Origin of the sequence: Sulfuriferula plumbiphila (assembly GCF_009938015.1) — a bacterium.
In the GTDB taxonomy this organism is placed as follows: Bacteria; Pseudomonadota; Gammaproteobacteria; order Burkholderiales; family Sulfuriferulaceae; genus Sulfuriferula; species Sulfuriferula plumbiphila.
The window spans coordinates 1373985-1488254 of record NZ_AP021884.1 but is presented as its reverse complement, the minus strand read 5'-3'; the positions used below and the strand labels follow the sequence as shown (position 1 = coordinate 1488254).

The 114270-nt window shown below is 60.0% G+C and carries 114 protein-coding genes, 3 tRNA genes and 2 pseudogenes (2 of these 119 running past the window's edge); 62 read left to right on the top strand and 57 right to left on the bottom strand.

All coding sequences use genetic code 11. The annotated features are described in order from the left end of the window. Both aroC and GZH91_RS07810 read right to left on the bottom strand, forming a co-directional pair. Window positions 1–12, bottom strand: partial view of a chorismate synthase gene (gene aroC, locus GZH91_RS07815; RefSeq protein ID WP_147074910.1) — the start only. It extends 1095 nt beyond the left edge of the window; only the first 12 of its 1107 coding nucleotides appear in the window; its start codon is at window positions 10–12; its stop codon lies off the left edge, out of view. Between the two features lie 47 nt (window positions 13–59). Continuing rightward, the gene (locus tag GZH91_RS07810; protein WP_147074911.1) at window positions 60–1529 is read right to left on the bottom strand and encodes a M17 family metallopeptidase; all 1470 of its coding nucleotides are present in this window, start codon (window positions 1527–1529) and stop codon (window positions 60–62) included. A gap of 115 nt (window positions 1530–1644) precedes the next feature. Here GZH91_RS07810 and pdhA point away from each other — a divergent pair, with 115 nt between their 5' ends. The 4 genes from pdhA (at window position 1645) to GZH91_RS07790 (ending at window position 8140) form a co-directional block, all read left to right on the top strand. Continuing rightward, window positions 1645–2604, top strand: coding sequence for a pyruvate dehydrogenase (acetyl-transferring) E1 component subunit alpha (gene pdhA / locus GZH91_RS07805; protein ID WP_147074912.1), 960 nt, complete (start codon window positions 1645–1647; stop codon window positions 2602–2604). 122 nt (window positions 2605–2726) lie between these two features. Further along, complete coding sequence (locus tag GZH91_RS07800) at window positions 2727–3710, top strand: alpha-ketoacid dehydrogenase subunit beta (protein ID WP_147074913.1); 984 nt, start codon at window positions 2727–2729, stop codon at window positions 3708–3710. 129 nt (window positions 3711–3839) lie between these two features. Further along, the gene (locus tag GZH91_RS07795; protein WP_147074914.1) at window positions 3840–6779 is read left to right on the top strand and encodes an FAD-dependent oxidoreductase; all 2940 of its coding nucleotides are present in this window, start codon (window positions 3840–3842) and stop codon (window positions 6777–6779) included. Between the two features lie 209 nt (window positions 6780–6988). Then, complete coding sequence (locus GZH91_RS07790; RefSeq protein ID WP_147074915.1) at window positions 6989–8140, top strand: D-alanyl-D-alanine carboxypeptidase family protein; 1152 nt, start codon at window positions 6989–6991, stop codon at window positions 8138–8140. 173 nt (window positions 8141–8313) lie between these two features. On the opposite strand, the gene merA is transcribed toward GZH91_RS07790, so the two are convergent. The 3 genes from merA to merT are packed head-to-tail and all read right to left on the bottom strand — an operon-like array spanning window position 8314 to window position 10619. After that, a complete protein-coding gene (merA, locus tag GZH91_RS07785; protein ID WP_161984216.1) occupies window positions 8314–9942 on the bottom strand; it encodes a mercury(II) reductase in 1629 nt (542 codons plus the stop codon). After that, on the bottom strand, window positions 9939–10241 hold the full coding sequence (gene merP / locus GZH91_RS07780; RefSeq protein ID WP_147074984.1) for a mercury resistance system periplasmic binding protein MerP: 303 nt from the start codon (window positions 10239–10241) through the stop codon (window positions 9939–9941). Before merP ends, merA begins: the two co-directional genes overlap by 4 nt. Window positions 10242–10259: 18 nt before the next feature. After that, complete coding sequence (gene merT, locus GZH91_RS07775; RefSeq protein WP_147074983.1) at window positions 10260–10619, bottom strand: mercuric ion transporter MerT; 360 nt, start codon at window positions 10617–10619, stop codon at window positions 10260–10262. Between the two features lie 158 nt (window positions 10620–10777). Between merT and merR the strand changes: the two genes are divergently transcribed. From merR to GZH91_RS07720, 11 genes are all read left to right on the top strand, one after another. After that, window positions 10778–11179 (top strand): Hg(II)-responsive transcriptional regulator, encoded by a 402-nt coding sequence (gene merR, locus GZH91_RS07770; RefSeq protein ID WP_147074982.1) that lies wholly within the window; start codon window positions 10778–10780, stop codon window positions 11177–11179. Between the two features lie 151 nt (window positions 11180–11330). Further along, window positions 11331–12353 (top strand): quinone-dependent dihydroorotate dehydrogenase, encoded by a 1023-nt coding sequence (locus GZH91_RS07765; RefSeq protein ID WP_147074981.1) that lies wholly within the window; start codon window positions 11331–11333, stop codon window positions 12351–12353. A gap of 81 nt (window positions 12354–12434) precedes the next feature. Beyond that, window positions 12435–14573, top strand: a complete 2139-nt coding sequence (locus tag GZH91_RS07760) for a transglycosylase domain-containing protein (RefSeq protein ID WP_147074980.1) — start codon at window positions 12435–12437, stop codon at window positions 14571–14573. 39 nt (window positions 14574–14612) lie between these two features. Then, the gene (ald, locus tag GZH91_RS07755) at window positions 14613–15713 is read left to right on the top strand and encodes an alanine dehydrogenase (protein ID WP_147074979.1); all 1101 of its coding nucleotides are present in this window, start codon (window positions 14613–14615) and stop codon (window positions 15711–15713) included. A gap of 171 nt (window positions 15714–15884) precedes the next feature. After that, window positions 15885–16460: an electron transport complex subunit RsxA gene (rsxA, locus tag GZH91_RS07750; RefSeq protein WP_147074986.1), complete on the top strand. Its 576-nt coding sequence runs from the start codon at window positions 15885–15887 to the stop codon at window positions 16458–16460. A 1-nt stretch (window position 16461) separates the two neighbouring features. Beyond that, entirely contained in the window at window positions 16462–17010 is a 549-nt protein-coding gene (gene rsxB / locus GZH91_RS07745; protein ID WP_147074978.1) for an electron transport complex subunit RsxB, read from the top strand. Next, window positions 17010–18659 carry an electron transport complex subunit RsxC gene (gene rsxC / locus GZH91_RS07740; RefSeq protein ID WP_147074977.1) on the top strand — a complete coding sequence of 550 codons (1650 nt, stop codon included), beginning with the start codon at window positions 17010–17012 and terminating at the stop codon, window positions 18657–18659. Before rsxB ends, rsxC begins: the two co-directional genes overlap by 1 nt. A 44-nt stretch (window positions 18660–18703) precedes the next feature. Then, window positions 18704–19738, top strand: a complete 1035-nt coding sequence (rsxD, locus tag GZH91_RS07735) for an electron transport complex subunit RsxD (protein WP_147074976.1) — start codon at window positions 18704–18706, stop codon at window positions 19736–19738. After that, window positions 19735–20391: an electron transport complex subunit RsxG gene (gene rsxG, locus GZH91_RS07730; protein ID WP_147074975.1), complete on the top strand. Its 657-nt coding sequence runs from the start codon at window positions 19735–19737 to the stop codon at window positions 20389–20391. Before rsxD ends, rsxG begins: the two co-directional genes overlap by 4 nt. Further along, window positions 20388–21071 carry an electron transport complex subunit E gene (locus tag GZH91_RS07725; protein ID WP_147074974.1) on the top strand — a complete coding sequence of 228 codons (684 nt, stop codon included), beginning with the start codon at window positions 20388–20390 and terminating at the stop codon, window positions 21069–21071. The genes rsxG and GZH91_RS07725 overlap by 4 nt, the downstream gene beginning before the upstream one ends. Beyond that, window positions 21071–21415: a hypothetical protein gene (locus GZH91_RS07720; RefSeq protein ID WP_147074973.1), complete on the top strand. Its 345-nt coding sequence runs from the start codon at window positions 21071–21073 to the stop codon at window positions 21413–21415. Before GZH91_RS07725 ends, GZH91_RS07720 begins: the two co-directional genes overlap by 1 nt. Here the strand turns inward: GZH91_RS07720 and GZH91_RS17780 are convergent. Next, window positions 21395–21787 (bottom strand): AAA family ATPase, encoded by a 393-nt coding sequence (locus tag GZH91_RS17780; RefSeq protein WP_198415428.1) that lies wholly within the window; start codon window positions 21785–21787, stop codon window positions 21395–21397. The genes GZH91_RS07720 and GZH91_RS17780 overlap by 21 nt on opposite strands. Before the next feature lie 37 nt (window positions 21788–21824). After that, the gene (gene pgl, locus GZH91_RS07710) at window positions 21825–22547 is read right to left on the bottom strand and encodes a 6-phosphogluconolactonase (RefSeq protein ID WP_147074972.1); all 723 of its coding nucleotides are present in this window, start codon (window positions 22545–22547) and stop codon (window positions 21825–21827) included. A 130-nt stretch (window positions 22548–22677) separates the two neighbouring features. Here pgl and GZH91_RS07705 point away from each other — a divergent pair, with 130 nt between their 5' ends. The 5 genes and pseudogenes from GZH91_RS07705 (at window position 22678) to rlmD (ending at window position 27654) form a co-directional block, all read left to right on the top strand. Beyond that, window positions 22678–24033: an EAL and HDOD domain-containing protein gene (locus GZH91_RS07705; RefSeq protein WP_147074971.1), complete on the top strand. Its 1356-nt coding sequence runs from the start codon at window positions 22678–22680 to the stop codon at window positions 24031–24033. A 79-nt stretch (window positions 24034–24112) separates the two neighbouring features. Beyond that, the gene (locus GZH91_RS07700; protein WP_147074970.1) at window positions 24113–24892 is read left to right on the top strand and encodes a 3'-5' exonuclease; all 780 of its coding nucleotides are present in this window, start codon (window positions 24113–24115) and stop codon (window positions 24890–24892) included. Window positions 24893–24995: 103 nt separating this feature from the next. Continuing rightward, window positions 24996–25546 (top strand): annotated as a pseudogene (locus GZH91_RS18030) (CNNM domain-containing protein); the annotation flags it as partial. Window positions 25547–25660: 114 nt separating this feature from the next. Further along, window positions 25661–26311 (top strand): transporter associated domain-containing protein, encoded by a 651-nt coding sequence (locus GZH91_RS07695; protein WP_223264643.1) that lies wholly within the window; start codon window positions 25661–25663, stop codon window positions 26309–26311. 38 nt (window positions 26312–26349) lie between these two features. Continuing rightward, entirely contained in the window at window positions 26350–27654 is a 1305-nt protein-coding gene (rlmD, locus tag GZH91_RS07690) for a 23S rRNA (uracil(1939)-C(5))-methyltransferase RlmD (RefSeq protein ID WP_147074969.1), read from the top strand. A gap of 190 nt (window positions 27655–27844) precedes the next feature. On the opposite strand, the gene GZH91_RS07685 is transcribed toward rlmD, so the two are convergent. After that, a complete protein-coding gene (locus tag GZH91_RS07685; RefSeq protein WP_147074968.1) occupies window positions 27845–28534 on the bottom strand; it encodes a Bax inhibitor-1/YccA family protein in 690 nt (229 codons plus the stop codon). 102 nt (window positions 28535–28636) lie between these two features. Between GZH91_RS07685 and mutS the strand changes: the two genes are divergently transcribed. Next, complete coding sequence (gene mutS, locus GZH91_RS07680) at window positions 28637–31186, top strand: DNA mismatch repair protein MutS (protein ID WP_147074967.1); 2550 nt, start codon at window positions 28637–28639, stop codon at window positions 31184–31186. A 208-nt stretch (window positions 31187–31394) separates the two neighbouring features. Here the strand turns inward: mutS and GZH91_RS07675 are convergent, their stop codons facing one another. The 4 genes from GZH91_RS07675 to GZH91_RS07660 all read right to left on the bottom strand — a co-directional run bounded on the left by GZH91_RS07675 (window position 31395) and on the right by GZH91_RS07660 (window position 35427). After that, the gene (locus tag GZH91_RS07675; RefSeq protein WP_147074966.1) at window positions 31395–31832 is read right to left on the bottom strand and encodes a DUF411 domain-containing protein; all 438 of its coding nucleotides are present in this window, start codon (window positions 31830–31832) and stop codon (window positions 31395–31397) included. Between the two features lie 137 nt (window positions 31833–31969). Further along, window positions 31970–32494 (bottom strand): cupredoxin domain-containing protein, encoded by a 525-nt coding sequence (locus tag GZH91_RS07670; protein ID WP_147074965.1) that lies wholly within the window; start codon window positions 32492–32494, stop codon window positions 31970–31972. An 83-nt stretch (window positions 32495–32577) separates the two neighbouring features. Beyond that, the gene (locus tag GZH91_RS07665; protein WP_223264642.1) at window positions 32578–33570 is read right to left on the bottom strand and encodes a copper resistance protein B; all 993 of its coding nucleotides are present in this window, start codon (window positions 33568–33570) and stop codon (window positions 32578–32580) included. 33 nt (window positions 33571–33603) lie between these two features. Continuing rightward, window positions 33604–35427, bottom strand: coding sequence for a copper resistance system multicopper oxidase (locus GZH91_RS07660; RefSeq protein ID WP_161984327.1), 1824 nt, complete (start codon window positions 35425–35427; stop codon window positions 33604–33606). 274 nt (window positions 35428–35701) lie between these two features. On the opposite strand from GZH91_RS07660, the gene GZH91_RS07655 reads away from it, so the two are divergent. The 3 genes from GZH91_RS07655 (at window position 35702) to GZH91_RS07645 (ending at window position 38194) form a co-directional block, all read left to right on the top strand. Next, a complete protein-coding gene (locus GZH91_RS07655; protein ID WP_161984215.1) occupies window positions 35702–36385 on the top strand; it encodes a heavy metal response regulator transcription factor in 684 nt (227 codons plus the stop codon). 8 nt (window positions 36386–36393) lie between these two features. Next, on the top strand, window positions 36394–37818 hold the full coding sequence (locus GZH91_RS07650) for a Cu(+)/Ag(+) sensor histidine kinase (protein WP_161984214.1): 1425 nt from the start codon (window positions 36394–36396) through the stop codon (window positions 37816–37818). Window positions 37819–38032: 214 nt separating this feature from the next. Then, window positions 38033–38194 (top strand): hypothetical protein, encoded by a 162-nt coding sequence (locus tag GZH91_RS07645; RefSeq protein WP_161984213.1) that lies wholly within the window; start codon window positions 38033–38035, stop codon window positions 38192–38194. A 6-nt stretch (window positions 38195–38200) separates the two neighbouring features. Here the strand turns inward: GZH91_RS07645 and GZH91_RS07640 are convergent, their stop codons facing one another. The 9 genes from GZH91_RS07640 to GZH91_RS07600 all read right to left on the bottom strand — a co-directional run bounded on the left by GZH91_RS07640 (window position 38201) and on the right by GZH91_RS07600 (window position 48951). After that, entirely contained in the window at window positions 38201–39466 is a 1266-nt protein-coding gene (locus tag GZH91_RS07640; RefSeq protein WP_147075009.1) for a TolC family protein, read from the bottom strand. Beyond that, the gene (locus GZH91_RS07635; protein ID WP_147075010.1) at window positions 39463–39777 is read right to left on the bottom strand and encodes a DUF3240 family protein; all 315 of its coding nucleotides are present in this window, start codon (window positions 39775–39777) and stop codon (window positions 39463–39465) included. The genes GZH91_RS07640 and GZH91_RS07635 overlap by 4 nt, the downstream gene beginning before the upstream one ends. Continuing rightward, a complete protein-coding gene (locus GZH91_RS07630) occupies window positions 39774–42854 on the bottom strand; it encodes an efflux RND transporter permease subunit (protein WP_147075011.1) in 3081 nt (1026 codons plus the stop codon). Before GZH91_RS07630 ends, GZH91_RS07635 begins: the two co-directional genes overlap by 4 nt. A 1-nt stretch (window position 42855) precedes the next feature. Next, entirely contained in the window at window positions 42856–43950 is a 1095-nt protein-coding gene (locus GZH91_RS07625) for an efflux RND transporter periplasmic adaptor subunit (protein ID WP_147075012.1), read from the bottom strand. Window positions 43951–44042: 92 nt separating this feature from the next. Continuing rightward, window positions 44043–44447: a hypothetical protein gene (locus GZH91_RS07620; RefSeq protein ID WP_147075013.1), complete on the bottom strand. Its 405-nt coding sequence runs from the start codon at window positions 44445–44447 to the stop codon at window positions 44043–44045. 58 nt (window positions 44448–44505) lie between these two features. Beyond that, the gene (locus tag GZH91_RS07615; protein ID WP_147075014.1) at window positions 44506–45270 is read right to left on the bottom strand and encodes a 3',5'-cyclic-nucleotide phosphodiesterase; all 765 of its coding nucleotides are present in this window, start codon (window positions 45268–45270) and stop codon (window positions 44506–44508) included. A 13-nt stretch (window positions 45271–45283) separates the two neighbouring features. Continuing rightward, a complete protein-coding gene (locus GZH91_RS07610) occupies window positions 45284–47488 on the bottom strand; it encodes a CHASE2 domain-containing protein (protein ID WP_147075015.1) in 2205 nt (734 codons plus the stop codon). Window positions 47489–47497: 9 nt separating this feature from the next. Further along, complete coding sequence (locus tag GZH91_RS07605; RefSeq protein ID WP_147075016.1) at window positions 47498–48403, bottom strand: M48 family metalloprotease; 906 nt, start codon at window positions 48401–48403, stop codon at window positions 47498–47500. Beyond that, window positions 48400–48951 carry an SH3 domain-containing protein gene (locus tag GZH91_RS07600; RefSeq protein WP_161984212.1) on the bottom strand — a complete coding sequence of 184 codons (552 nt, stop codon included), beginning with the start codon at window positions 48949–48951 and terminating at the stop codon, window positions 48400–48402. The genes GZH91_RS07605 and GZH91_RS07600 overlap by 4 nt, the downstream gene beginning before the upstream one ends. Window positions 48952–49055: 104 nt before the next feature. Here GZH91_RS07600 and GZH91_RS07595 point away from each other — a divergent pair, with 104 nt between their 5' ends. From GZH91_RS07595 to GZH91_RS07570, 6 genes are all read left to right on the top strand, one after another. Further along, a complete protein-coding gene (locus GZH91_RS07595) occupies window positions 49056–49844 on the top strand; it encodes an MlaE family ABC transporter permease (protein ID WP_223264649.1) in 789 nt (262 codons plus the stop codon). A gap of 77 nt (window positions 49845–49921) precedes the next feature. Beyond that, on the top strand, window positions 49922–50320 hold the full coding sequence (locus tag GZH91_RS07590) for a P-loop NTPase family protein (protein WP_223264650.1): 399 nt from the start codon (window positions 49922–49924) through the stop codon (window positions 50318–50320). Beyond that, window positions 50313–51263, top strand: coding sequence for an MlaD family protein (locus GZH91_RS07585; RefSeq protein WP_161984211.1), 951 nt, complete (start codon window positions 50313–50315; stop codon window positions 51261–51263). The genes GZH91_RS07590 and GZH91_RS07585 overlap by 8 nt, the downstream gene beginning before the upstream one ends. Further along, window positions 51260–51949 (top strand): hypothetical protein, encoded by a 690-nt coding sequence (locus GZH91_RS07580; RefSeq protein WP_147075020.1) that lies wholly within the window; start codon window positions 51260–51262, stop codon window positions 51947–51949. Before GZH91_RS07585 ends, GZH91_RS07580 begins: the two co-directional genes overlap by 4 nt. A 57-nt stretch (window positions 51950–52006) precedes the next feature. Continuing rightward, window positions 52007–53083 (top strand): transaldolase, encoded by a 1077-nt coding sequence (tal, locus tag GZH91_RS07575; protein WP_147075021.1) that lies wholly within the window; start codon window positions 52007–52009, stop codon window positions 53081–53083. Window positions 53084–53354: 271 nt separating this feature from the next. Further along, window positions 53355–53879: an SCP2 sterol-binding domain-containing protein gene (locus GZH91_RS07570; protein WP_147075022.1), complete on the top strand. Its 525-nt coding sequence runs from the start codon at window positions 53355–53357 to the stop codon at window positions 53877–53879. A 70-nt stretch (window positions 53880–53949) separates the two neighbouring features. On the opposite strand, the gene GZH91_RS07565 is transcribed toward GZH91_RS07570, so the two are convergent. Genes GZH91_RS07565 through glgC form a run of 4 tightly spaced genes read right to left on the bottom strand, consistent with a single transcriptional unit; the run spans window position 53950 to window position 59561 of the window. Further along, a complete protein-coding gene (locus GZH91_RS07565) occupies window positions 53950–54441 on the bottom strand; it encodes an FKBP-type peptidyl-prolyl cis-trans isomerase (protein WP_147075023.1) in 492 nt (163 codons plus the stop codon). A gap of 23 nt (window positions 54442–54464) precedes the next feature. Further along, window positions 54465–56477, bottom strand: a complete 2013-nt coding sequence (locus GZH91_RS07560) for an alpha-amylase/4-alpha-glucanotransferase domain-containing protein (RefSeq protein WP_147075024.1) — start codon at window positions 56475–56477, stop codon at window positions 54465–54467. 50 nt (window positions 56478–56527) lie between these two features. Further along, window positions 56528–58234: a glycoside hydrolase family 57 protein gene (locus GZH91_RS07555; protein WP_147075025.1), complete on the bottom strand. Its 1707-nt coding sequence runs from the start codon at window positions 58232–58234 to the stop codon at window positions 56528–56530. A 46-nt stretch (window positions 58235–58280) separates the two neighbouring features. After that, window positions 58281–59561, bottom strand: a complete 1281-nt coding sequence (glgC, locus tag GZH91_RS07550; protein ID WP_161984210.1) for a glucose-1-phosphate adenylyltransferase — start codon at window positions 59559–59561, stop codon at window positions 58281–58283. A 97-nt stretch (window positions 59562–59658) separates the two neighbouring features. Between glgC and glgB the strand changes: the two genes are divergently transcribed. Then, on the top strand, window positions 59659–61863 hold the full coding sequence (gene glgB / locus GZH91_RS07545) for a 1,4-alpha-glucan branching protein GlgB (RefSeq protein WP_147072470.1): 2205 nt from the start codon (window positions 59659–59661) through the stop codon (window positions 61861–61863). Between the two features lie 32 nt (window positions 61864–61895). Continuing rightward, a complete protein-coding gene (gene pgi / locus GZH91_RS07540) occupies window positions 61896–63545 on the top strand; it encodes a glucose-6-phosphate isomerase (protein WP_147072471.1) in 1650 nt (549 codons plus the stop codon). 62 nt (window positions 63546–63607) lie between these two features. Here the strand turns inward: pgi and GZH91_RS07535 are convergent. The 7 genes from GZH91_RS07535 to GZH91_RS07505 form a co-directional block, all read right to left on the bottom strand. Then, window positions 63608–63684: transfer RNA gene (locus GZH91_RS07535), tRNA-Asp, on the bottom strand. Between the two features lie 61 nt (window positions 63685–63745). Next, window positions 63746–63821, bottom strand: a tRNA-Glu gene (locus GZH91_RS07530). Between the two features lie 28 nt (window positions 63822–63849). Then, a complete protein-coding gene (locus tag GZH91_RS07525) occupies window positions 63850–64029 on the bottom strand; it encodes a hypothetical protein (RefSeq protein WP_147072473.1) in 180 nt (59 codons plus the stop codon). Window positions 64030–64045: 16 nt separating this feature from the next. Then, window positions 64046–64121: transfer RNA gene (locus GZH91_RS07520), tRNA-Ala, on the bottom strand. Window positions 64122–64180: 59 nt separating this feature from the next. Then, on the bottom strand, window positions 64181–65563 hold the full coding sequence (locus GZH91_RS07515) for an FAD-binding oxidoreductase (protein ID WP_147072475.1): 1383 nt from the start codon (window positions 65561–65563) through the stop codon (window positions 64181–64183). Between the two features lies 1 nt (window position 65564). Next, window positions 65565–66107, bottom strand: coding sequence for a hypothetical protein (locus GZH91_RS07510; RefSeq protein WP_147072477.1), 543 nt, complete (start codon window positions 66105–66107; stop codon window positions 65565–65567). After that, entirely contained in the window at window positions 66104–66526 is a 423-nt protein-coding gene (locus GZH91_RS07505; protein ID WP_147072479.1) for an SseB family protein, read from the bottom strand. The genes GZH91_RS07510 and GZH91_RS07505 overlap by 4 nt, the downstream gene beginning before the upstream one ends. A 131-nt stretch (window positions 66527–66657) precedes the next feature. Between GZH91_RS07505 and GZH91_RS07500 the strand changes: the two genes are divergently transcribed. From GZH91_RS07500 to GZH91_RS07485, 4 genes are read left to right on the top strand one after another with little or no spacing between them, the layout of a single operon-like run. Further along, window positions 66658–67074 carry a hypothetical protein gene (locus GZH91_RS07500; RefSeq protein ID WP_147072481.1) on the top strand — a complete coding sequence of 139 codons (417 nt, stop codon included), beginning with the start codon at window positions 66658–66660 and terminating at the stop codon, window positions 67072–67074. 19 nt (window positions 67075–67093) lie between these two features. After that, on the top strand, window positions 67094–67729 hold the full coding sequence (nth, locus tag GZH91_RS07495; protein ID WP_147072483.1) for an endonuclease III: 636 nt from the start codon (window positions 67094–67096) through the stop codon (window positions 67727–67729). Window position 67730: 1 nt separating this feature from the next. Next, complete coding sequence (locus GZH91_RS07490; RefSeq protein WP_147072485.1) at window positions 67731–68822, top strand: FIST C-terminal domain-containing protein; 1092 nt, start codon at window positions 67731–67733, stop codon at window positions 68820–68822. Next, window positions 68815–69246 (top strand): DUF1841 family protein, encoded by a 432-nt coding sequence (locus GZH91_RS07485; protein ID WP_147072487.1) that lies wholly within the window; start codon window positions 68815–68817, stop codon window positions 69244–69246. The genes GZH91_RS07490 and GZH91_RS07485 overlap by 8 nt, the downstream gene beginning before the upstream one ends. A gap of 48 nt (window positions 69247–69294) precedes the next feature. On the opposite strand, the gene GZH91_RS07480 is transcribed toward GZH91_RS07485, so the two are convergent. Both GZH91_RS07480 and GZH91_RS07475 read right to left on the bottom strand, forming a co-directional pair. After that, window positions 69295–69621 (bottom strand): c-type cytochrome, encoded by a 327-nt coding sequence (locus tag GZH91_RS07480; protein WP_223264537.1) that lies wholly within the window; start codon window positions 69619–69621, stop codon window positions 69295–69297. Between the two features lie 20 nt (window positions 69622–69641). Next, window positions 69642–69962: a c-type cytochrome gene (locus GZH91_RS07475; RefSeq protein WP_147072489.1), complete on the bottom strand. Its 321-nt coding sequence runs from the start codon at window positions 69960–69962 to the stop codon at window positions 69642–69644. Between the two features lie 230 nt (window positions 69963–70192). Between GZH91_RS07475 and GZH91_RS07470 the strand changes: the two genes are divergently transcribed. Beyond that, window positions 70193–70753, top strand: coding sequence for a cob(I)yrinic acid a,c-diamide adenosyltransferase (locus GZH91_RS07470; protein ID WP_147072491.1), 561 nt, complete (start codon window positions 70193–70195; stop codon window positions 70751–70753). 59 nt (window positions 70754–70812) lie between these two features. On the opposite strand, the gene GZH91_RS07465 is transcribed toward GZH91_RS07470, so the two are convergent. The 4 genes and pseudogenes from GZH91_RS07465 to ovoA all read right to left on the bottom strand — a co-directional run bounded on the left by GZH91_RS07465 (window position 70813) and on the right by ovoA (window position 75995). Next, window positions 70813–72051, bottom strand: coding sequence for a hypothetical protein (locus tag GZH91_RS07465; RefSeq protein WP_147072493.1), 1239 nt, complete (start codon window positions 72049–72051; stop codon window positions 70813–70815). Further along, window positions 72048–72545 carry a thioredoxin family protein gene (locus GZH91_RS07460; protein ID WP_147072495.1) on the bottom strand — a complete coding sequence of 166 codons (498 nt, stop codon included), beginning with the start codon at window positions 72543–72545 and terminating at the stop codon, window positions 72048–72050. Before GZH91_RS07460 ends, GZH91_RS07465 begins: the two co-directional genes overlap by 4 nt. Before the next feature lie 177 nt (window positions 72546–72722). Continuing rightward, complete coding sequence (locus GZH91_RS07455; protein ID WP_147072497.1) at window positions 72723–73895, bottom strand: MalY/PatB family protein; 1173 nt, start codon at window positions 73893–73895, stop codon at window positions 72723–72725. After that, window positions 73892–75995, bottom strand: a pseudogene (gene ovoA / locus GZH91_RS07450) (5-histidylcysteine sulfoxide synthase). The gene GZH91_RS07455 and the pseudogene ovoA overlap by 4 nt, the downstream one beginning before the upstream one ends. 231 nt (window positions 75996–76226) lie before the next feature. On the opposite strand from ovoA, the gene GZH91_RS07445 reads away from it, so the two are divergent. From GZH91_RS07445 to GZH91_RS07430, 4 genes are all read left to right on the top strand, one after another. Continuing rightward, the gene (locus tag GZH91_RS07445) at window positions 76227–76562 is read left to right on the top strand and encodes a DUF883 family protein (RefSeq protein ID WP_232522225.1); all 336 of its coding nucleotides are present in this window, start codon (window positions 76227–76229) and stop codon (window positions 76560–76562) included. A gap of 6 nt (window positions 76563–76568) precedes the next feature. Then, window positions 76569–76961, top strand: a complete 393-nt coding sequence (locus tag GZH91_RS07440; protein WP_147072501.1) for a phage holin family protein — start codon at window positions 76569–76571, stop codon at window positions 76959–76961. Further along, window positions 76958–77236 (top strand): YqjK-like family protein, encoded by a 279-nt coding sequence (locus GZH91_RS07435; RefSeq protein ID WP_147072502.1) that lies wholly within the window; start codon window positions 76958–76960, stop codon window positions 77234–77236. The genes GZH91_RS07440 and GZH91_RS07435 overlap by 4 nt, the downstream gene beginning before the upstream one ends. Window positions 77237–77366: 130 nt before the next feature. Then, window positions 77367–77561: a hypothetical protein gene (locus GZH91_RS07430; protein ID WP_307723877.1), complete on the top strand. Its 195-nt coding sequence runs from the start codon at window positions 77367–77369 to the stop codon at window positions 77559–77561. Between the two features lie 147 nt (window positions 77562–77708). On the opposite strand, the gene GZH91_RS07425 is transcribed toward GZH91_RS07430, so the two are convergent. Continuing rightward, window positions 77709–79049, bottom strand: a complete 1341-nt coding sequence (locus tag GZH91_RS07425) for a DEAD/DEAH box helicase (RefSeq protein WP_147072506.1) — start codon at window positions 79047–79049, stop codon at window positions 77709–77711. Between the two features lie 483 nt (window positions 79050–79532). Here GZH91_RS07425 and GZH91_RS07420 point away from each other — a divergent pair, with 483 nt between their 5' ends. Beyond that, window positions 79533–81266: a bifunctional metallophosphatase/5'-nucleotidase gene (locus GZH91_RS07420; protein WP_147072508.1), complete on the top strand. Its 1734-nt coding sequence runs from the start codon at window positions 79533–79535 to the stop codon at window positions 81264–81266. A 47-nt stretch (window positions 81267–81313) separates the two neighbouring features. On the opposite strand, the gene GZH91_RS07415 is transcribed toward GZH91_RS07420, so the two are convergent. The 4 genes from GZH91_RS07415 to tsaE form a co-directional block, all read right to left on the bottom strand. Next, window positions 81314–82138, bottom strand: a complete 825-nt coding sequence (locus tag GZH91_RS07415) for an NYN domain-containing protein (protein WP_147072510.1) — start codon at window positions 82136–82138, stop codon at window positions 81314–81316. 9 nt (window positions 82139–82147) lie between these two features. Further along, on the bottom strand, window positions 82148–83917 hold the full coding sequence (gene mutL / locus GZH91_RS07410) for a DNA mismatch repair endonuclease MutL (RefSeq protein WP_147072512.1): 1770 nt from the start codon (window positions 83915–83917) through the stop codon (window positions 82148–82150). Window positions 83918–83980: 63 nt separating this feature from the next. Further along, on the bottom strand, window positions 83981–85276 hold the full coding sequence (locus GZH91_RS07405) for an N-acetylmuramoyl-L-alanine amidase (RefSeq protein ID WP_147072514.1): 1296 nt from the start codon (window positions 85274–85276) through the stop codon (window positions 83981–83983). Beyond that, the gene (gene tsaE, locus GZH91_RS07400; protein WP_147072516.1) at window positions 85240–85737 is read right to left on the bottom strand and encodes a tRNA (adenosine(37)-N6)-threonylcarbamoyltransferase complex ATPase subunit type 1 TsaE; all 498 of its coding nucleotides are present in this window, start codon (window positions 85735–85737) and stop codon (window positions 85240–85242) included. The genes GZH91_RS07405 and tsaE overlap by 37 nt, the downstream gene beginning before the upstream one ends. Between tsaE and queG the strand changes: the two genes are divergently transcribed. The 20 genes from queG to GZH91_RS07300 all read left to right on the top strand — a co-directional run bounded on the left by queG (window position 85729) and on the right by GZH91_RS07300 (window position 100303). Beyond that, entirely contained in the window at window positions 85729–86820 is a 1092-nt protein-coding gene (gene queG / locus GZH91_RS07395) for a tRNA epoxyqueuosine(34) reductase QueG (RefSeq protein WP_147072518.1), read from the top strand. The two genes, tsaE and queG, sit on opposite strands and share 9 nt — an antisense overlap. A gap of 183 nt (window positions 86821–87003) precedes the next feature. Further along, window positions 87004–87810, top strand: a complete 807-nt coding sequence (gene murI / locus GZH91_RS07390) for a glutamate racemase (protein WP_147072520.1) — start codon at window positions 87004–87006, stop codon at window positions 87808–87810. Between the two features lie 43 nt (window positions 87811–87853). Continuing rightward, the gene (locus GZH91_RS07385) at window positions 87854–88480 is read left to right on the top strand and encodes a class I SAM-dependent methyltransferase (RefSeq protein WP_147072523.1); all 627 of its coding nucleotides are present in this window, start codon (window positions 87854–87856) and stop codon (window positions 88478–88480) included. Window positions 88481–88647: 167 nt separating this feature from the next. Further along, on the top strand, window positions 88648–89394 hold the full coding sequence (locus tag GZH91_RS07380; protein ID WP_147072524.1) for a ferredoxin--NADP reductase: 747 nt from the start codon (window positions 88648–88650) through the stop codon (window positions 89392–89394). Window positions 89395–89618: 224 nt separating this feature from the next. Next, the gene (locus tag GZH91_RS07375; protein WP_161984209.1) at window positions 89619–90434 is read left to right on the top strand and encodes a phosphate/phosphite/phosphonate ABC transporter substrate-binding protein; all 816 of its coding nucleotides are present in this window, start codon (window positions 89619–89621) and stop codon (window positions 90432–90434) included. After that, window positions 90431–91891, top strand: coding sequence for a sensor histidine kinase (locus GZH91_RS07370; RefSeq protein ID WP_147072528.1), 1461 nt, complete (start codon window positions 90431–90433; stop codon window positions 91889–91891). The genes GZH91_RS07375 and GZH91_RS07370 overlap by 4 nt, the downstream gene beginning before the upstream one ends. Window positions 91892–91893: 2 nt before the next feature. After that, window positions 91894–93243 carry a sigma-54-dependent transcriptional regulator gene (locus GZH91_RS07365; protein ID WP_147072530.1) on the top strand — a complete coding sequence of 450 codons (1350 nt, stop codon included), beginning with the start codon at window positions 91894–91896 and terminating at the stop codon, window positions 93241–93243. 161 nt (window positions 93244–93404) lie between these two features. Further along, entirely contained in the window at window positions 93405–93896 is a 492-nt protein-coding gene (locus GZH91_RS07360; RefSeq protein ID WP_161984208.1) for a YeeE/YedE thiosulfate transporter family protein, read from the top strand. A 1-nt stretch (window position 93897) separates the two neighbouring features. Then, on the top strand, window positions 93898–94596 hold the full coding sequence (locus GZH91_RS07355; protein WP_147072534.1) for a YeeE/YedE thiosulfate transporter family protein: 699 nt from the start codon (window positions 93898–93900) through the stop codon (window positions 94594–94596). Between the two features lie 30 nt (window positions 94597–94626). Continuing rightward, window positions 94627–94935, top strand: coding sequence for a sulfurtransferase TusA family protein (locus GZH91_RS07350; RefSeq protein ID WP_147072536.1), 309 nt, complete (start codon window positions 94627–94629; stop codon window positions 94933–94935). A 10-nt stretch (window positions 94936–94945) separates the two neighbouring features. Next, on the top strand, window positions 94946–95164 hold the full coding sequence (locus tag GZH91_RS07345; protein WP_147072538.1) for a hypothetical protein: 219 nt from the start codon (window positions 94946–94948) through the stop codon (window positions 95162–95164). A gap of 100 nt (window positions 95165–95264) precedes the next feature. Then, entirely contained in the window at window positions 95265–95537 is a 273-nt protein-coding gene (locus GZH91_RS07340; RefSeq protein WP_147072540.1) for a hypothetical protein, read from the top strand. Window positions 95538–95548: 11 nt separating this feature from the next. Beyond that, window positions 95549–96523: a sulfurtransferase gene (locus tag GZH91_RS07335; RefSeq protein WP_147072542.1), complete on the top strand. Its 975-nt coding sequence runs from the start codon at window positions 95549–95551 to the stop codon at window positions 96521–96523. Next, on the top strand, window positions 96524–96814 hold the full coding sequence (locus tag GZH91_RS07330) for a hypothetical protein (protein ID WP_147072544.1): 291 nt from the start codon (window positions 96524–96526) through the stop codon (window positions 96812–96814). It abuts the gene before it with no gap. Between the two features lie 8 nt (window positions 96815–96822). Then, on the top strand, window positions 96823–97101 hold the full coding sequence (locus GZH91_RS07325; protein ID WP_147072546.1) for a hypothetical protein: 279 nt from the start codon (window positions 96823–96825) through the stop codon (window positions 97099–97101). Between the two features lie 13 nt (window positions 97102–97114). Then, window positions 97115–97309 carry a hypothetical protein gene (locus GZH91_RS07320; RefSeq protein WP_147072548.1) on the top strand — a complete coding sequence of 65 codons (195 nt, stop codon included), beginning with the start codon at window positions 97115–97117 and terminating at the stop codon, window positions 97307–97309. Window positions 97310–97325: 16 nt separating this feature from the next. After that, window positions 97326–98258 (top strand): sulfurtransferase, encoded by a 933-nt coding sequence (locus tag GZH91_RS07315; protein WP_147072550.1) that lies wholly within the window; start codon window positions 97326–97328, stop codon window positions 98256–98258. Between the two features lie 6 nt (window positions 98259–98264). Continuing rightward, window positions 98265–98903 (top strand): c-type cytochrome, encoded by a 639-nt coding sequence (locus GZH91_RS07310; protein ID WP_147072552.1) that lies wholly within the window; start codon window positions 98265–98267, stop codon window positions 98901–98903. Window positions 98904–99127: 224 nt separating this feature from the next. After that, a complete protein-coding gene (locus tag GZH91_RS07305; RefSeq protein ID WP_147072554.1) occupies window positions 99128–99730 on the top strand; it encodes a uracil-DNA glycosylase family protein in 603 nt (200 codons plus the stop codon). A gap of 3 nt (window positions 99731–99733) precedes the next feature. Beyond that, on the top strand, window positions 99734–100303 hold the full coding sequence (locus GZH91_RS07300) for a DUF488 domain-containing protein (protein ID WP_147072556.1): 570 nt from the start codon (window positions 99734–99736) through the stop codon (window positions 100301–100303). On the opposite strand, the gene GZH91_RS18025 is transcribed toward GZH91_RS07300, so the two are convergent. From GZH91_RS18025 to GZH91_RS07230, 14 genes are all read right to left on the bottom strand, one after another. Then, window positions 100255–100821, bottom strand: a complete 567-nt coding sequence (locus GZH91_RS18025; protein WP_223264538.1) for an EAL domain-containing protein — start codon at window positions 100819–100821, stop codon at window positions 100255–100257. The genes GZH91_RS07300 and GZH91_RS18025 overlap by 49 nt on opposite strands. After that, a complete protein-coding gene (locus tag GZH91_RS07290; protein ID WP_147072558.1) occupies window positions 100716–101690 on the bottom strand; it encodes a 2Fe-2S iron-sulfur cluster-binding protein in 975 nt (324 codons plus the stop codon). The genes GZH91_RS18025 and GZH91_RS07290 overlap by 106 nt, the downstream gene beginning before the upstream one ends. Before the next feature lie 21 nt (window positions 101691–101711). Continuing rightward, window positions 101712–101873, bottom strand: coding sequence for a globin family protein (locus tag GZH91_RS07285; RefSeq protein ID WP_174861842.1), 162 nt, complete (start codon window positions 101871–101873; stop codon window positions 101712–101714). Window positions 101874–102242: 369 nt separating this feature from the next. Next, window positions 102243–103559 (bottom strand): chloride channel protein, encoded by a 1317-nt coding sequence (locus GZH91_RS07280; protein ID WP_147072560.1) that lies wholly within the window; start codon window positions 103557–103559, stop codon window positions 102243–102245. Between the two features lie 224 nt (window positions 103560–103783). Then, complete coding sequence (locus GZH91_RS07275; RefSeq protein WP_161984207.1) at window positions 103784–104989, bottom strand: tetratricopeptide repeat protein; 1206 nt, start codon at window positions 104987–104989, stop codon at window positions 103784–103786. Continuing rightward, entirely contained in the window at window positions 104986–105957 is a 972-nt protein-coding gene (locus GZH91_RS07270) for an ExeA family protein (protein WP_147072678.1), read from the bottom strand. The genes GZH91_RS07275 and GZH91_RS07270 overlap by 4 nt, the downstream gene beginning before the upstream one ends. 2 nt (window positions 105958–105959) lie before the next feature. Next, entirely contained in the window at window positions 105960–107741 is a 1782-nt protein-coding gene (mshL, locus tag GZH91_RS07265; protein ID WP_223264539.1) for a pilus (MSHA type) biogenesis protein MshL, read from the bottom strand. Window positions 107742–107769: 28 nt separating this feature from the next. Then, on the bottom strand, window positions 107770–108204 hold the full coding sequence (locus GZH91_RS07260; RefSeq protein ID WP_232522224.1) for a general secretion pathway protein GspB: 435 nt from the start codon (window positions 108202–108204) through the stop codon (window positions 107770–107772). Next, complete coding sequence (gene gspM, locus GZH91_RS07255) at window positions 108201–108917, bottom strand: type II secretion system protein GspM (protein ID WP_147072563.1); 717 nt, start codon at window positions 108915–108917, stop codon at window positions 108201–108203. Before gspM ends, GZH91_RS07260 begins: the two co-directional genes overlap by 4 nt. After that, window positions 108914–109552, bottom strand: a complete 639-nt coding sequence (locus tag GZH91_RS07250; protein WP_147072565.1) for a fimbrial assembly protein — start codon at window positions 109550–109552, stop codon at window positions 108914–108916. The genes gspM and GZH91_RS07250 overlap by 4 nt, the downstream gene beginning before the upstream one ends. Beyond that, window positions 109549–110499, bottom strand: coding sequence for a type IV pilus biogenesis protein PilM (gene pilM / locus GZH91_RS07245; RefSeq protein WP_147072567.1), 951 nt, complete (start codon window positions 110497–110499; stop codon window positions 109549–109551). Before pilM ends, GZH91_RS07250 begins: the two co-directional genes overlap by 4 nt. Before the next feature lie 152 nt (window positions 110500–110651). After that, window positions 110652–113201, bottom strand: coding sequence for a DUF6701 domain-containing protein (locus GZH91_RS07240; protein ID WP_161984206.1), 2550 nt, complete (start codon window positions 113199–113201; stop codon window positions 110652–110654). Between the two features lie 37 nt (window positions 113202–113238). Continuing rightward, window positions 113239–113607, bottom strand: coding sequence for a hypothetical protein (locus tag GZH91_RS07235; protein WP_223264540.1), 369 nt, complete (start codon window positions 113605–113607; stop codon window positions 113239–113241). A 61-nt stretch (window positions 113608–113668) separates the two neighbouring features. Beyond that, window positions 113669–114270, bottom strand: partial view of a type II secretion system protein gene (locus GZH91_RS07230; protein WP_161984205.1) — the 3' portion only. Its footprint extends 202 nt past the window's final position; only the last 602 of its 804 coding nucleotides appear in the window; its start codon lies beyond the right edge, outside the window — the gene reads right to left on this strand; it ends in the stop codon at window positions 113669–113671.

The window sequence follows — 114270 nt, the reverse complement described above, 5'->3', positions numbered from 1 at the left end:
GCTGCCGGACATGGTCGTGCTCGCTCAGATTTCAAAGTGGCGAGTTTAACATGGCAGGCTTACTTGCCGACCTGCAGCTCAGCCAGCAGCCTGATTCCCCAGGCCACGCCGAAGCCGGTCACGTCGGTGCCCACCGCACCCAGTCCGTCGTCGCAGTTGCTCGACGACAAATCCACATGCAGCCAGGGACGCTTGTCCACGAAATGGTTGAGAAAGCGCGCAGCGAGAATATGGTCGGCATCACCGTCAAGGGTGCATTGCTTGATATCGGCAATAGCGGAATCAAGCGCGGGTTCGTAGTCTTCATCCATCGGGAAGGCGCACATGCGCTCGCCGCTGACCTTGCCGGCCGCGACCGCCTGCGCAAGCAATTCATCGCGGTTGGACAACACGCCGCTGTAACGCTCGCCCAGCGCGGCACCCATGCTGCCGGTCAGCGTGGCGAAATCGACAATAACGTCGGGTTTCGCGCGCGCTGCCAGGGCGAGCGTGTCAGCCAGCACCATGCGGCCTTCGGCATCGGTGTGCACCACTTCGATGGTGGTGCCGTTGAGCGCGCTGACCACGTCGTTCTGCTTGTAGGCTTTCGGGCTGATGTGGTTTTGCGCGATCGCCAGCCAGCAATCGATGTTCACCGGCAAATCCAGCCGCGTGGCCGCCAGCAGGATGCCCAGCGCCACCGCCGAACCATTCATGTCCTCGTGCATGCCCTGCATGTATCTGGCGGGCTTGAGGTTGTGACCGCCGGTGTCGAAGCAGATGCCCTTGCCCACCAGCGCGATGGTCTGCCCGGCCTCGGGATGACGGCGGCGCAGATGCACAATGGCGGCATCCTGCGGGTCTGAGCCTTGCGCCACCGCGACGAACGCGCCGGCGCCGAGTTTGCGCAGTTTTTTCATGTCGTATTCGGTGTGTTTCCAGCCGTTGTCTTTAGCCAGTTTGCGCACCCGTTCGCGGTAAATACCGGGGGTAAGCTGGTTGGGTGGCGTGACCGTGAGACTGCGGCACAGGGTATTGCCTTCCGCCGCTGCGCGCTGGGCAGCAAAACCATCCGCCGAGGCGTGACCAAACAGGCGCATGGTCTGCAACGGCTTGGGCTTATCCTTGCTTTTCAGGCTGGGCAGAGCGGCGCCGTTGACCCACGCCACATACACCGCGGCAGCCGCGGCCTGAGCGCGAAAAGCCGCATCGCCACTGATCGCCAGACTGATTTCTCGGGGCGATTCTTCCAGCAGGATATGCAAGGCCTGGCGCAATACGGTGTGCTGGCTGAATGGGGGCTGGTCGGTGTCCAGCATGACCCATACTATTAACCCGCCGTGTGCCGTTTCCACTGCGACCGGCGTTTTCGCCAGCTCGGCCGGTTTCTTGTCGCGGCGGCGCAATGCGGCAGCAAGTTGCGCGAGGCCGGGCAGGTCGTCAGCTTTGGGCAAGGCGGCGGTTTTCGGCAAAACCATCAAAATATGGCCGCTTTTGTCCATCTGCGCTGCGGGAATTTGTTTTTTGTTTTCAATCAGTTTTGCGAGCATATTCAACCTTGACGTGGGGTTTTGGCTTGACCGGATAGGGTGTTTTAACCGATGATAGCAGAGTTTGTGTTGCCCAAAATCAGTCCGGGCTCAAGCTCTTGCAAGGAAGAAATACATGAAACTGGAAGACAAAAAGCGCGTGCTGCGCGAAATGGTGCTGCACCGCCGCTTTGAAGAGCGCTGCTATCAGGCCTATATCGAACGCAAAATCGGCGGTTTTCTGCACCTCTACCCCGGCCAGGAAGCCTGTTGCAACGGCGTGATGGAAGCAGCCCGCCCCGGCCATGATTACGTCATCACCGGTTACCGCGACCATATCCACGCCATCAAGTGCGGCGCCGATCCCAAGGCCGTCATGGCCGAGCTGTACGGCAAGGAAACCGGCTGTTCCAAAGGGCGCGGCGGCTCCATGCACATATTTGATGTGGCGCATCGCTTCATGGGCGGTTACGCGTTGGTCGGCGGCCCGTTCCCGCTCGCCGCCGGCATCGCCAAAGGTATCCAGCTGAAGGGCGGGGACGAGATATCCATCTGCTTTCTGGGTGACGCCGCCAACAACCAGGGCGTGTTTCACGAAACCCTCAATATGGCCGCATTATGGAAACTGCCGGTGCTGTTCGTGTGTGAAAACAACCAGTATGGCATCGGCACCTCGATTGACCGCTCCACCGCCGTGCTCGACCAGTACAAGCGCGTGTGCGGCTACGGTATCGAATCCGCCCAGTGCGACGGACAGGACGTGGAAGTGGTGCATGAGCACGCGGTCAAGGCCGTAGAATATGTGCGCAGCCGCAAGGGGCCGTATTTCCTGGAGTTGATGACCTATCGCTACCGCGGCCACTCCATGTCCGATTCGCGCGGCTACCGCACGCGCGAGGAAGAAGAGCAATGGAAGCAGCGCGACCCCATCAACATCCTGCGCGACCGCCTGATTGAAGCCAGCGTCATAAGCATGGATGAATTCACCGCAATCGAAAAGGAAACCGACGCCTATATCGAGAACGAAGTCATCAAGTTCGCCGAGGAATCGCCTGAACCGAACGTGGCCGATCTGGAAAAATACGTTCTGGCTTAAACACATATAGCCACAGAGATCACAGAGCCCACGGAGAAATCCTCCCTGCAGCGCCTCCGGACATCGCTGTGAACTCTGTGCCCTCTGCGGCAAAAAAGATTCGAGAATTAAGGAAGATCAACATGGCTGAAATAATGTACTGGGAAGCGCTGCAGCGCGCCCACGACGAAGAAATGGCGCATGACCCGCTGGTCATCTGTATGGGTGAAGACATCGGCGTGGCCGGTGGGACCTACAAGGCCACCAAGGGTCTGTACGAAAAATACGGCCCGTTGCGGGTGATGGATACCCCCATCTCCGAAGGCGGCTATACCGGCCTGGGTATCGGGGCATCATTTCTTGGCATCCGTCCCATCATCGAGATCATGTCGGTGAACTTTGCCTGGCTGGCAATGGACCAGATGTTCAATTCTGCTGCCAAGGTACGCTATATGTCCGGCGGCCAGCTCACCTCCCCAAGCGTGTTCCGCGCAGCGGGTGGTGCTGCCCATCAGCTTGGCGCCCAGCACTCGGCACGCATGGAAAAAGTGTTCATGGGTATTGCCGGTCTGCGCGTGGTCACGCCTTCCAGTCCCAGGCAGGCTTACGGCTTGCTGAAATCCGCGGTGCGCAGCGATGACCCGGTGTTCATCAACGAGCACGAACTCATGTACAACATGAAAGGCGAAGTGCCGGACGAAGAATACTTCCACCCGCTGGAAGGTTCGGAAATCAGCCGCTCCGGCAACGACGTCACGCTGTTCGGCTACAATATCTCGGTACACTGGTGCCTCAGGGCCGCCGAGATTCTGGACAAGCAATATGGCATTTCCGCCGAAGTGGTGGACCTGTATGCGCTCGCTCCGCTGGATCGCGCCGGGATCAAAAAGTCGGTATGCAAAACCCATCGTGCGGTAATCGCCGAAGAAGACGAAGCCCCTGTAGGTGTCGGTTCCGAAGTCATCGCCATCCTCAACGAGGAATGCTTCTTTGAACTCGACGCCGCCCCGGTGCGCGTACATTCCGCGCTGGTGCCGCAACCCTATAACCACAAGCTGGAAAAAGCCGCTATTCCCGACCACGAGGACGTGGTCAACGCCGTGCTCAAGATGTTCGGCAAGGCGTAGAAAAACTTAGCCGCGGGAAGGCAAAACCTCGGAGCTGCGCGGTTTGGCTTTTAATTTTGCCTTTTGATTTTTGCCTTTTGCCTTCTCATCCCCCGTGGTTTAAAAATACTCGTTGCAGGAACAATGCCCATGTCATCACATTACGTCATCACCATGCCGCAGCTGTCCGACACCATGACCGAAGGGGTTGTGGTGACCTGGGAGAAACAGGTCGGCGACAAAGTCGAGCGTGGCGATATTGTCGCCACGGTCGAAACCGACAAAGCCATCATGGACGTGGAAGTATTCAAGGCCGGTTATCTGGCCGGCCCCCTGGCGGAAGTCGGCGCCACCGTTGCTGTCAGCGGCGCGCTGGGCTATATCACCGATACTCTGGGCGATCTGGCCATTGGCGCCGGAGAAGTCGTGACGGAACTGGCGGCCACCGGGATGATCCCGCACCACGCCGGTATGCCGATTGTCATGCCACAGCTGTCCGACACCATGACCGAAGGCATCGTGGTGACCTGGGAAAAAGCCATCGGTGCACCCATCAAGCGCGGTGACATCGTGGCTACGGTGGAAACCGACAAGGCCATCATGGACGTGGAGGTGTTCCAGGAAGGTTTCCTGTCCGGCCCTCTCGCAGGTGTGGGCAGCACGGTGCAAGTGGCCCACCCGATGGCCTTCATCGTCAGCGACGCCACGCAGGTGAACGACACCGAAGTGACGCTCTCTGCCGAACACAAAGTGGTGGAATCCCATCACCAGAAAAACCATACTTCGATTCCCGCAACAGCGGCCAAACCTGCCAGCGTTGCGTACCCCGGTGCCAGGCCGGTGGCCCGCCCTGCCGGGCGTCAGGCCAGCCCTTACGCGCGCAAGATGGCTGGCGAAACAGGCGTTGACTTGAACCAGCTGGCAGGCTCCGGCCCGGCCGGCGTGATTGTCGCCCAGGACGTGGCGCGCGCGCGCCCGAGCATGGCGCAAGTCGCCCACTCCCTGCCGCAGGTCGAAGTGCCCGGCACTGGCCGCCCCATGTCCTCGATGGAAAAAGCCGTGGCGCACGCGATGACGGCGGCGCTGACCTTGCCCACCTTCGATGTCACCTTCAACATCAAACCCGAGAAACTCATCGCTGCCGCCAAGGCGCGCAAGGTTTCGGTGACGGTAGCCATCGCCAAGGCCTGCTCGGTGGCGATGCTCAAGCACCCGATGCTGAACAACTGCTACCAGCCGGTGGACAAAATCGTCGAGCGCAGCAACCACGATTTCGGCGTGGCCGTCGCAGCGGAGGGTGGCGGGCTGGTGGTGCCGATCCTGCACAACATCGAACAGAAATCCCTGGAGCAATTGCAGGCCGAATGGAACGAGCTGATGCCGCGCGCGCGCGCACGCAAGCTGTCGCCCAACGAATACGCCAGCCCTACTTTCACCATCTCCAACATGGGGATGTTCGGCGTCACCCACTTCACCGCCATCCCCACCCCCGGCATCGCCGCCATCATGGCCATCTCCGCTACCGGGCCGGACGGCATGCCGGTCAACATCACTGCTGACCACCGCGTGGTGAACGGCGCGCATGTCGCCGCCTACCTGGCTGATTTGAAGAAAATCATTGAAAACCCGGATAGCTGGCTGGAAGCGACCGCCACCGCGCCGATTCCTGAGGGCGACTGGGACTTTCCGGTCATCATCATCGGCGGCGGTCCCGGCGGCGAGGACTGCGCGCGTGACCTGGTCGAGCATGGCGTCAAGGTGGCGATGATCAACAACGCGCCGCTGCCTGGCGGCGAATGCCTGTGGCGCGGCTGCATCCCGTCCAAGGCCTGGCGTCACAATGCCGACCTGATTCGCGATCGCGCCCACGACGCGGAAAAAGGCATCGCCGGCACCAGCACCCCCAGGCTCGACTGGGCAACACTGGAAACGCGCCGCAAAGCCATCCTGCAAACCCGTGGCGAACTGGCGCTGAAAACCGACAGGGGCGTCAAGATTGATGTGCGCGAAGGCTTTGCCTCCTTCGTCGACAACCACACCATCAGGGTGCAGCCAGCCGGAGGCGAAACCTACACCCTGCGTTTCGGTGCCGCAGTAATTGCACCGGGCGCGCCGCCGTTCGTGCCACCCATCCCGGGCGCACTGGAAGGTCTGGCCAGCGGCGGCGTGATTACTTCCGACACCATCTGGAACCTGCCCGCGCCGCCGAAGAAAATGGCCATTGTCGGTGGCGGCGTGATCGGCGTGGAAATGGCGCAGATTTTTCGCGACTTCGGCACCGAGATTCTGATGCTGGAAGCCAGGGACCGTATCCTGGCCGAGGTGGAAGAGGAAATCGCCAAGCAGCTTACCGAACTTCTCAAGCAGGAATTCAGCGTCGTCACCAGCGCCAAAATCGGCAGCATTGCTGGCACGCCGGGCAAGATGAAGCTCGACTACACTGACGCCGAAGGCAAAACCGCCAGCTTCGATTGCGACTACGTGCTGATGGCCACCGGCAAGCGCCCCGACACCAGCAAGCTCAACCTGGAAGCAGCAGGCGTGCAGCTGGATGGCGCTGCGATCAGGGCCGATACCCGTGGCCGTACCAGCGTGCCGCACATTTACGCGGTCGGCGATGTGGTGGGCGGCTACATGCTGGCCCACACCGCCGCCACCCAGGGGCGCGTGGCGGCCAGCAACCTGCTGGGCGAAGACCACGTGTACAACCAGGACCTGGACTGCGGCGTCACCTTCAGCCGCCCGCAGGCCGGTTTCGTCGGCCTGTCCGTGGCGCAGGCCAAGGCCAGGGGCATCGACGCGGTGGAAGCCAAGATGCCGATGAGCATCGACGCCAAGGCGATGATCAGCGGCGAGACCCACGGCATGATCAAACTGGTCGCAGACAAGGCCACGCAGAAGATCATCGGCGTGCATTTCCTGGCCGAACACACCGACACCCTGATTGGCGAAGCGGTGATGATGGTGTCAGCCGGGATGACCCTGAAACAGGTCGCCCAGGCGATTCATCCGCATCCGACCCAGACCGAGCTGTTTGGCGAACTGGCGCGGCGCCTGATGTCGCGCCTGCGCAGGACGGCCAAACACTGAGCCAGGGTTTTTGTTGAAGACCCGGGCGCACATCGGATTGTTGTGTGCCTTGCTGCCGCCCGGCCCGAACCATTCCACAAAGTCCGTCACCATGATTCTCCGGGAACTCCTCAGTGCGCGCCGCATCTTACCGCGGTGCCAGCGCCCGATACGATCAGAATACCATCCGATACCCAGCCCCTGGCTTGACCGTCCTTAAGGAGTTATCCATGCCGTTACCATTCCCGTCGCGTGCCCTCGGCGTGCTGTTGCTGGCCGCCCTGTTCGAGGCAGGCGCCGTCGCCGCACCCGTGCCGGCCATCCCCGATGCGCCCAATGTGGACGCCCGCAATTACGTGCTGATTGACCCGGCTTCCGGACAGGTGCTGGCCGCGCGCGCGGCGGATCAAAAGGCGCCGCCAGCCAGCCTGACCAAGCTGATGACTACCTACCTGACCTTCCAGGCGGCGGCGCGCGGCAGTCTGAAGCTCGACCAGACTATCCCGGTCAGTGTGGCCGCATGGAAGGCAGGCGGCTCGACCATGTTCCTGCAGCCCGATTTGCCGGCAACGGTGGAGCAGATGATCCAGGGCATGGTGGTGGTATCCGGGAACGACGCGGCCGTGGCGCTGGCTGAAGCCATCGCCGGCAACACCGATAGTTTCGTGCAGATGATGAACGCCACCGCGCGCCAGCTTGGCATGGCCAACACCCATTTCGATAACGTGGACGGACTGCCCACGCCCACTCATCGGGTCAGCGCGCACGACATCGGCATACTGACCGAAGCCATCATGCGCCAGTATCCGCAGTACCTGCACTATTTCGGCGAAAAAACTTTCACCTATAACCATGTCACCCAGAACAACTGGAACCCGCTGGTATTCAGCGACGCCACGGTGACCGGGATGAAAACCGGCCACACTGACGAAGCTGGCTATTGCCTTGACGCCACAGCGGTGCGCAAGGGACGCCCGCTGATCGCGGTGGTGCTCGGTTCCACCACGCGCAAGGGCAGCGCCCATGCCGCCGAAGCGCTGCTGGATTACGGTTACCACTTTTTCGAAACCCGGCGTGCGTACCGCGCTGGTCAAATCATCAGCACCGTGCGCAATAATCAGGCGAACCCCGCCCAGGTGCCCATCGGAACCGCCAGCGACGTCTGGGTAAGCTTGCCGATCGGGCGCTATGCGCTGCTCAAGCCCGGCGTGAGCCTGGCCGCACAAATGTCCCTGCCGCTGAAGCGCGGGCAGCAGGTCGGCACGCTGATATTGAGTGAAGGCAGCCGGGAAGTTGCCCGAGTGCCCCTGGTCGCGCTGAAATCCGTGGAAAAGGCAGGCTGGCTTGGCCACTGGTGGAACGTCATCCGCGCCAAGTTGTGAAGCAGCAGTTGTCCGCCCGCTGACCATGCTGGGGAATTCAGGAAGTGCAAGGCCGGGCCTACATCCATCCTTCCGCACTGTCTGAGCAGTTCCAAGCCGGGCCGATCAGTCCAGTTGTGCGGCATAGCGCAATGGGGGCTTCAAATAAGCCATCCATTTCCAAGCGGCGCGGTTCAACCCGCGCAGCAAGACAACTGCTTCACGTCCTTGAAAAAAGTCTGTGCGCAGAGCTTCAAGCCTTCGACCATGGTGAGATAAGGGAACAGCAGTCCGGCCAGCTCCTCGACCGTCATGCGATTGCGGATGGCGAGCACCGCCGTCTGGATGATTTCCCCGCCTTCCGCCGCCAGCACCTGCGCGCCCAGCAGGCGGCCGGACGCTTTTTCCGCCACCAGCTTGATGAAGCCGCGCGTGTCGAAGTTGGCCAGCGCCCGCGGCACGTTGTCCAGGCTCAGGGTGCGGCTGTCGGTTTCGAGGCCGAGCCTGGCCGCCTGCGCTTCGCTCAAGCCCACCGTCGCCACCTGCGGGTCGGTGAACACCACGGCAGGCATGGCCGACAAATCCAGCGCGGCATCGCCGCCGGTCATGTTGATCGCGGCGCGGGTGCCGGCGGCCGCCGCCACATACACGAACTGCGGCTGGTTGGTGCAGTCGCCCACGGCATAGATATGCGGCACCGAGGTGCGCATGTGGTCGTCGATGATGACCGCACCGCCGGCGTCGGTGTTCACCCCGGCGCTATCCAGATTCATGCCGGCGGTGTTGGGCTTGCGCCCGGTGGCGACCAGCAAGCGGTCGCCGCTGAGCGTCTCGGTCCCGATATCCACCTGGAACAGCTTGCCGTCGAAACGCACATTGTTCACGCCGGTATCGGTCAGAATGCGCATGCCTTCACCTTCCAGCACGGCCTTCAGTGTATCGCCGATGGCGGGATCTTCCCTGGAGAGCAGCGCGGAGCGCGCCACCAGCGTCACCCGCGCGCCCAAACGCAGAAACGCTTGCGCCAGTTCCAGCGCCACCACCGAGCCGCCATGGACGATGAGATGTTGCGGCAGTTCTTCCGCCACCAGCGCATCGGTGGAGGTCCAGTAAGGCGTGCCCTTCAGGCCCGGCGTGTCGGGGATCGCAGGCGCGCGGCCGGTGGCGATCAGGATGCGGTCGGCGGCGATTTCCTTCTCGCTGCCGTCGGCCTGTTTCACCACCAGGGTATGGGCGTCCTTGAAACGCGCAAAGCCTTTTTCCAGCGTGATGCCGGGGTTGGATTCCAGGATGCTTTCATACTTGGCGTGACGCAATTCATCCACCCGCGCTTGCTGCTGCGCCACCAGGGCTGCGCGGTCAACCACGGCCGGCTGTTTTTTCAGCCCGTCGAACGGGTTGTCGCTTTGCAGGTGGGCGATGTGCGCGGCGCGAATCATGATTTTGGACGGCACGCAGCCGACGTTGACGCAGGTGCCGCCGATTTGCCCCGCCTCGATGACCGTCACAACCGCACCGCCTTCGACAGCGCGGATGGCGGCCGCGAACGCTCCCGAGCCGGTGCCGATGATCGCGACTTTGAGGCCGGTCGTCTCCCCCGCTGCCGCAGCATCACCCAGCGCTTCGGCACCGTAGCCTGCGGCCTTGATCGCGCTGACAAGGGTCGAGACGGTCAGATCGGCGGCGGTTTCAACCTGCGCGCTGCCCGCCGCGTAGGACACCTCGGCCCGGCTTACGCCAGCCACGGCCGACAAGGCCTTTTCGATGGATCTGGCGCAGTGGTCGCAGGTCATGCCGGTGACACGCAGCACGTGCGCGGTCATTTTGCTTGCGCCCCTTTAACGGTTGAGGGATAACCGGCCTGCGCCGTGGCATTCATGATCTGCTTGATATTGGTCTTGGTGTCGTCGTAGACAACAACCTCTTCTTTTGTCTGCGGGGCCGCGGTCGCGCTGATGACGCCAGGGAGTTTTTTCAGCGCTGTTCTCACGGTAATCGGGCATATCTCACAATCCATGCCGGGAATGTCCAGGGTAACCGTCTTCTGCGCAGCAAAAGCCGGAGTGATGGACAAGCTGGAGACAGCAAAAAATGCGACGCTCAACAAATGACGGGTGTTCATGGTCAGACTCCTTTTGGATTAATAAAACAATGGGGCGATATACGGGAAAGCAATGGCCAGCACCATCAGCACGGCCACCATCCAGAACAGCATTTTGTATACGCGGTTGGTTTGCGGCAGCGCGCACAGCGCTCCAGGGGTACAGTCCTGGGTTGCGGGCGCGCGATAAATTTTCCGGTAGGCGAGCACCATGAACACCACGCCGATGCCGAGAAACAAGGGCCGATAAGGCTCCAGCACCGCAAGACTGCCTATCCACGCGCCACCAATACCCAGCATGACCAGCACCAGCGGCCCGACGCAACACAGGGAAGCGGCAATAGCGGCGGCAACACCGCCAATCAGCGGCCAGCTATTCGCTGGTTTACCTTGAGACATGAGCTTCTCCTTCATAATTTATCAGGTGTATGATCAGTATCGATTCCGTACCTGGGTACGGTGTCAAGCGGTTTTTTGTTCACATACCCGGCTGGATGATTCAGGATAAATTCCGTACCATGGTACGGAGTCAAGTAGGTTTAAATCGGAAGGAAACCATGCGCAGGCAGGACATGACGATCGGAGTGCTCGCCCGCCAAGCGGGCGTCAATCTGGAAACGATCCGCTACTATCAGCGCCGCGGGCTGCTGGCCGAGCCTGCCAAACCGCTCGGCGGCATCCGCCGCTACAGCGATATGGATGTGACGCGCATCAAATTCATCAAGCGCGCACAACATCTTGGCTTTTCACTGGAAGAGGTAGGCGCGCTGCTCAAGCTGGAGGATGGCGCCCACTGCACCGAAGCGCGCGTCATAGCGGCCGAAAAACTGGCCGATGTAAGAAAACGGCTGGAGGGCCTGCGTGGTATCGAACAAACCCTGCAAACGCTGGTTACCGAGTGCGCAACCCAGAAGGGCAACGTGTGCTGCCCCTTAATCGCCTCGTTGCTGGAGAGTTGAGAAAACAATTAAGGCAAAAGGCAAAATTCAAGACGCTTTCCCGGGTTTGCCTTTTGCCTTTTGCCTTCATCCCTCCCTCCGTGACCGGTGGTGAAATTGGCCGTTTCAGGTTGAAATGGGAATGAAGCGGACGCCGGGTTAAAATGCCCGCATGTATACCCTACTCCGCCCCCTGCTGTTCCGGCTCGACGCCGAGACTGCCCATCACCTCACCCTGTCTTCGCTGCAGGCCGCATACCGCCTCGGTTTATCGCGGCTGATTGCGCCGCATGCGAGTGGAAAACCGGTCGCCTGCATGGGTATCACCTTCCCCAATGCGGTGGGTCTGGCCGCCGGACTGGACAAGAACGGCGCCTATATCGACGCATTCGCCGCGCTCGGTTTCGGCTTCATCGAAATCGGTACGGTCACCCCGCGCCCGCAGCCGGGCAACCCCAAACCGCGTCTGTTCCGGCTGCCGCAAGCCCAGGCCATCATCAACCGCATGGGCTTTAACAATGACGGTGTGGATGCACTCACCGCCAACGTACGCGCCGCAAAATTCCGCGGCGTGCTCGGTATCAACATCGGCAAGAATTTCGACACGCCGATAGCACGCGCCGCTGACGATTATCTGAGCTGTTTGCAAGCGGTGTACCCGCATGCCAGCTATGTCGCGGTGAACATCTCATCGCCCAACACCAAAAATCTGCGCGACCTGCAATCCGGCGCGGCACTGTCCGATCTGTTAGGCAAGCTGAAAGCCGGGCAGACCCGACTGGCTGAGCAGCATGGCCGCCACGTGCCGCTGGCGGTAAAAATCGCCCCTGACCTGGACGATGCGCAGATAGCCGAGATCGCCCGACTGCTGCGCGAGCACCACCTCGACGGCGTCATCGCCACCAACACCACCCTGGCGCGTCGCGGCGTGGAACACCTGCCCCACGGCAACCAGGCAGGCGGGCTATCCGGCGCACCGGTGCGCGATGCCGCCAGCCGCGTTATCAGCAAACTGGCCACCGCCCTGGCGGGCGAAGTGCCCATTATCGGCGTGGGCGGCATTCTCTCGGCAGCCGATGCCCGTGAAAAAATCATTGCCGGTGCCAGCCTGGTACAACTCTATAGCGGACTCATTTATCGCGGTCCGGCGCTGGTGAGTGAATGCGTGCAGGCACTATGCGGCGCGATACGCTGAAAATGCCGCCGGATATTTCCGGCACAGCCAAGAACAATAAACGCATGGTGAGGTCGGAGTGAAGGCGGCAAGGACACGCTCATGAGCAACAAAGCGTTTGCACATCTTCTTCTCTGGCTGTTGCTTGCCTGGAACAGCGTGGGCAGCGCATTCTCCGACACCCTCCCCAGTTTCCGGCAAGTCGAGGCCGCGCATCGCCCTTCCGAAGCGTGGCTGGTCGATCGCAATGGCGCGCCGCTCGACACCCTGAACCTCGATCCCAAGGTGCGCCGCCTGCCGTGGGTGCCGCTGCGCGAACTGTCGCCGGCAATGCGGCATGCGCTGATCGTGTCGGAGGACAAACGTTTTTATCAACACTCGGGGGTGGACTGGCGCGCTTTTATCGGCGCCGCCTGGGAAAACCTGGTGTACGACACCCATCGCGGTGCCTCCACGCTCACCATGCAACTGGCGGGGCTGCTCGACCCGGCGCTGTATCGCCGCGCAGGCGGACGCACCTACACGCAGAAGTGGGATCAAATCAAGGCAGCACGCAGTATGGAAAAAACCTGGAGCAAGGCGCAGATACTCGACGCTTACCTGAACAAGGTGAATTTCCGCGCAAACCTGTCGGGCATCAACGCCGCCGCCCAAGGCTTGTTTGGCCAGGAACCTTCCCGCCTGAACAAGGCGCAGGCAAGCATACTCGCTGCACTGTTGCGCGGGCCGAATGCCAAAGCCGCGGTCGTGGCGGAACGGGCCTGCGGCGTGGCGCAGCAACTTACCGTGCCACGCCCGTCGTGCGCAACAGTCACCGCTCTGGCATACAAAAGCCTGGTTGCCAGACCGCATATCGATTTTGGCGAACAACTAGCACCCGCCGTCGCGCGCATGTTTCTGCATACCCCCGGCGAACGGGTGCAGGTGAGTTTGGACGCCGGCTTGCAGCGCTTTGCGCTGCAAGCCCTGCAAAGCCGACTCGCGGCACTCAAGGCAAACAATGTCGACGCCGGCGCCGTGGTGGTACTCAACAACAAAACCGGCGAAGTGCGTGCCTATGTGGGTTCCAGCGCCGGCGCGTCCAGCCCGCAGAGGGTGGACGAGGCTGCCACAGCGCAGCCGGCGGGCGCCACCCTCCAGCCGTTTTTATACGGCCTGGCAATCGAGCAACGCCTGCTTAGCGCGGCGTCGTTCCTGGACGATTCGGCGGCGCTGCAAACCTCATCAACTCAAGGTATGTGGCAAGACGATAACCGCGAACTCGGCAACTGGGTGACCCTGCGCACTGCGCTGGGTTCTTCGTTGCATGTGCCTGCAGTACGAACCCTGGCGCTGGTCACGCCGGCAGCTTTTTATGAGCGCCTGCAGGCACTGGGGCTGGCCACCCCCAGTGATCGCCCGCCGCAACGCTACGGCTACGCCCCAGGCGAGACGGCAGTCACGCTGACAGGCCTGACCAACGCTTATCGGGTGCTGGCCAATGGCGGCGTGCTCAAGCCGCTGAGTTTCCACGTCGGCGGCGCACCTGGTGCGACTCAGATTATGCCGGCACCGGTCGCTGCCATCGTCACCGACATCCTGGCAGACAATAATGCCCGTGCAATGAAGGCCGGACTGCACAGTGCCCTGACGACATCCGGCTTTGCTGCCGTTAAAACCGGCACCAGCCCGGACATGCGCAACAACTGGTGTGTAGGATTTTCGGACAAATACACAGTGGGCGTGTGGGTGGGCAATATCTCGGGCGAACCGATGCGCGATGTCTCCGACGTGAATGGCGCCGCACCCGTGTGGCAGGCGCTGATCAGCAAGCTGAATACAGCCCGACCCAGCCGTGCCCCGGCGCTGCCCAGCGGGGTCATCGCCCAGACGGTGCGCTTCGAACCGCCGCTGGAGCCGCCGCGCCGTGAATTGTTCCTGCCCGGCACCGAGCAAAGTGTGGTGACCCTGGCTGAAGGTAAAGGATTACCGCGCATTATCGGCCCCGCCAATGGCACTATGCTGACGCTGGATGCGGATATACCCGCCGCGTGGCAAAAAATGCGCTTCTATAGCCGCCCCCTGCACATGCAATGGAACTGGCTGGTGGACGGCGAACCTGCGCCAGCGCAATGGCTCCAGACAGACGGCAGCCTGCTCTATACGCCCCAGCCGGGAGCGCACCGGATCAGCCTCGTCGATGAACAGGGGCGCGCGCTGGATACAGCGTCTTTTATGGTACAAGTACAGACCACCCCTTAAGCGTTATGCTAACCCGACTTTAGTTGCGAGGACATCAACATGCTGATCGGCATTCCCAGGGAAATCAAAGACCATGAGTACCGCGTCGCCCTCACCCCTGACAGCGTAACGGCGCTGCTGGCGGCTGGGCATCAGGTTCGGGTGCAAACCGGCGCCGCTGCGCGCATCGGCTTTTCCGACGACGCCTACCGTGCCGCAGGCGCACGCATTGTGGAAGACGCGGCAGCCGTGTACGAAGCGCAGCTCGTCGTCAAGGTAAAAGAGCCGCAAATTGCGGAAATCCCCCTGTTGCGCGCTGGACAGATGGTATTCAGCTACCTGCACCTGGCCGCCGCACCCGAACTGACCGCGCAACTGCTGGACAGAAAAATCATCGGCATCGGTTTCGAAACCGTCACCGACGCCAGCGGCACGCCGCTGCTTGCCCCGATGTCCGCAGTGGCGGGGCGCATCGCGGTGCAGGCGGGCGCGCAGGCGCTGACCATGGCGAGCGGCGGCAATGGCACATTGCTGCCCGGCGTGGCAGGGGTGGCACCCGGCAAAGTCACCATCATCGGCGCCGGCATGGTGGGCGCCAACGCCGCGCGGGTCGCCGCCGGCATGGGGGCGGAGGTCAGCGTGCTCGACCGCAGCATGGACAAGCTGCGCCATTTTGACGACCTCTACCAGGGGCGGCTCAGGACGCGCTATTCCGACACTGCCGCGCTGGTCGAGCTGGTGGCCGGGGCAGACCTGGTCATCGGCGCCGTGTTGTTGCCCGGCAGAAAAGCCCCCAAGCTGATTACCCGGCAAATGCTGGCCGGCATGCGTCCGGGATCGGTGCTGGTGGATGTCTCCATTGACCAGGGCGGCTGCGCGGAAACCTCGCGCCCCACCAGCCATTCCCATCCCACTTACGTTGAGGAAGGCGTGGTGCATTACTGCGTCACCAACATGCCGGCAGCCTGTGCCCGCACCGCTACCCAGGCGCTTGCCAGCGTGGTGCTGCCTTACACCTTGCAACTGGCAAACCAGGGCATGGCGGCGCTGCTTGCAGACAAGGGATTTCTCGATGGATTGAATGTTTACCTGGGCGCGGTCACGCATCCAGCCGTGGCGGAAGATACCGGCCACCCCTACGTGGCGCCCCACACCCTGTAAGGTGCTGTCAGACTCCAGTCAGGGAAAGCCAGTAAGCTGCTTGCCGCCAATCCGGCGGGATGTGGGCGCATCTGCCTGTACTTGTCCTGCTTACACCTTGCACATGCTTGAATACAGTCGCTGCGGGAAGGATAATGGCTGACTCATTGCCTAATAAGCGAAAAAATGGATATCCAGAGCTACATCCTGATTTTGATCGGCACGGTTTTCGTCAACAACATCATCATGGCGAAAATCCTTGGCCTGTGTCCGTTCATGGGCGTTTCCAAGAGCCTGGAAACCGCGATCGGCATGGGTGCCGCCACCACCTTCGTGCTCACCCTGGCATCCGGCTCCAGCTACCTGATCAACCAGTACCTGCTGGGCACCGATCTGGCCTATCTGCGCACGCTGTCGTTTATCGTGGTGATTGCCGGCATTGTCGGCTTCACCGAGATGTTTGTGCGCAAAACCAGCCCGGTACTGTTTCGCGTGCTGGGTATTTATCTGCCGCTGATTACCACCAACTGCGCGGTGCTGGGCATCCCGCTGCTCAACGTTCAGGCGCAGCATAATTTCATCCAGTCGCTGTTTTTCGGCTTTGGCGGTGCGGTCGGTTTCTCCATGGTGCTGGTGCTGTTCGCCGGGCTGCGTGAGCGGCTGGAAGGCGCGGACGTCCCGGCTGCGTTTCGCGGCACCAGCATTGCGATGATTACCGCGGGGCTGATGAGCCTGGCGTTCATGGGCTTTGCCGGCTTGGTGAAATAAGGTGCTGTCTGCGATTCTGGTGATGTCCGGTCTGGCTGTATTTCTCGGCGCGGCGCTGGGATTTGCGGCGGTGCGCTTCAAGGTGCAGGAAGACCCCATCGTCGAGCAAATCGACGCCATCCTGCCGCAAACCCAGTGCGGCCAGTGCGGCTTTCCCGGTTGCAAGCCCTATGCCCAGGCCATCGCCAATGGCGACGCCGACATCAACCAGTGCCCGCCCGGCGGCGAAGACGGCATCCACAAGCTGGCGGAACTGCTGGGCGTGGAATTCAGGCCGCTCAACGCCGAACATGGCGAGCCCAAGCCCAAATCGGTGGCGGTCATCGACGAGAACATCTGCATCGGCTGCACGCTGTGCATCCAGGCCTGCCCGGTGGACGCCATCCTCGGCGCGGCCAAACAGATGCATACCGTCATCGCCCAGGAATGCACCGGCTGTGAACTATGCGTCGCGCCGTGCCCGGTGGATTGCATCAGCATGGTGCCGATCGCGGAAGACGTCGCCACCTGGAAATGGAAATACCCCGTGGTCAAACTGAAAGTCGCGTAATGACCCGCCAACTATACGAATTCAACGGTGGTGTGCACCCTGAGCAACACAAACACGCATCCACGCGCCGCCCGATCGCGATTGCGCCGCTGCCCAAAGTGCTGGTCGTGCCGTTGCGCCAGCACATCGGCCACCCCGCCAAGCCTGTGGTGGCGGTGGGCGAGCAGGTATGGAAAGGCCAGACGATCGGCCAGGCTGAGGGCTACGTGTCGGTGGCGGTGCACGCGCCTACCTCGGGCACGGTTACCGCCATTGCCAGCCATGCCGTGGCGCACCCGTCCGGACTGGCCGATATGTGCATCACCATCGCACCGGACGGACTCGACCGCTGGATCGAGCACGGCGCGCTGGATTACCGCAACATGGACCCCAGCCACCTGCGCAATCAATTGCGCGAGCTCGGCATCGCCGGGCTGGGCGGTGCGGTGTTTCCCAGCTTTATCAAGCTCAACCCCGGCGCCGCGCAAAAGGTGCCCACACTCATTCTCAACGGCGCCGAATGCGAGCCGTGGATTACCTGCGACGACATGATCATGCGCGAGCGCGCCGCCGAAATTCTTGCAGGCGCTGCCATCATGCGCCACATGCTGCGCTGTGACGAAGTGCTGGTGGGTATCGAGGACAACAAGCCCGAGGCCATCGCCGCGATGCGGGCGGCAGCCAGCCAGTGCGATTTCGCAGTGGAAGTGGTAGCGGTGCCCACCCTCTACCCCGGCGGTGGCGCCAAGCAGCTCATCAAAACCCTGACCGGCAAGGAAGTCCCCTCCGGCGGACGCTCCACCGACATCGGCGTCGCCACCTTCAACGTCGGCACGGCGTATTCATTGCACCGTGCGGTCAACCATGGCGAGCCGCTGATTTCGCGCATTGTCACCGTCACCGGCAATGTGCACCGCCCGCAGAATTTCGAAGTACTGATCGGCACCCCGCTAGCCGAACTGGTGCGACTGACCGGCGCAACCCGGGACGACACCAGCGGCTACGTGATGGGCGGGCCGATGATGGGCATCGATCTGGCCAGCAGTGATGTGCCGGTGGTCAAGGCCACCAACTGCATCCTGGTCAAATCGCCCGCGCTGTTTCCGCCACCGCCGCCAGCCATGCCGTGCATCCGCTGTACCCGTTGTGCGCAGGCGTGCCCGGCGGATCTGCAACCACAGGAACTGTACTGGTTCGCACGTGCAAAAAATTTCGGCAAAACGCAGGAATACAATCTGTTCGACTGCATCGAATGCGGCGTGTGCACGTATGTCTGCCCCAGCCACATCCCGCTGGTGCAATATTACCGCTACGCAAAGAGCGAAATCTGGGCCAAGGAAAAGGACAAAAAAGCCGCCGACCTGGCACGCGAGCGTCATGAATTCCGCCAGTTGCGTATCGAGCGCGAAAAACAGGAACGCGCCGCAAAACTTGCCCAGAAAGCCAGCGCCAGGCTCACCGGAGCCACCGCCGACAGCCCGGATGACAGCGCCAGCGCTGCCAAGAAAGACGCTATCCAGGCGGCGATAGAACGCGCCAAAGCAAAAAAAGAGGGCATCACCCCGCGCAACATCGACAACCTGCCGGCGGAACAATTGCAGGAGATCGCCGAAATCGAAGCGCGCCGCGCCAGAATCCGCGCAATGGCACAGGATTCGGTGGAGAAGTGAATCCGCTGCGCGCACAATTTCCCATCCAGGCAGACCAATAAACCATGCTCTCCTCCCCCTACATCGCGGAAAAATCCAGCGTCTCCATCATCATGCTCAAGGTGCTGGCGGCGCTGGTGCCGGGCATTGCGGTCTACGTCTGGCTATTCGGCCCGGCGATTCTGGTAACGCTGACCCTCGCCAGCGTCACCGCGCTGGTGCTGGAAACCAGCGCGGTGCGTCTGCGCGGCTGGCCAGCCAGGCCGTTCCTGATGGATGGCAGTGCGCTGGTCACGGCCTGGCTGCTGGCGCTATCGCTGCCGCCGATCGCACCCTGGTGGCTGATTGTGGTGGGAACGTTTTTCGCCATTGTGGTGGCCAAGCATTTATATGGCGGGCTGGGCAATAACCTGTTCAACCCGGCCATGGTGGGCTATGCGGTACTGATTATTTCGTTCCCGGTGCAGATGACGCAGTGGCCGTCGCCGCTGTCGCTGGCGGGCGCGCACCTGGGCCTTCTGGACTCCGCGCAATACATCTTTACCGGGATCTTGCCGGATGGCTTGAAGCTCGACGCGATCAGCTCCGCCACACCGCTGGATACGCTGCGCACGCAATTGCAGCTGGAACACACGGTGCGCGAAATCACCCGTTTGCCCGTTTTTGGCAGCATCGGCGGCACCGGCGGCGAGGTGGTGGTGCTGATGTATCTGCTGGGCGGGCTGTACCTGTGGCTGGCGCGCATCATTACCTGGCATATTCCGGCGGCCTTTATCGCCGGGCTGTGGATTACCGGTGGACTGTTTCATGTAGCCGACCCGGATCGCTATATCTCGCCGTGGTTTCACCTCGCCACCGGCGGCGCCATGCTCGGCGCATTTTTCATTGCCACCGATCCGGTATCGGGTGCCACCACGCCGCGCGGCAAACTGATTTTCGGCGCAGGCATCGGCATGCTCACTTATCTGATCCGCACCCTGGGCGGCTATCCGGACGGCGTCGCGTTCGCCGTGCTGCTGATGAACATCATGGTGCCGCTGATCGACGCCTACACGCAACCCAAAGTGTACGGACACAAGCAAAAAGAGCCCGCAGAATGACTCCGTTATTACGTTCCGCGGCGCGTGCCGCGCTGGTCCTGCTGGGCTTCGCCATCGTCGGCACCGGCGTGCTGGCCTATACCTATGACATTACCCGCCCGGCCATTACCCGCAACGAGGACGCAGCGCGCCTGAAGCTCATCAGCGAGACGCTGGTCCCCGGCAGCTATGACAACAACCCGCTGCACGATGCCCTGCTGCTGCCGCCGCACAAGCTGCTGGGCACCACCCTCCCCAGCCACGCCTGGCGTGCACGCAAAGCGGGTGCGCCGGCGGCGCTGGTGCTCGAGGTCACCGCGCCGGATGGTTACAGCGGCGATATCAACATGCTGGTAGGTATCGGCGCAGATGGACGGATTACCGGCGTGCGCGTGGTGAGCCACAAGGAAACGCCGGGACTGGGCGATTACATTGATATCGCCAAGAGCGCGTGGATACGCATTTTCGACGGCAAGGCGCTGGATAACCCGGCAAGTGACGGCTGGAAGGTCAAAAAAGACAGCGGCCAATTCGACTACATGGCCGGCGCCACCATTACCCCGCGCGCAGTGGTCAAAGCCGTGCACCATGCCCTGGAATACGAAGCGGCGCACCGCAGCGCACTGTACGCTCCTGCACCGCACCCTGAAATCACACCCGGAGCCCAACCATGAGCCAATATCGCGATATCATCGTCAACGGTCTGTGGAAACAGAATCCCGGCGTCGTACAACTGCTGGGACTGTGTCCGCTGCTGGGCATCAGCAATTCGGTGGTCAACGCCGTCGGGCTGGGGCTGGCCACCACCCTGGTGATGACCTTCAGCAACGGCTCGATCTCCGCCATCCGCAACCTGGTATCCCACGAAATCCGCATCCCGGTATTCATCCTGGTGATTGCCGCGCTGGTGACGGTGATCGACATGGCGATGAACGCCTTTGTCCATCCGCTGTATCTGGTGCTGGGCATTTTTGTACCGCTGATTGTGACCAACTGCATCGTGCTGGCGCGCACGGATAGCTTCGCCGCCAAAAACCCGGTGCTGCCGTCCATGCTCGACGGCATGATGATGGGCATCGGCCTCACGATGGTCATCACCTTGCTGGGTGCGCTGCGTGAGGTGGTGGGCAAGGGCACCCTGTTCGCCGGCCTGGATCTCGCTTTCGGCCCGGCAGCCCAGGCTTTCGTCATCCACGTGGTGCCGGACTACAAGGGCTTTTTGCTGGCCATCCTGCCGCCCGGCGCGTTTTTCGGCCTGGGTCTGTTGATTGCGCTACGCAACTGGTGGGATCTGCGCAGCCAAAGGCGCGCCGCACAGCACCTGCCAGCCGGGCTGGCACAAGGAGTGAATTGATGAGCAAATTAGCCAACTCATTACGCGCATGGGGAACGCCTGACTTTAATCGCGTCCTCAAAAGTGAAATTGAACAGCTCGATGCCAGCCAGCTCCCCTTGCAGCAAGGCTTGACCATTGGCAGCTATGCGCTGGACAACAGACTCGATGTGATCGTCATCGGCACTGCTGAAGAAGATGGCCATATACGCGCCAAAATCGGTATTTTTTATACCAGCATCATTGCCGGCTGCAGTTGCGCAGACGATCCCACGCCCGTCGACGAAAATAATGAGTACTGTGTCATGCAGATTGAAATCGACCCAACCACGGCCGAAGCTGTGCTAACACTGCTGACCGATTAAGGCATAAACGCCTTTGTCCATCCGCAGTATCCGGTATCCGGCATTTTTGTACCGCTGATTGTTTGCGTAAACGCTTGCGATATTTTCGCCTGCTGGTTTGAGCAGACGCCCGTCCTGCGCTTTTTGTAGTTCGCGTATCAGTTTCGGGTTGAAGTTGTAAAAACCCATCGCGGTGAGTGCGTCGAAGACGGGCCGGAACACCAACAGGCCCGAAGCGCTCACCAGCGCAAGGTGATCTGGCGCCACAACGGGAAACGCCGGCTCGCTGCCCGCTCTGAGTTTACCGCTCATTTTCCTCATGAGAGCCGCATGAATACTGAGTGTTCTGCCTTCGTTCGCATTCACCTTTTGGGTGACATCGCTACGCACCATCGGGCGCGTCCAACTACGGTTTCTAGGTTTAACGGATTCATGCATCCTCCCCATTCGGCCGTACACAGATACGCTCCGCCAACACATCCACGCCCGCCAGCGGATGAATCGCCGCCGCCGGGATCGGCTCACCCCGGCGCCAGGCCGCGACTGCATCGCATTTGCCCGCACCGCTCACCAGAAACAGCACCGCGCGCGCGCGGCTCAGACGGCGCGCGCTGAGGCTCACGCGTTCGGGTGGCGGCTTGGGTGCGTCCGTTACCGCCAGCACATCCGGGCTATCCGGACAGGTGCCCCAATCGTGGCCGGGAAACAGGCTGGCGGTGTGACCATCCTCACCCAGTCCCAGCAGCACCAGGTCAAATTCCCCCACATCGTGCAAGGTGTTTGCGTAGGCATGGGCGGCGCCAGACGCGCCCAGTTCGGCGGGTATCGGGTGGATCTGCGCGGCCGGAATCGCGCTGCCTGCCAGCCACGCATCCTGCGCCATGCGACTGTTGCGCTCGGGGTGATCGGCGGGCAGACAGCGCTCATCGCCAAACCACACGTGCCAGCCACGCCAGTCGGTATCCAGCCCGGCCATGCGCGCGTAGAGCGCACGCGGCGTGGTGCCGCCGGCCAGCACCAGATGGAAGGCGCTGCGTGTGCGCAGTGCCTCCCCTGCCGCCGCGCGGATGCGGTTGAGGGCAGCCTCGACGAGTTGTTCGACAGCGTTGACGAAATGCCAACGGGTAGCCACATTCAGCTCGGATGATTTCATGTTTGCAGTTTAACCGAGTCACGGCGTCAGTCCTACCTTGCGGGCGCTTCTACAGCATCCGCATGGCGGCATTGGCAAGTGGGCATGCTTGCTGCTTATATCCAGGCGTAACCCAGTGCCGGAGACCATCATGAGAAACGACATCATCCAAAATGCCTGCGACAATGCCCTTGTCGTCAACACAGCGGCGAGCGACTGGCACGGTGTGGCAACCCATGTACTGGCGGTGGAAACACAAGGTCTTCCGTCGCGCCAGGATGAAATCCGCGAGCGCTTGCTGGCGCAGCATGGGATTTACGACCGTGATGGTCAAATCCGCGCGACTGAACTGACGTTGCGCATCAAACTGGCTTACAGCCACGGCCAGCCATGCGTGCCTGAACTGCGCAACGCAGAGGACGAGACCTTGCTGGCGGGCCTGTATTCGCTGGTTGAAGAAGGCAGCCTGAAAACCAGGATCCTGTTTGCCAGCGTCTCGGCCGACACCCTGATGTCGCCCGAAATAGAATACCTGCCGCAACAGAATGTCGTGTTCGCTGTGCATGCAGAAGTTGACGACGTGCCGACACTTTTACCAAGAATCAAACACCTTATCGAGTGTGGCTACCGCGTCGTGCTGGACGAGACTGGCAGCGACGAAGCCTTGCAGCCGCTGGTTGCCGCGACTCAGGCGGTCCGTGTGGATGCAAGCCGCTACGATGCAATCCACCTCGACAGTATGCTGCGCAGCCTGCGCGCCATGGGTGCACGTCAGCTCATCGCGGCACACATTCGCAACGCAGAAACCCTGGAAGTATCGCGCCAGCTTGGGTTTGACCTGTTTCAGGGTGCATTCGTCACCCAGACCGGGGGCAAGGCCGGCGTTGACGTGCCAGTGAACCGTCTGCGCGTGCTCGAACTCATCGACCGGGTCATGGCACACACCGACATGGCCGAGGTGGAAGCCCTGCTGAAAATGGACGCAGTGCTCAGCTACCGCCTGCTGCGCTTTGCCAACAGCGCCGGTTGCGGCGTAGTTCACGAGGTCACCTCGATTAGCCAGGTGCTGCAACAGATGGGACATGGCGCACTGTACCGCTGGCTCACCCTGCTGCTGCATGTCAGCGGCAAATCCGGCAGCACCGGCCAGGCTGTATTGAAGCGCGCGTTAACCCGCGCCTGTTTCATGCAGGCGCTGGCCGGCAAAAGCCTGCAACCGGTAAATGGCGACGAACTCTACCTGACGGGCTTGTTCTCGGTACTGGGCGAAATGCTCAACATGCCGATGCAGGACGCCGTCGCCAGCCTCAACCTGGGCAGCGCGATCAAACAGGCGCTGGTTAGCGGCAGCGGCACCCACGCAGGCTTCCTGGAACTGGCGCTGGCGTGCGAAGAGAACAACGAAACCCGCATCGCGAACGGCTCGGCACAGTGCATGGTGACCTATATCGACGTGAATATCGCGCTCATCAACGCACTGATTAGCGCGGAAGAAGCCGCGCTGTAAATGCAGGAGTCCGCCGGCGTGGTCCGGGCGCGCCGTGTAATCGGGTAAAATGCTGTCTTCCGATTCACGGCGCGTTGTCATGCCCCCCATTCTTGTTTTTGATATCGAAACCGTTCCCGATACCGACGGCCTGCGCACGCTTTACCGTACAGGCGACAGCGCCACCCCGCAACAACTGGCGGAGATCGCCTTCCTGCAACGCCGCCAGACTACCGGCTCGGATTTCCTGCAGCTGCACTTGCAGCGCGTGGTTGCCATTTCCTGCGTATTACGCGAGCGTGACCAGTTCCGCGTATGGTCGCTGGGTGACATTGCGGACAGCGAGGCCGAGTTAATCCAGCGTTTCTTCGACGCTATGGACAAATACGCCCCGCAACTTGTCTCCTGGAATGGCGGCGGTTTCGACCTGCCGGTACTGCATTACCGCGGCCTCATCAACCATGTAGCAGCACCACGCTGCTGGGACATGGGCGAAGACCAGCGCGAATTCCGGTACAACAGCTACCTCAGCCGTTATCACCGCCGCCACCTGGACTTGATGGATGTATTGGCCATGTATCAGCCCCGCGCCCATGCGCCGCTGGATGATCTCGCCCGCCTGTGCGGCTTCCCCGGCAAGCCGGGCATGGATGGCAGCCAGGTGTGGGACGCTTACCAGGCCGGGCACATTACGGACATCCGCAACTATTGCGAAACCGATGCGGTGAACATTTATCTGGTTTACCTGCGCTTTCAGCAAATGCGCGGCGCGCTCAGCGCCAGCCAATACACCGAAGAATGCGCGCTGGTGCGGGAAAGCCTCAGGCAAAACGACGCGTCCCACTGGCGCGAATACCTGGGCGCGTGGCCGCACCGCTGAACCGGATCGACCAGACCGGACGAATCGAATCACACGCGCAATTGCACTTCAAAAAAACACACATCCGCAACCGCAAAGGATAGGGGCGAATTGCGTTCCCGCTATGGACAGTAACTTATTTTTGATCATTGTTGCGCTGCTGCTGGTTGCGCTGAATGGTTTTTTCGTGGCCGCCGAATTCGGCATGGTCAAGCTGCGGCACACACGCGTGAAGACGATCGCCAAGGTATATGGGTTACGCGGACGCATGCTCACCAAGGTTCACGCCCAGCTTGACGCTTACCTGTCTGCCTGCCAGCTCGGGATTACCCTGGCCTCGTTGGGTTTAGGCTGGATCGGCGAACCTGCCTTTGCCGAACTGCTGCAGCCGTTGCTGACTTTTATTGGCGTCAAGTCCCCCAGGCTGATTCACGGCATTGCCTTTTTCTTCGCATTTTTCACCATCTCATTTCTCCATATCGTGGTCGGCGAGCTGGTCCCAAGTCCATGGCCATCCGCCGTACCGAGAAAGTGGCGCTATGGACCGCGGTACCGCTGTACGGTTTTTACTGGTTGATGTATCCGGCGATCTGGGTACTCAACACCAGCGCAAACCGGGTATTAAAGCTCACCGGGCTGGGCGATGCACATGGCCATGACGCCCATTATTCAGCCGATGAATTGAAGTTGATCCTGAAAAGCGGGCGCGCCACGGAGCAGTTCACGCGCGACGAGTGGAATGTGCTCGCCCATACCCTCGATTTCAGCGATCTGGAGGTAACCGACCTGATGCGTCCGTTTAATGAAGTCGTTGCGTTATCGGCCAATCATTCGCTGGTGGGAAACCTCGAACTCATCACCCGGCACCGTTTCAGCCGTTACCCTTACCTGGATCAAAATGATAAGGTCAAGGGCGTCATTCATCTGAAAAACCTGTTCCTGGCTGAACATAAAGAGGGCAGTATCGAGGATCTGGAAAAGTTTATTCGCCCGGTTCAGCAGGTCTCGCCCGAAATGTCGGCGCTGGAGCTGTTTCGCCGCTTTCGCAAAGGGGAACCGCACTTTGCAGTGATCGGCCATACAGACAGTCCGCCGTTAGGCTTTATCACACTTGACAATATGTTGAGCGCGCTGGTTGGCGAAATTCGCGACGAATTCCGCCACAGCCACAACGACTGGACAAAACTCGATGACGGCACGCTGATCGGCAAGGGCAGCCTGCCGATATTCACCCTCGAACGTGCGCTGGGCATAGACATCGACAACGATCAGGTGGATTCGGTCGGCGGCCTGATCATGTGGAAACTCGGCGATCTCCCCAAGGAAGGCGACAAGATTGAATTCGAGCATTTCGATGTGGTGGTCAAAAAAATGAGTGGCCCGCGCATCGTGCTGGTGCGTGTCCACCAAAAGGCAATGGCAGAACCTGGCGAACAGTAACTTGGTACTCACAATTCCGTTAACGACAAGACATCCAGATGAACCTCACCCAACCCACCCTGGTTATCGAATCCCTCAACCATGAAGGCCGCGGCGTCGCCCATCGCGACGGCAAGGCCATTTTCGTGGACGGCGCGCTCACCGGCGAGACGGTTGCCTACTCGGTGTACCGCAAAAAGGACACCTTCGAGATGGCGCAGGCCACCCGCATCCTGCGCGCGAGCCCAGCGCGCGTGCAGCCGCGCTGCAAGCACTTCGGCGTATGCGGCGGCTGCAGCCTGCAGCACATGGAACCCTCAGCGCAGATCGCCGCCAAGCAACGCGTACTGGAAGACAACCTGGCCCACATCGGCAAGGTCAAGGCTGAAACCATGCTGTCGCCCATCCACGGCCCGGCCTGGGGCTACCGCAGCCGGGCGCGCCTGTCGGTACGCATGGTGGAAAAGAAAGGCGGCGTGCTGGTCGGATTTCACGAAAGGAAAAGCAGCTTTGTCGCCGAAATGACCAGTTGTGACGTGCTGCCGCCGCGCATTTCTGCGCTCATTCCGCGGCTGCGCGAGCTGATCATGCAACTGACGATTCGCGACCGTCTGCCGCAGATCGAGGTGGCCGCCACCGATACCGTGGACGTACTGGTCATCCGCCACATGGCGCCGCTTGCCGAAGCCGACCAAGCCCTGCTGCGCAGCTTCGCCGACGCCCACCATATCCAGTGGTGGCTGCAATCCAAGGGGCCGGACACCATCATCCCGTTCTACCCGCTGGACGCGCCGGAGCTGGCCTATACGCTGCCTGAATTCAATCTGGTGATGCCATTCCGTCCGAGCGAGTTCACCCAGGTCAATACAGCGGTGAATCCGGTCCTGATGCGGCGCGCCATGCAGTTGCTCGACCCGCAGCCCAGCGAGCGCATCGTCGACATGTTCTGTGGTCTGGGCAACTTCACGCTGCCCATCGCGCGTCGTGCCAAACACGTGGTGGGCATCGAGGGCAGCAAGGAACTGGTCGCACGCGCACGCCAGAACGCCGAACGCAACGCCATTCATAACACCGAATTCAGGGTGGAAAATCTGTTCGGAATCAGTGCGGAACATCTGGCCGCACTCGGCCACTTCGACAAGATGCTGATCGACCCGCCCCGCGACGGCGCCGTGGAGCTGGTCAAATCCCTGGGGCTGGACGCCCCCCGGCGCATCGTTTACGTCTCGTGCAGTCCCGCCACGCTGGCCCGCGACGCCGCCATCCTGGTGCACACCAAGGGATACCGGTTGCGTTCGGCGGGCATCGCCAACATGTTTCCGCATACCGCACACGTGGAATCGATCGCGGTGTTTGAGCGCTGAGATAATTCTTAAGAACGATGCTAAGCACGGGGGTCACGGAGAGCACGGGGAAACGAGAAGGCAAAATTTAAGACACCTGAGCTTGATTTTTGCCTTTATTATTTCCTCCATGTTTTCCGTGGCTAAACCGCCTTTTCTCGTCCAAAAAAAAAAGCGCACCAAGGTGCGCTTTTTTGCGGGTCCGCGACTGTCAGTCGCGGTTGCCGGAAAATGCCATCAGCAAGTTCAGCAGATTGACGAAGATGTTATAAATATCCAGGTAAAGCGCCAGCGTCGCCATCACGTAGTTGGTCTCGCCGCCATTCACGATCCGGCTCACGTCATACAATATGTAACCCGAGAAAATCATGATGGCAATGGCCGAAATCGCCAGCGATGCTGCCGGCACTTGGAAGAAAACATTGGCCAGCGAGGCAATCACCAGCATCACCAAACCGATGAACAGAAACTTGCCCATGAAGCTGAAGTCTTTCTTGGTCACCGTGGCGATACCGGCGAGCGTGAAGAAAATCACACCGGTGCCGCCCGCCGCCATGCCGATCAGCTGCGCGCCGTTACGGAAGTGCAGCGCCGTCTGCAGAATCGGACCCAGCATCAGCCCGAACAGGAACGTCACACCCAGCAGCAGAATCACGCCCAGGCTATTGTTGCGATTCGCCTGGATGCCGTAGAACAGGCCAAACATCACTGCCAGCATGCCGATCATGGCGATGACCGGATGCTGTGCCATGAAGGCGAAATTCAGGCTCAAACCCATCCATGCGCCGATCACCGTCGGGATCATGGTCAGGCTCAGCATCATGTAAGTGTTGCGCAGGACTTTGTTCTGCGCCAGCGCCAGTTGCGCGGACTGGCTGTTCAATTGCAGTTCGGGTTGCATGCTTACCTCCGTTTATCAGTACACACCGATACAGACTAGCCGAGGTGGCATTAAGTTGCAATCACTATCAAAACCAGGTCGCCCGCGCGGTAAAATAGCGCCATGAATGCACCCGCTGCCCACACCCCGATGATGCAGCAATACCTGCGCATCAAGGCCGAGCACCCCGATATGCTGCTGTTCTACCGCATGGGGGATTTTTACGAACTGTTTTATGAGGACGCCGCGCGTGCGGCACAGTTGCTGGGGATTACCCTGACCACGCGCGGCGCGTCGGCGGGTACGCCGATCAAAATGGCGGGGGTGCCTTACCACGCTGCCGAGCAATATCTGGCGCGCCTGGTGAAACTGGGGCTGTCGGTCGCCATCTGCGAACAGGTGGGCGACCCGGCGACCAGCAAAGGTCCGGTGGAGCGCCGCGTGGCGCGGATAGTCACACCCGGCACCCTGACCGATGCGGCGCTGCTCGACGACCACCGCGACAGCCTGTTGCTGTCACTATGTGCCGAGCGCGGCACGCTGGGACTGGCGTGGCTGAATTTGTCCAGCGGCAGCCTGCGCGTGACCGAAATCCCTGCTGCGCAGCTCGCCGCCGAACTGGAGCGCATCCGCCCCGCCGAACTGCTGCTGCCGGAAGGCTTTGCCCATGCGGCGCTGGCGGCTTATCCCGCGCTGCGTGCCCTGCCCGCCTGGCAGTTTGACAGTGAACGCGCGACTGAACTGCTTACCCGGCAATTCGGCACGCATGACCTGCTGGCGTTCGGATGCGCGCAGCTGCCCGCGGCGATTGCCGCCGCCGGGGCGTTGCTACAATACGCGCAGGCTACCCAGCGCGGGTTATTGCCGCATATCAGCGGGCTGACGGTCGAACACCAAAGCCAATTCGTGCTGATGGATGCCGCCACCCGGCGCAATCTGGAAATCTCCGAGACCCTGCGCGGCGAGGCCAGCCCCACCCTGCTCTCGCTGCTCGATACCTGTGCCACCAGCATGGGCTCACGCCGGCTGCGCCACTGGCTGCATCATCCGCTGCGCGACCGTAACGTGCTGCGCCAGCGCCAGGACGCGATCAGCCGGCTACTGGATGAATCGGGCGCACGCGACAAGCTGCACCGGCTGCTGCAAGGCTGTGTGGATGTCGAACGCATCGCTGGCCGCATCGCGCTGTCCAGCGCGCGCCCGCGCGATCTGTCCGGCCTGCGCGACACCCTGGCCTGGCTGCCGGAAATCTGCGCGCAGCTGGCGCAATGGGACAACCCGCTGCTGGCGGCTGCCGCCAGCGCCTGTATGCCGCAGCACGCAACGCACGATCTCCTCACCCGCGCCATCCGCCCGGAGCCCGCCAGTGTCATCCGCGAGGGCGGCGTGATTGCCGACGGCTATGATGCCGAGCTGGACGAACTGCGCGGCCTGCAATCCAACAGCGGCGAATTTCTCATGGCCCTCGAAGCGCGCGAACGCGAACGCAGCGGCATCGCCAATCTCAAGGTCGAGTACAACAGGGTGCATGGCTTCTACATCGAAGTGAGCCGCGCCCAGGCCGATAAGGTGCCGGACGATTACCGGCGCCGCCAGACGCTGAAAAACGCCGAACGCTATATCACGCCGGAACTGAAAGCCTTCGAGGACAAGGCACTGTCGGCCTCGGAACGCGCGCTGGCGCGGGAAAAACTGCTCTACGAAGGTGTGCTCCAGGCGCTGCTGCCCAGCCTGCCTGCACTGCAAGCCCTGGCTGCCGCGCTGGCCGACCTGGACGTGCTGTGCGCCCTGGCGCAACGCGCCCAGACGCTGGGCTACTGCGTACCGCAGTTCACCGATGAAGCGGTGATCGAGATTTGCGGCGGACGCCATCCGGTGGTGGAGTCGCGTATTGACGACTTCATCCCCAACGACACGCTGCTCTCCCGCACACGCCAGATGCTGCTGATTACCGGCCCCAACATGGGCGGCAAATCCACCTACATGCGCCAGACTGCGTTGATCGCGCTGCTGGCCTGCTGCGGCAGTTTTGTGCCGGCGCAGCGCGCACGCATCGGGCCGATAGACCAGATTTTCACCCGCATCGGCAGTTCGGATGATCTGGCCGGCGGGCGTTCCACGTTCATGGTGGAAATGACCGAGACCGCGCATATCCTGCACAACGCGACCGACAACAGCCTGGTGCTGCTCGACGAAATCGGACGCGGCACCTCCACCTTTGACGGCCTCGCGCTGGCCTGGGCGGTGGCGCGCCAGCTGGCGGAAAAAATCCGTGCGTATACGCTATTTGCCACGCATTATTTCGAGCTCACCCGGCTGCCGCTGGAATGGCGCCAGATCGCCAACGTGCACGTCGAAGCCGTCGAACACAAGGACCGGATTGTGTTTCTGCACAGCGTGAAAGAAGGTCCGGCCAGCCAGAGCTACGGCCTGCAGGTGGCCGCGCTGGCAGGCGTGCCGGGCAGCGTCATCCAGGCCGCGCGCAGGCATCTGGTGACGCTGGAGCAAGGTGCCACGCGCAACGACCTGCAGCCCGACCTGTTCGCCGCACCCAGCGTTGCAACTGCACGCCATCCGGTGCTGACGCTGCTTGCCGGACTTGACCCGGACAGCCTCAGTCCGAAGGCGGCGCTGGAGGCGCTCTATCAACTGAAAAGCCTGCCGGCCGAGTAATCTCTGCAGCGCATGCCCAGTTTCATCCGCATCTATCAGCCACCCGGCCTCCTGCATCCGGGCGTTCACCGCTGCCGGCGTTTCCGGCCGGGCCACGGCAACGCGCCAGTGAGTCCGCTCAGCCCTTCATCCTCCGAAGACGCCGCTGAGCCCGGCTGTGCCGTGGGCCTGTCCGCATCAAGACGTAATAGCAGCGCGCGACATTGGATCAGTAACGGGCATAGGTGCGGGTCGAACCATCGCGATTGACCAGCAACACATCAAACGCGTCCTTGCGATCACCTTCCATGCCGGGCGAACCCATGGGCATGGCAGGTACCACCAGCCCCCGGGCATGAGGCTGCTCTTTGAGCAGGCGCCGGATATCCTTGGCCGGTACGTGGCCTTCCACCAGGTAGCCACCCACCTCGGCGGTGTGGCAGGAACCCATGCCGAGTGGCACACCCAGCCGCTGTTTGTGCGCCACCACGTTGTTGGTGTCGTGGGCAATGACCTGGAAACCGTTGGCCTTTAGGTGCTTCACCCACAGGTTGCAGCACCCGCAGGTGGGACTCTTGTAGACTTCCACAACCGGGGTGCCTGAAGCCGCCCATGCCGCCGGCGCCATAAGGCCGATGAGAAGGATCTTGAGGATCGATGTGTTCACGTCGTTCTCCTGGATTCGATTCGCACGCCGCGAGCAAAGACGTTGCAGGCGGCACTTAAGTGGTGATCGGCTACCGGTTTCAACGCTCGTGGCCCCGAAGAGCGTGTAACGGCCATGGCGACCCATCGGCTGACGGGTCATTCGACTTCGATTTTCCCCACCATGCCGGCTTCCATATGGCCGGGCACCAGGCAGGCAAAGTCCACTGTCCCTGGCTTGTCGAACTGCCAGACGATACTACCGCGCTGCCCGGGGCCGAGCGTGATCATGTTGGGCTCGGCATGCTGCATGCCCGGCATCTTGCGCATCATCTCGGCGTGTTCCTTGAGATCGTTCATGGAGCCGATCACCATTTCGTGAGGTATCTTGCCGGTGTTCTTGACGAAGAAGCGAACAGTTTCACCCGCCTTGACCTTGATCCCGTCCGGCGTGAATCGCATGGTGTCAGCCATTGTGACCTCGATGGTGCGGCTGACCTTGGCTGGATCACCGGCTTGCCCCATGGCGCCATCGTGGCCACCGCGGGACATGCCTTCCATACCGGACATCTGCGACATGTCGTGCCCACCCCTCTGCTTGTCATGACCGCCAGCATGCTCACCGCTTGCCAGTGCCAGGCTGGGCAATACCCACAAAATCAGAATCGAAAGTGACTTTTTCATACAAACCTCGTCTTTGTTGGGTTGAAAAACCTGCTTGAAACTGAGCCCGCATCTCCCAAAACGTACGGAGAAGCGCCGAAGGCTCAGTACCAGAAACGCACCCCGGCGACGAATCGCGTTACTTTGGTGTCTTCACCGGCGGCCCGCGCATAATCCGCCGTCCCCCCGAACTTGGCAGCCCGTTCGACGCCGATGTAGGGGGCAAACTCGCGCCGAATCTCATAGCGCAGGCGCACACCCGCGGCAAGATCGGACAAGCCGCTGCCGAGCGCGTGCGCGGCGTCGCGCTTGCCGTAGAAATTCGCCTCGACGCGCGGCTGCAGGATGAGCTTCTGCGTCAGCAGCAGTTCGTATTCCGCCGCGAACCGGAACGCGCTCCGCCCCTGCTCCCCCGCATAGGCGGTGGCGTCCACATTGAACCAGTAGGGTGCCAGCCCCTGGATGCCGAAGGCCAGCCAGCCGCGTCCCGGCCCCACGCCGCTGTCGTAGCGCACGCCGAGTTGCGTGTCCCAGAACGTGGCCACCGCGTGCCCCCAAAGCAATTCGGTGCGGGCATCCTGCAGCTTGCCGCTGGCCACATCGCCCTCGGCCTTGAGCACCGCGCGGTCGTAGTCCCGGCCGAACCGGGCCTGCAGGTCATACACAGTGGACGAGTTGTCGCGCGTGCGCACGCTTTCGAGCCGATCGATCAGAAGCGAGCCAAATTTATCCACGTCCCCCATCCGTGGCCGCGGAATCGGGCCGAAGTCGTAGCCCCCCGAATAGGCCTGCGGGTCGCGGGCGTCGGGCGGGGCGGAGCCGCCCTGCATGGACATGGACCCGGAGTCCATGCCGCCATCGCCGTGATTCATGTTGCTCATGTCACCGGCTTTTCCCGAACCCTGTGTCGTACCGGATCTGCTGCCTTGCTTCATTCCCGGCATGGAACCGTGATCCATCGCGCCATGATCCATGCCCGGCATTGCCTCCTGCTCCCCAGATGTCTTTGCCGGGGACGTTGCCTCTTCCGCCCAGACGGAAGAGACGCTTAGCGCCAACACTGCGGCGGCAATCTTGTTCACTCGGTTGTTCATCATTCTTGCTTTCTCCGTTGTTCGATAGCACCGCATTCAGGCCACGACTATTTCGCGGAACATGCCCGCATGCATGTGCAAGAACAGGTGGCAATGCCACGCCCAACGGCCCAAGGCGTCGGCGGTGACGAGGGAGGTAACGCGCTGCGCCGGCTGCACGTTGATGACGTGCTTGCGCACCTGGAAGCGCCCGTCCGGGCTTTCCAGCTCGCTCCACATGCCGTGCATGTGCATGGGATGGGTCATCATCGTGTCATTGACCAGGATCACGCGCAGCCGCTCGCCGTAGCGGAAATGCACGGGCGTGGACTTGCCGAACTCGAGGCCGTCGAGCGACCAGGTATAGCGCTCCATGTTGCCGGTGAGATGCAACTCGATCTCCCGCTCGGGTCCCCGCGGGTCGATCGGCCCGCCGATGGTGTGCAGATCGGCGTAGGTCAACACGCGGCGGCCATTGTTGCGCAGGCCGATACCCGGGTCGTCCAGGTTGGTGCGCGGCGTATCGACGCGCATATCGGTGCTCGGGCCGTATTCGCTTTTCGCGTGGCGCACGCGTACCGGTCCGCCCATCGCCATGCCGCCACCCATGGCGTGCGCACCATGATCCATGGCCATGCCACCATGATTCATGCCGGCCATACCGGCCATGCTGCCATGGTCCATACTCTCCATCCCGGCGTGATCCATAGCCGCCCCGCCGCCCATATCGCCCATCATATCCCCCATGGTGAGCGGTTCGGGTTTATCCGGCGCGGGAACCGCCGCCGTCATGCCGGCGCGCGGCGCCAGGGTGCCGCGAGAGAAGCCGGTGCGATCCATCGACTGGGCGAAGATCGTGTAGGCCTCGTCCCCGGGCGTGACCAGCACGTCATACGTCTCGGCGACGCCGATGCGGATTTCGTCCACCGTGACCGGCTCGATGTTCTGGCCGTCGGCCTGGATCACCGTCATCTTGAGCCCCGGGATGCGCACATCGAAAAACGTCATCGCGGCCCCGTTGATGAAGCGCAGTCGTACTTTCTCGCCCGGGCGGAACAGCCCGGTCCAGTTGCCGGCCGGCGTAGTGCCGTTCATCAGGTAGGTGTACGTGTAAGCGGAGATGTCGGCCAGATCGGTCGGGTTCATGCGCATCTGGTTCCACATCTTCCGCTTGCTGATAGCGGCACTGAAACCCTCGTTGGCGACGTCGCGAAAAAAATCGACCGCCGTGGGCTGGTTGAAATTGTAGTAGTCGCTTTGCATCTTGAGCTTATCGAATACCCGCACCGGGTCTTCGTCGGTCCAGTCGGACAACTGCACCACGTAGTCGCGATCGGCGCGGATCGGGTCGGCGTCGGCCGGGTCAATGATGATGGCGCCGTACATGCCGGTCTGTTCCTGCATGCCGGAATGGGAGTGGTACCAGTAGGTGCCGGTCTGCACGACCTTGAAACGGTAGGTAAAGGTTTCCCCGGGCGGGATGCCTTTGAAGCTGATGCCAGGCACGCCGTCCATCTGGAACGGCAGGAGAATGCCGTGCCAGTGAATGGAGGTGTCCTCGGCAAGCCGGTTGGTGACCCGCAGGGTCACCGTATCGCCCTCGCGCCAGCGCAAGGTGGGCGCCGGAATGGAGCCGTTGATGGAGGTAGCCATGCGCGGCGTGCCGGTGAAATTGATCGGCGTTTCCGCAATCGTGAGGTCAAATTCGGTGCCGGTGAGCACCTTGGCCGTTCCGATGGCCGTCCCATCGGCCTCTCGTGCCCAGGCGGGAGTGATCAATGGACCCAGGCCCAGCATGACCCCCCCTGCGGCAAGCCCCTGAAGGAATTGTCGACGCGGCAAGTCCGGCAAAATCAAACGGGATCGGGAATGAGGCTTCATCATCTTGGCATGTCCTCCAAGCAAAAAATCGCGTTTGGCCTGGGCTGCCTGCAATGCCCATGGCCGTTGAACTTATTAGTACAGGGGCAAATAATATCAGCGTGCTACCGTCCCAAGCATGACCGATCCATTACGATTTTATAATCAAATCGTCACTTTCTTGACAGACTCCCGCGAGTATCCTGATCAGCAATAACCCCATGCGGCATATTCGGTATCCAATCAGGAGCCGCGCCTGGCACCGGCTCCAGGCCAGAACGGGTAGGGATTGCACATGAAACTTCTCGTCGTCGAAGACGAAACCAAAACGGGTGAATATCTGCGGCAAGGGCTGACGGAAGCTGGCTTCGTGGTCGATCTGGCACGCAACGGGCTGGATGGCCACCACCTCGTCATGACCGAGCCCTACGATTTGATCGTTCTGGACGTCATGCTGCCGGACGTCGATGGCTGGCGCATCGTGAAGTCGCTGCGCGAGGCCGGCAAGCGTATGCCCGTTCTGTTTTTGACCGCACGCGACAGCGTGGATGATCGCGTCAAGGGGCTGGAACTCGGCGCAGACGATTACCTCGTCAAACCCTTTGCGTTCGCGGAGTTGCTGGCACGGGTACGCACCCTGCTGCGCCGGGGTAACACTCCCGCATCGATGGATCAGCTCCAGGTGGCGGATCTCGAGTTTGACGTAGTGCGCCACTGCGTGATGCGCGCTGGCAGGCGTATCCACCTGACCACCAAGGAGTTCGCCCTGCTTGAACTCCTGGTGCGCCGTCAGGGCGAGGTGCTACCGCGCACGCTCATCGCCTCCCAGGTATGGGACATGAACTTCGACAGCGACACCAACATTATCGACGTGGCCATCCGTCGCCTGCGGGCGAAGATCGACAAAGAGTTCGAGCCCAAACTCATCCACACGGTACGCGGCATGGGCTACATGCTGGATGTGCCGGACGCGTCCTGAGCCGCAAAATGCGCCGGCCCGCCTCGCTCGCGCTGCGTCTGACGGGATTCATCGGTATAGCGATCACGCTGGTGCTGCTCGCCTTCGGTTGGGTTATCGGGCGTTCGGTCGAGAATCACTTCGCCGAACAGGACGCCGGAGAACTCAGGGCTCTTGCGCAGGCGGTACAGCAGTCGCTTGCCGCCGCATCATCCGACGGTGATATCGAGGTGTTACAACGCAGCCTCGCCGCCTCGCTGGCAGGACATCATGGAATGTTCCTTTACGTCGCCGGTGCCGATGGTCAAACACTGTTTTCCAGCCCTGGCCCCGACCTGACGGCGATCGCCCGGTCAATTCCGCCGGCGCCACGCATCGAGACCGACGCATTGCGCGTCTGGCAAGACCCGCCACGAACCTTACGCGGAATCATCTTGCGCATGGGGCCGAACGCGAGTTCGGCAAAGCAGCCATTCCTCGTGGTGCTTGCCACGGCGATCGATTTTCACCTGCACTACCTGACGGACTTTCGCCGCACATTGTGGATCATGGCACTGGGCGCCATAGCGCTCACGATCGTCGCGGTTTGGCTCGCCGTGCATCACGGTCACGCGCCGCTGCGCCGGATCACCGCCCAAGTCCAAAGAATAACTTCAGACCAACTACACGTTCGTCTGTCCCCCGAGACGGTGCCGATCGAACTCACCGAGCTTGCTACGTCATTCAACAACATGCTCGGCCGGCTGGAGGATGCGTTTCACCGGCTCTCGAATTTTTCCGCCGATATCGCACACGAACTGCGCACGCCGGTGACCAACCTGATGACGCAAACGCAGGTCGCCCTTTCCAGCGCGCGGAGCATCGACGAATACCGCGAGATTCTCTACTCTAACCTCGAAGAATATGAACGCATGGCCCAGATGATCGGCGACATGCTGTTTCTGGCCCAGGCCGACAACGGTCTGTTGAAGCCAAGCCTGGCCAATGTAGACCTGGCTGCGGAGGTACGGACGCTCTTCGACTACTTTGAGGCATGGGCAGAAGAGCGCGGCGTCGCACTCGCGCTGAAAGGTGCGCCAGCTAATGTACCAGGCGATCGGCTGATGTTGCGCCGGGCATTGAGTAACCTTCTTTCGAACGCCATCCGTCACACACCCTCCGATCAAGCGGTGCAAGTGAGGTTGGAGACATGCACAGACGGAACCCGTGTCGTTGTTGACAATCCCGGAAAAGAGATTCCGCCGCAACACCTCCCGCGATTGTTTGATCGTTTTTACCGCGTCGATTCTTCGCGCTACCGTCAAGGCGATGGCGCCGGACTGGGGCTTGCCATCGTCAAAGCCATCGTCGATGCGCATGGCGGGACCGTCACGGCAATTTCCACTAACGGCAGGACGCAGTTTCAGATCACATTGCCCAATACGGCAACACCATCGACGGTTCCAAGGGGATAAAGCGCACTCAGAACCTCTTTGATTAAACCCACGATCACGTCTGAGGCAAGCTGAGTTTCGTGGAGTCCGACGTTTCGTCACAGCCGCAAGGGGCGATTCGAATGCTGGACTACCTGTCACCGGCAGCGTTTACACAGCGATACTATGCAAAAACCACTCGCTGCCAACTCGTTGGACTCTCCATGATTGACAGCAGACCTCACGCTGGAGCAAGGTGCCACGCGCAGACCTGCAAGCGGATTTATTCAGCGCGCCTGGCCAGGAAGCCACGCCTCACCCCGTACTGGAACATCTGGCCACGATTGAACCGGACAGCCTCAGTCCGAAGGCAGCGCTGGAGGCGCTCTATCAACTGAAAAGCCTGCCGGCTGAGTAATCTCCGTCAGTGCTGAAGCGGCGCGGGACCATCCGTATCTATCGGCCACAATGTGTGTGTATCCAGCAGCAGCCGGTAGCGGGCTTCGGCTGCGTCCAGACGGGCGCTGACGGCAGCGAGCTGGGCCTCCTGCATCTGGCGGCGGGCGGTAAGCACGTCGGATAGGCCACTCTCGCCCAGGCGGTAGGCACGGGCAAGCAGATCAGCGTTACTGCGCATGGCGGTTGCCGCTTGCTCTGCCGCCTGCCATGCCTGATACGCCGACTGCGCAGTAATCCAGCTACTCGCGGTTTCTGTCTTGACTTTGGTCAGCACGCCGGCTTCACGCTGCGCCGCCACTTCGCTGCTCGCCAGTGCGCTCGCCTGGCTTGCAGCACGCCCTGCACCGGGCAGCGGAATCATCACATTCACGCCGATCAGCCGCTCTTCCCCGCCGCGTTCCGAACCGTAACGCAGGCCGACGGCAGGATCCGGCAATCGGTCGGCCTCACTGCGCGCCAGCAGCAGGCGGCTACGTTGTGTCTCGCCTCGCGCCAGGGACAGCTCATGATTGTCCGCCAGCACGAGTTGCTGCCAGTAACCAAGACCCTGGCTAACCGGCACCGGTTCCGGCAGCATCGGCACCGCAGGCAGCGCAATCGTGGGGTAGCGCTGAGTTAACTCATTCGCAGCAATGCTGGCGCGCAGATGTGCCTGGGCAAGCTGCGCCTCGGCCTGGGACAGCGCCGCCTGGGCCTGCAGTTGTTCCAGCCGGGCAGCGTCTCCCGCCTTGATGCGTTTTTCCACCACGGCGAGCTGCTCGCGCAACAGCCCGACCTGGGTATGCCACTGTTTTTCCTGGTTGAATTCACGTAGCCAGACAAACCAGGACTTGAGCAACATGCGCCCTGATTCATGCAACGCATCACCGTAAACCACGCGCGCCTGCTGTATGCCTTGATCGCCCAATTCGCCATCAATGCGGGATTTCACGGGCAGGCGCAGGCTACGTTCGAGCCCCACGCTCCATTCGAAAAACTGTCCTGAGAAAACATTCACCCGACGTTGCATGGTATCGACGCGCACGCTGGTTTCGTAGCTGCCGGCACGCAAGCGATCACGGTCGGCTGACGCTACGCCAATTCTGGTGCGAGCGGCGCGCACCATGGGGGTATTTTCCAGCGCTTTTTTCACCTCGGACATTGGCGGCAGATCGGGGTAATTCTGATAGGTTTGCGCCACGGCGGGAAGGGGTAGCACCACAATCAGCACGACCAGTAAACAACGTTTCATACAAATCTCCCGAATTCTTGCACATCCGTCATCCAGTAAGCCACTTCCGGATGCGGCCAGATGGATTTCAACAGCGCCAGCAGCTGCACAGCGTCGGCATGCTGCATCACCGTATCAATGCGGACACGCCGGGCGCGGCCGCGCACTTTTTCAGCCGCCGTGTCACAGGTCTGGGACTGGCCATGACCGCTGACTTCCATGCTGGTAAAACCGCTTACCCATTCGGGGTGCTCCAGCAGGGTATCGAGCACCGCTTCTTCCAGCGCCATGGGCAGGATCAGGGTGAGTTGCGTATGGTTAATATCGCTCATATGAGTGTCTCCGTGCGCGCAACGCCAAAGCGCCGATAAAGGATGGGCAGCAGCACCAGGGTGAGCAGCGTGGAAGTAACCAGGCCGCCGATTACCACGATGGCAAGCGGCTTCTGGATTTCCGACCCGGGCCCGCTGGCGAACAACAGGGGCACCAGGCCGAAGGCGGCGATCATGGCAGTCATCAGCACCGGGCGCAGACGGCGCCGTGCGCCCTCCACCACCACTTGATTGAGCGCCATGCCCTCACTGAGCAACTGGTTGAAATAGGTCACCAGCACCACGCCGTTCAACACCGCGATACCCAGCAGCGCGATGAAGCCCACCGACGCCGGTACCGATAGGTATTGCCCGGAAAGCCACAGCGCGAACACCCCGCCGATCAACGCGAACGGCACGTTGGTCAGCACTAGCAGCGCCTGCCGCACCGAACGGAAGGTGGCGAACAGCAGCAGGAAAATCATCCCCAGCGCCACCGGCACGACGATACCCAGCCGCCTGGCAGCGCGCTGCTGATTCTCGAACTGGCCGCCCCACACCGTGGTGTAGCCGCCGGGCAGCCTGACCTTGGCGGCCACCGCCTGTTTGGCTTCGTCTACAAAACCCACCAGGTCGCGGCCGCGCACATTGGTCTGCACCACCACGTAGCGGGCGGCATTTTCCCGCTCCACCTTGACCGGCCCATCGGTGTGGCGAAGGTGCGCCACCTCGCTCAGGGGGATGCTGCGACCATCCGGCAAGGTCAACCGCAGCGCCTCGAACAGTGCCGGCGAGGCGCGCACATCCTCCGCACCGCGCAACACCAGCGGCGTGCGTCGCACACCCTCCAGCACCACGCCCAGCGCCCTGCCTTCAAGCTGGATGCGCAGGTCGTTCTGCACGTCATCGGCATTGAGGCCGAAACGCCCGGCAGCCAGACGATCCACCCCGATTTGCAGGAATTGCACGCCTTCATTCTTCGTCGTCATCACGTCCTGGGCGCCAGGAATGGTTTTCAGCACACCGGCCACCTCGCCCGCCAGGCGGTTTAGAGTGGCCAGATCGGAACCGAAAATCTTCACCGCCAGGTCGCCGCGCACACCGGTAAGCATTTCCGACACGCGCATTTCAATCGGCTGGGTGAAAGCGATGTTGATGCCGGGAAAATCCTGCATGACTTGGCGCAGTTGGTCGGTAAGCCACTCCTTGTCCGGTTTGCGCCATTGATCGCGCGGTTTCAGCACCAGAAAGGTGTCGGTCTCGTTAAGCCCCATCGGATCAAGACCCAGTTCGTCCGAACCGGAGCGCGCAACGATTCCTTTCACTTCCGGGACATGCGCCATAATCGCCCGTTCCACGCGCAGATCGGTGTCCACCGTCTGTTCCAGGCTGATGGAAGGCAGTTTTTGCAACTGCAGAATGAGGTCGCCCTCGTCCATCACCGGCATGAAGGTCTTGCCGATCAGCGTGTATACCCCGGCCGTAGCCAGCAGTGCGACAAGCGCCACGCCAATGACGATTTTGGCATGGGCCAGCGACCAGTCCAGACTCGGCCGGTACAACGCCATGGCTTTACGCACCAGCCAGGGATCCTTGTGGGCACCCTGCCTGAGCAGCCAGGACGCCAGCACCGGGATCACGGTGAGCGACAGCAACAGCGAGGCGGACAGGGCAAACACGATGGTCAGTGCCACCGGCACAAACAGCTTGCCTTCCAGGCCCTGCAGGGTGAGTAAAGGGAAAAATACGATGATGATGATGAAAATACCCGAAGCTACCGGCGTCACCACTTCGCGCACCGCGCGATAGATCACGTGCAGCTTGGGCAGCCTGGTCGCACTGTTGTCATGCGCCAGATGGGTGACGATGTTTTCCACCACCACCACGGCGGCGTCCACCAACATGCCGATGGCGATGGCCAGCCCACCCAGGCTCATCAGGTTGGCCGACATGCCGAACTGCCGCATGAGAATAAAAGTGGCCAGCGCCGACAGTGGCAGCACCATGGCCACCACAACGGCGGCCCTGAGGTTACCCAGGAACAGCACCAGCAGGATCACCACCAGCACGATGGCTTCGGTGAGCGCATCGGAAACCGTGGAGATGGCGCGTTCCACCAGGCTGCCGCGGTCGTAAAACACCCGGATTTTGACGCCGGCTGGCAGGGTTTTTTCGATCTCGGCCAGCTTGGCGCGCACCCCCTGCACGACCTGGCGTGCGTTGGCGCCGCGCAGTCCCAGCACCAGGCCTTCCGCCGCTTCATCCTTGCCGTCCTTGGTCACGGCACCATAACGCGTCAGGCTGCCGATACGCACATTGGCGACATCGCCCACGCGCACCGGGATACCGTCGCGGTTTGTGACAACAATGTTGCGCACATCATCCAGAGTCTTGATGGCACCTTCCACCCGCACCACCAGCACTTCCTCCCCGGACCTCAGGCGCCCTGCGCCGTCGTTGCGGTTGTTCATTTCCAGCGCCTGCTGCAGATCGGACAGACGCACGCCGCGCGCGGCGAGCTGGACGTTGTCCGGCGCCACCTCGAAAGTGCGCACCAGACCGCCCAGCGTATTGACGTCGGCCACGCCGGGCAGGGTACGCAACTGCGGGCGTATCACCCAATCGAGTAACGAGCGACGCGCGGCGAGCGAGAGCTTGCCGCCTTCCACAGTGAACATGTACATCTCGCCCAGCGGCGTAGTGATCGGCGCCAGACCGCCCGAAGTCCCGGCTGGCAGACTGACCTGGGCGTTGCCAAGGCGCTCCGCCACCTGTTGGCGCGCCCAGTAAATGTCGGTGCCATCCTCGAAATCAATGGTTATATCCGCCAGCGCGTACTTGGAAATGGAACGCAACATGTGCTGTTTGGGAATGCCCAGCATTTCCGTTTCGATGGGCGCGACAATCCGCGCCTCCACCTCCTCCGGCGTCATCCCGGGTGCTTTCATGATCAACTTCACCTGGGTCGTGGAGACATCGGGAAAGGCGTCGATCGGCAGGTCCTTGAACGCCATGGCACCCGCACCGATCAACAGCAGCGTGAGCACCGCGACCAGCAGGCGCTGGGTAAGCGAAAATTCGACGAGTCTGTTTAGCATCTCATTCTCCGCCTTCCCCGCCTAGTCCCATCCACACAGCTTTAATCTGCGCGATACCCTGCACCGCGACTTGTTCACCGCTCTTTAGTGCGCCCTCCACTCGTGCTGTATCGCCGCTTTGTCCCAGCAGTTTGACCGGTACCGGGGTGAAGCCCCGGATACGCCGCACGAACACAAAGGATTTACCCTGCTGCAGTGCTACCGCTGCTGCCGGAACTTGCCAGCCGCTCGCTGTGGCCTGCGCAACGCGCGCCTCTACCATCTGGCCCGCCATCAGTCCATTTAGATCACCGCGCACTTCGGCGCGCACGCTCACGGTCTGGCTCATGGACGCAGCGCGTGCCACCGACAGCACTCGGCCCCTGACATTTCTGCCGCTGAGCGTGACCACCTCACCTGGCTGAATGGCGGCGGCATCCTTGGCGGGGACGCTGATCTCCAGCCAGAGCGGGTCGAGTTTCGCCACCTTGAACAGCGCTGTGGCGGAGTCGACACGCTGACCAGGGGTAGCGGTCACCTCCAGAACCACACCGGAAATCGGCGCCGGCAAAGTTATTTCAGCAGATATTGCGCGTCCGGCTTCCATCTGCCGAACCAAACTGTCCGGCACACCCAGCATACGCAGGGACTGACGCTGTTCGACCAACATGGCGTTGGCGCCCAGATAAGCCGCACGGGTCGCCTGATGGCGCGCAGCAGAAATAATGCCGTCGGCCAGCAACTGGTCGTCGCGATTCATATTTTGCCGGGCCAGCTGTGCCTGGACGGCAGCCCGCACCAGATTGCGCTGCGCTTCGGCAAGACCGGGGCTGGCGAGTCGTACCAGAGGCTGACCGGCCTTGACGGTGTCGTTGCTGGCAACCAGTACGCTGCTGACCAGTCCCATCATGGGCGCGGCCACCACCCGCATCTGTCCGGCAGGTACGCTTACCGTGGCCGGATAAGGTACGCCCCGTGTGTTGGCTGCGATGCTGACAGGCACTGTTTTGATACCCAGGGTTTGTAGTTGCACCGCACTCATAACGATATCGTTCGTAGCGTGCGCCGTCAGCGCGGACGCCAGGCACAGGGTGGCCGCCCAATATTGGAGTTTCATGTTTTATCCTTGGATGAGGCAATACGACACGCACAGGCGCGTCAAATCAATCGTGAATACAAGCATGCAGAGCGAAAACGCCCTGAATCAGGTCAGCGGGGATTTGCGCCGGGCGGCGCGTGGGCGGGAGGGAGAAAATAAAAACCGGAGGGTGGGGACGTACTTGCTGTCAGGAACGCAGGTAATGGAGGTGCGGTGGCCCGTGGCAAAGTGAGGACCGCTGCAACAGTCCCCAATATGGGTGCATTAACGACCCTCTCTTCCCGATCGTTCTTGCCAGTGCTCTCCATGCCAATGGCAGTCGAATCATCTACATGCAACTTGAGCTGATGTACACCTGCGTCAGGCTGACTATGCGGCAAGTCCAATTCCAGCCCATCGATGTGTATCTTGTGAGGCATGGAAAACTCGAGTACGTGGGCGTGCAGCAGCGGCGCAATGCCTTGCAGCAGCGCGAGCAGCAATACCAGTATGAAATTATTCCACGAACGAGACATGGTCTAAATGGTAAAACACCTGCTTGACAACCACAAGAAACAATTTACCCGCATTGGATTACAGCCAGAAGACGCGTCCTTCTTCAAGCACGCGGGGCTGATGGTCATTGCTGGCGTGCTGGGCGATTTCTTCCATGATGGTCTGTTCGCGCCCGGGTTTGAGATGGGTGATATAGACTTCCGCAGACCGCTTGAGTTGCGCCAGTTCAACTGCCAGCAACTTGGGGGAAAGATGTTTGGATGCCTCCGCAATGCCGTGCTCGTCCTGCGGAAAGGCTGTTTCGACAATCACAACACGCAGGTTTTCGATATGGTTGAGCCAATCCCATAGCGCCGGGTTGGGGCCCGTGTCACCGCTGAACACCAGGCTGGCCGCGCCGCTGTCGAGCTGGTAGCCGACCGCCGGAACGGTATGGCTGGCAGGCAGCGCGGTGATGCTGCGCTTGCCTAATCGAATTGGCTCATAGACTTCGATCGCCTGGTAGCGCAAGTAGGGCCGTTCCTCCGGCACCTCGGTGAAATCCGGCCAGATGCGCCAGTTGAAGATATCCTGGCGCAGGATTTCGATCACGCTATCAATGGCGTACACCGTCACCGGGCGGTCGCGCATCGCCCCCACCGAGTCGAGCATCAGCGGCAATGCCAGAATGTGGTCAAGATGAGTATGGGTGATGAATACATGATCAATCGCGGCGAGCTGTTCCAATGAAAGCTTAGTCGCGCCACTGCCGGCGTCGATCAGAATGTCGTCGTCCACCAGCAGCGCGGTGGTGTGCCTGCCGCCGCCGATGCCGCCGCTGCAACCGAGGATGGTGACTTTCAACGTATCCTGTCTTTCATTTCGATTCGTAGATCCACACGCCGTCCCAATCCGCGCCGGGCGGATTGTCGCGCAGGTGAGCGAGGCGTTCGAGATAAAGCGCGTAGAGCTTCGAAGGGTTCTCGCTGTGCAGCGCATTCAACAGGACCTCGGCCTCGTCCCAGCGCTGGGCGCGGTACGCGGCCAGCGCGCCGGCGAAGCGCTGTGCTGCGGCAAGCGTGGCGGCGTCCACCTCGCCTTGCAGCCCCAGCGGCTGGAAGATGGCGACGGGCTGCTCTTTACCTTTGACGCGTACCAAATCAAGCTCGATGAATACCATGTCCGGCAGCGCAGCGCGCGTACCCTCGCCCACCGCCACCGGCGCCGCATAAAACTTGGTGATGCCTTCCAGGCGCGAAGCGAGGTTTACCGCGTCGCCCATCACCGTGTAAGCCATGCGGAACCGGGAGCCCATGTTGCCCACGCTGACCCGGCCGGTATTGATACCGACGCCCACATGCAGCTCCGGCCAGCCCTTGGCGACGAAGGTTTTGTTAAGCCCGGTGAGCGCGACCTGCATTTCCATCCCGGCCAGCACCGCGTCACGAGCGTGGTTGGGATTGTCCATGGGCGCTCCCCAGAACGCCATGATACAGTCGCCCATGTATTTGTCGATGGTGCCCTGACGGTGGTGTATCACCTGGGTCATGGCGCTCAAAAATTCATTGAGCAGGTCGGATAGCTGCTGCGGGGTAAGGCTCTCGGAAAGGGTGGTGAAGCCGCGCACATCAGAGAACAGAATGGAAAGCTCCTTGCTCTCGGAACGCATGTTGAAGCGCGACGGATCCTGGCTCATCTCGTCCACCAGCTCGGGCGGCACGTATTGTCCGAACAGACCGGTGATCTGGCGCTTGGCGCGTGTTTCGGCAAAAAAGCCCCAGGCCATGTTGAGCAGCATCAGGCCCAGTATCAGCAGCAGCGGCGTGGCCAGCGGAAATACCAGCTTGTGCTGCCACGCCCAGTAATTGCCTGCCACCACAAGGGCAACCAGTGCCAGCGACAACGCCGCACCGCGCACCGGGGTCAGGCGCGGCAGTATCAGCGCCAGCAGCACGCCAAGTACGCCCAGCACCGCCAGGGTCAGGTCGTGCGCGTAGGCCGGGATATAGCGGATGGTGTCGTCGAGGATGCCGGAAATCAGGTTGGCGTGGATTTCCACGCCGGGGTAGCTGCGCGCCACCGGGGTAACACGCAGATCGAGCAGGCCGGGAGCGGTGGTGCCCACCAGCACGATGGCATTTTCCAGCTCGGCAGCCGGGATGCGCTGCGCCAGTATGTCGGCAGCGGAATAATAGCGGTAGCCAGGATAAGCGCGATACGGCACATACGCCGCAGCCTGGCTGTCCACGGGCACGCGCAGGCCGTCGGCGACCAGCTCCAGATGGGTGTAATGCGGGCCCGCGTCGGCTACGCGCCGATAGCCCAGCGCCGCGCCAAATGCAGTGCGCAGCGTGGCGAGCGACAGCGCTTCGTAATCCGCGCCCTGGTATTTCTGCAACAGGGACATGCGCCGGGTCACGCCGTCGAAATCCGCCAGCATGTTGAAAAACCCGCCGCTCGCTGCGTTTGCCTGCAAGGCTGGCAGGTTGGCGCCATAACCTCGATTGCTGATGAAGTCTGCGTCCTGCCCCGCCATCGCCCTAGACGCAAATACCGGTTCCGGCAGCACGCCCGAAGTCCCGGGATAAGGCGTGAAATAGTAGCCCAGCACCACCGGCCCCGTGCGCAGGGACTCGGCAAACTGGCCATCGAAATCCAGCAACGGCCGCGCACTCTTAAGGGCTGTTGCAAAATCCGGATTACCCTTGAGCCGGGTGGCGGCGAGTTTTTCCAGCACGGGCAGACCGGAACTGGTATCGGGCTCGGCAAACACCACGTCGAACCCCACCGCGGCAACGCTGTAGTGGTCAAACAGACGCTGCACCAGCTCAGCCAGCTTGTCGCGTCCCCATGGCCAGCGCCCGACCTCCTTCAGGCTCTTTTCGTCTATGTTCACAATCACCACACGCGGGTCAACCGTGTGCGGCATGGTGAGCAGGAGACGCGCGTCGTAGGCCCACGCTTCGAGGCGCTCCAGCAAACCGAGCCGCACGCTGCCCTGGCTGGCCAGCACCAGCAGCAGGGTAATCAGCAGGCTAACAATGGTGCGCGGTAACGTGCGCCTGAGCTTGGCGAGCTGCATCCCGGATGATTAACGAATCCGGTAGAACCGATCTTTGAGCTCCTTCCCCGGGGCGAGGCTGTCAAAGTGGGTGCCAATCGCCTCCCCCAGCATGGACAGGCGTTCCGCCGGCGCCGGATGTGTCTTGAACAACAGCGCGACGCGGCTGTCGTTCGGCGCAGTGTGACCGATTTCTTCGAGCACGGCGGGCAGGCCGTAGGGATCGTAACCAGCGCGTGCGGCAAGCACCACACCCATGCGATCAGCGGCAAACTCGGCATTCTTGTCGAGTCCGCGCGCCACGATTTCGGCACCGCTACCAATCAGTTTCTGTACCGCATCCTGGCCCTTTGCCTGTTTGCCAAGGTATTGCGCACCGAGGTTGAGCAGCCTGGTTTGTTGCAGGATTTTGAGATGATCCTTGTGCACCACATGGCTGATTTCATGCGCGAGCACACCGGCCAGTTCAGCCTCGCTATTGAGCTTCTGATACAAACCCCGGGTGACAAACACGTAGCCCCCGGGGGCGGCGAACGCATTGATGTCGGTAGTGTCAATCACGCCAAAATGCCAGGGCAGATCCGGACGATCGCTCTGCAACGCGACCCAGCGCCCCACCTGGTTGACATAGCGCTGCAGGCTGGCATCGGGCACAAGCGGCGCCGCACCCAGCAGATCACCGGCAATCTGGCGCCCGATGCGGATTTCGTCTTCGGTCGAGGTCTTGGCGAACGCACCCAGAACGGTGGCGGCCGGATTGTCCTGCGCGCCGTGGGCGTTGCCCGTTTCACTCGGGGCTGTTTGCTGGGGTTCAGCTTGCCTGGGCTCAATCTGTTTGAGCAGCTCATCTTTCAACATATCCTGCAGATTGAGCGCATACGCACCACTGCTTGCAAATACCGCGCCCAGCGCAATGATCAAAATGGATTTCTTCATTGCGGCACCTCCCAGGCATTGTTACGGTTTTCATCGCCAGATCCGGCCGGGTTGGGCAGATAGGCGACGTTTTGACGACTGAGTCGTGCTTTGCCGGCAAACTGGCGCGCCGCTCCCGCAGAAACCGAGTAGGACGCGAGATCCTGGATGCCAGGCTCGCTGTATCTTGCAGTCTTGAGGTCTTCTTCGTTGAGCCCGCGCACACCTGCCGTGGCCACAATATTACCGGGCCGACGCTGCCCCGCCTGCACCAGACCCGCCAGTTCAGCCGCCGTATTGCCGCCGCCACCGACGCTGCCGCGCACCGAGAACATGCGCACCCAGCCGCGCGTACGGCCACTTGTCACTTCCAGCCAGCCGCCCTGGCGTGCCACCACCGTTACCGGGGTGCCGCGCACCACCCTGCCAACCGACGCGCTGCGCGCTGCGGGTTTGGCATACAGGGTTTCGTCCTTGATCAGCACGCCACCCGATGCCGCGGCTGCCAGCGAGGTGCATAGCACACTCACCAGCAATAACCATTTTGCCCGTCTGATTTTCATCTTCATGATCTCCTTTTGGTAGACCATTCTAACCTCATACCAGTGTACTTGCGCATGGTAACCTTGCAACACATACTTGTCCTGCCCGATAAGCTTTTTTGACAATGAACATGCTGGTCACCTGGATCGAAACCATCGGCAATGCCGTGATTACACGCCTGCGCTCGGCCACTGCGCTGGCAAATTTTGGCTGGCGCTTGCTGGTAGTGGTGCTCAACCCGCGCACTTACGACAGCGCCACGCGCTGGATTATCACCAAGCAGATTTATTTTACGGCGGTGCAGGCGCTGCCCATATTTATTGCCTATTCGCTGGTCATCAGCGCGGTGATTATCCGGATCATGGTGACGGTGGCGCGCAATTTTGGTTTGTCGGAATACGTGCCGGGGCTGATTGTGGGTTTCCTGGTGATGGAGTTGCTGCCGTTTTTATCGGTGCTGTTTGTGGCCCTGCGCTCGGGGGCGGCGATCAACACCGAAATCGCGCTGATGCACGTCAACAACGAGCTGGCGGCATTCGAGCACGCGCGCATCGACCCCATCCGTTATGAATTCATGCCGCGCGTGGTGGGTGGGGTGCTCTCGGTACTCGCGCTGACAGGCCTGTCGGGACTGACGGCACTGGGGGTGGCGTTTTTCGTGATTTATGGCCTGCACCCGGTGAATTTCCCGGCTTACGCGCGCGCCATCGGCCAGCTTTTGGCGTTTCCGCTGATGTTTTGGCTGGTGCTCAAAACCACCCTGTTCGGGCTGTGCGTGACATTGATCCCGCTGAAAACCGGGCTGGAAATTCCCCGGCGGCTGTTCCTGGTGCCGGTGGCCGTACTCAAGGGCATGATGCGGGTGTTTTTTGCCATTGTTCTGATCGAGGTTGCATCATTAGCTTTCAAATACATATAGATTGGTGCGCAGATGAGGCCGCACGGCGTATTCGCCTGGCGGCGCTACTGGGTGATCAGGGCGACGCCTGCGCACTGGTGTCGCCGGAGCTGCCGTTGCGGGTGAACCTGACTGCGCTGGAAAACATTGCGCTGGTCGAACAGTTTCACCAGGCCATGTCATGGACCCAGGCCAGCGCGCGGGCACAGCGCCTGCTCGATAGCTGCGGGCATGGCGATATCGCCATGAAGCGCGATGAAGACCTCACGCCCACCCAGCGCTTTGCGGTGAAACTGGCGCGCGCAATTCAGCTACGGCGCCCGCTGCTGGTAATTGACCGCCCGGCACTGCTGCTTGCGGATGTACCCTACCCGGACGCGCTTGGCACCTTGCTGGCGCGCCTGGCGGACGTATACCCGGCGCACCGGATACTTGACTATACCTGGAATCAGGCCTTGTACGGAACCATGCCTCAAATGGAAACCCACCATGAATAAATCCATGCAATTCAAGGTCGGACTATTTGTCATCAGCGCTGTGTTGGTCACTACGACATTTTTCGTTTATCTGCTCTACGCACGCGGTTATTTCGAACGTACTTGGCATTACACCCTGGCCGCGTCCAGCGCCGAAGGTATCGGCGTGGGCACGCCGCTTACCTTTCGCGGCATTGCCATAGGCCAGGTGGCGAATGTCGCGCTCACCGATCAGGGCCTGGTCCATATCACAATCAGCGTGCCTGGCCGCGAGAGGCGCTGGTTGCGCCGCAACAGCCGGTTTGCCGTGGAAAGACCACTGGTTGGCGCAGCCAGGATACGCGTGGATTTAACCGACTTGAGTAGCCCGGCGTTGGCCAATGGCGCCGCAGTACCGCTGGATATGGGCAGTGCGGCGGTGGACGTGCCGGCACTGGCAGCCAAGGTCAATGGCATCCTCGATCAGCTGGCCGGGGTGAGCAAAAACGTGGCTTACATCACGCGCAAGAATGGCGAAATCGATGCCGCGCTGGTCAACGTCAAAACCGTTACCACCCGGATGTCCGGCAAATACGGTATGGCCCAGGGACTATTGGGTAGCGAGCGGAATGCACAGGTGCTGATGGATGCACTGAACAATGCGCGCAAGCTGACCGCCAACCTCGACGCCCTGTCGCAAAAAATGGATCACTGGGCATTTTCCCGGGGGGGTATGGCCGACAAGGCAGACCAGTCGCTGGCGCAAATTCAGGCCATGCTGGGCGACCTGCGCGTGAGCCTGAACAAACTGGACGCAATCCTGGCCAACGTCAACGGTCTGACCGCCAATCTCAAGGACGGCACCGATGACCTTGGACAACTGCGCGGGCAAGTGGACGAGGCGGTGAGCAAGGCCAATCAGCTCATCACCAAAATCAACCGCATCCTGCCCTCCTCCGAACCCGGCAAGGTCAAGCTGCCATGAAGATCATCTTCATCCTGATTTTGAGCCTGTTGCTCAGCGCCTGCGCAGGCCAGTCTGCACCCGACTGGCAGTACCAGGCGAAAGCTGCAGTCGAACGCTATACGCAACACTACCTCGCAGGCGATGTGAAGCTCGCCGCCACCAGCTTTGCCCGGGCGCGTGCCGCCGTGGCCGCAACCGGTGACGTGGCGGCGGTCGGGCATATCGAACTGGTGCGCTGCGGACTGCGCATCGCTGCACTCGATTTTGCGCCGTGCACCGGCTACAGCAAACTCGCTGCCCTCCGCACCACGCCTGCCGATAGCGCTTATGCACGTTTTATCAGCGGTGACTGGCAAGGCATGGAAACCAAACTGCTCCCTCTGCAATACGCCGGGCTGGTGGGGGCAGCCAGCCGGCCCCAGGCCGATATCAATCGCAGCATCGCGGCGATTGACGACCCGGTTTCACGCCTCATCGCCAGCGGGATCATGGTCAAGCGGGGCCAATTCGATGCCGCCACGTTGCAGGCCGCCGTGGATACCGCCTCAATGCAGGGCTGGCGGCGTCCGCTGCTGACCTATCTGGGCTTGCAGGAAAAGCAGGGAGGCGACGCCGCTACACTCGCCGCTATCCAGGCACGCATCCGTCTGGTGGAACAATCCATACAGCCGGCTGCCAAACCCGCAACTGTCACGGCGGAGTAAACACAACCGGCTATATTAAGGTAAACGGGTATCCCCCATTCTTTGGAGAATTCAGCAATGAGCCCACTGCGCAAACTCAACCAGCTAGGCCAGTCAATCTGGCTCGACAATCTTTCGCGTACCTTGCTGCGCGAAGGCGGGCTGCAACAACTCATCGAAAATGACGGCATTTCCGGGGTTACCTCCAACCCCAGCATTTTCCAGAAGGCACTCGCCGAAAGCCCTTACTACCACGACGATCTGGCACGTCTCAAAGCCAGTCAGGCGGATGCAGAAAAGCGCTACGAGGCACTGGTCATTCCCGACATCCAGGCAGCGTGCGATCTGTTGCTGCCCACCTATCAGCGCTGTCAAGGCGACGACGGTTATGTCAGTCTGGAAGTCTCACCGCATCTGGCGCACGACAGCGACGCCACGATTGCCGCTGCACAACGCCTGCGTGCCGCCGTGAACCGTCCCAACCTGCTGATCAAGATACCGGGTACGGCGGCGGGATTAGCCGCATTTGAACAACTCACTGCCGCGGGCGTCAGCATCAACATCACCCTGCTGTTTTCGCTCCGCCAGACAGTGCGTGTGTTCGAGGCCTACATTCGCGGACTCAAGCAGCGCCAGGCACAGGGCGGCGCTCTGCGCAGCGTCAAAGCCGTTGCCAGCCTGTTCCTGTCGCGGGTGGATACCCTGGTGGATCAACGCCTCGCCAGCATCGATACCGATGCTGCGCAAACGCTGACCGGGCGCGCGGCGCTGATTACCGCCAAACTCGCCTATCAGCGCTATCAGGATATTTTTCATGGCGTGATGTTTGCAGATCTGGCGCGCGCGGGCGCGCGCCCGCAATACCTGCTGTGGGCGAGCACCGGTACCAAAAATCCTGCCTATTCCGATGTGAAATATCTGGAGGCGCTGATCGGCACGGAAACCATCAACACCGTACCCGACGCCACTCTGGCGGCGTTTCGCGATCACGGCCATGCCGAACTGACATTGAATGACGCAATCGCCGCTGCCGAGGCCGATTATGTCGCGCTGGAAAATCTTGGCATCGATCTGAATGCCGTGGGTGACACCTTGCAGGCGGACGGGTTGAAGCTGTTTGCCGACTCCTATGACAAGGCACTTGCGTCCAGCTGATCGGGATAGCTCACGAATTCGCATGACTGATTCAAATTACTGGCAGCGCCTCTTTTGTTCGAGTCCGGTCAGCGCCAGGGGCGGCGTGTTGGCTACGCAAGCATAGCGCCTGAGGCACGCCAAATTGCCGCATTGATAGCCTGCGGACAGGCGCGAAGTCAAGTTTGACAGGCCCGATTGAAGCGGGTAAGTTTTTGCCTTCGGTGGCAGCTGGTAACAACAACCCCGAATCACCATTCCAATATTCATACATAAATTTAAGGAGACACACATGCATGCAGGATTGAAACAACTCGTTGCCCTGTCCGGTTTCGGTTTGGCCATGCTTGCTGGTCAGGTACACGCGGCAACGGTGATGATGTCGGCTGAATGGGCCGCCCAGGCCTGTGAAGCCTGGAACAAGGATGCCAACCTGACCAGCGGCCTGGCCGGCAAGTGGATTAAGAATGACCACGGTCACGGCTACAAGGTCATCCAGATGTACCGCACCGACTGCGAAAACAGCCCCCATGTGGAAATGCGCATTGCCGATAAAGGCGACAAGGCCATGTGCATTTACGGTGGCAAACTGGAAACTGCAAAACTCGACTCCAGCGTGGATTACCTCATGCATGCAACAACCGAACGCTGGAAAGAAATGGGTGCCGGTGAATACGGCCCGATGAAGGCCATGATGTTTGGCCGCCTCGAATTTTCTGGCCCCAAGCTGGAAGCCATGGGCGTGATGGGGCCGTTCGGCAGCTTCCTGATGCTGGTTGGAAAGGTACCCTCCGACACCGCCAGCTGCCCCAAATAAAACACTGCGTTAAAACACAAAGCCCTCGAATCCGGGGGCTTTTTTATTGACTGCGGGGGCATTGGAGTACTCAGTGCAGCCTTGGCGCGCCGGCATCTTCCGGCCTGCCGTTGGCAATTTCTTCTGCAGTCGCATCGCGTATATCCACGATATTGACAATGAAGCGCACGGTCTGTCCGGCCAGCGGGTGGTTTCCATCCACGGTGAGCTTGCCGTCTTCGATTTTGGTCACGCGAAATTCCTTGCTCTCGCCTGCGTCGTTTTCAAAGCTCACGGACGCGCCTACGTGGCGAAACTGGGGCGGCACATTGTCGATGCTGTCGGTAAAGGTGAGCTCAGGCTGATGTTGTCCAAAGCCGTCACCGGGCGTGAGAATCACCTCCACCCGCTCACCTTCCTCATGCCCCGCCAGCGTGGCCTCGATTTTCTCGAACAGGCCGCTATTGGCGCCGTGAACGTAGCCGATAGGCACATCGTACTGTTCGAATACCGCACCATTCTGGTCAATGATGCTGTAGGTGAGATACACCACCTTGTTGTTTGCCACGGTTTTTTTAAGCATTAACGGCTCCGGTTAGATAGCGATCAAGCAGGTGAGATTAGCAGGCTGAGCTCCAGCTGATTTTCGACTGTTGGCAGCTGCCAGTCCAGTTGCAGGGTCACTGCCTGCATGATTTTCTCAAATCCGGCTTCGGATTGCGATACCGTAAACAGGGGCTGCGCAGCAAACCTGGCTGGCGGGCTCACATCGAGCGACAAACTGCCGCCCAGCACAGCGTCTTCCACACTGATTTGATCCAGTACTTCCACTGTCAGCGGCTGGCCAAATCCCCCGGGAATCTCGCCCTGAAGCACGAAACGCCCCGCCGGACCATCGCAACTGGGCATGGCCAGATTGATTTCGGTGATGAACTGGCCGTGCAGTTTTTTAGGGAATTGGTAAGTCACCTTAAGCTGTCCGTCCAGCATGGCAATATGCTTGTGCAGTGCACCGGCACGGGTCTGGGCAACAAAACTCAGCTTGTCTTCGGTACTTGCCCGCAGCACATAATCCAGCGCGATTGCACCCTCATCGACATCATGCAGCGTGTCCCTGAATAGCGTGCGTCCCGCCGCATCGTAGGTCAGGTCGTCCTGCGTCACAATGTGTTTGAAACTGATGCGGTCGTGTGCTGAGTTGATGCCATCGCCGTGATGCGCTGCGCCGGGGTCATTGACCAGAGTTTTGTGGTGATAATGCTCCGGCTGGCGGCGCAGGGTATCGCCAAAGTTGTGCCGCAGGCGGTAGGCATCCAGTTCGATCACGCTGGCGCTGCCGTCCAGCCGCACCACCGCCTGCAGGGCACTGTTGTGAAGGAAAATCTCATCATTGCCGTCCATATCCGTGTCTGCGCGCAACACGGCCGGGCGCGGTATTGTGCTGTCCAGCAGTCCTTCTAGCTCGACGATGGCGTTGTACACGGCGCGGCGCAGATGCGGCAGGTACAGGCCGCCGAACAGACCGTGCCAGTAGGCATCGTTGGCCTGGGCTTCATGCAGCAGCACGCGCATGCGCTCGCTTGCCTGCTCCGCTGGCAGCGTCTGGAGACGTTGCGACAGGCTTAACATGCGCTTGTGCATCCAGTTGGATTCGGGGTACACGGAGAAAAAATTTTTCCAGATACCGCCGCGCAGAAAAGCTTTTTCGGATTCAAAACGTCCGCTCGCCTTGCTCGCAGCAATCAAGCCATCATAGCGCGCAGCGACATGCGCGGGCAGCGTCCATTCGTTCATTTCAATATAGGACGTGGTGGGTAAATATACGACGCCGTGAGTCTTGGCGCGCGCATGATGCGCGCTGAAGGTTTCGGTGCGGATGATCTGTGAGGCCAGCACGCCTTCGATGAACTGGGTGAGCCAGCCTTTTTCAAATACCCAGGCGTAGGTTTCCGGCCAGATACCGAATTTTTCAATGTCATCAAAATAAATCGCCGCTGCCTCGCCGGTTTTGGCCAGCGATTCGATATGGGCCACCGCCTCGTGCGCCGGAGCAAACGGCAGCCGATAACGCAAGGCCTCGGAAATGGGATAAAGATCCAGGCGACGGCCATCTTCCTCGGTAGTAAAAAAGCCGTTGAGTTTGTCCGCGTCCTGTCCGGCACACAGGAAGTGATAGTCGTCCACGGTGACATAGCCAATACCGGCATCAGCCAGCGCCGGCACCACGGTCGCTTCCCACACCCGCTCGGTGAGCCAGGCGCCTTGCGGGCGCTGGCCAAAGGCGGCATGGAGGCGCTCGGACAAGGCATTGAGCTGGCTCATGCGGTCGCGGTAGGGGATTGCTGCCAGTACCGGTTCGGTGTCGCCGGCGCCGACCATTTCCAATTGGCCGCGCGCTACCATTTGTTTGAGCAACGCCATGTCCTCCGGGTAAACGCGCAGCAGATAATCGAGCAGCCAGCCGGAAAAATGCGCGGCAAAACGGAACCGCGGATAACGGTACAGGGTGCGGATAAACGGCCCGTAACAGCGCCGCTGAGCGTCATCGAGCACTTCAGTAAAGTTGCCCACTGGCTGGTGGGCGTGGACGCCAAAAAGCAGGGAAATGGTAGGCTTCATTTATAAGCGTGTCCGGCGTCTTTAATCAAAATGGGGCCCCCCTGTCTGGATCAGGATGCCCGGCGCATGGTGCCGCCCGCCTCGGCTTCGCTGCCGCCGTGGCTGATGGGAATACTCAATGCATCCGGCACGGGCAGTTTGAGGAGGTGGTAGAGCTGAACCAGGTTGGCCCGATACAGGCGGTCAAAGCTCTCCACGCTATGGCGCGGGTTGGAGCCGCCAAACCACCAGAACCAGTCCGAGCTCTCGCAATCGCACAGTTGCGCTTCTGCGGCAGTCTTTTCTGCCGCGCTCAGCGTGTCAGTGGCCATGACCAGATCATACTGCTGCTTGGCACGCGCCAGCAGATCCCAGGCACGGTTTTTTTCCGGCACGCCAATCCAGGTCGAAAACGTACCGTAAACCCAGCTACCCGCTACCAGACGTGGCAACTCGCCAACTTGCGCGGCATGCGGGTGCTTGGCGCGCTCCGCCAAGTAGCTGGCGAAGCTGTGGGTATGAATGCCGGGGTGATTTTCCAGCGCGGCGTACAGTTCGTCGAGGAAGAAATAGCCGTTATAGGGATAGTATTCCCAGGCGTTCTCGCCATCGAGAATCACGCTCACCACCGGGGTTTCGTGCTCCGGAGCCTGATGCAGAATGGTTTCCAGCTCGGCGACAAAATGTTTGACGGCATCATTGGCGTGCCACTTGGCATATTCAAAACCGATCATGTCGGACAGCCGGTCGTCACGAAAGAAACACAGCGTCTTGTGCCCGGCCACGCGATAGGGACGATAACGCAGCTGGCGCTGGTCGGCATCAGGCACCACGGCAGCATGCAGGCTATTGGCCAGCACTGCCTCGCCACTCGCGCTCCATGCCATCCCGGCTTCATCGAACATGCCAACCAGCGCCGTCGAGATACCGCCTTCGGCCGGCCAGATGCCCTGCGCTGCCGCACCAAAGCGCTGTTGGTGGGTGGCAAGCGCAGAATCCAGGTGCCGCCGCACGCGCGCCGCACCACCGGGATAAGCCGCCTCGACAGGCAATTCGCACTGCGGCCAGGCTTCGCGTGCCGCAGCAAAATCCATCAACACCGGGGCAATCGGGTGATAGTGTGGCGTACTGGAGATTTCTATCTGGCCGGAGGCGGCAAGCTTGCGGTAGCGCGGAATCAGGTCGATAGTCACTTCGCCGATCAGCTGGTACACGCTGCGCCGGTCTGCCAGGGTAAAACCCCTGCCTTTTTTCATCAGATCCAGCAACCACGGATACTGGTGGCGCACGGTCTCGCCTGTCCAGACGAGGTGGTACCAGGTCACCAGGTCGGAGAGGTATTGCCCGGAAAGATAATTCAAAGCGTCGCGCCCCTGCCTCTCTGCCAGCTGGAACAGCTCAGCCAGCTGGTGGTAGGCTGGATAAGGCCGCACCATGGTGACATGATTGCAGCGAAAGCAGTATTCCAGAATCAGGTCGCGCTGCACTTGCGCTATGTGTTCCAGCTCGGGTTCTATCAGCAAGGCCAGTAACGGGTCGCGCGGTTTGTTCGCCTTGAACTGGCTGGTGTAATCTTCCAGCTGGTCAAGCAGTACCGGCACGAAATTGCATGTTACGTGCATCTGCGGATGCGCCTCCAGATGCGCAGCCATGTCGCTGTAATCCTTGATGGCGTGCAGATAAGTCCAGGGCAGGCGGTATTCGCCGCTGGCATAGTCGCGGTAGTCTGGCTGGTGAAAATGCCAGCACAGGATGAGATCAAGACAGCGTGTGGGCATAAGTAAACCTTGAAAAATCCGTTAAATCGCCATTTTAAAATTGATCCTAACGGATATGGTGCGGATGCTGGCCGAGCATGCCGGGCGTAATCAGGGTAATGCCGTTTTCGGTCACATAAAAACGCCGTTCGTCCTCCTTGCGGTCCACCCCCACCACCAGGCGCTCGGGTATCTTGCAGTCCTTGTCGATCACGCAGCGGCGCAGGCAGGCATGTCGGCCAATGTCGACGTTGGGCAGCACCACGGCGTCTTCCACCGTGGCGAAACTGTGGACCTGGACATTGGAAAACAACACCGAGCGGCGCACCGTGGCGCCGCTGATAAGACAGCCACCCGATACCATACTTTCGAGCGCCACGCCACGCCGCTCTTCATCATCGAACACGAATTTGGCGGGGGGAAGCTGTTCCTGGTGGGTCCAGATCGGCCATTGCCTGTCGTACAGATTGAGTTCCGGCGTGATGTTGGCCAGATCCAGATTGGCCGCCCAATAGGCATCCACCGTACCCACATCGCGCCAGTAGGGCTCGCTGCCCGGCAGGCTGCCGATGCAACTGTCCTTGAAGCTGTGCGCGTAGACGCGGTAGCGATCGATCAGGTGCGGAATGATGTTTTTGCCGAAATCGTGTTCGGAAGCGGGATCATCCGCGTCGCGAATCAGCTGTTCGTAGAGGAAGCGGGCGTTGAACACATACACGCCCATGGACACCAGCACGCGCTCCGGGTTGCCGGGCAGGGTGCTGGGGTTATCCGGCTTTTCGGCAAAACCCACCACGCGCTCATCGGCGTCCACGGTCATCACGCCAAACGCGCGCGCGTCTTCAATCGGCACCTCGATACACGCCACCGTCATGTCGGCCTCGTGGCGCACGTGGCATGCCAGCATTTCGCCGTAGTCCATTTTGTAGATGTGATCGCCCGCCAGTATCAGCACATAATCGGGTTCGTAATTACGCACAATATCCATGTTCTGGAACACCGCATCTGCGGTACCCTTGTACCAGTCCAGCTCGGAAACGCGCTGCTGCGCAGGCAACAGTTCAATGAACTCGTTGAACTCGCCGCGCAAGAACCCCCAGCCGCGCTGGATATGCTTGATCATCGAGTGCGCCTTGTACTGCGTCAGCACGCCCACGCGACGGATACCGGAATTGAGGCAATTGGAGAGCGGAAAATCGATGATGCGGAACTTGCCGCCAAACGGCACGGCGGGCTTGGCGCGCCAGTCAGTTAATTGTTTGAGTCGGGAACCGCGGCCACCGGCAAGAATCAGCGCGACGGTATTCTTGGTGAGGAGGCTGACGAAGCGCGGAAAATCTTTTTGCAAGACAGGCTCCTTTTTTGCTTTACAAATTTATTGAATAGCTGCGATATCCTCGTAGCTATAATAGCCCACACCAATAAACGCCGATACAGGCCAGCCCATGACAGCCAAATCAAGCGCACCCAAGCCAGCCGCCAATACCCTTCCCGAATTTGACGCACTTGCCGGCGGGCGTGCACACAATCCGTGCGAACTGCTCGGATTGCACCAACTCGATGCCGGGTGGCTGATCCGCATTTACGATCCTTACGCCGTGTCCATGACCCTGCTCGCGAATGGTGCCGAGACTGCGTTGCAGCGGGTGGATGCACGCGGGGTGTTCGAATGGCGTGGAGCGGTGCCTCCCGTTCATCCTTATCGCATCCGCCGCACTTATCCCAGCGCTGAGGTCGTGGGTCACGACCCTTATGCCTTCTCTCCCCAACTCACAGAGCACGATTTGTACCTGTTCAATGAAGGCCGCCTGCACCAGGCCTACCAAATGCTGGGCAGCCAGCCATACCGTGTGGATGGCGTGGACGGCGTGCGCTTTGCGCTGTGGGCGCCCAATGCCGACCGGGTTTCGGTAGTGGGTGACTTCAACCACTGGGACGGGCGCAGGCACCCGATGTGCGCGCATGGCGACTCCGGTGTGTGGGAGCTGTTCATCCCCGACATCATGGCAGGTGCACATTACAAATATGAGATACACAACCGCCACAGCGGTCAGCTGCTGTTAAAAAGCGACCCTTACGCACAGTTTTCCGAACTGCGCCCCGGCACCGCCTCGCGCGTGGCACCGGTCTCCAGCCACACCTGGAATGACGCTGCCTGGCTGGCCACGCGCGCCAACCGCAACTGGCTGCATGCACCGATGAACGTCTACGAGATCCATGCCGGCTCGTGGCGGCGCCACCCGGACGGACGCTTTTACACCTATCGCGAACTGGCCGGACATCTTGTACCCTACGTCCTTGAAATGGGCTACACCCATATCGAGCTGATGCCGGTCAACGAGCATCCTCTGGACGAATCCTGGGGCTATCAGGCCACCGGCTACTTTGCGCCCACCAGCCGGTTCGGCAGTGCGGACGACCTGCGCCACTTCATTGACACCTGCCACCAGGCCGGACTGGGCGTGTTGCTGGACTGGGTGCCCGCGCATTTCCCGCAGGACGGGTTTGCGCTGGCGCGCTTTGATGGGACCGCCCTGTACGAACACGAAGATCCGCGCATGGGCTTCCACCAGGACTGGGGCACCTATATTTTCAATTACGGCCGCAACGAAGTGAAAAGCTTCCTGCTCTCCAGCGCGCACTACTGGCTGGCCGAGTTCCACTTCGACGGTCTGCGCGTTGATGCGGTGGCGTCGATGCTCTATCTCGACTATTCACGCGAAGCAGGCGAATGGCTGCCCAACCGGTTCGGCGGGCGCGAAAACCTGGATGCCATCGAATTCCTGCGCGAGCTCAACATCCTGGTGCACGATGCCTTCCCCGGCGCACTGACACTGGCTGAGGAATCCACCTCGTGGCCGATGGTGTCACGGCCGGTGTATCTGGGTGGGCTGGGGTTCTCGATGAAGTGGAACATGGGCTGGATGAACGATACCCTGACCTATATCCGCCACGACCCGGTGCACCGCAAATATCACCACGACCTGCTTACCTTTGGCCAGCTTTATGCGTATACCGAAAACTTCATGCTGCCGTTTTCACACGATGAAGTGGTACACGGCAAAGGCTCGCTGATCGGCAAAATGCCGGGCGACACCTGGCAGCAGTTCGCCAACCTGCGCCTGCTATTTGCCTACCAGATGACCACGCCGGGCAAGAAACTCAACTTCATGGGTAACGAATTTGCCCAGGGGCGCGAGTGGAATCCGGGCTGGGAACTGGACTGGAGTCTGCTGCAGAACCGCTGGCACGAGGGCGTCCACAAGCTGGTGCATGACCTCAACCAGCTCTACCGTGGCATCCCGGCATTGCACCAGCTGGACTTCTCGGCGGACGGCTTCGCCTGGATTGATTGCCATGATGCCGAACAATCCATATTGAGCTACGTGCGCTACGCCTGCGACGGCTCTCATGTTGTAGTGGTGTTGAACTTTACCCCGGTGCTGCGCACCAATTATCGAATTGGCCTGCCTCAGACAGGTTCATATTCAGAAATCTTTAACAGTGATTCGACATACTACGGTGGCAGCAACGCTGGCAACGGTGCCGGCGTGCTGACCGACGCCGCACCATGGATGGGATATCCGGCATCACTTACCCTGACCGTACCACCATTGGCCGGCATTATCCTTGTGCCCAACGGACAATAATTCAACTGGACTGGAGCCGCTACCATACAACCATGTCAGACCCTACTCTCTCCCCCGCCTGGCAGGCGCTGAAAGCGCAGCGCAAAGCCCTGGCCAAAACCGCCATGCGCGACCTGTTTGCCGAGGATAAAAAACGTTTCGAGCGGTTTTCAATGAGCGCTGCCGGCATCCTGCTGGATTACTCGAAAAACCGCATCACGCCGGATACCATGAAATCACTGGTCAAGCTGGCGCGCACCAGCCAGCTGCAGACGGCCATTGAGGCCATGTTCAGCGGCGTCGCAATCAACCTCACCGAGCATCGTGCGGTACTCCACACCGCACTGCGCAACCGCTCGGAACAGCCGGTTTTTGTGGAGGGGAAGGATGTCATGCCGGATGTGCGCCAAGTGCTGGCGCGCATGAAAAGATTCACCCAGGCGGTGCGTAGCGGTAAATGGCGCGGCCATACCGGCAAACGCATCACCGACATCGTCAATATCGGCATCGGCGGCTCCGATCTGGGCCCGGTAATGGTAACCCAGGCACTCACGCCGTACTGGCAAAAGGGCCTCACGCCGCATTTCGTCTCTAATGTGGATCCCACCCATATCAGTGAAACCCTGCGCCGCCTGGATCCGGAAACCACGCTGTTTATCGTCGTCTCGAAATCTTTCGGCACTCCGGAAACCCTGCTCAACGCGCAGCTGGCAAGACGCTGGCTGGTCACCGCGCTGAAAGACGAAGCAGCCGTCGCCCGGCACTTCGTCGCAGTCTCGACGCATACCGAAAAAGTACGCGCCTTTGGCATCGATACGACCCACATGTTCGCTTTCTGGGACTGGGTGGGCGGACGCTACTCGGTATGGTCCGCGGTGGGGCTGTCGGTTGCACTGATGGTCGGCATGGACAACTTTGCCGCGCTGCTCGACGGCGCATTCGCCATGGACCAGCACTTCCGCACTGCGCCGCTGGCGCAAAACATGCCGGTGATCATGGCGCTGCTGGGTATCTGGTACAACAACTTCTGGGATGCGCAAAGCCAGGTGGTGCTGCCTTACGACCAGTATCTGGCGCGCTTTCCCGCCTATCTCCAGCAACTCGATATGGAAAGCAACGGCAAAAGCGTCACGCGCACGGGCAAACCCGTACATTACGCCACCGGTGCGATTATCTGGGGCGAGCCCGGCACCAACGGCCAGCACGCGTTCTACCAGCTCATCCACCAGGGCACCCGGCTGATTCCGGCGGACTTCCTGGCGGCTGCCGAGTCGCACAATCCCATCAATCAGCAGCATCAAGTGCTGCTGTCCAACTGTTTTGCCCAGAGCAAGGCATTGATGCTGGGGAAAACCCGCGCCGAGGTACGCGCGGAGCTGACTGCCGCCAACCTGGGCAGCGCTGAAATCAGGATGCTGCTGCCACACAAGGTGTTTCCCGGCAACCGCCCCAGCAACACCCTGCTTTACCGCAAGCTTGACCCGCATACCCTGGGCGCACTCATCGCCCTGTATGAACACAAGGTATTCGTGCAGGGCATGATCTGGGATGTGAACTCGTTTGACCAGTGGGGGGTGGAACTGGGCAAGCAACTGGCAGGCGCCATCGAGCAGGGGCTGGTCAACCCCGGCAAAGCCAGTGGACACGACAGCTCGACCAACGGCCTGATCAACACCTGCAAGGCGTTACGCGCGGATTCATGAACACCCGCCGGAAAAACAGAAAACCGCAACATCACAGCGTGATGTTGCGGTTTTCTGATGGTTGGCGGAGTGGACGGGACTCGAACCCGCGACCCCCGGCGTGACAGGCCGGTATTCTAACCAACTGAACTACCACTCCAATTTCCCGATGGCACAGCACCGGAAAACAAACGGGCTGCATCGCTGCAGCCCGTCAAGACTGGCGTCCCCAACGAGATTCGAACTCGTGTTATCGCCGTGAAAGGGCGGTGTCCTAGGCCTCTAGACGATGGGGACCTGTGTACAACTCGACGCGCGCAGTTTCCTATTTCGTGGAAAACTGCGTTACCACCGTACCCAGCAGCAACAAGGCGAACCCTGCGGGTACCATGGCGATCCAGATACTGGGCTCGCCATATTCAACCAAATCAATGGCGCCGAAAATCAACCCAAGCAGGCTCATCAGAATACCTGCCCAGACTGTCACTATGCCAACTTTGTGCATTCGGCTCCCACCTTTCTGGTGGAGGTAAGCGGGATCGAACCGCTGACCTCTTGCATGCCATGCAAGCGCTCTCCCAGCTGAGCTATACCCCCGAAAGACGCGCATTATATGGAGCTATGGCAACCTTGTAAACACTTTGCCGCAACAATTTTCACTGCGGCAACAGCTTGCCGGGGTTGAGCAGCCCCTGCGGATCGAATTGCGCCTTGATTAAACGCATCATTTCCAGGCTGCCCGCATCAATCTCCATGCTGACGTAATCGCGTTTTTCGCTACCGATACCATGCTCGCCGGACAGCGTGCCACCCAACTCCAGTACTTTGGCAAACAGCTGTTGCAAAGCCTGCCTGGCATTCCTCATCTGTTGTGGGTCGGCCGGATTCACCATGATATTGACATGCAGGTTGCCGTTGCCGGCATGACCAAAGCTGACGATGGGCAATGCAAGGCGTTCGCCCAGCTGATCAATATGGCCTACCAGCTCGGCCAGGCGCGATACCGGCACCACCACGTCCTCATTGATCTTTAACGGTGCGATGCGCTTGACGGCGTGCGACAGTGACCTGCGTGCCTGCCACAGCTGTGCGACGTCTGCGGCATTGCCGGCTTCCGCCAGTTCGAGCACGCCGTCGCCGTGCAACGCGGCTTTCAGTGCGCTGATCTGGCGCGGCAGATCAGTAGCAGCACCGTCGGCTTCCACCATCAGCAGCGCCTCGGTACCGGCGGGCAAGTCGGCTGCCGCGCCCGCCGCCTGGATCGCCCCAAGGGAACGCTGATCCATGAACTCCAGCGCACACGGCACCACAGCCTGATTCATCACCCTGGCCACCGCCTTGCAGGCGTCCAGATTGGTGGCATAGCACACGCGCAGGGTGGCGCGGGCTTCGGGCGCGGGCAACAGCTTGAGAGTGGCTTCGGTAATCAGCCCCAGCGTGCCTTCCGAGCCCACCAGCAGGCGCGTGAGATCATAGCCGGTCACCCCCTTGGTGGTACGGCAGCCGGTACGCAGTTCGGCGCCGCTGCCGGCCACGGCACGCAGCCCCAGCACATAGTCGCGCGTCACGCCGTATTTCACTGCGCGCGGTCCGGCTGCATTCATCGCCAGATTGCCGCCGATTTGGCAGTAGGGTGAACTGCCTGGGTCGGGTGGATAAAACAGGCCATGTGCGCGCGCGGCAAGTTCGATGTCTGCCGTCACCACGCCCGGCTGCACCACCATGTACCGGTCGGCGGGGTTGAATTCAAGGATGGCGTCCATGCACTCGAAACTCACCACCGCACTGCCCGGGGCAGGCAGTGCACCACCCACATTGCCTGAGCCCGCACCGCGCGCCACCAGCGGGATATGCCGTGCCAGCGCCACGCGCATCAGTGCGACAACGTGTTCATGACTGGCGGGAAACAATACCGCATCGGGCAGGCAGGATCGGGGGGTTTCATCGTGGCTGTACAGCGCCAGGGTCGCAGCGTCGGTGAACACGCGTTCGGCAGACAGGGCTGCGTTGAAATCCGCCAGGGCAGCCGTGGGGAGCATATTAATTCTCGCTTTCGGCGGCTTCCGACAGCCATGCATCCTTGAGCATGGCATCACTATCGGGGTAACGCGCGTAGGCTTGCTGCACCAGCGCCTCGTAATCAAAGCGCGAGTACGGCAACCGGGTCTGCTCGTGCAGCGTATGACGCAGCGCCTGGGTCATGGCCGGCCCCATGCCCACCACACGCTTGGCCTGGATAATACCGTTGCTGGCGTCCACCAGGGTCATTTGCACGCGCGCGCGGTCGCCGGGCGGATTGGCTGGCACCGCCTGCTCGTCGGGGCGCAACTGGTGAACGTTATAGGCCACGTCCGACCACTCGCACACGCCTTCTATGCGATACAACAAAAACAGCACAGGCTGCTGCACATACAAGGCAAATTCCACCGGCTGGGTGCGGAATCCGCTCACCTCGGCGGGGGTGGGATGGGTCCAGAACAGCACCAGATCATGCACGCCAGCGCGGTAGCAATACTGGGTTGCTTCCGGGTAGCTGGTATGATCAGGCGAGTACACTTCCCCCACTTGGCGTGTGCCCATCATGCCTCCGGGGGCAGGCTCGCCATCAAATCCGCGACCATTTCCGGCTCCAGATCGAAACCCGCATCCAGTCCCGGATTCAGTGCGATACCGGCAGGCGCGCCCATTTTGCGCAGCACCCAGGCAAATTCGGTGAGCAGGCCGCCGCCGTAGCCGGGATGGTTTTCGACGAACGCCTTGGCGCGCTCCGGGCTGGTGAACAGCACCAGCACCCGGGTGCCGGTTTCGTCCTCCAGCACCAATGGCTGGGCGCGCGTGCTACGCTGAAAGCCCTTGATCTGGTTCGCTTCGTCTTCGACCGGCATGAATACTTGCGCATCCATCAGGTAACGCATGAAATCATCTCCCGAAACGCTTCCATCCAGGGCACACTGAAGCTGTTTCTCCAATTCGTTTTTGGGTTCAAAAGTGTCTTGATTCATCGGACTAGCTCGGAAAGTGAGCGTAGAAGTGTAGCGCAATTCAGCACCCGGGCGTATCCCGACTGGCATGACGCACGGATTTTTCTTAGAATGGCGGTCTTCATTGATTATTTGATTCAGAGGAACCAGGCATGTCCGGACATTTCCCTTTCAGCGGCAATACCAATCGCGTCAGCGTGTTCGGTTTTTACGAGCGCTATCATTTCAATCCTGCCATGCAGGAAAAATATTACAAGTGGTGGTATGACTGGGCGAAGAATTTTGTCATGGCTGACGCCGACCTCAAGGCCGTCAAAGGGATGGAGTTCACTCACTATCCGTTTGGCCAGCATTCGCACGTGGACTTCCACCTGCGCCAGGGCGCCTGGACCACTGCACTGATTGACCTGGGCGGATTCATCAAGGGCACGATTTTCCCCAAGCTGTCCGACGAGCAGATGCACAAGCTCGACGAAGACCATCATCACATGCTGCACGCGCTGGAACAAGAAGCCAAGGCAACACCGCGCCCGCCGCAGCCGGAACTCGGCTGGTTCCGTCACACCTGATGCGTTCCGGCAGCGCCGGATGAACGCAGCCAAACGCCGCGAAATTTTTGCACGCTTCGCGACGGCCAACCCCCACCCCGCCACCGAGCTGGAATACACCACCCCGTTCGAACTGCTGGTGGCAGTGGTGCTGTCGGCGCAAGCCACCGACAAGAGCGTCAACCTCGCCACGCGCGCACTCTTCCCGCACGCCAACACCCCCGCTGCGCTGCTTGCGCTGGGCCAGGCCGGGCTGGAAAAATACGTGCAGCGCATCGGCTTGTACAAGAGCAAGGCCAGACACCTGATCAAAACCTGCCAGATTCTGCTTGCCCGGCACAACGGTGAAGTGCCCGCCACCCGTGCAGCGCTCGAAGCCCTGCCCGGCGTGGGGCGCAAGACCGCCAACGTGATACTCAATACCGCGTTTGGCGAAGCGGTCATGGCAGTGGATACGCATATTTTCCGCGTGGCCAACCGGATTCCGCTGGCCCCCGGCAAAACCGTGCTCGAGGTGGAGCACAGATTGATGAAAAACATTCCGCGCGAATACCTGCAGGACGCCCACCACTGGCTGATTTTGCATGGCCGTTATACCTGCAAGGCACGCAAACCCGATTGCCCGCATTGCCTGATTGCCGACCTGTGCGAATATCCGCAGAAAACGGCGGGCTGACATGACCGTCGCCACCGGCCTCGCCATCGGCAGCACCCCCGCCTCCGACCTCGCCACCCAGGCGGTGGCACAGGCCATGCAGCGTGCCGGCATCAGCCACGCCAATAGCGTGCTGCTGTTTTTGTCTGCCGATTTCGCCCATGACCCGCAGCCTGCGCTGCTTGCCGCCTCGCGCCAGAGCCAGTGCATGCAGATTGTCGGGTGCAGCGCAGCGGGTATATTTACCGAGCATGACTGGGTGCTGGATTCACCCGCGGCGGCGGCCATGGTGTTTGGCGGCGCGCTGAGTTTGAGCGCGGTACATACGCCCGCGCACGACGACCTGATACTCGCCCTCACCGCGCCCAATGCGATTGATACCAACTGGATCGGCGCACCGGGCCAGCGCCTCGGCGCCGTGTCGGGCGACGCGACCGGACGCGGTCCGTACAAGGTATGGCGCGGCGGCAAGGTCAGCGCCAGCGGACGCTGCGAGATGACCATCCAGGGCGTGCGCGGGGTGATGGGCGTATCGCAGGGCATCCGTGCGCTGACCGCGCCGACCGAGGTCACCCAGGTCGACGGCTTTGATCTGCTCAGCCTGGGGCGTCAGTCGGCACTCAACCTGCTGGCACGCGAACTGCCGCTGGAAGTACGCGAACTCGACCACATCCCGCTGCACCTCATCATGGCGGCAGTCACCTTTGGCGAACCGTCCAGCGCATTTTTTGAAGGCCGCTACCGTCTGGTACAGGTGATTGCCACCAACCCGGACGACCGCTCGGTGACTTTGTCCGCGCGCCTCAATGAAGGCGACAAGCTGTTCTGGGCACTGCGCCAGCCGCTGGCCGCCGAGCGCAATATGCGCGTCACCCTGGATCGCACCGAGCAACTGCTGGCGGCCACGCCCCAATTCGGCCTGCTGTTTTCCTCGATGGGGCGTGGTCCGGCGTTCTATGGCGGCACGGATCGCGATTTGCAACTGCTCACCGCACGTTATCCGGACATGCCGCTGATTGGCTTCTACGGCAATGGCGAAATCGGCTGGCTCAATTCCGCCAATCAACTGCTGCAATATTCCACCGTACTCGGATTATTTACCGACCATGTTTAACCCCAGCCGCGACGACGCGCGCCGCTTTCTTTTTGATACCTGGCGCAAATACCGCGCACAGCAACCTCTGGAGGGGCTGGAAGCAACCGTGCTGGACACCCTGCTGGCGCACCCGGAATACCACGCCCTGCTCGATCAACCCGAGCGCTATCTGGAACGCGACTATCCGCCCGAATTCGGCGCAACCAACCCGTTCCTGCATCTGTCCATGCACCTTGCCATCGCCGAGCAGATGAGCATCGACCAGCCCCCCGGCATCCGCGCGCACTACCAGGCACTCCTGGAAAAAACCGGCGACGCAATGCACGCGCAGCATGAAATCATGGACTGCCTGGCCGAAATGATCTGGCAGGCACAACGTCACGGCACTGCGTTTGATCCGCTGATTTACCTTGCCTGTCTGGATAAAAAGCAGGGCCAATAAAAAAGCGGTGGAACAAGTACCGTCATTTTTATTCCGCAGAAAACCGCTTCACCGCTTCAGGGTCAGCCCCTTCTGGCTGCCGAAATACGCAGCCAGATCCGCCATGTCCTGTTCCGACAGGTTGGTCACCTGCCCGGACATGATGGCGTTTTTGCGCTCGCCGGATTTGTATTCGGTCAACGCCTGGTACAGGTAATCCGGATGCTGTCCCGCCAGGCGCGGAAACATCGCCGCCTGACTGTTGCCATCCGCGCCGTGGCAGGCCGCGCAGGTTGCCGATTTCGCCTTGCCCTGCGCGGCATTTCCGTCCGGTACCGCCCACGCCTGTGCGCTCGCCACCATACCCAGCAGCGCCAAAATTGCCAGATGCTTCATTGTGTCATCCTCTCTTTTGTTTATTTGCCTTCTGAGTAATACGCGGCCAGATCTTCCATATCCTGGTCCGACAGGCTCGCCGCAATCGCCCGCATGGTGGGGAAGCTGCGCTCTCCGCTTTTATATTCCTTGAGCGCGGCGACGATGTAGTCGGCGTGTTGGCCACCCAGATACGGCACGCTGTATACCGTCGGATAAGCGGTACGCCAGCCGGCAATGCCGTGGCAGCCGATACACATGGAGTTCTTGTTTTTGCCGGCAACCGGGTCACCGGCGGCATGGGCGACGGGTGCCAGACACACGCTCAGCGCAACCAGGCTGAATAACAGACTTGTTTTCATGCTCTCCTCACTCTTGATGGATGTGAACTGCGACTGCCTATACAGACTTCGTAATATTCGGCCGCTTTAATTTTATGACGCCTCTGCGGACACCTTAGTCTTGCTTTTTTAGCCAAGCCATTGTATGCACACTGGGACAGCCTGGCAACATCACGTTAATTGCATGCTGGACGCCCGTATCCGCATAACGGTAGCATGGCGCACACTCATCACAACCGGACCGAGAAAACATGGGATACCGCCTCTCCAAAATCACCACCCGCACCGGTGATGACGGCAGCACCGGCCTGGGTGACGGCTCTCGCACGTCCAAGGATGCTGCCCGTGTGGAAGCGCTGGGCGACGTGGACGAACTCAACAGCCAGATCGGCGTGGTGCTGGCCGAGAATCTGCCCGCTGCTGTCGGTGATTTGCTCAGCGAGGTGCAACACGGTCTGTTTGACCTGGGCGGCGAGCTTTCCATCCCTGGCTATACCACCATCACCGAGGACCACCTCGCCGCACTGGATGCCGCCATAGCCCGCCACAACGCCGCCCTGCCGCCGCTTGAGGAATTCATCCTGCCGGCCGGCTCCCGCGCGGCTTCCCTGTGCCACGTGGCGCGCACCGTGTGCCGCCGTGCCGAGCGCCGTGTAGTGACGCTGGCGCGCAATGAACCGGTATCGCCGCTGGCGGTGCAATACCTGAACCGCCTGTCCGATCTGCTGTTCATCCTGTGCCGCGTACTCAACCGCCATGCCGGACTGGCGGATGTGTGCTGGCAGCCCAAACGCCACGCGCCCGCCGAATAAGGGACACCGCCATGCTTTTTAGTCCCCAAACCAGACTGTAACGCCTCCACTACCCGCACTCACTTCTGCGTATTAAGCCTGTCCGCAACAGCTCGTCCCATTTCGTAGCGCAGCCGGGTCGGTCCGTCCGCCGCCTGCTTTTCCAGCCAGACCAGGTGCAGGTTGCCCTGGCTATCCATGGCGATGGAAGGGTCGGACTGGACACCCGCACCCGCTGCCCCGGGCACATTGACATTATCACTCCATCCCGAGGCGGTCGGCCAGGCAAGCCAGATATCGGGGCTGCCGTCGCGATTGTCGTCCCATACCACCGCAAGCTTGCCCCGGCGGTCGCTGGCAATCGCCGGGTGCCATTGCGGCGTGTTGTCCCCAAAGCCGTCCTGGACCATCTGGTTGGCGCCGAAATGCGCTCCGCCGTCGCTGCTAAACGCCGCGTATACATCGTAACCGGACAGAAAATCCCGCTTATCGGACCACACGGCTGCGACACTGTTGCCTGCCTCGGCGGCCAGCGCGACCCGCATGGCACCGGTGCCCGGACCAACTGCAGCATTGCGCGCGTCACGCCGGGTTTCGTTCATCTGTGTGGCCGCAACGAATTTCCCGCCCGTCCCGGCATGGCTGTACATGATGGTCGTATGCCCCCTGCGGCGATCTTCCCAGGCAATCACTACCCCGCCCGTTTGCAGGGCTGCGACGCTGGGGTAGAGCTGATCCCCCGACAACGGCGCGCCATCCACCGATACGGCCATACCCGGCGCCAGCCTGTCGGCAGCAGGGGCGTAGCCAAGCTTTTCGGCATGAATACCGGCATAGTGCCCATCCTGCTGCGACCAGGCGATCCATAGTCCGGCCCGGGGAGAAAACCCGGCGCTCGCCGCGCTGCTGCCGGGGCCGGCCAGCTTGAGGGGCAGCCCCATCTGTGTGGCGCTCACAACCCGGCTCCAGACACCACCATCCTGTTCCCACGCCACCGCGAAACGGCCATCGTGCAGCGAGACGATACTGGGTTCGAACGCCTCCTTACCGCCACTCACCGGCCGATCCGCCTCAAATCCGCTTTCTGCGGATCGTTTCACCGCCACGTAGCAGCGTGACACACCGTCCCGGTTGTCTTCCCACACCACCGCGACGGAAGCCCCGGAAACGGCAATACTCTTGCGGCCTGCGGCCTCCACATGGTGAAACACTTTTGCACCATGAACCGGCGTGACGTCGATGGGTTGATCGAACTGCCACGGCGCCGCCGATACCGTTGCAGGGAAAATAAAAATCGCAACCGCCAGAGCACGTATCATGAAGATTTCCTGCCCAGGAACTGCAGCAGCGTCTGGGTCTTGTAGTAGCCCCCGTTCACATAGCGGTCGAAATCCTTGAAATCCTGAACGGTTTTGTAGCCGGGAATTTTGACGATCTGTTTGCCTTGCGGGTCCAGGAATACGAACAAGGGCGTGGCGAAGGCGTTGAAGCGGGCACCCAGCTCCGCTTCCGTGATTCGTTCCCCGCTAGGCAATTTGAGGCGCTTGCCGCTTTCCGCATCGACGTAGACCAATACGTAGTGTTCGGTATACAGGCGGTGGATGTCGGGATCGGAAAAGCTTTCCTTGTTGGTCTTCGCGCACCAGCCGCATCCGTAGCGGCCGAAATACAGGAATACCGGCCTGTTCTGCTGTTTGGCGAGGCGTAAACCATCGCCGTAGGAAACGAACGGATAGTGATCGGGCGGATCGGCAAAAGCGGGCGCAGCGAGACACATGACGACAAACAGCATGCCCAGTAACAGACGTTTCATTTCATTCTCCTCACAGCGCAATTAATTATGTGCATTACTCTACCTTAGTCGCGTGCTTTGCACGAAAGGGCACCGCTGCGAGTACTGTCGTAGCGCATTGTGATTTGTGCGGTTTACCCATCGCGCAGGTCAACAATAGTATGCAGAATACCAGTGTAGCGAATTTGTTTGAAAAGCTTATCCGGAAAAGCCGCATGCCTGGCTGACGCGTGCCAGTGCGGCAGCAATAATGTGCCGTGGCGAGGCCAGATTCAGGCGCATGAAACCGCTGCCACCCGTGCCGAAAACAGTGCCCGGGTTCATGCCCAGCCCGGCTTGGTGAATAAAAAAATCACGCAGCGCCGGGTCACTCAGCTGCATGTCGCGGCAGTCTAGCCAGACAAGATAAGTGCCCTCGGGCGCAATCGGCCGGATGCCGGGTAGATGCTGGCGCGCATAGTAGAGTACAAAATCGCGCGTTCCCTGCAGATAGGCCATCAGCGCATCGAGCCAGGCGCCGCCGTCACGATAGGCAGCTTCAAATGCGACGATGCTGAACGGGTTGCTGGCGCTGACATGCTGGCTGGCGAACACTTCGCCGGTCGCGGCGCGCAGTTCCGGGTCGGGGATGATGAGGCAGGACAGCCCGAGACCGGGAATATTGAAGCTCTTGCTGGGCGCAACGGCGGTGATCAGGCTGTCGGCCTCGTCCGCCAGGGTGGCCAGCACGGTGTGGTGCTGGCCGGGATAGACAAGATCGGCGTGAATTTCATCGGATAGCACCACCAGCTTGTGCCGGCGCGCGATGCGCAATATCTCGACAAGTTCGTCGTGCTGCCACACCCGCCCCACCGGATTGTGCGGCGAGCATAGCAGCAGGAGTTTGGCGCCGCTGGCAGCACAGTGCTCGAGGTGCCCGAAGTCGATCTGGTAACGGCCATCAGTCAGGCGCAGGGGATTTTCAATGAGGCGTCGTGCACTGCTGGTCACCGCGGAAAAAAACGGGAAATACACCGGCGGCTGCACGATGACGCCCTCTCCCGCCCGGGCAAAGGCCATTACCGCAGCGTGCAGCGACGGCACCACGCCGGGGCACATGATTATCCATTCGCGCTTGACTGACCAGCCATGGCGCTGCTGCATCCAGGCGATCAGCGCGTCGTAGAGACTGTCCGGATAGCGCGTATAGCCATAGATCGGATGCGCGGCGCGCGCGACCAGCGCTGCGGTGACTGCCGGGGGGGCGGCGAAATCCATATCCGCCACCCACAACGGGGTCACGTCTGCCGTGCCGAAATACGCAGTGCGACCATCGTGTTTGACGCTGGCGGTGCCTTCGCGCGGGATGGTCTGGTCGAAGTCGAAACTCACCCTATGCGTTCCCACAGGGTGACTTCAGCCAGGGTATGCTGGAATTTGCGACGCGTTTCGCGGATCACGAAAGGCACATCCTGGGGCGTTTGCAGCAGGCGGAAATGCTTGCCCAGCAGGGCTTGCAGGCCGTCCAGGGTGGTGAAATTCTCGCCGTCTTTTTTGTAGCCGCCCACCCAATCCGCGCGCCGGGTGTGCTGTTCCAGCCAGGTGTAGGGCGAGGTCAGCATGAGGACCCCGCCCAGGTTGAGGCGCTCATGCACGCTGGCGAGGAATTTGGCCGGGCTGTACAGGCGGTCAATCAGGTTGGCGGCAAGGATGAAATCAAAACCGCTGAGGATGGGGTTGAGATTGCACGCATCACCCTGCAGAAACGCCACTTTGCCGCGCAATCCGGCCAGCCCCAGGTCAGCGAGGCGCCGGGTTTTGTACGATAGCAGTTCGCCTTCGTCCACCAGGGTGTAGCGCATGCTGCCCTGCTCGGCCAACTGCACGCCGAGATGGATAAAACGCGCCGAAAAATCCACCCCGGTGACATGCTCAAAATGCCGTGCCAGCTCGAACGTGGCACGCCCGGTCGCGCAGCCCAGATCAAGCGCCGTGCGGGCAGGTTTGTCACCCATTGCACGGATGGCGATCTGCGCCAGCGTCGTGGGAAAATTGGGCACACCGTAATATTCATCGCCATAGTGGAATTCGGCGTATTCGGAGAGCTGCTTGTCGCTCTCATAGAACACATTCGGCGTGCTGGCAGGCGCATTACTCACCACATAACGGAACCCGGCATGCTGGAAGAAGTGGCGGCGAAAGGCATAGCGCGCGCTGCGCAGCGACTCATTGCCACAGCTGATCCACGAGCCGCCCTTGATGAGGTGGTGGCGGCCATCAAAGGTGGGCGTGGTGAAGTCGTCATAAACCGGGTGGACTTCAAATCCTTCCAACGGATAGATGGGGGGTTCGGTCCATTGCCAGACGTTGCCGACCACATCAAACAAATCGCCGTGGCGATAAGTCGTGACCGGGCAGGCGGATGCCCAGTGCTCAAGGTGCAAATTGGCGCTGGCGGCCTGATCTCGCGGTACTTCTGCCACGCCGGCCACATCATACAGGCGATACCATTCGTCCTCGGTGGGCAGGCGCACGGGCTGGCCGGTTTGCCGGGATTTCCAGTTACAGAATGCCTTGGCTTCGTGGTAGTTGACTTCCGCTGGCCAGGGCATGGGCACCACTTCGGTCATCAAACGCAGGCGCCAGGCGCAGCCATCAACGCGCCAGAAACCGGGATGCTGCGCCTGACTGAAATTTTTCCAGCCGCATCCTTCTTCTTCCCACCAGGCGTCCGCCTGGTAGCCGCCCGCTTCGACAAATCCCAGAAACTCGCGATTGCTGACCAGGTACTGGCTGGCCTGGAATTCGCTCACCGCAACCTCGCGCAGGCCGTATTCGTTGTCCCAGCCGTAGTGCGGGTCCGCTTTTTCCTTGCCCAGGCGCACCGCACCGGCGGCAACCGGCACCAGCACGTTGCACGGCGGTGCGCCGGATAGTTTGCACGCCCCCCACGCAGCATGAGGCTGGACATAGGCCAGCGCGTGCTGGCGAATCAGCACCGAAGAAGTCTCCAGATGGATGCGCTCGTGTTCAATGCCCATCACGATTGCCCACCACGGGTTATCCCAGTCGATTGGCAGGGTCAGCGGGGCGCCGGCTATCACCCGGTCCACCAGCGCGCACCTGGTCACGGTAGTCGCGCAACTCAGCTACGCGCGGCCAGTCATAGTGCGTGTCGGAGAGATCATCCCAACTCATCTCGTCCACGCCTACCGAGAATAGAGACTCGAATTGGGGATGGATGCGCACGCTGATTAGCCCTACCAGCAACAACTTGTTGATGAAAAATGTGGCGCTATGGCCAAGATAAAAAATCAGTGGATGGCGCAACGGGATGGGTTTTTTGTAATACGCTTCTTCGCAGGCGAGCGTCTCGAACAGTTGCTCGTAACGGTCGAAAGTGGTGTGAAAATAGTCGCGGATTTCCGCGCGCATGCGTTCCGGATCGCAGCCATCCAGGCGCGGGCTACGTGCAAACAGGCTGCAGTGCATTTGATCCAAATGTATTATCTCGTTATGTGAGTGCGTAAAGGTAGCTTGCCAGAGCACGGCAGACAAGGCTCGCAGCAAAATAATCCTTTAATCCTAGGCATACATCCCGACTCGGTCTAAAGTATAAGCGGGTAGTCCGGACATTAGCGGATAGCCGTTATCACTACCATGGGTGCCTTGGTATTAAAAACGCGATACACGCATTTTATTAAACTTGATGGAGAAACAATCTTGAATACAAATAGAGTGGGCACAGAAACAGATCTTACCGACATCACCAAAGATCAGCTGATTTCTGATTTCAAGGTGGTGATTGCCGATGCCGAGGCCTTGCTCAAAGTCACAGCCAATCAAGGGGGTGAGGCACTGGCTGCGGCACGTACCAAAGCCGAAGCATCACTCGCCATCGCCAAAGCCAAGATAGCCGAGGCTCAGGATGCGTTAATGGAAAGAACCCGGGCGGCAGCGCGTGCCACCGATGATTATGTACATGAAAACCCATGGAGAGCGGTGGGCGTTGCCGCCGGCGTGGGTTTGGTAGTCGGGCTGTTGGTTGGTCGCCGCTAAACAGCAATGACAGCGGAAAACAATCCTGCCAGCAAAGGACTGCTCGATTCGCTGAAGGCCCTCACGGGCACGCTGATTGCCATCGTCTATACGCGTCTGGAGTTGCTCTCCACTGACCTGGAAGAAGAACGCGAGCGTCTGGCAATCCTGTTGATACTGATGCTGGTAGCGTTGTTCTGCATCGGCGTAGGGGTCATTCTTGCGGTTTTGCTGATTGTCGTGGCGTTCTGGGACACGCACCGCTTGCTGGTTCTGGCTGGATTCACCGGGCTGTTTTTGGTCGGAGGGCTTTCAGCATCCTGGATGGCGCTGCATAAGCTGCGCACCAAGCCCAGACTGTTTGCGGCAACCCTGGCCGAACTCTACCAGGACAGCGCACAACTGCCACCGCGCAGATGAAGCCTAACCTCGACCCGCTAGCGCAACGGCGCCGTCATCTGCAGGCACTGGCAGCGAGTCAGCGCGCCCAGCTTGGACGGCGCATCGAACGCCTGCGTGCTCCGCTGGCGCTGGTAGATCGCGGCGTGGAAGCGATTCGTTTTGTGCGACGCAACCCATTGCTATTGGCTGGCGCAACCACCCTGTTTGTCGCATTGCGCCAATATGGTTCTGGAAAATGGCTGCGCCGCGGCTGGCTGGCATGGCAGCTGGTGCGTAGATTGCGCAGGAAATGAACAAAAAAAAACGGGTAATTCTGTCGATTGGGTTTGCGGATCAAGTGTGCGGGAATGACAAGATCACAACCAGGCAGTGAATCCAGTGAATTTTCTTATTCAGGGGATAATTATGAACGCAGCAAGAATAATGGCGATCGTGTTAATTGTGGCTGGTGTCCTGGGGCTGGCATATGGCAGTTTCAGCTACACCAAGGAGACGCAAGAGGTCAAACTGGGTCCGCTCGAGCTTTCGGTCAAGAACAAGGAAACGGTCAATATCCCGGTCTGGGCAGGAGTGGGGGCAATAGCCGCTGGGGTGCTCCTGCTGATCGTACGCAAGTAGCGCCATCACCGCTGTCTGGCGCGATGGCGGCGTAATCATCTTGCATCCCTGTGGGCGCAGGATGATTACCGGTCTGCCTGATTCCTGTCCCTAAAACCGCAGGCCGGTCTTCGGGACTGTTGCGGCTCTCGGCCGCCTTGGCCTCATTCAGCGATTGCGTCCGCCCGTGCGGTGCAGCGCAGGCGCACGCGCGGCGGGTTTTGCACCGCCGCCGCTACTCCCGGCAGGTCGGCTCCCCGGTTGACCAGCGGGCCTGCCCGGTGCGCGTGTCCTGCCCTGTCCGCCGCCACGCGGCTGGTTGCCGCGCTGGCTGCCATTGAGTATCGGCTCCGGCTTGATGCGTGCGTCGGGTTCGAAGCCTGGCAAAATCTCGGCAGTTAAATCACGTTTGGTAAGCCTGGCAATATCCGCCAGCAGTTTGTGTTCGTCCACACAGACCAGCGACAGCGCTTCGCCTTCGCTGCCCGCGCGGCCGGTACGGCCGATGCGGTGTACATAATCCTCGGCCACATTGGGCAGCTCGAAGTTGACCACGTGCGGCAGTTCGCTGATATCGATGCCGCGCGCGGCGATGTCGGTCGCGACCAGCACCTGCAGGCTGCCGTCCTTGAATTCCTTCAGCGCACGCGTACGCGCCGCCTGGCTCTTGTTGCCGTGGATCGCCATGGCGGGAATGCCGTCCTTGCCGAGCTGCTCCGCCAGTCGATTGGCAGCATGCTTGGTACGGGTAAATACCAGCACCTGGAACCAGTTGTGTTCCTTGATGAGATGGGTGAGCAGTTCGCGCTTGCGCTCGCGATCCACCGCGTAGACTTTTTGCGAAATCAGCTCGGCAGTCGCGTTGCGGCGCGCCACTTCGATCATCGCCGGGTTGTTCAACAGGCTGTCTGCCAACGTCTTGATTTCGTCCGAGAAGGTCGCGGAAAACAACAGCGTCTGGCGCTGCCTGGGGATCAACGCCATGATTTTCTTGATGTCGCGGATAAAGCCCATGTCCAGCATGCGGTCGGCTTCGTCCAGCACCAGAATTTCGACCCTGGACAAATCCACCGTCTGCTGTTGCGCATGGTCAAGCAGGCGCCCCGGCGTCGCCACCAGGATATCCACACGGCTGCGCAGCTTCTGGATTTGCGGGTTGATGTTGACGCCGCCGAACATCATCATCGAGTTCAGCTTCAGATATTTGCCGTACTCACGCACGCTTTCTTCCACCTGTGCCGCCAGCTCGCGGGTGGGGGTGAGGATCAGCGCACGAATCGGCGGCCGGCCTTCGGACGGGCCTTTGACGGCCTTGTCGGAGAGGCGATGCAGGATAGGCAAAACAAAACCGGCGGTCTTGCCGGTACCGGTCTGCGCGCCAGCCAGCAGATCACCGCCGGATAGCACGGCAGGAACGGCCTGCAACTGTATTGGGGTAGGCTCGGTATAGCCGCGCTCGGTAACAGCACGGACGATTTCTTCGGACAAGCCGAGGGATGCGAATGACATAAATTTCCTAAGAAACAGATCGGCCTGTCGCTGCGCTTGCAGCGCCAGTCTTGGGCAGGCGGATGGGGTTTGAAAGCCGGATAGGCTGCGGTATAGGGACTGGAGCAAATGCCGCAGGCGTGCATTCTAACAGAGTGCCGGAATTTACGTTGATTTGCGGATCTGAGCATGTTTGACGCGAAACTGATATGGGGTAGGGTAAAAAAGCGGATTTTGATGTGAAAAACGTTGAACTTCCATCTTCGATTCAACGTAAAGAGCTGCATGATGTTTAGGCGACGCTTTGACGACGGCTCAGAAATAATGCAGGTGCTTACTAATAAGCGCGCTCATGAATGATCCATTTTTTCGATTATTTATTAAATTATATTCGAATATTAATGATAATTTCCACGGTATAGGATAGACGCTCGGCCGCTTTGCCAACCCCGCCAGGTGTTGTCTGCATCGCAGATATCAAATTCAAATATATAAAGGGTAGACATGAGATTCAAAAAAATTCACCTTGTTGCCAGTTTGTGCCTGGCTTTTTCCGCACTGGCGGAGGCGCAAGCCGGTACCGGAACTGGGGAAGTAACGTTTATTCATATGGGCGACCTGCATGGTCACTTGATTCCGCACCCGAATGTGCGTAGCGATGGCAATGGTCAAAGTGAGGGCGGTGTGGCACGCATTTACACGCTGATCAAAGATATCCGCCGTGCCAAGCCCGACCAAACCTTGCTGGTGAATACGGGGGATACCTTACATGGCGGCGCTGAAGCTTTGTTCACCCAGGGCGAAGCCATGATTAAAGTTTTGAACGCCTTTCATATTGATGCGTATGCACCGGGCAATTGGGACTATGTATACGGCGCGAATAAATTCATCGATTATTTCGCGGGCCAGCAAGCCAAAGCCAACTGGCACCCGATTATTTCCAATCTCTATTACGATAACTACCCCGGCGCCGAAGCCCGTACCGGACAAAATATTGCCGCTCCATACATCATCAAGACGATTAATGGTCTGCGCGTCGGGATCATTGGTTTTACCAGCGACCGCGGACCACAGGCCGGCGATCCGAATATCACCAGGGGTCTGAAATTCACCAATGGCGAGGCCGAGTATGAGAAATACGCAAAACTGTTGCGGGAGCAGGATGTCGATCTGGTGGTTGCCATCTCCGAACTGGGGTTGCATGGCAATCTGACGCTGGCCAATCGGATTCCGGGTGTTGACATTATTCTGTCCTCTGATAAGCATGAAATTACGCCCAAACCTATTGTGTCCAAGTACGGCACGCTGGTCGTCGAGCAAGGCATGGACGGTCAGGTAATCGGTGAACTTGGTGTGCGTGTAGTCAAGGGCAAGGTGGTCAGCAATAAATATATTTCTCACCGCATCACCGATCGGATCAAGGAAGATCGGGGCATAGCAGCACTGGTCAAATCGGTGCGTCAACCCTATGTTGCTGGACCCCAGTTCCGTGCCGGGGAGATTAAAAACCCCATAAGTGGAGCTCGTCTGCGCTACCCTATCGACACAGTCATCGGTCAGACGGAAATCCCGTTGTACCGCAGTAATTTCAGCGATGAGGCCATGCCTGGGGTGATCGAAGGGAGTTCACATGATTTCCTGACGGATGCTTTCCGCGTCATGACCGGCGCTCAATTGGGGGGGATTACCGGGTTTCGTTATGGCACTACCATAGCAAAGGGACCCATCAAAATGGAGGATCTCTATCACTTCATGCCGATTGGCCCGCAAATCGCCAAAGGCGAATTGACCGGTGCACAAATCAAGAGGACTCTGGAAGGAAAACCTCAAGGTGAACAAGGGCGTACAAGCGAATGGGTCAATGGTTGGACGGCGGGTTATAGCGGCCTGACTGCCGATTTTGATCCACGGGCGGCACAGGGAAATCGTGTCAGTAATATCCGGGTTAATGGCAAACCCCTGGATCCTAACGCCAGTTACACGGTTGGCGGTTTTTATTACGATCTGGTGCCTAATCTGATCAATCGCGTCCCGGCTAAAAACATTGTTGTGCTGAAGGACCAGGACGGTAGCATTCTGGATGGTACCGATGTGGTGAAACGCTACGTGGAAACGCTGCCCGCCAAAACGGTTAATAGCGAGACACTGCAACTCGATCGTATCCGTCTCATCAATCCATTGCCCCAGGAAGAACATGGCATACGAGAAATTCAACCATTGGGATCAAACGTTATGTAAGGGACACCGGGGGCTGGTATTTTCGCTTACCTACGCTGTGCGGGGCCTTACTTATCGGATCCCGGCAACCGCACAATGTAGCCCCCCTTCTCGGCACGGGTCAGCGCGAGCAACTTGTGTTGCTGTGCGTCTTCCAGCAGATCGCTGAAAGTGCGGTAACCGTAATAGGACTCGTTGAAGTCGGGTTTGCGCCGCTTCATGGTCTGCTTGACCATCGAGGCCCACATTTTTTCTTCCTCGCCGCGCTCGGCCAGCAGGGCTTCGACGGTTTCGACCACGAGGTCGAACGCTTCCTGCTGCTTGTCGTTTTCGCTCCGTGGCGAGGGTTTCTTTGCCGTGTCGTTGGCGGATTTGTCGGGGGTTTTCCGCACCGCACGTTTCTTCTGCGCTTCCTGTTCGCGCACCAGATCGTCGTAGAAAATGAATTCGTCGCAGTTGGCAATGAGCAGGTCGGAGGTGGAGTTCTTGACCCCCACGCCGATCACCAGCTTGTTGTTCTCGCGCAGCTTGGACACCAGCGGCGAGAAATCCGAATCGCCGCTGATGATGACGAAGCTATCCACATGCGACTTGGTGTAGCAGAGGTCCAGCGCGTCGACCACCATGCGGATGTCGGCGGAGTTTTTGCCGGACTGGCGCACGTGCGGAATCTCGATCAGCTCGAACGCCGCCTCGTGCATCGGCGCCTTGAATTCCTTGTAGCGATCCCAGTCGCAATAGGCTTTCTTGACCACGATGCTGCCCTTGAGCAGCAGGCGTTCCAGCACCTTCTTGATGTCGAACTGGGCGTACTTGGCGTCGCGCACCCCGAGCGCGATGTTCTCGAAATCGCAGAACAGGGCCATGTTGTTGATTTCATTGCGTTCCGACATTGCTATCTCCTATTTTCCGCGCATGAACATTTTGTCCAGTTCCGCCAGACTGATCTGAAACCAGGTGGGCCGGCCATGATTGCACTGGTTGGCGCGCTCGGTAGTTTCCATTTCGCGCAACAGCGCGTTCATTTCGGTAATGCTTAATTGCCGGTTGGCGCGCACCGCACCGTGACAGGCGAGCGTGCCAAGCAGCTCGTTGCGGCGTTCGGTGAGCACGCGGCTGGCGCCCCATTCGCGCAATTCGCGCAGCACATCGCGGGCGAGTTGCGCGGGGTCGGCGTTTTGCAGCAACCGCGGCACGGCGCGTACCGCGAGACTGGTGGGAGACAGCGGTGCGATCTCGAAGCCGATTTCATGCAGGGCTGCCGCGTGCTGTTCGGCAGCCGCCACGTCCAGCGCATCGGCCTGGAAGGCGGCGGGGATCAGCAACGGCTGGCTCGCCACCGCTTTTTGGTCGAGTGCGGTCTTGAGCTTCTCGTACACCACGCGTTCGTGCGCGGCATGCATGTCCACCAGCACCAGGCCGGCTGAATTCTGGGCGAGGATATACACGCCGTGCAACTGGGCGATGGCGTAGCCCAGCGGGTGGGCGGCCGTTTCTTCCACCTGCGCGGCAGCGGTTTGGGGCAGCGGCAGATCGCGCATCATCAGGTCGTAAAAAGTTGCCGGCTGCGCCACGCCCAGCGGCATCGGCGCCTGATAAGGCGCGCCAGAGGAAAACACCGGACGCGCGGCATGGCTGGCAGGCTCGGGGCGGGCCAGTTGCGCCTGCGCCGCCGGGTTCTCGCCACCGCGCCCGGCCAGCGCCTTGTTCAGTGCGTGGTAGAGAAACTGGTGCACGGCGCGGCCGTCGCGGAAGCGCACCTCGATCTTGGCCGGATGCACGTTCACGTCCACCAGCGCCGGGTCGAGGTCAAAAAACAGGCAATACGCCGGGTGGCGATCGTGGTGCAGCACGTCGCGGTAGGCCTGACGCAGCGCGTGGGCGATGAGCTTGTCGCGCACGAAACGGCCATTCACAAAAAAATACTGGGCATCGCGACTGGCGCGCGAATAAGCGGGCAGCGCACTCATGCCGGTGAGGCGCAGCCCGGCAGCAGATTCGTCTATCTCCAGCGCGCAGGCAGCGAATTCATCACCCAGCAACGCACCGATGCGGCGACGCGCGTCCTCGCTGCGCAGGTGATGCTGGGCACGGCCATTGTGCTGCAGGCTGAATGCCACATCCGGCCGCGCCAGCGCAATGCGCCGAAATGCTTCCTCGCTATGGCCGTATTCGGTGGCCTCGGATTTGAGAAATTTGCGCCGTGCCGGGGTGTTGAAGTACAGGTCGCGCACTTCAATGGTGGTGCCCGCGGCCAGGGCCGTGGGCTGAGGTTCCCCGGGCCGGCCGCCGTCCGCTAGTACCTGGTGGGCATGGTCGGCGCCAACCGCCCGGCTCGCCAGGCGCACCCGTCCCACCGCTGCGATGCTGGCCAGCGCTTCGCCGCGAAACCCCAGACTGGCAACACGCTCCAGGTCCTCCAGGCTGGCTATCTTGCTGGTGGCGTGGCGCGCCAGGGCAATCTGCAATTGCGCCGAAGCAATGCCAGCACCGTTATCCGCCACGCGCATGAGCTTGATGCCACCCTGCTCCAGCTGCACGCGAATCTCGGTCGCACCCGCATCCAGGCTATTTTCCAGCAGTTCTTTCAACGCCGACGCCGGGCGTTCGACCACCTCGCCAGCGGCAATCTGGCTGATCAGCAAATCGGGGAGGAGCTGTATGACGGACATGGGCTATCCAGAAGTTGACGCCCAATTATACCCGGCTGGCCAGCCCGGCCGGGTATGAAAAAATCAGGAATTCACCGCCAGCTTGGCGCGGATGGTGGCCGGATTGGTAGCGAAAAAGCGCTGGATGCCATCCACGATGGCCGTTGCCATTTTGTCCTGATACGCGTCGTCAGTCAGGCGCCGCTCTTCCTCTGGGTTGGAAATAAACGCGGTTTCCACCAGGATGGACGGGATATCCGGTGCCTTGAGCACGGCAAAACCCGCCTGCTCGACCCGGCCTCTGTGCAGGTGGTTGATGTCGGACAGCTCAGTCAGCACCGCACGCCCGAGACGGCGGCTGTCGTCGTTGGTTGCCGTTTGCGACAGGTCAATCAAAGTGCGCGCCAGGTTTTTGTCTTTCACCCCCACGTTCACCCCACCCACCAGATCGGCGTCGTTTTCGTTCTTCGCCAGCCAGCGCGCAGCGGCGCTGGTGGCGCCATGCTCGGACAGGGTAAACACGCTGGAACCGCGTGCATCCCGGTTGACAAATGCGTCGGCGTGGATGGATACGAACAGGTCGGCATTGATTTGGCGCGCTTTGTCCACGCGCTCGCCCAGCGGAATGAAATAGTCACCATTGCGGGTAAGCACGGCTCGCATGTTCGGTATGGCGTCGATCCTGGCCTTGACGCGTTTGGCTATGGCCAGGGTGACATCCTTTTCGTTGGTGCCATTGGCACCATGCGCACCGGGATCGATGCCACCATGGCCGGGGTCAATCATCACGGTAATCAGGCGCGTGATCTGGAATTGCGGCTTTTTGTCACGCGTACCGGCTGATTTCTCTTCCTTCCGCGAATCGTTAGCCGGTGCGGAAATCCCGGGCCTGACCGGGGCTTCCGCAAGCGGCTCCGCGGGAGAACTGTTGGCACCGGGTAATTGCGCGTTGGCCGGGTAAACATCCAGCACCAGCCGATTACCATACTCACCTGCGGGTTTGAGGCTGAATACATTGGGCTTCACCTCGCCGCGCAGATCCAGCACCAGGCGCATCACGCCAGGGCGGTTGACCCCCGCGCGCAAGCCGGCGATCCACGGGTCGTCTGCGCCGATTTTTCCAGCCAGATCCTGCAATGCGGGCGAGGGTTCCACATCTTCCAGATCAATCACCAGGCGCTCCGGATTGCTCAGCGTGAATAGCTTGTAGCTGATCGGCCTGGACGATTCCAGCGTGAGCCGGCTGTAGTCGGCAGACGGCCAGTAGCGCACCGCATCGACCGCATTGGCGGCCCAGCCCAGTATCGGCGCAAACAGCAGCGCCGCCAGCAATACCCAACTGGTTATGGATGTATTGTGTCTCGCAGTTGACTTAACCATCGCTTGCCCGCCTCCGTTTCCGCCTTCAGTTCGGCTGTTCTACCACCATCCCGCATTCTCAGCAGCACCCGCATATCCGGCCTGGGGAGCCAGTCTCCGGCTTTTTCAGGCCACTCCACCAGGCAAATGCTGTGTGCATTGAAATATTCTCTGAACCCCGCTTCTTCCCATTCTATTGGATCGGCGAAGCGATATAAATCAAAGTGATATAAATTTAACCTAGAAATAGCATAAAGCTCAACCAAAGTATAGGTCGGGCTCTTGACTTTTCCCTCGTATCCGAGCCCGCGCATGATGCCCCGGACGAGCGTGGTTTTGCCCGCACCCAGGTTGCCGTCAAGATAAAACACCAGGCCAGGCACCAGTATCCGCGCCATGTCTGCGCCCAGGGCAAGGGTTGCAGCCTCATCTGGCAGGTGTAGTGTCAGCTGCGGCAGGGTATCATCGGCGGGATGGATCATGGTGAACTCGATTTAGCGGGATTGGTATGGGATATCAAGGCGTGGGGGCGGGAACTTGGTTTTGGAGCCGTGGGCATCACCGATTGCGCGCTGGACAACACCGAGGCGGAACTGCTCGCATGGCTGGATAAAGGCTACCACGGCGAGATGGATTATATGGCAAAACACGGCGTCAAACGCGCCCGCCCCGCCGAACTGGTACCCGGCACGCTGCGCATCATCTCAGCACGCATGAACTACCTGCCGCCACAAGCCGCAGAGAGCTGGACGGTAATGGGCGACGGCGATCTCGCTTTCATTTCCCGCTATGCGCTGGGACGCGACTACCACAAGGTGCTGCGCACCCGCCTGCAACAACTGGCGACGCGCATCGAGGCCGCCGTGGGCGCATTCAGCTACCGGGTGTTCACCGATTCCGCCCCGGTGATGGAAGTGGCGCTGGCTGCCAATGCCGGACTGGGCTGGCGCGGCAAGCACACCCTGCTGCTGGATCGCGACGCGGGCTCATGGTTTTTTCTCGGCGAAATCTATACCGACCTGCCGCTGCCGGTGGACAGCCCGGCGTCCGCGCACTGCGGCAGTTGTCAGGCCTGCCTCGATATCTGCCCCACCCGGGCCATCGTCGCCCCCTACGAACTGGACGCACGGCGCTGCATCTCCTACCTCACCATCGAGCACCCCGGCAGCATCCCCGTTGTGCTGCGCCCGCTGATGGGCAACCGCATCTACGGCTGCGACGACTGCCAGCTGGTGTGCCCGTGGAACCGCTTTGCCAGAACCAGCGAGCTGGCGGATTTCTCGGTACGCAACGGTCTCGACGGCGCCGCGCTCGCGGCACTGTTCGCCTGGAGCGAACACGATTTCGACACCCGTCTGCAAGGCAGCGCAATCCGCCGCATCGGTTATGAACGCTGGCTGCGCAACATCGCCGTGGCGCTGGGCAACGCGCCCACCAGCGACGCGGCTGTCGATGCCCTGCACAGCCGCGCCGGCCACCCCTCAGCGCTGGTGCGCGAGCATGTACAATGGGCGCTGTCGAGACATATTGAAGCTGCCAAACTTGAAAGACATGGACAGGATTAACAAGATTTCTCAGGATTTACGGGATGTTTCCAAGAGGCAGCTGTAGTCATGTAGGCATATTGAAAACTTGGCCAGCCAGTCGCTTACAGAACGGAGGCTCGGCGAAAAATCAATGTTTATTGTTTTATCCTGTCAACCCTGAGAAATCCTGTTAATCCGGTCCATCATTTCCCCATCATCACCATGAAAATCGATCCCAAACAGCCCATTGGCGTATTCGACTCCGGCATCGGCGGGCTCACCGTGGTACGCGCCCTGATGGAGCGCCTGCCGTTCGAGAACATCGTCTACTTCGGCGATACCGCACGCGTGCCCTATGGCGTCAAATCGGTGGAAACCATCGCCCACTACACCACCCAGATCGCCGAGTTTTTGCTGGAAAAACAGGTCAAGGTGCTCATCATCGCCTGCAACACCATGGCCGCCGTCGCCGCCCAGGTGGTGCGCGACTTATCCCCGGTACCGGTACTGGATGTGATCGAAGCCGGGGCCATCGCCGCCGTGGAGGCCACCCGAACCCGCCAGATCGGCGTCATCGGCACCCCCACCACCGTCAACAGCAACGCCTACGCCCGTGCCATTCAGGTCATGGCATCCGACGCGCGCATCTACTCCCAGGCCTGCCCGCTGTTCGTGCCGCTGGTGGAAGAAGGCTGGCTCGACCACGAAGTCACCCGTCTCACCGCACAGGAATACCTCAAACCGGTGCTGGCGGAACACATCGATACGCTGGTGCTGGGCTGCACCCACTACCCGCTGCTCAAGCCGCTGTTGCAGAACGTGATGGGTAAAGACGTGAAACTGGTGGACTCCGCCGAAGCCATGGCCGCACGCACTGCCGCCTTATTGGCGGAACAAGGCCTGACCAACACCGACCCCACCCTGCCACGCTACGAGTTTTATGTCACCGATGTGCCGGTAAAATTCCAGACCATCGGCGAACGCTTCCTGGGACGCTCGCTGAATCACGTGCATGTGGTGAAGTGGTAATGATTGGCGGCAATCCAGGCCTGTCTATCCGGAAATAATCAGCATGAAACTTAGCCCGCAGGATCTGGAAAAAATCTCCAAACTCACGCTGCAGCACTATAACCAGCGATGCGGGGATTTCTGGGAAGGGACACGCCATCATGATGTGAGTCAGAACATCGCCGCCCTGCTGCAATATCTCGAGGGCGAGCCGCCCTATACCTTGCTTGATTTTGGCTGCGGGCCGGGACGCGATCTCAAGGTGTTTGCCGAACTTGGCCACCGCGCGGTAGGTCTGGACGGCGCCGCGCAGTTTGCAGAAATGGCGCGTGCGCATAGCGGCTGTGAAATATGGCTGCAGGATTTTCTGAAGCTGGACTTGCCGCATCATCACTTCGATGGGGTGTTTGCCAATGCCGTGCTGTTTCACGTTCCCAGCCAGGAATTGCCTTCCGTGCTGCTGCAATTGCACGCGACGCTGAAACCGCGCGGCGTATTGTTCAGCTCGAACCCGCGCGGCAATAACACGGAAGGCTGGAACGGCGGGCGTTACGGCGCTTATTACGATCTGCAGACCTGGCAGCGGTATATGTCGGATGCCGGTTTTATTGAGCTGACCCACTATTACCGCCCAAGCGGTTTGCCGCAGGCAGAGCAGCCCTGGCTGGCAAGCGTGTGGCGGAAACCATAAGGGGTACGCCGGAATACTGCCGCTCCTACCACTGAGGTGAACAGCGCTTTCACACTGCCCGGTGCGCATGTCGTAAAATGGCAAGAACCACAGGCAAAAACGATGGTCAATAATATATTGGCCGGGTGTTTGTGCCCGCCTTGTAATCAAATTCTGGAGAGTTGCATATGCCTTACTCGGAGCAAACGGTTACCGCGGTGCGGCCCTGGTCGGATCGAACCTTCAGCCTGACGCTCACGCGCCCGGCCGACTTTGCGTTCGCCAACGGCGAGTTCGTGACCATTGGCCTTAAACAGGAAGGCAAGCTCATCGCGCGCGCCTATTCCATTGTCTCAACCCGGGATGACGACCATCTGGAATTTCTCAGCATCCATGTGCCGGATGGTCCGCTGACCAGCCGCCTGGCCAAGGTGCAGCCTGGCGATTCGGTCTGGGTAAACAGCAAGACCACCGGTTCGCTGACGCTGGCGCATGTGTTGCCCGGGCGCAATCTCTATCTGCTGGCCACCGGTACCGGCCTGGCACCCTTCATGAGCATGATCCGCGATCCGGCCACTTACCATGCCTACGAAAAAGTCATTCTGGTACACACCGTGCGCAACGTGGCCGAACTGGCCTATCGGGATGAACTGGAAAGCAGTGCGGGCGACAAACTGCGCTATGTGCCGACCGTGACGCGCGAGCCTTTCGCGCGCAGCGGCCGCTGCTCGGACCTGTTCATCTCCGGTGAGCTGTTCAAGGAACTCGATCTGCCACAGGCCGATCCGCAGCAGGATCGCGTACTGATCTGCGGCAATCCCGATATGAATCGCCAGATGACTGCGCACCTGCGCGACACCGGCTGGACCATGACCAATCACCGGGGCATAGGCAATTTCAGCGTGGAAGCCGCCTTCGTCATCCAGCACACCTGAGCGGAAGGGAAACAAGAAGGCAAAATTTAAGACCTTTCACTGGGCTTGATTTTTGCCTTTTGCCTTTTGCCTTTTGCCTTTTGCCTTTTGCCTTTTGCCTTTCCAGAACAAACCGCGTCGCTTATATTTGAGGCGCAGGGGCCGAGCCTGCTACCATACGGCGACTTATGAGATGGCGCTTGTTCTGCTCAGAAACCCGCAGCCGGATAGCACGGGTTACGTGCGTGGCAGTCTTTTTGATGCTCGCGGGTGCATGTCTGCCTTCCTTCGTTGCCCACGCCCAGCCACCTGACTTACCTCCTTACCGCTTCGGCGTGCTGCCCCTGCAAAGCCCGAACAAGCTGGCATCCATGTTCCTGCCGCTGGCCAAGGTGCTGGGAGATCGCCTGCACCGCCCGGTGCAATTTGTAACCGCTCCGAGTTTTTCTGTTTTTATGCAACGCGTCGCACAGCGGGAATACGACATTGTGTACCTCAACCCCATGCTTTTCGCCGAAGCGCAAAAATCCGGCTATCACGTTGTGGCCAAAATAGCGGGGGAACCCTTCACCGGCATCCTGGTGGTGCGCCGTGACAGCAGCATCACCGAACTTGCCGCGCATCGTCTGCCACCGGGACTGCGTCTGGGTTTTCCCGACCCCGGCGCTTTCGCGGCGACCGTGATGACGCGACGTTACCTGGAAACCCTGGGCATCATGGTAGACAAGGATTTCAAGGTGAAATATTTCGGTTCTCAAGACTCCGTGCTGATGGCATTGTATTCCGGGCTGGTGGATATCGCCGGCACCTGGAAGCCTTCCCTGCGTTCCATGCCGAAAGACGTCCAGCAAGCGCTGCGGATCGTCGCCGAGACCCCGCCGCAGCCGCAGATGCCGATTGCCGTGCGCGGCGACATGCCCGCGCATGACGCGAAAACGGTTGCCGAGGTTCTGGTAGATCTAAGCAGCACGCCGGACGGTCGGCGGATTCTTCGCGGCATGGAACTTCCCCAGGGCTTCGTGCTCGCCGACGATAGCGAGTATGCCAAGGTGGGTAAATGAGCGTGCCCGAATCCGGTCATCCCTCCATCGCGCCTGCCAGAACTGCGAAAACAACCACCGGATTCACCCATACCCTGCGTTTCCGCCTGATGCTTTCGGTAGCGCTGGTACATGTCGTGCTGATGGGCGTATTCGTCGCCGACGCGGTACAGGAGCAGTCGGACAGAATCCAGGCCGAGCTATACAGTCGCGGACGTTCCCTGGTTGCCCTGACCGCAGTGGCATCCACCAATGCCCTGCTCACCGAGGATCTCGGGGCGCTCGCGGAAATCATTCAGCGGGTCAAAAGCCAGCCCGATGTGGTGTATTGCGAAATTTTGGACTCACGCGGGCGCGTGCTGGGGACTACCCATCCGGAACGGCTGGGTAAAGAACTGCCATTGCTGGTCGCCAAACCGGAGCAGTTCCCGCTGGCAGCAGGTGACCATATCCTCGATCTGCAAGAGCGGATTCGTATTGCCGGCCAGACAGTCGGCACCGTTACGCTCGGACTGTCCACCGTCCGCATGGACTCCGCCTTGGCCAGAACCTGGCGCGAGGGCTTGTTTTTCATTCTCGCGGCACTGATAGTGGGTAGCGCTGCCGCATGGGCGCTTTCCCTGCTCACCACGCGCGGGCTGCACAACATGATGGAGGCTGCGCGCAAGATCAGCCGGGGCGACCTTGACGTGAGGGTTCCCGCCAATTCACAGGACGAGGCGGGCATGCTGGCCATTGCTTTCAATAACATGGTGGCTTCGCTCAAGCGTGCCTCGGAAGATGCCGCCCAGGAGCACGAACGGCGCACCCAGGCGGAACGGCTCGCTTGCGTGGGCGAAATGTCGGCTACCATTGCCCATGAAATACGCAATCCGCTATCCGCGATTATCAATTCGGTCAACCTGCTGGGTGGCGACGCCTTGAACCGGGAAGAGCGCACCCAGGTGATCTCCATCCTGAACAACGAATCCGGGCGTTTGAGCCGCATCCTTGGCGATTTCCTGGATTTCGCCAAAATTCGCGAATCGGAGCCGACACGCGCCGACCTGAAAGGGCTAATCGAGGAAATCGCCAACATGCTGTATCAGGATCATCGGACGGGAAAGCATCTGCATCTTACCGTTAGCTGTGCGCCGGATGCGCAAACAGCGGTTTTCGATCGCGACCAGATGCGCCAGGTATTGTGGAATCTCATGCTGAACGCGCTGCAATCCATGCCCGAAGGCGGCGAACTGTCGGTACGGACGCGACGCGACGGAGAGAAAATAATGGTGAGCATTGCGGACACCGGCTGTGGCATCGCGCCGCAGTTCCTGGAAAAAGTCACCAAGCCCTTCGTCTCCAGCCGCAAGGGCGGCACCGGCCTGGGCCTCGCCATCGTGCAACGTATCCTGGTGCAGCATGACACTCAGCTTGACATCGTCAGCAAGCAGGGTGCCGGCACCGAAGTCAGTTTTCAATTGAACGGCGTGAGCTAACCATGGCGACCATACTGATCGTGGACGACGAGTTTTCCATCCGCAAAACACTCGGACTGCTGCTGAAGACGGACCAGCATCTGGCCCTGGAGGCAAGCAATCTGGCAGCTGCCAAAGCCTGCCTGGACAAGCATATCGTGGATCTGGTGATCACCGACATGCGTATCGGGGAGGAAAGCGGCCTGGACCTGCTAACCTACCTGAAGGAGACCGGTTACGCGGCGGAGAGCATCATGATGACCGCCTACGCTTCCATCGAAACCGCGGTAGAAGCCATGCGTCTGGGTGCCTACGATTACCTCACCAAGCCGATCAACCCGGACGAGTTGTTGTTGCGGGTGCGCAAAGTGCTGGAGAAAAAATCCCTGAGCGAGGAAGTCACCCGTTTGCGCGGGGAATTGTCCGGACGTGGCAAATTCGGCCATATCGCCGCACGCAGTCCACGCATGGTGGAGATTCGGCAAATCGTCGAACGCATCCGGGACCGCGACCTGCCTGTGCTGATCACCGGAGAAACGGGCACCGGCAAAGAAGTTCTGGCGAACGTCATCCATAGCGTCAGCGCCCGCAGCCACGGTCCCTTGGTCGCGATCAATTGCTGCACATTGCCGGAAGAGTTGCTGGATTCAGAACTGTTCGGTCACATCAAGGGCTCGTTTACCAGCGCCACTTCGAACCGCAAGGGGCTGTTTCAGCAAGCGCATGGCGGCACGCTTTTTCTGGATGAGATCGGCGACGTCAGCCCGCGCCTCCAGGCAAAACTGCTGCGTGCCCTGCAGGAGGGAGAGGTGCGCCCGGTCGGCAGTGAAACCCCGATCAAGGTAAACGTGCGCATCATCGCGGCGACCAACTGCGATCTGGAGGAAATGGCGAACCAGGGAAGCTTCCGCCGCGATCTGCTGTTCCGCCTGAACGTGCTCCCCATCCATATCCCCCCGCTGCGGGAAAGACGCGAAGACATTCTGCCGCTGATCGATCACTTCCTTGGCCTGGAGCGCAAACAGCTGGGGCGTAACGATCTCAATCTGAGTCCGGCCGCCCGGCAAAAACTGGTCGAGTACGATTGGCCGGGCAATGTTCGGGAATTAAAAAATGTCGTGGAGCGCAGTTTTGCGCTCCACGGCGGACCGGTTCTGGAAGCGCACGAAATCTCGCTGTCGATGAAACCGAATGCGCTGGATACAGCGGAGAAGAACAAAACCCTGGCCCAGACGGAAGCCGAACACATCCGGCGCATATTGGCCGAAAATCACGGCAACCAGGTTGCCGCCGCCCGCGTTTTGGGCATCAGCCGCTCGACGTTGCGCAGAAAACTGGAAGAAATGAATCTTTTATCCCCTGCCCAATTCTGACCCATCCCTGTAGCATTTTAAATCACATTACTGCACATTTTTTCTGTGCATTCACATCAACATATTGAATATAATAAATAATATGTTCATGGCATAACCATTGCTTATGGTATATCAACACGCTTCCAATAGCGTGACCATAAGACCTAATGGAGAGCCGGATGGAGCTATTCAAAAAAACCCTTAATCCTGTTGCGGCGCTGGCGATCATCGCCGTGCTCGACATATTTCTGTTTCTGGTTGTCGGCGCATGGACTGTCGGCGGCGGCGAAACCATGATGACCGGGCTTATCGCCAAATTCTTCATGGGCGGCGCCATCGATCGTATCCCGTTCTGGAACGTGGCATTCCCGCCAGACCCCTACTACTGGAAGATTTACATCAGTCTGGGAATGGTGTTTGGCGCCTTTGTGGGCGCAGTCCTCAGCAAGGAGTTCTGCTGGCGCATGCCGCACCGCCTGACGGAATGGGTAATGATCACCATCGGCGGGCTGCTCATGGGGATCGGCATCAGGCTTGCCTTCGTGTGCAATGTGAGCACATTTTTCGGGCTTACGCCGGAGATGAACCTGGGCGGTTACCTGGCGGTGAGCGGCATTCTGGCCGGCACCTGGGTCGGCACCTGGATTTACAAGAAAAATCTGGAGGGATGAAATGACACCTTTGGCAGAATGCCTGACGGCGTTTATCTTTGGCACCACCGTGGGACTGCTGGTGCAGCGCTCGCGCTACTGCAACGTGGCGGCCCTGCGCGATGCCATGCTGTTCAAGACCTATCGCAATACCAAAGCCATGCTGGTGGCGATGATGATCATGACGCTGGGATTTACCGCCTTCATCACCATCGGCGCGGGCAAGCCCATGTATTTCGATGTCGGCTTGAACACCTTCATCGGACTGTTTCTGTTTGGCCTTGGCATGGTGCTGGCCGGTGCATGTACGGTGTCCACCTGGGTCAAGGCGGGAGAGGGAAACATCGGCGCGATCTGGGCGCTGCTGTTCACCTTTATCGGCATGTTCCTGTTTTCACTGTTCTGGTCCTTCGACTTCTGGCCGCCCGCGCCGCAGACCATGACCGGCACCCCTAATCTTGCGGGGCTGCAGTTCGGTTTCGCCAATGCGGCAACGCTGCAGAGCAAGACCGGTATCCCGGCAATCGTATTTGGCGCGTTACAGACGCTGGTCCTGTTCGGCATCTACCGTGCGATCCTGAAGCGGGAGCGTGCGGAGGTGCCCGAGCCAGAAGCCGCGGCCATCGAATCAGCAGCCTGTGACGCCTGGGCCGAGGCACCCGTAGAGCCTGCCGTGCAAGGTGCCATGGCGGCGAGGGCGGAGTCTGTCCAGCCGGCATAACGGAATTGTAAAAACATTAAGGAGCAAACGATGGGACTTTTCAGCAAAAAAACCGAGCCAGCACATGGCGCAGGACAATCGACGCAGGCGGTGTTGCCGGACGGCACCAGGCTTGTCATCAAACAGCAGATCAACTGTCTGGGCGACTCCTGCCCGCGTCCCCAGTTGATGACGAAAAAGGCGCTCTCCACGGCGGTTCCGGGTGACGCCTTTGAGGTCCTGATTGACAACGCCACTTCCATGGAAGCCATTCCACCCATGATGAAAGATCTGCGTAGCTCGCACCTTGCCACCGTCAGGGCGGACCGTTGCTGGCATGTCTATGTGCGTAAAGATTGAGGAAACGGCGATGCGCTTCGCAAAATTGCAAATGGTGGTGTTTTCGGTACTGTCGGCTGCCGTGACAGTAGGTGGCCTGGCATACATCTTCATGGAACACCCGGCCTATCTTCAGGCTACCCGGCAAGGGGTGCCCTACTTCACCCCCCCGGTCATCAATCCCGCCGATGGCAAGGCACTGGATTTGAACATGCTGGTCAGGCATTACCAGGGAAAGGACAAATCATGACACTGGATTTTGCAACCATTCTGCAGATCGTCATGTTTGTGGTGGCTTTCTATATCACCTATGTCTGCCTTGCCAAGGACGTTTTCTGAGGGCGCTCGCGATGAAGAAAGAAATTTTGATTTTTTGGCTGGTGGCCCTGGCTATCGGCTTCGGGCTGGCGGCGCTGCTGTACCGCTACGCTGCTGTAACATCCGACGTGCTGGCAAAATCACGCATTCCCCAGCCCATGGAAAGCATGCAGGACGTCAATTTAGGCAGTGCCTATGGGACGGTATCGGTCACCGACCTGGTCGGCTATTACATCGAACATCCACCTGCGCCGAAAGGTACTGCCGCAGCAGACGATGGTCAGCACCGGTTTGGCGGATGTTGAAATAGCTGGCCATGCGTAAATGTTTCCCGATCCTTTTCGCCATGCTGTGGATGGCGCAGACCGGGAGTAGTCAGGCTTCAGACGCTGCGTTCGGCTACACCGATCATGCGTCGAATCTGATCGGCAGTGTGACAGTAGTGGACGCGCGCGCTGAGAACGCCTGCCTGCGTTACACCGTGCGCGGCGCCCACTGCCTTCCCGCTGCCGATTTTCTTGGCCCGCACGGACGCCTCGCGAGCTTTCGCGAAATCTATTGGCTTTTGGGAACCGCCGGATTGTCGGAGAAAGCGCATGTACTGGTAGTCGGTGATGATCCTACCGAGCGTGATTTCGTGGCGGGCATGCTGTATCTGTGCGGCCAGGAGAAAGTGTCGATTCTCTCCATCCCCGTCGCCCGGAGAGCGGGTCTGGAACAGACCCAAATGGGACAGGGCACGGGCCGCGGGATGACGCGCAACCCAATTTACCAGGGTGTCGTGCGCGAAGACCGCATCGTACTGCGCAACGAGCTGGCGCAAGCATTGGCGGCAACCCATCCACCGCTATTGCTGGATGGGCGCAGCGAGGACGAGTACTGGGGAGAACGGATTCGGGCCCTGCGCGGCGGCCATCTGCCGGGAGCGCAATCCTTGCCGATTCCCAAGGCGCGCGGGCAACTGGCCCAGGGAGCCTGGCAGCTGCCGTTGCGGGATGGATTGGTCGTATACGCTGACGACCCATTCGAATCGGTTGCCTACTTTACCTTGCTGCGGGCTGGCGCGGGCGTGGATGCGCGGGTTTTCCCAGACGGCTGGGTGGATTGGGCGAACCACCCGGCGTTGCCGATGGACTCCGTTACTTATCCGGATCCTGTGCTGGCCGGCGCGCCTGCGAAGCGACCAGCAGAGCAGGCGAAGCCTGGTCAAATTGTGCTGGTGCTTGGCGGTATCTTTATGCTGGCCGCGTTTTCAGCAGGATTTTTCTACTTGGGAAAAAGGAGAAGCTAGTTGGAAATGCTGTTCGTGATATCAACCGACCAGGGAGGCGAAATTCTGGCGCCGCTCGCACATGCCTGCATCAGAAAAGGAATCATGTGGGGCTGTTTTTTCACCAATGATGGCGTTCGGCTGCTTGCCGACAGCAGCATTCGAAGCCTGATGGACGCGGCAAAGCCAGCACTCGCCTGCGAGCACTCGTGGCAACGCTTCATGGCGGGGGAAAGCTGTCCCGTGGAACTCGGCAGCCAAACCAGCCACAGCGCCCTGCTCGCAAGCGCGGCCAGGGTCGTCACAATTTGAGGCGAAAAATGACCGGACCCATCAAGACAATCCTGCTTCTCGGGCGGCGTGATCACGCGGAGGCTATGCGGGTAGCCGCTGGCTTGACGATTTTCGGCCATCGGGTACGCCTGGTGTTCATGAATGCTCCGGTGGCAGACACGCCGGAAAATGCTGAGCAGTTTGACCTGCTGGAGTTGGCCGATATTGCTCCGGAAACTACGATAGCCGAGGAGCAACTTCCCTGGCTGGATAGTGCTGCGCTGGCTGAAGCCATGCTGGAAGCCGATTGCATAATGAGTTTTTGATGATGGTGCAAAAATGAATGGAATGGATGTGGTGGTGCTGGATACAGCGATTTTTCCCGATCGGGAAACACTGGATAAAGCCATCGAGCATTTGCAGAAAACCCAGCGCGTGTGGCGCTTTGACGCCGCGCACACGGGCAATAGCGACCGCGATTGGGATCAGGCGCTACTGCGCCTGCTCGAGGCCGGCCGGATCATCGTCGTTTAACCAAGGAGGAGAAATCATGAAACGGATTTTGCTTTTGACTGTTGTTTGGCTGGCCACCGCCAGTGCAGCCGCATTCGCCGCGACCGATGGCCCGCTCGTGGACACCAACTGGGTCAAGCAGAACTCCTGCAGGGCCGGCGTCGTGGTCCTGGATATCCGCAACGAACTTGACGGCCACTCCAAGATGGATTATCTACGCGGCCATATTCCCTGCGCCGTGTATAGCGACTACATGAAAGATGGCTGGCGCGCCAAGGTGAACAATATCCCCGGCATGCTGCCGCCGCTTCCGCAGATTGAGAAACTCATCGGCAGCCTGGGCATCGACGGCAACACCCACGTGGTGATCTATTCGGCGGGCAGCAACGCCCTGGACATGGGCAGCGCCACCCGCGTTTACTGGACGCTCAAGGTGCTCGGGCATGACGACGTTTCCATCCTGAATGGCGGCTACGCCGCTTACACTGCGGATAAGGCCAACAAGATTGAAACCGGCATGAACCAGCCCAAGCCGAAAACCTTCGTGGCGAAATTCCGCAAGGACATGTATCCCACCGAGGCAGACGTGGAAAAAGCCAGGAAACAGGGCATCCTGCTTGTCGACAACCGTCCCAGCGACCAGTACCTGGGGGTAAACCGGACACCCGCCACGGTGAAGCGCAACGGCACCATTCCAGGCGCAAAGAATCTGCCGGAGAGCTGGCTCACCGACAATAACGGCGGCAAATTCCGCAGCGTGGCCGAGCTGGAAAAACTGTACAAGGATGCCGGCATCCCTCTCAAGGGAGAAGAAATCAATTTCTGCAATACCGGCCACTGGGCTTCACTCGGCTGGTTCGTTTCCAGCGAGCTGCTCGGCAATAAGCTGGCCAGGGTATACGACGGTTCGATGGCCGAGTGGAGCGCAGATCCGAAGGCGCCCATAGAGCAGAAAATCAAGGTGGAATAAAATCCTGTGTCAATAGGGCGCATCCTGGTCGCGCTGGTATTGCTCGCCACGGCCCCGCCTGTATGGGCGAGCGGGGAGCATGAGCGGCGCTTGCGGGTGGAGATCGCTGTGTTGCATGGCGACACCAGAATCCTGATCGATCCCGCGACGCCGCCGCTACGGCGTCAGGGCTTACGGCAACGTATCCGCAGCAGTCTCGGAACACTGGGGATGCTGGCGCGCTACGCCGTTCAGGAAGGCCAGCAGCCGCAGCCTGGGTTAAGGAAACAAGTCGCCGGCTTGCGCGTCCTGTTTGCCACCAAGAACATCCGGGCATTCGCACTGCGGCTTGGTCAACTCAAATCGAGCCTGCCATTGGACATGTCCGGTTTTTCACCCCTGACAGCAACCCCTGCGCGTTTGCGTACCGGCCGGTCGATTTATCAGAGCCTGTGCATAGGCTGCCATCAGAACCCCGACCGGACTCAGCCCAATCCGGCCCCTGATCTTTTCTCCATGGCTGCGATCATGCCACGGGACGAATTTGTCGCCCGCATGCTCGGCGGCATCCATGGCGTGCACCTGACTACGCTGCAAAACCCATTTACCGACGAAGAAATTGCGAGCATGACAGCATTCTTCGACCAGGCGCAGCCGGGCAGATAGACAGAAAAAAGATTCAAAAATTGTACCACCTTCGCCGCCGCTTCCTCACGGCCTGGTTTTCCTTTTATTGCATTGGATTAGCACCGCTTTCAGTACCATGCGAATGTTTCGAGTGATCGTCGGCACTCCGCTTGTGACGGGTGCGTAAAGAAGCGCATGATCGACATATACCTTATCCGCCTCCACGCCGGCCGGCTCGATCTGCAAGAGAGAGTAAAATTATTGTGCCTGGAACAGCTTATCCCACCCTCGAAGCGCTGCTGGCTGCAGTGCGCGATTGCCGTGCGTGCGAGGCGCATCTGCCGCTCGGCCCACGTCCTGTGCTGCATGCCGGGAACACGGCCCGCATCCTGATTGTGGGGCAGGCGCCCGGCGTACGCGTGCACACAACCGGCATTCCCTGGGACGACCCGAGCGGGAAACGCCTGCGCGCGTGGATGGGTGTGGACAAGGACGTCTTTTACGATGCTTCGCGCATCGCAATCATTCCCATGGGCTATTGCTATCCGGGACGAGGCACTCACGGCGATATGCCGCCGCGCCGTGAATGCGCAACACTGTGGCTCGACCAGTTGCTGGCCCAGTTGCCGCAGATCAAGTTGACCTTGCTTATCGGTCAATACGCACAACGCCACTTTCTCGGACCTCGCCGCAAATCGACATTGGCTGAAACGGTCAAAAACTGGCGGGAATATGCTCCACAATACCTTCCGTTGCCTCACCCATCGCCACGCAATCAGCCATGGCTCAAGCGCCATCCCTGGTTTGAGCAGCAACTCGTAGCGGTGCTGCGCGCACGAGTCGAAACCCTGACCACGCCAAGTTAAATCATGACGAATCAGGACACCCGTTCTGTCGTTTTGACCGTAGGCCATTCAACGCGGTCTCTGGAAGCGTTTATTGCGCTGCTCAAGGCCCACTCGGTGACCAGCCTTCTTGACGTGCGTACCGTGCCGCGTTCACGCCATAACCCGCAGTTCAACCGCGAGACATTGCCGGACGCGCTGCTGACGGCCGGGATCGGCTATACCCACGTTGCTGGCCTGGGAGGCTTCCGCCATACCGATTCGACGTCACCGAACAAGGGCTGGCGAAACGCATCGTTTCGTGGTTATGCCGACTACATGCAGACTCCTGAATTTGCGAAGAATCTGACAAGCCTCATTGAACTGGCAAGTAAACAGCGAATTGCGTTGATGTGCGCCGAGGCCGTGCCGTGGCGCTGCCATCGTTCGCTGATTGCCGATGCGCTAGTAGTACACGGCATCCGCGCCGAGGAAATCATCAATGAGGCGCGCCGCCAGGTGCACACCTTGACGCCTTTTGCCAAGGTGACCGGCACGACCATCACTTACCCGCCACAAGAAGCGCCACTCCTGAACCCATCGTCCGGCGAATAGACCGGAGTGCACCTGCCACTGCCGCGTCTGGAGACGCTGCATGAGCAACACCAGATCGCGGGAGGCTGCTTTCGGTAATTTCCAATCCAGGTAGTATGCTTCAAGTCCCGCGACATTAAGGGTTTGCTCGACAATCTGCACCAGATCTTGTTGCATGAATTGTTTTGCGGACAGGTTAACGGCCACGCGCATGCCAGGCAGGCGATGCTCGGCACCCATTCGTCGATGGGCCCGATTAGACCGGTTTCTGCAGCCAATGGGATAAATTCTGCGGGAAGCGTCATGCCTCCCGCAGGTCGGTGCCAACGCAGCAATGCTTCCGCACCTATCACACGGCCTGATTTCAGATCGATTTGAGGTTGGTAATGCAACACGAGCTGGATTTCTTCATGCTGTGTCCAATGTATTCGAATTAAGCCGCAGCCAGCGTAAAGGCATCGGCATAAATGTCTTTCATGGCGGCACCTGTCAAAAACGTCTTCTTCCTGCCTGTTTTTACCATCTCGGGGTTGCCGCATAGAAACACCCGCCATCCCGCCAGTTTTCCGATGTCCGCCAGCGCCACATCGAGGGCACGACCAGGGGCATAAGCGTCCCCGGGTATTGCGTCACCGGAAATACAGGGAGTGTAGCTGAAATTGTCGTGGCGCTCTGCCAGTGCGCGCAGTTCGTCCACCAGATACAGCCCTTGCGGATTTCTGCTGCCGTGGTAGAGCCTGATCGGCCCGGTGTGGCCCTGCTCAAGCGCATCGCGGGCAATGCCATACAGCGGGGCAAGCCCAGACCCGGTTCCAATCAGCAGGATGGGCTGTTGCGGGTTGCCTGGCACATAAAAGCAATTGCCTACGGCTGAGCTGATCTCGACGACATCGCCTGGTTTGAGCTTGTGATGGGCCCAGCTGCTCACCCGGCCGTCGGGCACCTTGCGGATATGCAATTTGAGATGCGGGTCGCGCGCCGGAACGCTGGCCAGCGAGTAACTGCGTCCCAGTGTCGCATCCTTGAACAGATTGATGAACTGCCCCGCCCGGTAGTCGAGCGGATTTTCACAATGCAGTCCCACGCAGATGATTTCGTGGTTGAGCGGTTCAATGCTGTGCACGGTCGCCTGGATGCGTGCGACGCCTGCATCCGGCAGGGTAATTTCCATGTCTTCCCGGGGGTGGCAGCTGCAGGCAAGAAAATAATGCTGCGCCTTCAGCGTTTCCTTCAATCCATTTTGCGAATCAGCCGGCGCATTGCCAGTTACAGACCGCATCAAACAGGTCTGGCATATGCCGCTGCGACACGAGGATGGGATGGATACGCCATGCCCAGTCAGCGCATCGAGTACCGACTGATTTTCAGCACAGTGATAGGTATTGCCGTTGAAAGACAGGTTGGGCATGGCGTACCTCCTGAAACTGAATTATTTTCCGAGAATGTCGTTGCGCGTGGTTTCGCAAAGCGCTGCGACCTCCGCGATATGCTGCTCCGGCACATTGAGTTCCTGCAGCGTCGCCGCCAGATTTTCCACCACTAAAACAACCAGCAACTGTGCGATCACGCCGGTCTGTGCGCTCAAATCCATATTGGGCGAAGCGCGTGGCCGTTTTCTTCAAGAGCTTGATCGCCATACGATTGCGGATGCGGTGACCCAAAGATCCGCTCTATCAAAACGCTTTCATCTGAGCTTGCCCTTGATCTCGAACCCACGCCGTACGGTCTGATTATTGACGGCCATATTTCAACCATGTACGGCTGCATCAAACCTGCGTGCCTGTCTGCTGTTCCGGTTTGCGCGATGAGTTAGTAACGAAATTCTTTGCCAAACGCCTTATACAAAGGCGCGGAGGAAACTAATCGAGAAACCGAGTTGGTGATGAGAGCAGCGCCCATCAAGGATACCATCCGGTCCTGATTGTCGATCATTTCCATGACATGACGTGGCTCTATGCTGCTACGTGTGTGCAAAATATTTCTGATGCGCCAGCGCCTCATACAGCGGCGGGGTGAACAAATTGGCAACGCGGCTACTGATCAGCGCGGTAGCCATCAGCGGGATCACCAGGCCACCGCCATTGATCATTTCCATCACGATGATGAACGAGGTCAGCGGAGATTGCGTCACCGCAGCCAGATAGCCCACCATACAGATCGCCACCAATGCCGAGGGCGAGGTGCCGGAAAAAATCGCCGACATCACATGTCCGAAGCCTGCACCGATAGATAACGAGGGGGAGAACAACCCACCCGGAATGCCGGTGATGTACGACAGCACCATTGCCAGCATTTTGGTGAATGGATAGAGCAGGCCAACTGTGTGTTGCTGATTGAGCAGCAGCGCGCGCGCCTGATCGTAACCACTGCCCCAAGTCTCGCCGCCGCTAGCCAGGCCGAGCAGCGCGATCGCCAGCCCGAGGCCGGCACCCCACCATAGCGGTTGGGTTGCCTGAATAGCGCGCAGTTTTTGCGGAATCCAGCGGGTTTGCTTCAGCAGCAGAAGATTGAACACCCCGCCAGCCACGCCGCACAGCACTGCGGCGATCACTACCGGTACCGCGAAGGACATGGGAAACATATCTGGCGCGCTGATCTGGCCGAAATACAGATAATTTCCCGCCAGTGCCAGCGACACCAGGCCGGAGAACACAATCGCGGTGATCAACGTGCCGTTGGTGCGCGTCTCGAAACTGCGGGTGATCTCCTCGATCGCGAATACAATGCCTGCCAGCGGGGTGTTGAAAGCGCCGGACAGGCCAGCGGCGGCGCCAGCCAAAAGCAGGTTTCGCTCCAGCCGCGCGCTGGGGCGCGGATAAAAGCGCCGCATCTCATACATTGCTGAGGCGCCAACATGCACTGTCGGCCCTTCACGGCCGATGGTCAGGCCACCGAGTAGGCCCAGCAGGCCAATCCCGATCTTGCCGATGATGATGCGCAGCCCGAACAGCTGCGGTATAAGTTGGCGACGATCCGGCGCATGAAGCGCTGCAATCACCTGGGGAATGCCACTGCCTTCACTGCCCCCGAAATATTTTCTTGTCAGCCAAACGCACGCTGCCGTCAACGCCGGTGTAATCAACAACGCCAGCCATGCGCGTCCGGCGATCCAGCGGCTGAACTGTGCCTGCGCGTCATTACTCCACTGGGCAAACAGTACCGCCAGCAAACCTACCAATATAGCACCCAGCCAAAAAAACCCATAGTTCAGCCACAGCTGCCGCAGTTTGCGGCGGGTCAGGCGAAGCACAACGGCAAGGCGATGGTGCAGCAACATGGATGGTGGATGAGGAAAGTGGTGCGGATCCGGATACGCATTATACTAGCACGGCGTTGGTAGGCAGAAGACTCAAGTCTGGCTGTGATGACCGATAGCCAATACCTCACACGTCAAGGTACCGCACGTCGTGGATTTGCGGTATCCGGCGCAACATGCCCCCACACCCAGAAGCCACCGAGAGGTAACCCGCAGCCGGAGCGCGAAGCGCATAAGGCACAAAATCACAGATCATCACCAATTGAGTGTTGCTTTAATTGCTTCAGTTGCTGCTCCACATACGCCTGCAAGTCAGGGCTCAGCGTATTGCTTGCCCTGGCCCGGGTGTATGCTTCCTGCGCTTCTGCCAGGCGGTTTTCTGCTTGCAGCGAGATACCCAGCCCCATCAGCCAGACGCCTGATCCGGGAACTTGGCGTAGCGCCTGCAAATAATGCTCGATGGCTTCCTTGTGGCGCCCCGCGCGCTGCAGCAGCGCCGCCAGGAAAGCCTGATAGTCAGGGCGTTCTGCAGCATAGGGCAGGCTGTGCTGCAGGGTTTTCAGACCACTCCGGGTGTCGCCCTGCTCTACTTGCAGACGCGCCAGTATCATGGCCAGCCCGGTTTGACTGGGGTCAAGCTTCAGGCCGTCTTGCAAACTGCGTTCGGCTTCGCCATAGCGCCTGCCTGCCACCAGCAACCCCACCAGGGTCTGCCGCGCTGCCGTATTGCCGGGGTCGAGCTGAAGCACGTTACCGAGCAACTCGCTCGCCTCTGTCACCCGCCCTTGCTGCAACAGGGCCACCGCCTTGCCGTATTCGTTTTCAGCCCGCTGCTGCGGGGTAATTTCTTTTATCTGCCTGGTGACTGCCATCGATCCCGGCACTGCACGCACTCCTGAGCCTGCCTGGCCGTCCGGCAAGGTATCCTGTTGTGTTTGTGCTGCAGGATTTGGTTTTCCTGAATCTGCACGGGACCGGGATGATGCAGCATTGACCGGAGCCAGCTGCTGTTTGCCTGGGTCGAGCCTGGCCGCTGCCGTGGGCGGCAATACAGCCTGCTGTTCCGGTAATTGCCTGCGTTCCGGCGTGAGCATTTGAGTAGCTGCCGGCTGCGGCGCTGCCCTGGCTTGAGAGTCAAGTTGAAAGGGCTGAGTAGGGGGAGCAGGCACGGACGCTGGCGGCAGATGCTGCGTATCCCTGGAAGACTTCGCCTGCGTTACTGGCGCGTCCGCTATCGTTCCGGGCGGCGGCGCGTCCGCCACTTTGGGAATCGGCCGCAGCAGCCAGGCCAGCATGCCTGCCACCAGGACCAGCGCCAGCACTGCCCGCCATGCGGGATGTACCCGGCTGCGTTTCGGCACCGCCTTGACCTGCGCGGACAAGGATGCATCCGCGCCTGTTGCGGAGTGGCGATTTTCCAGGTCCTGCAGCATTTGATTGATCACGCTCATCGCAACACCACCCATCCCAATGTGCTGCCGGCAATCAGCAGCAGCGCAGCCGCCATTACCCACCAGCGCCACAGACTGTTTTTGGCAGCCACGGTATCTTTTCTGGCGGCGCGCACATGACGCGCCCTCACCTGCTGCCTGCCCTCACCATAGGTCAGCATCAAGGCCTTATGCGCCAGGATATTCACCAGGCGCGGAATCCCGCCGCTCGCCGCATAGAGTTGTCTTACCGCGCGCCGACTGAACAGGCGCCCGCCCTGGAATCCCGCCACATTGAGGCGGTGTGAAAGATAATAATCCATGTCGTCGCGCCGCAGCGGGCCAAGATGATGATGAAAGGTGATGCGCTGATTCAGCTGGCGAATTGAATTCTGCTGCAATTTCTGGTTGAGTTCCGGTTGTCCGAACAGCACGATCTGCAGCAGCTTGCGTTTCTCCGTTTCCAGGTTGGTCAGCAGGCGCATCGCCTCCAGGCTTTCCAGCGGCATCGCCTGGGCTTCATCGAGACACAGCACGACCTGTTTATCCTGTCGGGCGAAATCCAGCAAGGCAGCGGTCAGCGACTTGAGCAAATGATGCTGGTCGACATCCTGTTCCAGAACCACGCCTAGCTCATCCGCGAGGGCCAGAAGCAAGGTATGCGGTGTGAGGTAGGGATTGGGGATATAGGCGGTGACGAAGCGCTGGGTGGTGCCACTCGGCGTGGCGGCGGCCGGCGCCTGGTTCGGTTCGGTGCCTGAGGCTGCGACGGCGCTGCGCTCCTTGTTGACACTTGCCAGGAACTGGCGGCAAAGCAGGGTCTTGCCTGTTCCCACCTCACCGGTGATCTTGATGAAGCCCTCGCCATTCCTGACCGCGACCAGCAGGGTATTGAGCGCCTCCTGGTAATCGGCGCAGGCGAAAAAAAAGCTGGTGTCCGGGGTGATCCCGAAAGGCGCTTCACGCAGGCCGAAATGGGCAAGGTACATGGTCACGGCCGACCTGCGGAGTTCCCTGTATCCGACGCATCACCATCCGAGCCGTCACGCTGCATTTTCTGGATGCGTTCGCGGCTGTTCAAAACATCCTGGGACCAGTCGCCACTGCCCCGCACGATGGTTGTTTTCAATAAAATCACCAGCTCGCGCTTTTGGCTGGCGCGGTTGGTATGGCGAAACAGCGCACCGAACAGCGGTACATCTCCGGCGACAGGTACGCCGGAGCGGTCATCCGTCATGGATTGCTGCATCAGCCCGCCAATGGCGACGATACTGCCGTCCTGCACGCGCACGACGCTGTCCGTCTCGGACACCGTGCTCGACGCGAGCGGAAGATTCATCTTGCCTAAGGTGCCACCCAGATCGATCGTTTTGTCTTTCTCGGAAACCTGGCTCACCGACGGGTGGACGTGCAAGGTGATCTGGCCGTCGTCGGAAATTTGCGGCATCACGTCGAGTGCGATCCCCGAAAAAAAAGGCCGCAGCGTGACGTTCGGGGTGGACGTGGTTGCAGTGCCGGTGACCGTGGTCGAACTCACATTGGTGACGAAGAATTCATCCGTCCCGACCTTGAGCACCGCCATCTGGTTATTCAGGGTGGCGATGCGGGGACTCGACAATACATGTACCGTACCCTGGGTATTCAGGAAGGAAATCAGCGCGGCAAAATTATCGGCCTGCGCGGCAATGTTCAGCATACCCGCCGATGTCGCGGCAGCTTTCGGTAACGCTGCACCAAACACGCTGCCCAGCGTACTTCCGGCAACCGGGGCACCGCCCGGCAGCGCGAAGCTGTTGGCATCGGCGCCAAGCGAAAACCGGTTTTGCCCGTTGCGGTTAAACGCCGCCCAGTTGATGCCCGACTGATAGCCATCATTGAGTTGTACTTCAATGATTTTGGCTTCCAGCATGACCTGGCGGTCTACCGATAGCTGTGTGGCTTTCAGGTAATGTTCCACCTGCCGTATTTCGTTGGGCAGCGCCCGTATCAACACCACGCCAGACTGCGGACTCACCACGACCGTGCGACCATCCTTGTCGCCGATGATCGATGTCAGCGAGCTTTTCAGCTCACTCCAGAAATCGGTTTCTGTGGTGGTGGTAATTTTACTGGTTTCGAAGGCGCGGCCACTGGAACCACCCGAGGTGGTGGTGGTTGCGCCGGGTGTAATCGTGCCGGTGGTCGGTGAGTCGCTCACCGAGCCGGAGGTCACCCGGATGTCGGAGGTGCCTTTGCGCTGGCCGCTGATATAGTTGAGCCTGAACACCCGCGTCTGCATGGTGAGCGGCTGGATGAAAATGCGCGTACCGTCCACCTTGTAATCGTAGCCATAGAGTTCGCGGATTGCGTCCAGCGCTTCGAATACGGTGACATTCTTGAGGTTGACCGAAATCGTGCCGCTTACCTCCGGGTGTACCAGCATGCTGTAGCGTGTGCCCGAGACGATGCCCAGGAATACCTGATTGGCCGGTGCATTGTTGACCACCAGATCAAAGCGCTGCTCGGGTGGTTTGCCAAGCTTGGGCATCTCGATTTTGAGCGGCGGCAGGAGCGCAGCATCAACAGCGCCTGGCTGTGCCGGTTTCACCTGCGCTGCAGCGGCCTTGTCGAGCTCGGCATTGATCTGGTTGTAGGTGGTTTTATCCCGCGCTTCCTGGGTTGCACACCCGGCCAGAGCCAGCGTCACCAATCCCAGCAAGGCTGGCATAATCCAGGCCGCAGTCAGGATTTCACGGCTGGCCCACAGTTGCCTGGTAAAAATTCGTTTTTGCATGTTTCTACCTTTTTTCCTGCCGGGACGATCAGTATTCAGGGTGCTGGCTGCGCAGGATGATGCGCTTGCCTACATCGGGGAAAAGTTTCAATGTCTGCAAACCGCTGCCACCCTTCAGCACCACTTCGTTTTCGGTAATCATGACCACCCTGGCGTCGCCAAGCTTATCGCCCACTTTGACGCGCTGGCCACTGATAATGGCCGAGCGCTGGCGTGCGGAAATTCGCACTGACTGCAACTGGGGGCCGCTTGGCACAAGCGCTCCAGCATTCCCTTGCGACAGATCAGCCGGCGGACGCGTCGGATCCTGCAGGGCATCGACAGCGCAAGCCGAAGGCGCGAAGAGACAGGCAAAAGGCAAAAGGCAAAAGGCAAAAACGGGAAGGCAACGGGCGGCGCAGCGTTGGCGTTCTTCGTCCCCCTTTTGCCTTTTGCCTTTTGCCTTTTTATTTAGCGTAATCATATCGCCAACCATGCCTTGTCCAGGCTCAAGGTATACAACCGCAAGGTAAGCGCCACCTTGGGGTATTTCTCCACATCCAGATCTGCCTTGCCCCAGAACATGTGCCACGGCAGGGACTCGATCTCCGTCAGATAGCGCAATAGGTCCAGATAGCTGCCTTCCACCGTAATCTCGACACCGTGTTTGTATACAATACTTCCCGGCGTTGCGGGCTTCTGCGCCGGGGCGGGTTTGTCTGCCTGGCCTGCTGTCTTGCCGGCCGCGGTAGTTTCAGGCTCGCCCAGAACCTTTACCGGCAGTGTTTTCAATACCACCAGACGCAATGAGCGGTTGTGCCGCAAAATATCTTCCAGCAACGCCGGCATCCGCTGCGGGGGCACCAGCCCGCTTTGTATGTCTTCGAGTATTTTGCCGGTTTGCTCGGATTGTTCCCGCAACTGCGCCAGCCGTGCGCGCAGGGCAATATCCGGATCGACGTTCCAGGTCTTCACCAGCGTCTGGATTCGGGTCTGCATCGCGCTGGTTTTTTCCTGTGTCTGCGCGATCTGTTGCTGCAGTTTTTTGTGGCGCACCAGCAAAGGATCGATGAGTACGGTATTCACCAGCACGATCAGCACCATCGCGACTGCGAGAAAAATCAGGGCGCGTTCGCGCAAGCTCATCGCATCGACGCGATCGGCCAGGCGTTGCCATTGTGTTTTCCATGCGCTCATTTGGCAGACTCCACTTGCATCTTGCGCAGGCTGAACTCGATATACGGAGGGGGAGGCGCCGGTTTTCCATCCGCCGCTTTTCCGGCCTCTGGCAGGCTCATTTCCAGCATGCTGAATGTCTTGCCTGCCAGCACCGGTTCCTTTTTCAGTCGATTGATGAAGACGGGCACCAGTTCCGGCTGCAGGGTTCGGCCATTGATCGCCATGTCGCTGCCCGTGCCCGATACATGGAAACCGGTGATCCACAATCCGCCCAGCGTCTGCCGCGAAAGCGCACGCAGATATTCCGAAAATCCCTGGGTATTGCCCAATTCCCCTTTGCCCAGCAGGTCAATAATCTGACGGCGTGCCTTGACTTGGCCGTCCGTCCGCACGATCTCGTCTTGCAGCAATTTGCTGGGTTGGCGTGGACCAAACGCGGCTGTTGCCTGCGCCAGCCGCACCTGCGTGGCCTGGTAGGATTCTGCGGTCTGCAAAGACCGCTGTTCCAGTTCCGAGGTGCGATACCAGGCATAGCCGTAAACCAGCAGTGAACCCAGCAGGGTGAGACCAAGCGCCTGCAGCATGGTCACGGTCGAGAAATATTTCTTCTGCCTGCGGAACAGCGGATTGTAAAGGTTGATCTGCTGACTCACAGAGCCTTTACCTCCTGGCGCAGCGCCGCCCCCAGCACCATGAAATAAAGCTGCTGCTGTTGGAGCTGCTGCAGTTCCGGCACTTTGGAAATATCCAGCACCGCCTCCAGATTCAATGTTTCTACCGGCATGTACAAGTTCGCCGCCAGATATTCCTGCAAACCGGAACCGCCATCGCCCAAAGGCGCAAGCATCAGTTTGGAGACCGCAATGAACCGGAACTGCCGTTCAAAATGATCGAACGAGCGTTGCAGTTCGAGTGTGGTTCTGTCGTAACACGCGTTTTTCTGATCAATATCGGTTTGCAGTAATTGCGCCAGGGTCACCTCAAAGCGCCGCGACAGATACAACTCGCCGGCAAAAGTGATGGTGAGCAACCCGCCTGTGCTGTCAAAGGAAAGCAATGCCAAACCGCGATCTTCCGGCTCCAGCAGGGCTGAAATATTGCGCTGCGCCATTTCCGGGATATCGATGACGCTCAACGGAATCTTGACTTGCTCGAATAGCGTCTGGCGCTGCTTGATGAATTGCTCGTGTGCCGCCACCGCATACATGGAACCCTTGCGCTCGGGTATGTTTTTATCCCCCGGAATATCCAGCACATCGATGGTCGCATCATCGATGTGAAAATCCAGCATGTCCTTCAGGCGCCAGCGGATAGCCGTTTTAAGCTCGTCCTGCGGTACGTTCGGCGCCTCCACGGACAACAGCTGATACTCGCCAGGATTAAGCAAGTTGGTGCACTCATAACGATCCGTGTGCAATTCCTTGGCAAGCTTTTCCAGTGTGACGGCGGTCTGCGTTTTATCGGCAGGGTAAAAAGCGGTCAGCCCCACCTGGGGCCGGGCTGCTGGCATAGGCGCAACATGCGCCATGTAAACGCCATCCTCCTGAATATTGATGGACAACCAGCCGGCGGTTTTTTTTGTTTTCGGGAATAAACTCATGCCCACAGCCATCTAAAAAATCCACTTGAAACTAAAACAATAAGCCATTGTTGTCAATCGACTTTTGCTTTCCTGTATTGAAACCCGGCTGGTCTTTAAAATCACCCTTTGGTTTAAACGGCGTTTTCCGTGATTAAAATGCCGTCTGGTGCTTAATACATCTCGCGCATATAGATGAAATCATTTGCATTTTTATAAATTCCGAAAGTCACGCGCGCCTTTGGGTCACGGTCGTAATTGGCACCACACCATTTGCCGCGCAGGTAAGCCATGCCCGCCCCGTTGCTCGTTGTTGTCCATGCCGGGCAGGACTGATCGATGCTTCCCAGGCCCGAGCCGAGATTAATGGCAAGGTCCACGCTACCCAGCGCAGCTGGCGATGGCCTGGTCAGTTTCAGACTGCCTTTACCGTTAACAAATGCACCGCCGATACTGATATGACTCGTCCCCATATTGGTTGCGTTCAGCCCCTTCCTGTAATTGCCGAGAGCGATATTGCCCGCATTCAGGGAAGTGCAACTGTCCAAATCGTTGGTAACAAAAACCGTGCCGTTCCAGTATTGCGCTTCGATGGGTATCGGTAAATCCAGCGCTTCAGAACCGAACGCATTGCCCAGCTTGAGCCTGCCATAACGGAATGCGTTGCCGGAATCGAAGGCAATGCCGCTGCCCGTGCCGTTGAATTGCGCTGGCGCCGATGTATTGATGGTGCCGTTTCCAGCCACACCCGCCTCGCTGGGATCGGTAACGCTCAGGTTCAAAGAAATATTGGCATTGAAAGCGGCCTGGGGCGTAGCCGGGTTGCGCGTATAAGCCAGCAGATCGGTGCTGTTGACATTTTCGCTGCCGGTGCCGTCATTGTTGGATACCACGGTCGGCGTAGTCGCCAGGCCGGTATCCAGTGTCCCTGAAGGGCTGCTGTACGCAAATGCAGGCACGGGCCGCCACAGGGCGCCACGATAATTCTGCGTGGTGGCTCCGGCAGCGTTTTGGGCAGTAATCAGCGCCTGCGGCGCGGTGGCATAACCAAAGCCCTGACCGATATAAGTAAAGGAACGCGAGCTGCAGGCAGAGTCGTTGAAGGTCTTGAATGCCGGCGTATTGCTCGCCGTCACGCTGAAATGATCGGGCACGAAGCGACCGACCGCCGTAGCCGGTACCCAGGGAACGGGATTGTTGCTTGAGTCACACTGATCGCCGATGGTCAGTTGGCAAGGTGGCGTGCCGTCCATCGCGTCCACTGCAGCAAAAACCGCATCCGTCATTTGCATGGAAACGGCGCCTGCTTCGCTATACGCAGCGCTGTTGCTGACAGCCACTCCGCTGGCGACGTTCCAGGCGCCCCCCGACAGCGTACCCAGCGTGCCGCCGCTGGGCAGTAGCACTGTCGTGGCCGTGAGCGTCGGGGTCGAATTCTGGTAGCCCGTCGTGATGGCACCCGCAGCGTTGACGGCGCTCGCCGTCACACTGAACGACTGGCCCGCCTTGTGCACCACACCTCCCGAGACCGCTGTATTGTTAAGCACCCGGCCAGTTCCGGGCGTTTGCCAGTCGGTATCGGTAGCTGTCACAAGGAAGTAGGCCGGGCGCAGGGCGAAGTTGTCGGTGGAACAGGCGACACTTGTGTTGTTGCCATTGCCATTGCCATTGGATTCACTGATCCGCACCCGGAGATTGGCACGCGCATCGTTGAACTGGATATTGGGTACGGTCAGGCGCCCATTGTTTCTTTTCTGAAAGGTGAACGTGCCCAGGGACAGGATCGACGGCAGGCCGGTGCACGCTCCACCGCTCGAGGCGTCCACCAGTTCGACCTGGACGGCTCCCGTGTAGTTCGTGTCCAGAGTGCCATTGTTCCTGAGTGCCACGATATCCAGATTGAAGGGCTGACCGGCTATCTTGGTCTGGATCACACCCGCAACGGAGCCGGGCGGCGTATTGGAATCGAATGCGTTGAAAAGACCCAGGGTACCGGCCGCAAACCGGGTGAACTTGACCGCGGTCCCCGCCAGGGCCCCAATGCTCGCGTATTGGACCAGGCCATAGTCCGCTCTGGACAGCTCCCATCCGATCTGTGCCATGCCCCGGGAAGGATTGTTGCTGGGGCCAAACTGGTAGACGAACGCCCCATTTTCGTAAAGGATTGCCTGCAGATTGAAGTAGCTGCCGACAGCCCCCCATTCCGGCACATTGCTCCATGTCACCACGAAATACCGGTTCGGTGCGGCCCCGAGCGATGCATAGGTCACGCGGCAACCCGGCAGGCTGCAGGTCGTGGTGCCCCCCCCGCTGCTGTCCGTGGGCAGGGGATCCAGGTCCGCCCCGTACACCTTCATGGTTCGCACCAGATTGTTGTCCGGATAGGGATAGGGATAGGTGCGCGGCGGCCCGACGCTTTGCGTGCCGTAGCCACAGTAGCCGTTGTTGAATTGTAGGCGCCCGTTGGACATGATCTGCACGGATGTGTAATTGGTACCGCCGAAATTGAAGGTGAAGCCGAGCGGAATCTGGGCAGTGATGTCGTCGTCCACAGCCGCGCCGTAGAACGCCCGGGAGCACTGGCTCCCGTTCGACCAGCCGGCGTCGGTGTGCCCTGCGGGGCTGATCCAGACAAAGGTTGTGGGAATGCTGACGTAACTTGCTGCCAGCAGGGCGGACGGGTGCGTGCCGGCCAGGCAGAGGCCGAGCCATACAAACAGCATGCTTACTTGCCGTTTCATTTGTGGTAATCGCTTTCGCTCATTTCCCCACCGTCGCCTGCAATTGCCGTTCCACATAGGTGGCGCTGCCCAGCGTACCCTGGCTTGCGGTTGAAGTGATCTGGTACATGAGCAGCGTGCTGCCGCCTTCCGTATAGGGGCCAAATCGGGTGCACTGAACCGTGACGCCAAAGCCGGCCTGCGTGCCTCCTGGCGTTAACGACGTGCTGGGCGTGCAACTTGAGTTGCGCAACGCCTGATAGGCGCCCCATTCGATACCGGTGCGTGCCGCCTGGTAGGCTCTCGCGCCTTGTATATCCTGTGCCGAGGTAATGTGCTGCACTGTCGAGAAAGTCAGCATGAACGCGCCCAAGGCGGCCAGCACGACTACCAGGAAGATCGCGGCCACGATGGCAAAACCACGCTGGGCTGGGCATCCGGCATTGCAGATGGTTATTGGCTTATTCCAGTCAGGGCACATTGCTGACATGCACCTCGTGATACAAACTCACACTTTCGCCGCTTTGGGTGATCTGCAGCCAGGCCGATACCAGGCCCGCACGCTGGGTGATCACCTGCGTATCGTAAGAAAAAGAGCAGCCAGTTACATTCCTGGCCAACAGCGCGCTTGGCGTGCCGGCGGCAAAGCTGGTGGGCTGACCGGCCTGGACAGGATAATTCCAGAAACGTGTAAGCGTCTGCGCACCCGGGTCACAGACGTAGGTAACCGGATAGGAAACAATCTGAAAGCGGTTGGCGGGGGAAGCAAACGGGAACAGCCAGGAACTGATCGTGACCGTGTTGCCGGCAATTCCGCTAATCGGGCTGGTGTTGTCACCCTGATAAGCGTCCGCGCCCGGTACGCCCAGGTTATACACTACGACCAGGTTCTTTGCGCCTGCCACAGTCGAGACAGGTGGGCCCAGTACATCGAAGGTGGAAGTAGGCTGGGTGAAATCCAGAATATTTCCACCCCCGCTATTATCCACCGCGGCTCGATAACGTCCGCCCCCACTGGTTTGCAAAAACTCGAGATAATATGCGGCACCAGCCTGGGTCACGCGCACGCTGT

Bases quoted from the DNA above. Each gene is read 5' to 3' on its own strand.
- GZH91_RS07810 (WP_147074911.1), bottom strand. From the start codon at position 1,529: ATGCTCGCAAAACTGATTGAAAACAAAAAACAAATTCCCGCAGCGCAG.
- pdhA (WP_147074912.1), top strand. From the start codon at position 1,645: ATGAAACTGGAAGACAAAAAGCGCGTGCTGCGCGAAATGGTGCTGCAC.
- GZH91_RS07800 (WP_147074913.1), top strand. From the start codon at position 2,727: ATGGCTGAAATAATGTACTGGGAAGCGCTGCAGCGCGCCCACGACGAA.
- GZH91_RS07795 (WP_147074914.1), top strand. From the start codon at position 3,840: ATGTCATCACATTACGTCATCACCATGCCGCAGCTGTCCGACACCATG.
- GZH91_RS07790 (WP_147074915.1), top strand. From the start codon at position 6,989: ATGCCGTTACCATTCCCGTCGCGTGCCCTCGGCGTGCTGTTGCTGGCC.
- merA (WP_161984216.1), bottom strand. From the start codon at position 9,942: ATGACCGCGCACGTGCTGCGTGTCACCGGCATGACCTGCGACCACTGC.
- merP (WP_147074984.1), bottom strand. From the start codon at position 10,241: ATGAACACCCGTCATTTGTTGAGCGTCGCATTTTTTGCTGTCTCCAGC.
- merT (WP_147074983.1), bottom strand. From the start codon at position 10,619: ATGTCTCAAGGTAAACCAGCGAATAGCTGGCCGCTGATTGGCGGTGTT.
- merR (WP_147074982.1), top strand. From the start codon at position 10,778: ATGCGCAGGCAGGACATGACGATCGGAGTGCTCGCCCGCCAAGCGGGC.
- GZH91_RS07765 (WP_147074981.1), top strand. From the start codon at position 11,331: ATGTATACCCTACTCCGCCCCCTGCTGTTCCGGCTCGACGCCGAGACT.
- GZH91_RS07760 (WP_147074980.1), top strand. From the start codon at position 12,435: ATGAGCAACAAAGCGTTTGCACATCTTCTTCTCTGGCTGTTGCTTGCC.
- ald (WP_147074979.1), top strand. From the start codon at position 14,613: ATGCTGATCGGCATTCCCAGGGAAATCAAAGACCATGAGTACCGCGTC.
- rsxC (WP_147074977.1), top strand. From the start codon at position 17,010: ATGACCCGCCAACTATACGAATTCAACGGTGGTGTGCACCCTGAGCAA.
- rsxD (WP_147074976.1), top strand. From the start codon at position 18,704: ATGCTCTCCTCCCCCTACATCGCGGAAAAATCCAGCGTCTCCATCATC.
- rsxG (WP_147074975.1), top strand. From the start codon at position 19,735: ATGACTCCGTTATTACGTTCCGCGGCGCGTGCCGCGCTGGTCCTGCTG.
- GZH91_RS07725 (WP_147074974.1), top strand. From the start codon at position 20,388: ATGAGCCAATATCGCGATATCATCGTCAACGGTCTGTGGAAACAGAAT.
- GZH91_RS07720 (WP_147074973.1), top strand. From the start codon at position 21,071: ATGAGCAAATTAGCCAACTCATTACGCGCATGGGGAACGCCTGACTTT.
- GZH91_RS17780 (WP_198415428.1), bottom strand. From the start codon at position 21,787: ATGGTGCGTAGCGATGTCACCCAAAAGGTGAATGCGAACGAAGGCAGA.
- pgl (WP_147074972.1), bottom strand. From the start codon at position 22,547: ATGAAATCATCCGAGCTGAATGTGGCTACCCGTTGGCATTTCGTCAAC.
- GZH91_RS07705 (WP_147074971.1), top strand. From the start codon at position 22,678: ATGAGAAACGACATCATCCAAAATGCCTGCGACAATGCCCTTGTCGTC.
- GZH91_RS07700 (WP_147074970.1), top strand. From the start codon at position 24,113: ATGCCCCCCATTCTTGTTTTTGATATCGAAACCGTTCCCGATACCGAC.
- GZH91_RS07695 (WP_223264643.1), top strand. From the start codon at position 25,661: ATGCGTCCGTTTAATGAAGTCGTTGCGTTATCGGCCAATCATTCGCTG.
- rlmD (WP_147074969.1), top strand. From the start codon at position 26,350: ATGAACCTCACCCAACCCACCCTGGTTATCGAATCCCTCAACCATGAA.
- GZH91_RS07685 (WP_147074968.1), bottom strand. From the start codon at position 28,534: ATGCAACCCGAACTGCAATTGAACAGCCAGTCCGCGCAACTGGCGCTG.
- mutS (WP_147074967.1), top strand. From the start codon at position 28,637: ATGAATGCACCCGCTGCCCACACCCCGATGATGCAGCAATACCTGCGC.
- GZH91_RS07670 (WP_147074965.1), bottom strand. From the start codon at position 32,494: ATGAAAAAGTCACTTTCGATTCTGATTTTGTGGGTATTGCCCAGCCTG.
- GZH91_RS07665 (WP_223264642.1), bottom strand. From the start codon at position 33,570: ATGATGAACAACCGAGTGAACAAGATTGCCGCCGCAGTGTTGGCGCTA.
- GZH91_RS07660 (WP_161984327.1), bottom strand. From the start codon at position 35,427: ATGAAGCCTCATTCCCGATCCCGTTTGATTTTGCCGGACTTGCCGCGT.
- GZH91_RS07655 (WP_161984215.1), top strand. From the start codon at position 35,702: ATGAAACTTCTCGTCGTCGAAGACGAAACCAAAACGGGTGAATATCTG.
- GZH91_RS07650 (WP_161984214.1), top strand. From the start codon at position 36,394: ATGCGCCGGCCCGCCTCGCTCGCGCTGCGTCTGACGGGATTCATCGGT.
- GZH91_RS07640 (WP_147075009.1), bottom strand. From the start codon at position 39,466: ATGAAACGTTGTTTACTGGTCGTGCTGATTGTGGTGCTACCCCTTCCC.
- GZH91_RS07635 (WP_147075010.1), bottom strand. From the start codon at position 39,777: ATGAGCGATATTAACCATACGCAACTCACCCTGATCCTGCCCATGGCG.
- GZH91_RS07630 (WP_147075011.1), bottom strand. From the start codon at position 42,854: ATGCTAAACAGACTCGTCGAATTTTCGCTTACCCAGCGCCTGCTGGTC.
- GZH91_RS07625 (WP_147075012.1), bottom strand. From the start codon at position 43,950: ATGAAACTCCAATATTGGGCGGCCACCCTGTGCCTGGCGTCCGCGCTG.
- GZH91_RS07620 (WP_147075013.1), bottom strand. From the start codon at position 44,447: ATGTCTCGTTCGTGGAATAATTTCATACTGGTATTGCTGCTCGCGCTG.
- GZH91_RS07610 (WP_147075015.1), bottom strand. From the start codon at position 47,488: ATGCAGCTCGCCAAGCTCAGGCGCACGTTACCGCGCACCATTGTTAGC.
- GZH91_RS07605 (WP_147075016.1), bottom strand. From the start codon at position 48,403: ATGAAGAAATCCATTTTGATCATTGCGCTGGGCGCGGTATTTGCAAGC.
- GZH91_RS07600 (WP_161984212.1), bottom strand. From the start codon at position 48,951: ATGAAGATGAAAATCAGACGGGCAAAATGGTTATTGCTGGTGAGTGTG.
- GZH91_RS07595 (WP_223264649.1), top strand. From the start codon at position 49,056: ATGCTGGTCACCTGGATCGAAACCATCGGCAATGCCGTGATTACACGC.
- GZH91_RS07585 (WP_161984211.1), top strand. From the start codon at position 50,313: ATGAATAAATCCATGCAATTCAAGGTCGGACTATTTGTCATCAGCGCT.
- GZH91_RS07580 (WP_147075020.1), top strand. From the start codon at position 51,260: ATGAAGATCATCTTCATCCTGATTTTGAGCCTGTTGCTCAGCGCCTGC.
- tal (WP_147075021.1), top strand. From the start codon at position 52,007: ATGAGCCCACTGCGCAAACTCAACCAGCTAGGCCAGTCAATCTGGCTC.
- GZH91_RS07570 (WP_147075022.1), top strand. From the start codon at position 53,355: ATGCATGCAGGATTGAAACAACTCGTTGCCCTGTCCGGTTTCGGTTTG.
- GZH91_RS07565 (WP_147075023.1), bottom strand. From the start codon at position 54,441: ATGCTTAAAAAAACCGTGGCAAACAACAAGGTGGTGTATCTCACCTAC.
- GZH91_RS07560 (WP_147075024.1), bottom strand. From the start codon at position 56,477: ATGAAGCCTACCATTTCCCTGCTTTTTGGCGTCCACGCCCACCAGCCA.
- GZH91_RS07555 (WP_147075025.1), bottom strand. From the start codon at position 58,234: ATGCCCACACGCTGTCTTGATCTCATCCTGTGCTGGCATTTTCACCAG.
- glgB (WP_147072470.1), top strand. From the start codon at position 59,659: ATGACAGCCAAATCAAGCGCACCCAAGCCAGCCGCCAATACCCTTCCC.
- pgi (WP_147072471.1), top strand. From the start codon at position 61,896: ATGTCAGACCCTACTCTCTCCCCCGCCTGGCAGGCGCTGAAAGCGCAG.
- GZH91_RS07525 (WP_147072473.1), bottom strand. From the start codon at position 64,029: ATGCACAAAGTTGGCATAGTGACAGTCTGGGCAGGTATTCTGATGAGC.
- GZH91_RS07515 (WP_147072475.1), bottom strand. From the start codon at position 65,563: ATGCTCCCCACGGCTGCCCTGGCGGATTTCAACGCAGCCCTGTCTGCC.
- GZH91_RS07510 (WP_147072477.1), bottom strand. From the start codon at position 66,107: ATGATGGGCACACGCCAAGTGGGGGAAGTGTACTCGCCTGATCATACC.
- GZH91_RS07505 (WP_147072479.1), bottom strand. From the start codon at position 66,526: ATGAATCAAGACACTTTTGAACCCAAAAACGAATTGGAGAAACAGCTT.
- GZH91_RS07500 (WP_147072481.1), top strand. From the start codon at position 66,658: ATGTCCGGACATTTCCCTTTCAGCGGCAATACCAATCGCGTCAGCGTG.
- nth (WP_147072483.1), top strand. From the start codon at position 67,094: ATGAACGCAGCCAAACGCCGCGAAATTTTTGCACGCTTCGCGACGGCC.
- GZH91_RS07490 (WP_147072485.1), top strand. From the start codon at position 67,731: ATGACCGTCGCCACCGGCCTCGCCATCGGCAGCACCCCCGCCTCCGAC.
- GZH91_RS07485 (WP_147072487.1), top strand. From the start codon at position 68,815: ATGTTTAACCCCAGCCGCGACGACGCGCGCCGCTTTCTTTTTGATACC.
- GZH91_RS07480 (WP_223264537.1), bottom strand. From the start codon at position 69,621: ATGAAGCATCTGGCAATTTTGGCGCTGCTGGGTATGGTGGCGAGCGCA.
- GZH91_RS07475 (WP_147072489.1), bottom strand. From the start codon at position 69,962: ATGAAAACAAGTCTGTTATTCAGCCTGGTTGCGCTGAGCGTGTGTCTG.
- GZH91_RS07470 (WP_147072491.1), top strand. From the start codon at position 70,193: ATGGGATACCGCCTCTCCAAAATCACCACCCGCACCGGTGATGACGGC.
- GZH91_RS07465 (WP_147072493.1), bottom strand. From the start codon at position 72,051: ATGATACGTGCTCTGGCGGTTGCGATTTTTATTTTCCCTGCAACGGTA.
- GZH91_RS07460 (WP_147072495.1), bottom strand. From the start codon at position 72,545: ATGAAACGTCTGTTACTGGGCATGCTGTTTGTCGTCATGTGTCTCGCT.
- GZH91_RS07440 (WP_147072501.1), top strand. From the start codon at position 76,569: ATGACAGCGGAAAACAATCCTGCCAGCAAAGGACTGCTCGATTCGCTG.
- GZH91_RS07435 (WP_147072502.1), top strand. From the start codon at position 76,958: ATGAAGCCTAACCTCGACCCGCTAGCGCAACGGCGCCGTCATCTGCAG.
- GZH91_RS07430 (WP_307723877.1), top strand. From the start codon at position 77,367: ATGGCGATCGTGTTAATTGTGGCTGGTGTCCTGGGGCTGGCATATGGC.
- GZH91_RS07425 (WP_147072506.1), bottom strand. From the start codon at position 79,049: ATGTCATTCGCATCCCTCGGCTTGTCCGAAGAAATCGTCCGTGCTGTT.
- GZH91_RS07420 (WP_147072508.1), top strand. From the start codon at position 79,533: ATGAGATTCAAAAAAATTCACCTTGTTGCCAGTTTGTGCCTGGCTTTT.
- GZH91_RS07415 (WP_147072510.1), bottom strand. From the start codon at position 82,138: ATGTCGGAACGCAATGAAATCAACAACATGGCCCTGTTCTGCGATTTC.
- mutL (WP_147072512.1), bottom strand. From the start codon at position 83,917: ATGTCCGTCATACAGCTCCTCCCCGATTTGCTGATCAGCCAGATTGCC.
- GZH91_RS07405 (WP_147072514.1), bottom strand. From the start codon at position 85,276: ATGGTTAAGTCAACTGCGAGACACAATACATCCATAACCAGTTGGGTA.
- queG (WP_147072518.1), top strand. From the start codon at position 85,729: ATGGATCATGGTGAACTCGATTTAGCGGGATTGGTATGGGATATCAAG.
- tsaE (WP_147072516.1), bottom strand. From the start codon at position 85,737: ATGATCCATCCCGCCGATGATACCCTGCCGCAGCTGACACTACACCTG.
- murI (WP_147072520.1), top strand. From the start codon at position 87,004: ATGAAAATCGATCCCAAACAGCCCATTGGCGTATTCGACTCCGGCATC.
- GZH91_RS07385 (WP_147072523.1), top strand. From the start codon at position 87,854: ATGAAACTTAGCCCGCAGGATCTGGAAAAAATCTCCAAACTCACGCTG.
- GZH91_RS07380 (WP_147072524.1), top strand. From the start codon at position 88,648: ATGCCTTACTCGGAGCAAACGGTTACCGCGGTGCGGCCCTGGTCGGAT.
- GZH91_RS07370 (WP_147072528.1), top strand. From the start codon at position 90,431: ATGAGCGTGCCCGAATCCGGTCATCCCTCCATCGCGCCTGCCAGAACT.
- GZH91_RS07365 (WP_147072530.1), top strand. From the start codon at position 91,894: ATGGCGACCATACTGATCGTGGACGACGAGTTTTCCATCCGCAAAACA.
- GZH91_RS07360 (WP_161984208.1), top strand. From the start codon at position 93,405: ATGGAGCTATTCAAAAAAACCCTTAATCCTGTTGCGGCGCTGGCGATC.
- GZH91_RS07355 (WP_147072534.1), top strand. From the start codon at position 93,898: ATGACACCTTTGGCAGAATGCCTGACGGCGTTTATCTTTGGCACCACC.
- GZH91_RS07350 (WP_147072536.1), top strand. From the start codon at position 94,627: ATGGGACTTTTCAGCAAAAAAACCGAGCCAGCACATGGCGCAGGACAA.
- GZH91_RS07345 (WP_147072538.1), top strand. From the start codon at position 94,946: ATGCGCTTCGCAAAATTGCAAATGGTGGTGTTTTCGGTACTGTCGGCT.
- GZH91_RS07340 (WP_147072540.1), top strand. From the start codon at position 95,265: ATGAAGAAAGAAATTTTGATTTTTTGGCTGGTGGCCCTGGCTATCGGC.
- GZH91_RS07335 (WP_147072542.1), top strand. From the start codon at position 95,549: ATGCGTAAATGTTTCCCGATCCTTTTCGCCATGCTGTGGATGGCGCAG.
- GZH91_RS07325 (WP_147072546.1), top strand. From the start codon at position 96,823: ATGACCGGACCCATCAAGACAATCCTGCTTCTCGGGCGGCGTGATCAC.
- GZH91_RS07320 (WP_147072548.1), top strand. From the start codon at position 97,115: ATGAATGGAATGGATGTGGTGGTGCTGGATACAGCGATTTTTCCCGAT.
- GZH91_RS07315 (WP_147072550.1), top strand. From the start codon at position 97,326: ATGAAACGGATTTTGCTTTTGACTGTTGTTTGGCTGGCCACCGCCAGT.
- GZH91_RS07300 (WP_147072556.1), top strand. From the start codon at position 99,734: ATGACGAATCAGGACACCCGTTCTGTCGTTTTGACCGTAGGCCATTCA.
- GZH91_RS18025 (WP_223264538.1), bottom strand. From the start codon at position 100,821: ATGCGGCAACCCCGAGATGGTAAAAACAGGCAGGAAGAAGACGTTTTT.
- GZH91_RS07290 (WP_147072558.1), bottom strand. From the start codon at position 101,690: ATGCCCAACCTGTCTTTCAACGGCAATACCTATCACTGTGCTGAAAAT.
- GZH91_RS07285 (WP_174861842.1), bottom strand. From the start codon at position 101,873: ATGGATTTGAGCGCACAGACCGGCGTGATCGCACAGTTGCTGGTTGTT.
- GZH91_RS07280 (WP_147072560.1), bottom strand. From the start codon at position 103,559: ATGTTGCTGCACCATCGCCTTGCCGTTGTGCTTCGCCTGACCCGCCGC.
- GZH91_RS07275 (WP_161984207.1), bottom strand. From the start codon at position 104,989: ATGAGCGTGATCAATCAAATGCTGCAGGACCTGGAAAATCGCCACTCC.
- GZH91_RS07270 (WP_147072678.1), bottom strand. From the start codon at position 105,957: ATGTACCTTGCCCATTTCGGCCTGCGTGAAGCGCCTTTCGGGATCACC.
- mshL (WP_223264539.1), bottom strand. From the start codon at position 107,741: ATGCAAAAACGAATTTTTACCAGGCAACTGTGGGCCAGCCGTGAAATC.
- GZH91_RS07260 (WP_232522224.1), bottom strand. From the start codon at position 108,204: ATGATTACGCTAAATAAAAAGGCAAAAGGCAAAAGGCAAAAGGGGGAC.
- gspM (WP_147072563.1), bottom strand. From the start codon at position 108,917: ATGAGCGCATGGAAAACACAATGGCAACGCCTGGCCGATCGCGTCGAT.
- pilM (WP_147072567.1), bottom strand. From the start codon at position 110,499: ATGAGTTTATTCCCGAAAACAAAAAAAACCGCCGGCTGGTTGTCCATC.
- GZH91_RS07240 (WP_161984206.1), bottom strand. From the start codon at position 113,201: ATGCTGTTTGTATGGCTCGGCCTCTGCCTGGCCGGCACGCACCCGTCC.